Source organism: Allobosea sp. GW821-FHT10B12 (genome assembly GCF_059415545.1).
On sequence record NZ_JBWKNL010000002.1, the window covers coordinates 444007 to 556860 of the forward strand.

Consider the following 112854-nt stretch of genomic DNA (forward strand, 5'->3'; position numbering starts at 1 on the left):
CCGCAAAAGCGTGATGGATACTTTGCGAATCGAAGCAGGAAGTGCGCGCTCGACAGTCGAAACTTGTCTGGAAAGGAATGTGCCGTAGCGTTAGGCGTGCATATTGCGCAAGTCGAGCGTGACGCGCAACCTATTCGTGAAATTCGATGCGGAGCATCCCTGGCGTGTTGCCGACGCGGGCGCGCTTGATCGGGATTGCTATGGGATTCCGCAGCGCGATTCACGGATTCTTGTCGCCGCCGGTGCAGGCTCGCTGAATGACTCGACAGTCTTACGAAGCTTGGCTCAACGCCGCCAATATCATCGCCTTGCTGCTCGTCGGGCTGGTCGTCATCGAGGTCGCCGTCGTGTTGGCCGTCGGGCTCTGGCAGGTGGCTGCTCAAGCGCCGCTGAGTCTGGAGAACTGCTCCGGCTTAGCGGCGATATGGCCCGATCAGGATATGGTCGCCGACCTGCTGGCGAAGGCCGATGACCTGTCGCGAGCCGCCTTTTGCACGGTCGGACTCCTGCCGAGGATTTTCTGCGTACTGGCCTTGCCGCTCGGTCTGGTCTGGATGATTACGTATTGGGTTATACGGGTCTCTCAGAAGGTCATTCCTATCGTCGTGGGGGACGACTTCATCCGGCTGTTCTTCCTGGCGTTCTGCCTGGTCAAATTTGCCACCGCGCCCTACTCGGCTCTGGTTTCGGGATACGCGAGCCTGGCGATGCCGATCGCGATCTACCTGCTAACGTCACTTCTGCAGATCCTGATCATCTTCGCCTTCCAGAGACGGCTGAATGAACTGGTTTTCAGCTCTTTGAGGGATTGAAAGCGCGCCGCCGAGTTATCGAGCATCCTTGACGACATCGAGGAAGGCTCGCAGAGCCGGCGGCACGGCACGATGTCCGGGGTAGTAGATCGCGACCCGTTCGGGGACGGGCGTCCAGCGTGCCAGCACCCGTCGTAGACGCCCCTCGGCCAGTGCCGTATCCGCGGCTGGGCTCGCGACATAGGCGATCCCGAGCCCCTTGACGGCGGCATCCACCATCAGTTCCTCATCGTCGAGTATAACCGGTCCGTGGGTCTCTACCATCAGCGTCTGTCCGGCCCGCTCGAACTCCCAGCGATAGAGCTTGCCGCCCGGCACGCGGTGGCCGATGCAGCGATGGCGTTCCAGCTCGTCGGGCGTTCCAGGCTCGCCGAAGCGTTCTAGATAAGCGGGCGACGCGACGCAGACGAAGCTGACTGAGCCAGCGAAGGGCACGGCGATCATATCCTTTGGGATCGAATCGACTAGGCGCACGCCGGCGTCGAAGCCGGCAGCGACGATGTCGACGAGCTTGCCCTCGACGACGAGATCAACGACCACGTCGGGAAAGCGCTCCGCCATCACCGGCAGGATATCGCGGACGAGAATAGTGGCCCCCAGCCGCGGCGCATTGATCCTCACGGTCCCGGTCACACTGCCACGGAAGCTGGCGATGCTGTCGAGCGCCTCGTCCAGGGTGGCGAGCGCCGGCTGAAGGCGGCTGAGCAGTTCGAAGCCGGCTTCGGTGGGCGAGACGCTGCGCGTCGTGCGGTTGAGCAGGCGCACGCCCATGCGTTCCTCCAGGGTCCGCATCGCATGGCTCAAGGTCGAGGGTGCGGTGCCAAGCTCGTCCGCCGCGCGCCGGAAGCTGCGACGGGTCGCGACAGTGACGAAGGCGGTGAGGTCATTGAGCGATGGGCGAACCATTACTGGTCAATCAGCATCAACCCGTGCCGATTTCAACGGCTAATCCGAACAGTGTCTCGGCTTTATCTCCGGTCGGCAAGAACGAAACCGCGCGGCCCTCCGCCGGCGTTCGCAAACCAAGAAGGGAGCCGACATGGCCAAACGCGACGCGATTTTCCCCGCCGATCGACATGCCCTCTACGACCTCCATCAGTATTCGGCCGCCATTCGGCATGGCGATCTGCTGTTCATCTCCGGACAGGTCGGCAGCCGCGAGGATGGTTCGCCCGAACCGGTGTTCGAGGATCAGGTCCGGCGCGCCTTCGCCAATCTGCGCGCCGTGCTGGCGGCGGCAGGGGCGAGTTTCGACGACGTGATCGACGTCATCTCCTTCCACACCGATCCGCAGACGCAGTTCGACACGGTGATGGCCATCCGAGCCGAGGAAATCGGCGATCCGCCTTATCCGACCTGGACGGCTGTCGGCGTGACCTGGCTCGCCGGGTTCGACTTCGAGCTCAAGGTGGTCGCCCGCATTCCGTCCAAGGCAGCCGACAACGCTCCGGCGGCGCAGGGCTGAATATCAGCCCGCCCGCAGCAGGCGGATCGCGACGTCGCGCTCGAACAGATAGAGCAGCGTCCGGATCGCTTGCCCGCGCGGCGTCTCAAGCTGCGGATCGCGTTCGATCAGCAGGCGGGCATCATCGCGCGCTGCCGCCAGCAGGTCGCCGTCGATCTCCGGCCGGGCGATGCGCCAGTCGGGCGAGCCGGACTGGCGCGTGCCGAGCACCTCGCCTTCGCCGCGCAGGCGTAAGTCTTCCTCGGCGATGCGGAAGCCATCCTCGCTCTCGCGCATGATGGTGAGGCGCGCTTCTGCCACCTGCCCGAGCGGGCTCTTGTAGAGCAGCAGGCAGGTCGAGGCGGCGCTGCCGCGGCCGATCCGCCCGCGCAGCTGATGGAGTTGGGCGAGGCCGAAGCGCTCGGCATGCTCGATCACCATCACCGAGGCGTTGGGCACGTCGACGCCGACCTCGATCACCGTGGTCGAGACCAGCACGCGCGTCTGCCCGCCGGAGAAGGCAGCCATCGCCGCGTCCTTGTCGCGCCCCGGCATCTGGCCATGAAGCAGCCCGACCTTGTCGCCGAAGAGGCCTTGCAGCGCCTCGAAGCGCTCCTGCGCCGCCGCGACGTCGAGCGTGTCGGATTCCTGTACCAGCGGGCAGACCCAGTAGACCTGCGCGCCGCTCTCCACTGCCCGTCCGACCGCGCCGACGACCTCGTCATAGCGCTCCAGCGAGATCGCCCGCGTGGTGATCGGCTTCCGGCCAGCGGGCTTCTCGGAGAGGATCGAGACGTCCATGTCGCCGAACCAGGTCAGCGCCAGCGTGCGCGGGATCGGCGTCGCGGTCATCACCAGAATATCGACCGCCTCGCCCTTGGCGCCGAGGAGCAGGCGCTGGTGCACGCCGAAGCGGTGCTGCTCGTCGACGACGGCGAGCGCCAGGTCATGGAAGCCGACGCCTTCCTGGAACAGGGCATGGGTGCCGACGACGATGTCGATCTCGCCATTCGCCAGCCCTTCCAGCACCTGCCGGCGCCCGGCGCCCTTCTCGCGGCCGGTGAGCAGCGCCAGTTTGAGTCCCGCCCTGTCCGCCAAAGGAGCCAGGCGCTCGGCATGCTGGCGGGCGAGGATCTCTGTCGGCGCCATCAGCACCGATTGCCGCCGCGCTTCGGCGGCGGCTGCCATCGCCATCAGCGCGACCACGGTCTTGCCGGAGCCGACATCGCCCTGGAGCAGCCGCAGCATGCGCTCGGGCTTTTCCATGTCGTCGTGGATGTCGGCAATCGCCTTGCGCTGGCCGTCGGTCAGCGTGAAGGGCAGGGCGCTCTCGATGGCCTGGCGCAAGGCGCCGTCGCCGGCCGTGGCGCGGCCGGCCGCCTTCTTCTGCTGGCGGCGCACGAGGGCGAGCGCGATCTGGCTTGCCAGCAATTCGTCATAGGCGATGCGCCGGCGAACGACCGTCTCTCCGGTCGCGGCCTTCAGATCGACCGGATGATGCAAGGCGTCGATGGCGTCGCGGAAGGGCGCGAAGTCATTGCGGGCGACGAAAGCCTCGTCCTGCCATTCCGGCAATTCAGGACAGCGCTCGGCCGCACCGGCGGCGATGCGCGCCATGACCCGTCCGCCGATGCCTTCGGTCAACCCATAGACCGGCTCGACCGAGGGCATGGTCGCGGCGAGCTTGGGGTCGAGGATGCGGTCGGGATGCACCATCTGGCGCATGCCGTCCCAGAGCTCGAGCTTGCCGGAGATGATGCGATAAGCGCCGATCGGCAGGCTCTGCAGGAGATGGCGGACATCGGCATGGAAGAAAACCAGCGTGACGTCGCCGGTCTCGTCCTCGACGATGACGCGATAGGGCGCCTTGGCCTTGGTCGGCGGGGCCGGGCGATGTTCGGTCACCCTCGCCGAGAAGGTCGCGACCTCGCCGACCGGTGCCTCGGCAATGCTCTCGCTCGGCCGCCGGTCGATCGCGCCGGTCGGCAGATGGAAGAGCAGATCGATGACGCGGGCGGCATGGGTTTCGTCGCCCAACAGCCTGTCGAGCGCCTTGGCGAGCTTGGGGCCGACGCCGGACAACACCGTGGCGGGAGCGAAGAGCGGATCGAGGACGGATGGACGCAATGGCTTCACGGCATGTCAGGAGTGCGGGATCAGCAGCGTATCAGCCGCTGACTTCGCGTGGTCGGCTCGCTATATAGCCCGCGACGGCAGGCTTCGCGACGGGGCCGGCCTTATTCCTATTGTCCGCGAGGCCGATGATGAGTGGCTCGACCCGTAGCAGCGAAGGTCTCGACCCGCGCCGGCGCAAGATCCTGTTCCGCGCCTGGCATCGCGGCATGCGCGAGATGGACCTGATCATGGGGCGTTTTGCCGATGCGCAGATCGGCAATCTGAGCGAAGCCGAGCTCGATGAGTTCGAGCGGCTGATCGAGGTGCTCGACCGCGACCTGCTGAGCTGGGTGACGGGGGAGGCGCAGGTGCCGGAGAACTACGACAGCGAGGTGTTCCGGCAGCTGAAGGCGTTCCACCAGCACGACAAGCCGATCCACGTGTGAGCCGGGGATTGGGCATTCATTGATGGCGCGGGAAATCGGTCCAGCCACCGCAGAAACCATTCGCGTTCTGGAGTCGATTCCGGGCGGCCGCGAGCTGCTGGGTTGGTTTGGCGGCTACCCGTCGTTCCACGATGCGGAGTTGCTTCGTCTCGATCTCGACCGGCGCGGCGCGTCCTTGAGCGTGTCTCTCCCGGGTCGGCGCGATGGCTCACCGCGGCCCGACCTTGTCGTCACGTTCGCCTTCAAGGCCTTGGATACCATCGACGTCTCGCTTGAAGGCTTCAATCATCAGAACGTCATGAGCGCCATGGCGCTGAGCTTTGCCCGACCCACAGAGCCTCATCCAACGCAAGTGGGGACCGGTGTCGGCGCAGGCGACATCGAGTTCGAGATCGAGCCTTGCTTCGGCGCCTTCGGGAAACTCCGAGCTACCGTCGAGACAATCACAATCACACCCGTTGCAGACTATCAGAAGGCCGACGATCCCTCGTCGATGATCGAATGAGCATTCCGCCTCCCGCCCAGATCGCCAAGCCGCAGCTCGAGCGTATCCTCGATGCGCTGAATCGCGGCGACAAGCCGATGCTCGCCGGCGTGCCCGATGGCTTCGACGCCGTCGTGCTCGCCGATCTGACGCGCGCCCGTGCCAAGAAATCGGAAGGGCCGGCGCTGATCGTCTTCATCGCCCGCGACGGCCAGCGCTTGCAGGTGCTGGAGAACGCGCTGCAGTTCGTGGCGCCCGATCTCGAGGTGATGACCTTCCCGGCCTGGGACTGCCAGCCCTATGACCGCGTCTCGCCCGCGCCCTCGATCGTCGCGCACCGGATGACGACTTTGTCGCGCCTCGCCCGCACCAAATCGGGTGACCGGCCGCGCCTGCTGCTGACCACCGTCAACGCCGCGCTCCAGCGCGTCCCTGCCTTCGGCAAGGTCGCCTCCGAGAGTTTTTCGGCCGCGCCGGGCAATATGGTCGACACCGAGGAGCTGGCGCGCTGGCTCGACGTCAACGGCTATCTCAGGACCTCGACCGTGCGCGAGACCGGCGAGTTCGCCGTGCGCGGCGGCATCGTCGACCTGTTCCCGCCGGGCATGCCGGCGCCGATCCGGCTCGATTTCTTCGGCGATACGCTGGAATCGATCCGCACCTTCGATCCGGAGACGCAGCGCACCACCGGGCAATTGCGCGGGCTCGACCTCGTGCCGATGTCCGAAGCGCAGATGACGAGCGATTCGATCCGTCGCTTCCGCCAGTCCTATATTTCGACCTTCGGCACGCCCGGCCGCGACGACACGCTCTACGAGGCGGTCAGCGAGGGCCGGCGCCCGGCCGGCCTCGAGCACTGGCTGCCGCTGCTGGCCGAGAAGCTCGACACGCTCTTCACCTATCTGCCCGATGTCCCGATCGTGCTCGACCATCACGCCGATGACGCGGTGGCTGAGCGCATCAGCCTGATCAAGGACTATTACGACGCCCGCAAGAGCGCGCTCGACCAGCCGTCGCCTGGCTCCATTCCCTATAAGCCGCTTCTGCCGGAGGCGCTCTACCTGACGCCGGCCGACTGGCGCGGCATCGTCGGCGAGGCCGGCGTCGCCTCGCTGACGCCGTTCCAGCTGCCGGAGAGCGAGGGCAAGCTCGTTGTCGATCTCAGCGGCAAGCAGGGCCGCAGCTTCGCGGCCGAGCGCGCCGACAATTCCGGCAGCGTCTTCGACGCGGCCGTCGCGCATGTGAAGGCGCTGGAGGCGGAAGGGCGGCGCGTCATCCTCGCCGCCTGGTCGGAAGGCTCGCGTGAGCGCTTGGCGCATGTGCTGGCGGATCACGGTCTCAAGACCGTGCAGATGACCGGTAGCTTGCGAGCCGCCTTCGACCTCAGGCCCGGCACCACCGCGCTCGCCGTCTGGGGCTTCGAGACCGGCTTCGAGGCTGGGAAGCTCGCGGTCATCGGCGAGCAGGACATTCTCGGCGACCGGCTGGTGCGGCCCCGCAAGAAGGCGCGTCGGCCGCAAGACTTCATCAACGAGCTGTCGTCGCTGACACCGGGCGACATCGTCGTCCATGTCGACCACGGCATCGGCCGCTTCGTCGGCCTGCAGACGATCACGGCGGCGGGCGCGCCGCATGACTGCCTCGAAATCCACTATGCCGGCGACGCCAAGCTGTTCCTGCCGGCCGAGAATATCGAGCTGCTCTCGCGCTACGGCTCGGAGGATACCGAGGTCGTGCTCGACCGGCTCGGCGGTGGCGGCTGGCAGGCGCGCAAGGCCAAGCTGAAGCAGCGCATTCGCGAGATGGCGGGCAAGCTGATCCAGATCGCCGCCGCCCGCGCCCTCAAGGAGGCGCCGCGCCTGGTGCCGCAGGACGGGCTCTATGACGAGTTCTGCGCCCGCTTCCCGTATGAGGAGACCGAGGACCAGCAGAACACCATCGATGCTGTACTCGACGACCTCGCCGCCGGCCGCCCAATGGACCGGCTGGTCTGCGGCGATGTCGGCTTCGGCAAGACGGAAGTTGCGCTGCGCGCCGCCTTCACCGCTGCGCTCGCCGGCAAGCAGGTCGCGGTCGTGGTGCCGACGACGCTGCTCGCGCGCCAGCACTACCGCAATTTCGCCGAGCGCTTTGCCGGTCTACCAGTCAAGGTCGGCCAGGCCTCGCGCTTCGTCTCGGCGCCCGACCTCAAGGCGGTGAAGCAGGGCATCAATGACGGGACGATGGACATCACCGTCGGCACTCATGCGCTGCTCGGCAAGGGTATCGACTTCAAGGATCTCGGCCTCGTCATCGTCGACGAGGAGCAGCATTTCGGCGTCGCCCACAAGGAGCGGCTGAAGGAGATGCGCGCCGAAGTGCACATGCTGACGCTGACCGCGACGCCGATCCCGCGTACGCTCCAGCTCGCCATGACCGGGGTGCGCGAGCTCTCGATCATCGCGACGCCGCCGGTTGACCGGCTCGCGGTCCGCACCTTCGTCACGCCCTTCGATCCGCTGATCGTGCGCGAGGCGCTGCTGCGCGAGCGCTATCGGGGCGGGCGCTCGTTCTATGTCGTGCCGCGCATCGAGGACATCGCCGACGTCAAGGACTTCCTCGACAAGCAGGTGCCGGAGTGCAAGGTCGGCATCGCCCATGGCCAGATGGCGGCGGGCACGCTGGAAGACGTGATGACGGCCTTCTATGAGGGCCAGTACGACATCCTGCTTTCGACCACGATCGTCGAATCCGGGTTGGACATCCCGACCGCCAACACGCTGATCGTTCACCGCGCCGACATGTTCGGTCTCGCGCAACTCTATCAGCTGCGCGGCCGCGTCGGTCGTTCGAAGGTGCGCGCCTATGCGCTGTTCACGGTGCCGGCCAACCGCAAGCTGACCGAGCAGGCCGACCGGCGGCTGAAGGTGCTGCAATCGCTCGATACCCTCGGCGCCGGCTTCCAGCTTGCCAGCCACGACCTCGACATCAGAGGAGCCGGCAACCTGCTCGGCGACGAGCAGTCCGGCCATATCAAGGAAGTCGGCTACGAGCTCTACCAGCAGATGCTGGAGGAGGCGGTGGCGGCGCTCAAGGCCGGCGTCGAGATCGAGAGCGATGCGCACTGGTCGCCGACGATCCAGATCGGCGCGCCGGTGATGATCCCCGAGCACTATATCGGCGATCTGACGCTCAGGCTGACGCTCTACAAGCGCCTCTCGACCATGGATGAGGACGGCGAATTGCAATCCTTCGGCGCCGAGCTGGTCGACCGCTTCGGCCCGCTGCCGGAGGAGGTCAAGCAGCTCCTGGAGATCGTCGCGATCAAGGCGCTGTGCAAGCGCGCCAATGTCGAGAAGGTTGAGGCCGGGCCGAAGGGCATCATCGTCGCCTTCCGCGACAACGAGTTCGCCAATCCGGAGGGGCTCGTCGGCTACGTTGCCAAGCAGGGCACGCTGGCCAAGGTCCGCCCGGATATGCGCGTCGTCTTCATCGACGATTTCGACGATGCCGAGCAGCGCCTGAAGGGTACGCGCCGGCTGCTGACCGATCTCGCGCGCATCGCCGAGCGCAAGAAGGCGGCCTGACGGGCAATGGGCGGCGAAGCCGGGCGCTTCGAGGTCGAGGAGGTCCTCGTCGAGAACGGGGAGCTGATCGTCCTCTCGCTCGGCTTTGCCTCGGCCGGCGAGCCGCTCGACGTGCTGCACATCGTCAGCGGTACGGCTCTGAGCGGACAGCAGCCACGGCCGGTCGAGGACGAGCTCTATCTGGAGCGGACCGACCAGAGCCTGGCCTGCACTGGCGGGGTGGAGCAGATCACCTGCCGCGAAGGCGAGATCGTCATGACGCTGACTGTGCAGGCGGCGGAGCTGCTTCAGCTCGGCCGGGTCACCTGTTTTACCTTCGAGGCGCACCCGGGATTGTACGGGCAGGCTGCCGACCAGCTTGCAGCCATGGCCAAGATCGATGGTCGCAACGAGATCGCGATTGCTTCCGCTGAAGTCTGAAGTCAGCCCGGATTGCGCCGCCTGACCTCGACACGCTCCGGCTCGTGCGTGATCACGTCGACGATGGCGAGGTCCGACCGGTCGAGGCGGGGCAATCCGTCATCCTCGCCGGCGCGGCGGGTTACGACGAGGCTGGTCAAAGCCTTGTGACCGCCGAGCTTCGAGCGGGCGAGCGCCGGCTCCATCGCCGCGGGGATGACGAGATGGACCATGCGCCCGCCTTCCAGGCAGGCACGCAGATCATCGAGCACGAACAGGCCGAGCGGCAGCAATTCGACGCCGGTCAGCAGCGCGATGCCGGGGCCGGTGGCGAGCGCTGCGAGGTCACCGCCGACCAGGGTGGTGATCAGCCGTGCAGAGGCGAGCGGCTTCAGAACGCGGGAGATTTCCAGCGCCTTGGCCAGCACCTCCTTCTCGCTGACCGGAAACGGGCCGGTCATGCTGTGGCCGTCGACGACGCGAATCGGCGCCCGGACCGCGGCAGGCGGCAGTGCGGACGGCGCGGCGCCATGACCAAGCAACGGTTCGAGCGCAGCGACGCCATCGGGGACGCGCGTACCGAAGCCGCCGATGAAGCGCATGCCGAAAGAGCGGGCGGCGACATCGCGGAGCAGGTGTAGCGGCTGCAGGTCACCGATCCGTGGCACACCGAGCGCCATCACGGCGCCGGAGCGCTCGATCAGAGGAATCAGCTCCGCCTCCCTGGCATGGGCCGGCAGGATCATCGGCGACAGGCCGGCCCGCAGGCTCGCCAGGATCGAGACCAATGCCTCCGGGCCGAGCGGCGCCAGGATCGCGACGCAGGCGCCGGGCTGCGGCCTTGCCAGCAGGAGCAGATTTGCGAGCCGGTCGACGCGGCCGTCGAGCTCGGCGAAGCCGAAGGCGCTCGGCGGGAAATCGCTCCAGTCGCGCCGGCCGGGCGGGTCGCGGAAGGCCGGCTCATAACCGCGGCGGGCGGCGAGCGCCTTGAGCAGGCTGTCGAAATCGAGCCCCTCGACCAGCGCGCCGATGGAGATTTCGTCGGAGCCCATCCGCATCGGCCGGCCTAGTTCGCGGGCGCCGGCGGGGAAGGCAGCCGCGCCAGCGTCTCGTTGGAGAAGAAGAACTTCGCGCGTCGTTCGGGCAAGGCGATCTCGCGCGTGCGCGCCAGCCAGGTCTCGGGCAAATAGTAGAGCGGCACCACGTAGAAGCCGGACAGCAGCAGCCGGTCGAGCGTGCGCACGGTCGCGACGAAATCCTCGCGCGAGCGCGCGGCCAGCAGCGCCTGCAATGTCGTATCGATCGCCGGCGAGCGCGCACCGGCATAGTTCAGCGCGCCCTTGCGTTCGGCGTTGGCCGAGCCCCAGCGGCCGATCTGCTCGTTGCCGGGAGAGGCCGAGGCCGGCCAGGTCCACTGGATCATGTCGAAATCGAAGGTGGAGAGCCGGCGCCAGTACTGGACGTCGTCGATCAGCCGGACCGAGACGGCGATGCCGAGGCGGGCGAGCGAGGTCGCGTAGTTCAGCGCCAGCCGCTCCTGCGGCCGGTTGGTGACCGTGATCTCGAAGCCGAACACATCCCCCTTGCCGCCCTTGCGCAACTGCCCGTCGTTGAGCCGGTAGCCGGCAGCCTCGAGCAGATCGAGCGCGCGGCGGGCCTGGTCGCGGTCGCGGCCGGAACCATCAGTCGTGGCCGGTGCCCAGGTTCCGGCGAGGATGTCGTCGCGCACGGCGCCGGGGAAGGCGGCAAGCAATGCCTTCTCGCGCTGGTCGGCGGGGACACCGAGCGCCGAGAGCTCGCTGTCGGCGAAGAAGCTGCCGGCGCGGCGATAGACACCGTGGAACAGGTTGCGGTTGGCCCATTCGAAGTCGAACAGCATGGCCAGCGCCTCGCGGACGCGGATATCGGAAAACTGCGGGCGGCGGGTGTTGAAGACCAGCCCGGTCATGCCCTTCGGCGCCTGGAAGCGGAAGGTGTCACGGACGATCCGGCCGTCGCGCACAGCCGGGACGTCGTAGCCGGTCATCCAGCGCGTCGGGTCGCTTTCGAGGCGGACATCATAAAGTCCAGCCTTGAACGCTTCGAACAATGCGTTGGAATCGCGGTAGAAATCGTATCGGATCTCCTCGGCGTTGAAGAGCCCGCGGGTGAGGGGATGATCCTCGGCCCAGAAATCCTTGCGGCGCTTCAGGCGCAGCATCTCGCCAGGCTTGACCTCCTCGACGATGTAGGGGCCGGAGCCGAGTGCCGGCTTGAAGCTGGTGTCGCCGAATTTCTCGGCGTCGGTGGCGTGCTTGGCGAAGATCGGCATGGCGCCGATCACCAGCGGCAGCTCGCGGTTGGAGCCGTCGCCGAGCTCGAAGACGACGCGGTCCGGCGAGGGCGCCTCGACCTTGGTCACCCGCGCCAGGCTGGAGCGGTGAAAGGGCTTGCCCTTGGTCTTCAGCATCTCGAAGGTGAAGATCACATCCTCGGCCGTGACGGGCCTGCCATCCGCGAAGCGGGCGCGCGGATCGATCTGGAAGGCGAGGCGGGTCCGTTCCGGGTTGAGCTCGATCTTGCTCGCCAGCAGGCCATAGGCGGTGAACGGCTCGTCGGCGGAGCGGACGAGCAGGCTCTGCTGGACATAGCGCGGCACGGCGTCCGGAGCGACGCCGAGCACGACGAGCGGATTGAGGCTGTCGAACGTGCCCTGCTGGCCGAAGATGATTCGCCCGCCCTTGGGCGCCTTGGGGTCGGCATAGGGAAGGTGCTCAAAGCCCTTGGGAAGCTCGGGCTCGCCATGCATGGCGATCGCATTATCGTTCTCGGCGGCGAGCGTACGCAGCCCGTCCGCGAGCCCGAAAGCCGCGAGACTCGCGAGGACGAGCCCGAAAATCCAAACCGGGCGCGCCAGGGCGCGGATACGTCGATGCATGCTCAAACCTGATTCCCTGCCGCAGGATAACATGCGATCAAACTTGTCGCGTGGCGCTCTTCGGGCTGGAAACCTGCTGCAGAACTCGCTAAACGCAGGCCGGGCGTCATTCAAACGCCTCAATCGCGCTTGATGTGCTCACGCCGCTACCGGCTCCGGCACCGTGCCGGTTGAGCCTTGGGTGATGCACGCCGCCGGATATGGCGGCCGAACGAGTTTCCATGGTCAAGGAATCGCAGATGTCAGCTTCGACCCGCCTGTCCCAGAGCCAGGGCGCCACCGCGAAGAGCACGGTCCGCAGCCTCGCGCTCGTGCTGGGCGCCGCCGTCGCTCTTGCTCCCGCCGCTTCATTCGCGCAGCAGGCCCAGCCGCGTCCGGCTCCGAGCCGCCCGGCGCAGCCCGCTCCCGCTCCGGCGCAGCCGGCCCAGGGCCAGGCTGCCCAGACCGGCCCGACCGTCGTGCAGGTCAAGCCCGAGCCGTCGCAGACGACCTGGACCAAGGTCTGCGGCAAGGATCAGGCCGCGAACAAGGAAATCTGCTACACGACGCGCGATTTCGTCTCGGATCAGGGCCAGCCGGTCCTCGCCGTCGCCGTCTATGACGTGAAGGGCGATCCGAACAAGATCGTGCGCTTCCTGATGCCGCTCGGCCTGTTGCTGCAGCCCGGCATCCGCTTCGGCGTCGACACGGCGCAGCCGACGCCAGGTCGCTATGCGGTCTGTTTCCCGAATGGCTGCTTCGCCGAGGCGCAGGTCAAGGACGACTTCATCAACGCGATGAAGAAGGGCACCAACCTCAACATCAGCGTCCAGAACCAGGCGGCGCGTGAGGTTTCCTTCAGCATCCCGCTCGCGGATTTCGCCAAGGGCTTCGACGGCGCGCCGATCGACCCGAAGGTGCTGGAAGAGCAGCAAAAGCAGCTTCAGGACGAGCTCGCCAAGCGCCAGGAAGAGCTGCGCAAGCGCCTCGGCGGCGGCGCCGCCGATGCCACGCCTGGCGCGGCTCCGGCCCCGGGCACCCCGGCTGTTCCCGGCCTGGCCCCGGCTCCGGGTGCGACGCCGGCTCCGAAGCCCTGATCTGCCGACCAGGCGAACCCATACCGACGCCGGGCCTCGTGCCCGGCGTTTTCGTTAGACCTTCTGTTTCAGCATCGGATTTCTCCGAAAAGTGGACTCCACTTTTCAGTGCGATGCTCTGGTTCAGGAGACAGTGCGCTCGGCGCGCTTCACCTGTTGCCAGAGCGCCTCGAGCTCTTCGAGCGAGGCCTGGCGCGGCTCGCGCCCTTCCTGCTCCAGCGCCGCTTCGATACCGGCGAAGCGCCGTTCGAACTTGGCATTGGCCGCCGTCAGGCAGGCCTCGGGATCGGCGTCGACATGGCGGGCCAGGTTGGCGATGACGAAGAGCAGGTCGCCGATCTCCTCCTGGATCGCGGCCTTGTCGCCGCCGGCGAGCGCCTCTTCGATCTCGGCGGTCTCTTCACGGACCTTGTCGAGCACCAATCGGGCATCGTTCCAGTCGAAGCCGACCGTCGAGGCCTTGGCCTGGAGCTTCCAGGCCCGGGTCAGCGAGGGCAGGGTGGTCGGCACGCCGGCGAGCACGCCCTTGGCCTCCGCCGGCTCCAGCAGCCCGGCCTGCGCCCTCGCGCGCGCCTTATCGGCCTTCTCCTGCGCCTTGATCTGTCCCCACAGCGCCTTGACCTCAGCGGGCGACAGATCTCGGGCATCGCCGAAGACATGCGGATGCCGGCGGATCAGCTTGGTGGTGATCGCCTCGACGACATCGGGGAAGGCGAAGCTGCCCTGCTCTTGCGCCATCCTGGCGTGGAACACGACCTGCAACAGGAGGTCGCCGAGCTCATCCTTGAGATCGACGAGATCGCCACGGGCGATGGCGTCGGCGACCTCATGGGCCTCCTCGATTGTGTAGGGGGCGATCGAGGCGAAGTCCTGCTCGAGATCCCAGGGGCAACCGGTGCCCGGGGTGCGCAGCGCGGCCATGATCTCGATCAGGCGCTCGATGTCGCGAGCTGGCTTCATCGCTGCAATCCTCTTCAGGTTGGGGTAGCGTCCTCCCATGATTCAAGTCACCCCGTCCATCGCGATCGACGAAAGCGAGATCGAGGAGAGCTTCGTGCGCGCCTCCGGTCCGGGCGGGCAGAATGTCAACAAGGTCTCGACCGCCGTCGAGCTCCGGTTCGACGCCCGCCGCTCGGTTTCGTTGCCCAATGACGTCGCGCTCCGCCTGATGAAGCTCGCCGGCAGCCGGCTGACGCAAGATGGCGTGATCGTCATCACGGCGCAGGAGCATCGCAGCCAGAGCCGCAATCGCGAGGAGGCGCTGGCGCGGCTGATCGAGCTGATCCGGCAGGCTGAAATTCGACCCAAGGTCAGGCGAGCGACCAAGCCGACCAAGGCCTCGAAGGAGCGGCGCCTCGCTTCGAAGGAGCGGCGCTCCTCGGTCAAGTCAGGCCGAGGCAAGCCGAGGCTGGACTAGGTTCGCGGTCATGAAAAAGGTGAGGCCGATGGCTCGGCCTCACCCGGAGATCGACAGCTGTCGATGAACGGGCTGAGCCCGTCAGCGCTTGATGTCAGTGCCTGCCTTGCCGGAGGCTCCGGCACTGCCCCTGGCTGCGCCGGCAGGGGCTTCGACACCTCCTGCCGTACCCGCCTTGACCTTGACGCCGGCCTTCGCGCCGGGAGCGCCGACTTGTGCATCGACGCCGGTGTCGGCGCCGCCAACGGCACCGGGCGCGGAGGTCGTCCCACGAGCCTGGCCACGAGTCTGGGTATCGGTCGTGACACCCTGGGCCAGGACGGGGCCGGCCAGCAGGGCCGACGCGGCGAGCACGATCACGGACGTCTTGATAGCCTTCATCAGCTTCTCCTCGTTGCTGCGCGACGGGTCGCGGCCGATCTGTTGCGCCGCTCATAAGGCGATCGGCAGCCGCGCTTTTCGAAGCACGAGCGACGCACACGCGATGCAAGCGACGGGGTTTGACCATTCTGAGAGATTTCAAAGGTGATTTCGCGAGGTGCCGGCCTTAGTCAGGCCCAATATGAGGCGAATCCCGCAATGCCGTCCGGGCTGCGGGCAGGGGGCTGGCGTGAGCGAGACTGAACGGGACGAGACGGCGAAAGCGCGACCGGCGCCCAAGAAGATCACGACCGCATATCTGCGGCAGGCCGCTCTCCACTATCTCGGGCGCTATTCGGTACCGGCGGCGCAATTGCAGCGCGTCCTCCTGCGCAAGGTCGAGCGCAGTTGCCGACATCACGGGCTCGACCCGCAAGCGTTCCGGGCGCTGGTGGACGAGATCGTCGCGTCCTGCGTGGCCTCCGGCCTGGTCGATGATCGGCGGTTCGCGGAGGCGAAGGTGCAGAGCCTGCGCCGCAAGGGACGCTCGGCGCGCGCGGTAGCGGCAGGGCTCGCGGCGAAAGGGATTGGGCGGGAGCTGGTCGCGGACACGGTGACAGTGGATCCGCAGGTCGAGCTGGAGGCGGCGCGCACCGCAGCGCGCCGCAAACGCCTCGGTCCGTGGCGCCGTGGCGATCGCGCGGAGCAGCGTCAGAAGGACATTGCGGCGCTGGCGCGCGCCGGTTTCAGCCTGACGATCGCCCGCGCCGTGATCGACGGCGCGGGCGAGGGCGCGTGACTGCCCGTTCGCTCAATCCGGCTTGACGTTGGCCTCGGCGACGACCTTGCCCCAGCGTGCGACCTCGGTCTTGACGAAGTCGCCGAAGGCGGGACCGTAGAGGTTCGGGATTTCCGAGCCGTTTCTCTTCCAGGCCTCGGTCACCGTGGGCGCAGCCAGGGCCTTCTGCAGCTCGGCCGTCATCTTCGCGACGATCTCGGGCGGCGTGTTCTTCGGCGCCCACATCGCATACCAGGTCGAGACCTCGTAGCCCGGCACGCCCGCTTCGGCCGTGGTCGGCACGTCCGGGAAGGCGCTGGCGCGCTTGGGCGCGGCGACAGCGAGAGCCCGCAGCGTGCCGCTGGAAATCTGCGCCGCAGACGAGCCGAGGCCATCGAAGGCGAGGTCGACCTGGCCGGCGACGAGGTCCTGCATCAGCGGGCCGGCGCCGCGATAGGGGACGTGGGTCAGGTTCACCTTGGTGGTGAGCTTGAACAGCTCGCCGGCGAGATGGTGCGTCGTGCCATTGCCGGCAGAGCCGTAGTTCAGCTTGTCCGGGTTCTTCTTGGCAAAGTCGATCAGCTCGGCGAGCGTCTTGGCCTGGACCTTGCCGGGATGGACGACCACGACCTGTGGCGGCTGGGCGATCACGCCGATCGGGATGAAATCGGTCTGGATGTTGTAGTCGAGCTTGGGATAGAGCGCCGGAGCGATGGCGTGATGTGCGGCGCCGATGAAGAAGGTGTAGCCATCAGGTGCCGCCTTCGAGGCGGCCGAGGCGCCGACCGTGCCGCCGGCGCCGCCGCGGTTGTCGATCAGGATGCGCTGGCCCAACTGCTGTTCGAGCTGGGCGGCGAGGGGGCGGGCGAAGGCGTCGGTGCCGCCTCCGGCCGGGAACGGCACGATGAAGCTGACGGGCCGCTGCGGCCAGGATTGCGCCGTCGCCGGTGTCGCCGGGACGAGCTGGACAAAGGTGGCGAGCGCCAGTGCGCCGAGCCAGCCGGACTTCAACATCGATGTGACCTCCCTGGGATTTCGCGGACTCTTCAAGGTCTTTGCGACTGCGCTTGCGGCGAGCGCCGAGCGTTGCGTCAGATTAGCGCATCGCGACCTGCGAATGGCAACCCGACCAAGGTCGTGGTGGCCTGGCCCGACGCCGGAGCCGCACGACCTTGGTCAGCGTCGCAACTCCTTGGCGTCGAGGTCCCAGAGCAGCTTGTCGCTGGTCGAGACTGCGACCGCGCCGTGGCCGATCGCGGCGATGGCCAGTTCGCGGGTGCAGACGAAGCCGGAGGCGACGATGGGGGGCATCGCCTTGCGCAGCTGCGCGTTGACGAAAGGCAGGATCGGCGCCGGCATGAGCTGGGCCAGATGCGGCTTGCTTTCGGCCAGCGCATGGATGCTGCGCGGCAAGGTCGAGCGATCGGTCACGAAGATCTTCTGGATGGTGACGAGATCGGCCCGCTTCGCCCGCTGGATCGTCGCAACGCGGGTCGAGACGATGCTCTTGACGCCGATATCGACCAGATAGTCGACGCCGCCCTTGTCCTGAGACAGGCCGTCGCAGCTGTCGATGTTGAGGATGGCGTATTTCCCGGCCTTCTCCAGCGTCTGGATCACACGCTGGAGCTTGCGGAGCTCGATATTGGCGACGATCGCGATCGTCGCGCGGCTGGCGATGAAGGCCTCGATGGGTTCGGCCCCGTACACGGTCGCGATGACCGGGTGGCGTGCCAGCTGCACGGCGAAGGACTTATCCATCAGTTCCCGGGGGTCATGTCGCGAAGAACCTCGTCTCCCAAACCGAGCTTGCCGGGATTCAGGATGTTTTTCGAGTCGAGCGCCCGCTTGACGGTTTCCATCACGGAGAAAGCCGGGCCGAGCGAGGCCTGCATATAGGGCGCACGCAGCAGGCCGACACCGTGATGGTGGCTGAGCGCCGAGCCATGGCGCAACAGCACCGCATTGGCCGCGTCCCAGGCCTGCCGGTACCAGTTGGCGCGCTCCCCGACGGCGACTTCCCCGCGCAGCGAGAAATAGAGGCAGGCGCCGTCGATATAGGCATGCGACTGATGAGCCGAGCCGGCCAGCGTGCCGGGCACCGCGGCGATGGCGGCGACGACCTCGGAATAGACCGTGGCCAGGCTGCTCCAGGGGCCGGCCATTTCCAGCGTGTCCGAGACGAAGCCGGGCGAGGGGGTGAAGCCCTCGGCGCTCTTGCCGGTCAGATAGCGTGTATCGAGCCAACGCTCGAAGATGGCCTCGCCGTCCAGCTCCTGGCCGAGCTCCTCGCAGACCTTGCGGCTGATCGCCATCACGGCGTCGACCATCTCCTGCGGCCCTTCATCGGCGATCAGCAGGACATTGGTCTGCGGCAGCTGGAACTGCACGCCGCTCTCCCAGGCATCGTAGAGCCGCAGGGCGGCCGGGTTGGCGCCACGCTGGACGATCTCGCGACAGGCGTCGAGGCCGATCGCGAAGCTCTCGAAGCCATAGGCGATGGCGCGGCCGTAGTCGGGCAGCCGGTGCAGCTTCAGGCGGGCCCGTACGATGATGCCGAGCGTGCCTTCCGAGCCGATGAAGAGCTGGAGCAGATCGCCGCCCTGCGCGGCCCGCGGATAGCCGCCAACGGTGACGAGGCTGCCATCGGCGAGGACGACATCGAGGCTGAACACCATGTCCTCGATCTTGCCGTAGCGCGTCGAGAGCTGTCCGGCGCCGCGGCAGGCGACCCAGCCGCCGACCGTGCTGATCGCGAAGGAGGAGGGCCAGTGGCCCATGGTCATGCCGTAGCGGCTCTGGATCGTCTGCTCGAAGATGTCGCCGAACATGCCGGCCTCGACCTCGACGATCTGGCTCTCCCTGTCGAAGCCGACCAGCTTGTTGAGCTGGCAGACATCGAGAACGATGCCGCCTCGCACCGGCAGCGCCGCGCCGGTGACGTTGCTGCGGCCGGCCGACACGGTGACCGGGATCGACGCCGCATGGGCAATCCGCATCACCGCCTGGACCTGCTCGACGCTGGAGACCTTGACCACGACCGCCTGCGGGGTCGCGGGCTTGCCGGCGGTCTCGGTGATCATCGAGCCGGCCCACCAGTCACGCGTCCAGCCGACGACGTCGCTTGTCGCGGTCAGCACCTCGTCGGCGGCGGCCCGCAGGGAATCGAGGACCGCCGGACCGACTGCAATCGGATCGCGTTGCAGGCCGGGGACGTCGGAGCCTTCCTTGATGCGTGCGACCCAGCCGGGCGGGGTATGCGCCCCCACGACGTATCGGCCGCGATTATAACCCCGGCGAATCGCCTCTTTGCTCAACATCTCAGTGTGCTCCCATCAGAACGGATTTTTCATGAGCGACCGAGGCCTGGTAGTCGCGCACCTGGCGCGCCACGGTCTCCTCGGACAGTCCAAGCTCGGATCGCAGGATCTCGCCGACCCGCGCCGCCGCGCGGGCCGAGGCGTCGCGCGCCATCAGGCGGGCACGGATGCGGCGGGACAGGACATCCTCGACCGTTCCGGCCAGTTCGTGCCGGACGGCGTAGACGACCTCGGCCTCGCAATAGGGCAGGCCCTCGACGATCGGGGCGACGAGGCGCGGATCAGCCGCAAGCAGGTCGCTGACGAAGCACGACTCCGTGCCGTAGCGCTCGCCGAGCTGGGCCGCGAGACCGCCCGAGGCGGTGATCGCCTGCGGATCGTAGCCGGCAGCGCCGATCAGGTGGGCGCTCCTGGTCCGGCAGCGTTCCTTGCGGCCGAGGATTTGCTGAGCGGCGTCGATCGTCTGCTCGGCCATGTGCCGCGAGGTCGTCAGCTTGCCGCCGACGATGGTGACAAGCCCGTCCGGGGCGACATGGACCTTGTGATCGCGCTTGATGTCGAGCGTCTTGCCGCCCGGCGGAGCCACGAGCGGCCGGCAGCCGGCGATGCTGCCGACGACATCCTCGGCCGTCAGATCGGTCCTGAGCGCCGAGCGGGCGCCTTCGAGCAGAAAGTCGAGCTCGCGCCTTGTGCACAGCACCTCGTCGAGATCGCCGTCATAATCCTCGTCGGTGGTGCCGAGATAGGAGACGTTGCCCCAACGGGTGATCGTGGCGCGGCGGCTGCGGCCGGGCACGGGAATCGTCACCGTGCAGTCATTGCGGATCTTCAGCCAGGGCACCGCGACATGGACGCCCTTCGCCGGCCGGATCGACAAGGAGGGGTCATCGCCCTTGCGGACGCCACTCCAGTCGCGCAGCCAGACGCCGGTCGCCATCACCACGACCTTGGCCCTGACCCGGATCTCGCGCTCATCGGCCTGGATGATCGCGCCGTCGACCTTGCCGTGGTGGTCGCGCGTGACCTCGACCGCCCTGGCGTGATTAACAATGGCCGCACCGCGCGCGACCGCCGAACGAGCCAGACTCAGCGTCAGGCGCGCATCGTCGACCCGGGCGTCGAAATACAGGAAGCCGCCTCGGAGCCCGTCCTCCCTGAAGCTCGGGCAATGAGCCAGCACCTCGGCCTTGCTCAGGCTCTGATGCAGGATGCCCTCGCGCCAGCCGCCGGCGAGATCATAGCTCCAGAGCAGGCCCTTGAACGCCTTGGCGAGGCGCTTGTCGAAGACGCCGTTCTGCTCCAGCACCGGGAAGAGGAAAGGCAGCCGCTGCACCAGATGGGCGGCGTTGCGGCGCAGCCTCTGGCGCTCGAGCAGGGAATGGCGAACCAGGGACAGGTTGCCCTGCTCGATATAGCGCAGGCCGCCATGCACCATCTTCGAGGATTTCGACGAGGTGCCGGAAGCGAAATCATCCTTCTCGACCAGGGCGACGCGATAGCCGCGCAGGCTGGCGTCGAAGGCCGCATAGGCGCCGGTGACGCCGCCGCCGACCAGCAGGATGTCGAAGCCCTCGGTCTCGAGCCGGTCGAGCTGCTCGCCACGGTTCCAGCGCAAGGGCTCGGTGCGCGCCAGTTCCGCCCGTTCCCGGGCCGAGTTTCGCGACAGGAAGGAAATCATGGTCTGCGGTTATCCTGAGAAGCGGCGCCGGAGCGCCTTGCATGCTCCAGCTCTGAGGCCAGCCGCGCCTGCCATTGCTCGCAGCGCAGCGCGCGCTCGCCGGCCGTGATGCGGGCCTCGAAAACGTCGTCGGGCTGCTCGGTTTCGCCCTCGCGTGGCAAGGCGTCCCAGAACAGGCCGGAGGAGCCGGCGAGATAGGCCGCGCCGCGCAAGGTGGCGCGGGCGGTGTCGCGCTTGCGGCGGATCGGCACGCCGGCGAGATCGGCCTGCATCTGCAGGAGCGCGTCGCTGCTCGACAGGCCGCCGCCGACGATGAGCTCCTTCACCGCGACGCCTGCCACTTCCTCGTTCGCCTTCAGGCTGAGCGCCACCGACTGCGCGATACCCTCGAGGATCGCATAGGCGAGCTCGGCGCGGCTCGAGGCCATCGAGAGACCGCTGAGCGCCGCGCGCGCCGCGGGCTGGATCCGCGGAACGCGCCAGCCGGTGAGGGCTGGCAGGAAGGCGATGCCGTTCGCCGAGGTCACGCTCGCCGCCAGCTCGCTGATCTGGCTCGGCGCCTCGAACCAGCGCATCTCCTCGCATAGCCAATTGAGGGCCGAGCCGGTGGTCGCAGCGAAGGTCTCGACGGCCAGATGCGTCGCACCGTTCTGTCGGCGAGCCGTCATGATCAGCGTGCCGTCATAGGGCGAGGCTTGCGCCGGCGGCTCGGTGCCGACGATCAGGTCGACGAAGCTGCCGGTGCCGTGGATGCACATGGACTGCCCGCGCTCCAGGCAACCGAGGCCGATCGCGCCGGCATGCTGGTCGCCGATGCTTGCCAGGATCGGGACGTCGATGCCGAGCAGCGCCGGATCGGTCCTGCCGAAATCATCCGCGTCCTCGCGCAATTCCGGTAGCAGGGCCGCGGGAAATCCGAGTGCATCCAGCCAGTCGTGCTGGTAGCGGTGCTCAGCGAGCACATAGGCGCCCGCCGAGGTCGCATTGGTCGGCGTGGTGACGAGCGGATGGCGCGCCGACAGATGCCAGAGCAGCCAGGTGTCGATCGTCCCGAACGCCAGGCGCCCATCCCTGAAGGCCTGCGCGACCTGCGTCGTTCGCTCGATATGGCGGGCCGCCCAGAGATAGGGCGAGCGCACGCCGGTCGGCCTGCCGATCTCGGCGATCAGCCGCTGATCCCAGGCCGGGGCGAGCCGGCCGAGCTCGGTGGCGTACTGCGTGTCCTGCCAGACCATGGCGGGCACGAGCGCCCGCCCGCTCACCTTGTCCCAGAGTACGCAGGAGGCGCGCTGCGTCGCGACGGCGAGCGCCACGATACGCAGGCCCTCGCATTCGGCCTGCGCAATGGTCGAGCGGCAGACGTCGAGCGTGCCCGCAAGGAGCGCGTCGGCATCCTGCTCGACCACGCCCGGCCGCGGCGCATCGACCGAGAGCGGCTGATAGGTGAGGCAGGATACCACCCCGCTGGCATCGACGACGGCCGCCCGGGTTCCGGACGTGCCCTCGTCGATGGCGAGGATGACCTCGCGCGCGGCGCTCACGACCGCGCCGCGCTGCTCGCCGGGGCGAGCCCGGCGGTCGAGATGCGGTCAGCTGCGAACTGAGGCGCGCCTGGCTCGTTGTCGACATTGATCGTGGTGCGGGTCGGATCCCAGTTGATCGAGAAGCAGATGACGCTGGCGATAAGCGGCACCACCGACAGGATCAGGAAGGTGGTGTTGAGGCCGTAGCTCTCGCGGAATATCGGGAAGATGAGCAGCCCGAGCGCGGCGCCTACAGCCCCAAGTGCGCCGATGACACCGTTGGCGCCGGCCCTGAGCTCACCGCGAAAGGAGAGCGAGGACAGGCTCTTGCCATTGGCGCCGGGGCCGCCCGAATGGAAGAGGATGAACAGGGAAGGCACGATCGCTGCAGCCCAGAGCGGCAGCTTGTCGCTGAAGAGCCCAAGGATCAGCAGCATCACGAACACGGCCGCGAAGCCGATCGCCGAGGCGCGGCGCAGGCCGAGCGTCTTGCCGATCAGCGGCGAGAGGAAGCCGCCGAAGATGCCGAAGACATTGAACAGCAGCGCACCCAGCGTGGCCAAGACGAAGTCACGCCCGAACAGGGCCGCGCTGATCAGCGGCAGATACCAGCCGACTGCGAAATACTGGATCGACTGCGCGATCTGCACTGTCGCGGCCAGGATCGTCCGGGGCAGATAGACGCCGCGGAAGATCAGCAGCACATTGGCGAGGCCGCGCGTGGCCTGGTTCTCCACCGGGATGCGCTCGGCGGGCGCAGCGGCCTGAAACGGCCGGCCATAGATGCGCCCCATCGCCCGGGCCGCCTCGTCGAGCCGCTCCTTGCGGGCGAGCCAGATCGGGCTCTCCACCAGAAACAGCGCCTGGAGCACGAGGATAGTCAGGCCGAAGATGGCAGTGGCGGCGACGGAGTAGCGCCAGATCGTGTCGCCGACATTCCAGGAGAAGAACAGCAGCGCGAGCAGGAGGTTGGTGCAGACCGCTAGGTACCACATGCCCTGCCAGGTATTGAGGCGGCTCTTGAACCGCGCCGGCGTGAATTCGGCCAGTACAGCCATGGCGATGGCGAAGTCGATGCCATAGGCCGCCCCGACGAAGAAGCGCCCGACCAGGATGACCTCGAAGCTCGGCGCGAAGACGACGAGCAGCGCGCCGACCACCGCCAGAACCTTGGCCAGGATCAGTGGCCGCACGCGGCCCCAGCGATCGGCCATCCAGCCGCCGATCGGGTTGAAGGCGATCGCCACCCAGGAGGCGAAGGAGGTCATCAGCGCCACTTGCGACGCCGACAGACTGAGATTGCGCGTCATCGGCGCAAGGCCGGCGCTGAGTGCGGAATTGGAGAAAGCGTCTAGAAACAGGCCGCCGAGGGCCAACCACCAGATGACGCCGGCCCGGCCCTGAATTCCATCACGAGAATCGATGTAACTCGTGACGTCGTCGATTCCACGAATCTTGACGATGCTTGCTGACATTGAAGACCTCCCCAAATGTTATTTGAGGTCTTCGCAAGCAAAAAAAGAGCAGGAGAAGACCATCATACAGACAGTCTTACATCTTGCTTCTGCCCTATAACGCTAGCCGTGGGCCTGACCGGTGTCAACTCCAGCGCGGCAGCCCGGCTGGCGGCCGCATGGCGACGAGTGACCCGCCCCTCGAGCTGACGTCCTCAGAGTCTGGAAAGGGTCCGCCGGGCTGCGCAGGCGAGGGGATTATCCATCGCATCCTTCGCCTTCGAGGCGCGGAGAACCTGGCTCCAGGCTTCCGGCTCAGCCCGGGCGACGCATCAGGCTGATCGGCCGGCCGAGCCGCGCGATCCTGTCTTCGAGCATGGCCAGGTCCGGCGGCGTTAGTCGGCTTGTCTGGGCGCAAGCGTCGAGCGCCGCCGAGCGCGGGCCGGCGATCACGGCGCAAGCCAGGACAGAGCTTCCTGCCGGCAGCTCTGCGACCAGCTGCGGGAGCAGCGTCTTCGATGCGACGAGATTGGTGTTGGGCGGAGCGATCTGGGCCTTGCCGCTGCGCTGCATGCTCGGCGAGAGATCGAACAGCGCCGACAGGTCGGCAGGCGTCCGGATGATCGCCTCGCCAGGTGCCGCATGTAGCCCATCAGGTGGGCCCGGCGGACGCGGGACCGCAAAGCCACCTTCGACCGTGACGAGCCGGCGCGGCGTCGTGACGCGATGCGCCCGGACATGATGGTCGCCCTGCCAGTACATCCAGGTCTCGACCGCGACATCGTCGTAGGGGCGCCAGCGCGCGAACAGAAGGTCGCCAGCGAGCAGGGCCTCCTCGGTGTACTCGCGGAAGCGGTAATGCTGGCCGTCGATGCTGAAGCCGATCATGTTGTCGAGGACGGCTTCCGACAGGCGCAGCGGATCGCTCTCGATGCTGAAGCCGTAGCGCGCGGAATAGGCGAACTTCGCGTATTTCTGCGCCCCGAGGCGGGCCCAGCGATTGGTCGGCTCGGTCTGCTGGCCGCAGACCAGAGCGACGGCATCGCCGGGGGGATTGGCCACCACCATGCCGGCATGATGCAGCACTGCGGGCTCGGGTCGTGGCGGACAGGCTTCCTCTTGCGCAGCCCAGAACGGGTGCTCCTCCGGTAAGGCGAGCGGCAGGAAGGCCTTGAAGGCCCAGTAGGGCGATTGCGGCGAGTTGTAGCTTTCGCAGATGTGCAGGTCGGGATAGCCGTAGCCGATCGGCAGGATGCCGTCGCGCTCGGCCATCGGGCGCTGCGCCCACCAGCGCAGATTGCGCAGATAGAAGCCCTTGATCTGGCCCCAGGGCAGCGCCTCCTCACCGATCAAGGCGAGCGCGCCCCAGAAACCGGCGATGGCGAAGCGGTATGTCATCGAGCGCCCGAAGGCGAGAGCCGGACCATCATCGGCAAACCAGCGCGCGATGTCGGGCGCGATCAGCCGGGCCCGCTCGCGATAGGCGTCGGCCCGCTCGCCGCCCTGCAGCGCAGCGAGTAGCGGGCCGTAGAAGTGGAAGGCGAAGGGTATGTAGTGGTCGGCGCGCCGGACGTTGCCGTCGCTGTACCAGCCGTCGCCGAGATAGAACGCCTCGAGCTCCTGCGCATAGCGCTCGTCGAGCGAGCGGTCGTAGTCAGCGCCGACGCTGCCCAGCGCCATCCCGATCATCAGCCGAAAGAACTTCCAATTGTTGTCGGCGAAGTCGCAAGCATGGCCGCGGCGGAGATAGTCGGCGACCTGCGTCTGCGCACGAGCGTCGAGAGGCTCCCAAAGCTTGTCGGGAACCAGGCGCAGGGCAAAGCCGACCGCCGCGAGTTCGACCAGACGCTGGTCGACCTGGCCAGGCCAACCCCAGAATTCCGGATGATCGGGATCACAGCCATTGGCGAGGCCGCGTGCGATCGGCCCCCAGTCGATCCAGTCGGCACCGCCCGCCTGCGCCGGAGCCAGGCCCCAGAGTAGGCGGGCATAGCCTTCCATATCGGCCGGCGCCTGGTCGAAATGAGCGGCGGTGGCCGAGAGGCGCAGCCTTGCGCCACCGGCGGAGCGATAGCGCTCGACCGGCTCCGCCAGGGCGCGCAGCGCCTTCTCGACATCGGTGCGACTGCGCAGCGGATTGCCGGACCAGGGGCGGAAGAGCCCTTCCGGGAAGATGGTATCGCTCATGATCACCTGGCGCCGTCCAGCTCGTCCTCTCGAAGCGGAGCGCCGGCAGCGCTCCGCGATGGTCAGGCGTCGCGCTACGGCTTGATGATGCGCAAGGCGTCGGCGAGCAGCTGCTCGCCGGCCTTCGTCGGGCTGAGCTGTCCGAACGCGACCTTGTCGGCAATCGAACGGAAAGAACGCTCGTCGAACTCGGAGGTCCCGAGCGGATAGGGCGGCGGATAGGGGACGACCCGCCCCTCGATCGCCTTGAGGTAGTCGAGGACCTTGCGCTCCAGCGGGTCGATCGTCGGCGCGATTGCCGCCATGACATCGAGATTGACCGGCGCGCCGCGCTCGACCCCGAGCACCTTGCCCGCCTCGACGTCGTTGATGAAGAAGTCGATGAAGCGGGCGGCCAGCTCAGGCGACTTGGCCGTGCTCGCGATCGACCAGTGCAGACCCGGCCGGTAGAACAGGCCGGACGGCGTGGATTCGCTCTGGATCGGTAGCGACGTGATATCGAGCGGTGCTTTGGCAACCGCCTGATAGGCGGCCAGGAGATTGGAGTAGGACAGCGTCATGACGGCGTTGCCGCGCGCCATCTGGTTGCTGTCGACATTGGCCTTGTCGAGAGCCTGGACTTCGGCATTGGCGCAGCCGCCCGCCTTGGCGAGGGCGTCCCAATAGGCGAACCACTCGGCGCCGTCCTTGGCGTCGAAGCCCGGCCGGCCTTCCGGAGTGAAGATCAGCTTGCCGCGCTGGAGGAGCCAGGACTGGAAGGTCTGCATGTAGCGCGAGCAGTTCCCGACGGCCCAGACGTTCTTCTTGCCCATCGCCTTGGTCAGGTCGACGCAGAGCTTGGCGAACTGGTCCCAGGTCGTCGTGGCATTGGGCGGCGCAATCCCAGCCTCCTTGAACGGCTCGGAATGATAGAGCAGTGCGAAGGCGTTGAGCGACACGGGCATGCCCGAGACCTTGCCGTCGACCGTGCCGAGCGCCAGCACGCCGGGCGAGAGCCGGTCGGTCCGGATGATCTTGCCGAGATAGTCGTCGAGCGGCCTTGTGGCACCGCGGCGGCTGTAGTCGGGGAAGCGGCCGGGCTCGAGCTGGTAGATGTCGGGGGCATTGCCACCGGCGATCATGGTCGTCAGCTTCGACCAGTAGTCGGCGCCGCCGACCTCGCCATTGATCTTGACGCCGGCATTGGCAGCCTCGAACAGCCGGGCGGCGCCCAGCGTCCGCTCCGTACGGGTGGGCGTGCCCCACCAGTAGAGGCGCATGACCGTCTCGGCGGCCAGGGCGTTGAAGCCGGCGGCCGGGGCGAGGGCGGTGGCACCGAGCGCCAGGCCACCGCGCAGAGTGTCGCGTCTGCTGAGCATGTCTCTCTCTCCTCCCTGAATATTGTTGTTGTCGTCGTTGCTTCCGGGGTCAGCTGTTCAAGCGCAGTTCGTCCGTGCCGAAGAGATGGCAGCCTCCCGCCATGGCGCCGACCGGCAGGCTGTCGCCGGCGCTGATCCGGCGCTGCCCTTCGAGCACCACATTGAGCGCCTGGCCGTCGGCGAGCCGGCCATAGGCGATGGTCTGGCCGCCGAGCTGCTCGACATGGACGATTGCGAGCGTGCCGAGGTCGATCTCGGGCGCGCCGCCGGCCACCACATGTTCCGGCCGAACCCCAAGCGTCAGCGGCTCGCCGGCATCGAGGCCGCGCTGGGTGGACATGGCGAACCGGTTGGCGCCGAGCGCGATCATGGCGGCATCGCCGCTGCCGTTCGCAGCTGTGACGTCGAGAAAGTTCATCTTCGGCGAGCCGATGAAGCCTGCGACGAAGCGATTAGCCGGCTTGTTGTAGATGTCGAGCGGCGTGCCCTGCTGCTCGACGATGCCAGCCCGCAGCACCACGATCCGGTCGGCCAGCGTCATCGCTTCGACCTGGTCGTGCGTGACGTAGATCATGGTCGCGCCGATATCGGCATGAAGCTTGGCGATCTCGACCCGGGTCTGGACGCGCAGCTCTGCATCGAGATTGGAGAGCGGCTCGTCGAACAGGAAGATCTTCGGGTCGCGCACGATGGCACGGCCGATGGCGACGCGCTGGCGCTGGCCGCCCGAGAGTTGCCGCGGCTTGCGCTCCAGCAGCGGGCTGATCTGCAGGATCTCGGCGGCCTTGCGCACGCGCCTGTCGATCTCGGCCTTCGCCATCCGCGCCGTCTCGAGGCCGAACGACATGTTCTTGTAGACGCTCATATGCGGATAGAGCGCATAGGATTGGAAGACCATGGCGATGCCGCGCTGCGAGGCTGCGGTGTCGTTCATCCGGACGCCACCGATCGACAGTTCGCCGCCGGAGATCGGCTCGAGGCCGGCGATCATCCTGAGCAAAGTCGACTTGCCGCAGCCGGACGGGCCGACGAAGACCACGAACTCGCCGCTCGCGATCGAAAGGTCGACGCCACGGATGACCTCGACGGCGCCGAAGCGCTTCTGTACCTGCGTGAGCGATAGCATGGTCATCTCGGCTGTCGTCCGATGGGGCGAGGGGGGCGGGTCATCGCTTCATGCCAGTCGTGGCGATGCCCTCGATCAAGAGGCGCTGGAACATTAGGAACAGGATGAAGATCGGCAGGACGGTGAGCGTCGACATGGCGAAGAGCGCGCCCCAGTCCGATTGCCCGGCCGAGTCGACGAAGGTGCGCAGGCCGAGCTGGGCCGTGTATTTCTCGATGTCGTTCAGATAGATCAGCGGCGCGAAGAAATCGTCCCAGGTCCAGATGAAGGAGAACACCGCGGCGGTCGCCAGGACCGGCGTCGACAGCGGCAGGATCACCTTCAGGAAGATGCGCAGCGGCCCGCAGCCGTCCATGACCGCCGCCTCGTCGAGCTCGCGCGGGATGCCGCGGAAGAACTGCACCATCAGGAAGACGAAGAAGGCGTCGACGGCGAGGAATTTCGGGATCGTCAGCGGCAGGATGGTGTTCACCCAGCCGAGCTTCAGGAACATGATGTATTGCGGGATCAGCACGGCATGCTGCGGCAGCATCAGCGTGCCCAGCATCATCGCGAACCAGAAGCCCCGGCCCCGGAAGCGCAACCGCGTGAAGGCATAGGCCGCCATCGCGCAGGACATCACGTTGCCGATGACGACCAGAACCGAGATCAGCAGCGAATTGAGGAAGAGCTGGGCGAAGCCGACGCTCAGCCCGTTCCAGCCGCGGCGATAGGCGTCGAAGGTCGGGGCCTGCGGGATCAGCGAGGTCGAATGGAAGATCTCGGAGTCCGGTCTCAGCGAGCTCACCACCATCCAGAGCAGCGGATAGAGCAGCACGAAGGTCACGGCGAGGAGCAGCGCGTAGGCGAAGGCACGCCGCAAGGGTGAGGCGATCTCGGCCCCGCTCGCCGCGGCCGGAAGCGCGATGGCGGGAGCCCGGACCACCTCAGTCATCGTAATGTACCCAGTAGCGCGCCGACAGGAACGAGAGCGCGGTGAAGACCGCGATGATCAGCACCAGGATCCAGGCCAGCGCCGAGGCGTAGCCGAAGCGGAAATTCGTGAAGGCTTCCTGGTAGAGGTAGAGCGTGTAGAACAGCGTCGAGTCGATCGGGCCACCGGTGCCGTCGCTGATCACGAAGGCCGAGGTGAAAGCCTTGAAGGCGTCGATCGTCTGGATCACGGCGTTGAAGAAGATCACCGGCGTCAGCAGGGGCAGGGTGATCTTGAAGAACTGCCGGACGGGCTGGGCACCGTCGATGCTGGCCGCCTCGTAGATGTCCTGCGGAATCTGGCGTAAGCCCGCGAGGAAGATGATCATCGACGAGCCAAACTGCCATACCGCCAGCAGGACGAGCGTATAGAGCGAGGTGGACGGGTTCGCGATCCAGCTCGGGCCCTCATAGCCGAACAGCGCGTGCAGGGCCTGGTTGAGGAGCCCGTCTCCGGCGAAGACCTGGCGCCAGAGCACGGCGATTGCGACGCTGCCGCCGATCAGCGAGGGCAGGTAGAACACCGCCCGGAAGAAGGAGAGGCCGGTGAGGCCCTTGTTCAGGGCGACCGCCACGCCGAGAGCGAAGAGCAGCTTGAGCGGCACCGACAGCAGCACGAAGGTAAAGGTCACCGTCATCGCCGTGATGAAACGCGGATCGTCGGTGGCGATCCGGGTGTAATTCTCGATGCCGACCCAGTTCGGCGCCGACAGGCCGCTATAGTCGGTCAGCGACAGGTAGAAGGATGCGGCGACCGGGCCGAGCGTCAGCAGGAGGAAGCCTAGCAGCCACGGCAGCAGGAAGCCGTAGCCGGCGAGGTCGTCCCGCTGGACGGCGCGCGCATTCGCAGCTGCGGCGTTCGACATGGCTCCTCCCCAGGGCCTCGAATGTTGGTAAACGATAGGAAAGAAAAATATCTGCAGCAATAGAAATTTTCGTTATTGACGAAATTAATTTGTTGATGCGAAAAATGCACGTCCTAGGGAGGCGAGCGATGCGCATCGAGCCAAGCACCTATTTCTCGACGGTCGAGGCTGCCGCCGCCGCCAGGCGCGACACGCGGCCTTATCAGGAGGCGCTGGAGCGCTGTGTCGCCAAGCTGCGCCAGACGATGCCCGTGATCGGTTTGCGCAATCCCAAGATCGGCCTGCCCGACAACAGCTGGGTCTATTGCGGACCCTATGACTGGGTGGTCAGCTTCCAGGCGGGGCAGCTCTGGCTGGCGCTGCAGTTGACGGGGGATCCGGTCTTCCTCAACGCGGCGCGGGCGCGGCGGGCGGTGTTCCGCGGCATCCTCGCTCATCAGAATGCTCAGAACCACGATCTCGGCTTCCAGTTTTCGCTGAGCTGCGTCGCCGAATGGCTGATGACGGGAGACGGGGAGGCGCATGAGATGGCGCTTGCTGCGGCACGGCAGCTGGTCGCCCGCTACCGCCCGGACGGGCGCTACATCCAGGCCTGGAATGCCAGGCAGGTTCATTCCCAGCGCATGCAGGCCGAATTCGCCAATGGCCGGATCATCGCCGACACCATGCAGAATCTCGCATTGCTCTACTGGGCCCATCGCGAGACCGGCCGGGCGGATTTCCGCGAAGCGGCCGATGCCCATGCGCAGACCACGCTCGACCACATCGTCCGGCCGGACGACACCTCCTTCCATACCTTCGTCTTCGACATCGCCAGCGGCAAGCCGCTGCGCGGCGAGACTCATCAGGGCTATGCCGACGCTTCCTGCTGGTCACGCGGCCAGGCCTGGCTGATCCACGGCTTCGCGCAGTCGGCGCTGACAACGGGCAATCCGGCCTATGCCGAAGCGGCCCGGCGGCTCGCGGCCAAGGCCGAGGCGCTGATGGAGGAGGACGCCGTGCCGGCCTGGGATTTCGGCGCGCCGGACCAGCGCGGGACGCACCGCGACAGTTCGGCCGCCGCGGTCATGGCGGCGGGCGTCTATCTGCTGGCGGACCAATCCGAAGCGGGGGAGGCGGCCCGTTGGCGCGGTCTGGGCGACCGGCTGCTCGCCGGCCTGCTCGATCACTGCGACCTGACCCGTGATCCAAAGGCGCTCGGGCTCCTCGCCCACGGCGCCTCGCATGTCAGGGCCGGCTATGCCGATACGATGCTTCCCTATGGTGATTATTACTTTATGGAGGCGTTGATGCGCTCGCTCGGTCACGACCAGTTCTTCTGGTCGTGACGGGGCGCTCCATTCCCTGTCTCTCCCATTGCGGGAGCGGTCTGCAGAAGTGGCCCGGATGAGTGACGACGAGACCCTGGCGCCGACCCTGCGCGACATCGCCGATGCGGCGGGCGTCTCGGTCGCGTCCGTCTCCAAGGTGCTGAACAATCGCGGTGGCGTCAGCGACGAGAGCCGCCGCCGGATTCTCGGCCTGGCGGAGCAGCTGGGCTATCAGGGCAATCGCAGCGCTCGCTCGCTGCAGAAGGCCGGTGTCGACGGCGCGGTGCTCGTCATTCCGGCGGAGGCTTACTCGAACTCGCAGTTCTACGAGGGCGTCGTCCAGAGCGTCATCACCGAAGCTGCGGCGAACTCGCTGAAGCTCGATGTCCGGCTGACCTCGCATGCCGATGGCCGGGTCGTCGCCGAGCTGGACGAACTGCTCGCTGCCCGGCCGGGCGCCGTCATGGCTGTCGGCATGGACGACCCCGCGGTCATTGACCGACTCGTCACCTCGAAACTGCCGGCGGTGCTGGTCAACGGCATGGACCGGACGATGCGGCTCGATTGCGTGCTGCCCGACAACTGGAGCGCCGGCTGGCTGGCGACGCGCCGACTGCTGGAGGCCGGCCACCGGCACATCGTGCATGTGGCCTCGCGGCATCGCCTGTCGATGCAGCGCCGTCTCGAGGGCTTCAAGATGGCGCTGGAGGAGGCCGGGATCGAGTTCGACCCCGACAGGCACCTGATCGACCTGCTCCAGATGAAGGTCGAGCTGCCACAGGCGCAGCGCGCCATCAGGCAAGCCCTCCAGGACGGGAGGCTCGACGGCGTCACCGCCTTCTTCTGCGCGACCGATGTGGTCGCGCTCAGCGTCATGCAGGGGCTCCAGAGCGAAGGGGTCAGGGTTCCCGACGACATCTCCATCATCGGAATCGACGACATCTCGATCGCGACCAACAGCCGACCGCCTTTGACCACGATCCGGATCGATCGCGGCGAACTCGGGCGGCTCGGCGTGCAATCCCTGATGCGCCGCATCGCCGATCCGGAGGCCAGCGTCCTGCGCGTGAACATCGGCGTCAGGCTGATCGAGCGGGCGACCATCGGCCAGATCCCGCCCGCCGCTTAGCTCTGCCAGCCGGGATGTCGAAGCCGGCTGGTCGCATCCGTCGATATCGCCGGGCAGGGCAACTCGGCGAGTTTCCCTGTGTTCACAGTCGGCCTGCGATCGGCATGAGACTCCCAACCGCGCGGCTACGAATGCGATTCGCATAAGACATATTATGGAACTTTAACTGATACCCGGAAATCCCCGAGGAGCCGACCTGCCGTAGCTCGATCCGTATTCGGCCACCTCGATCGGCCCGAGGAAAACCACGGTCTCACAGTGGCTTGCCTGTCGTCTCTTGCTCCACCTGTGAGATTGGCGGCTTGAACATCGCATCGCCCGCCGCGCCATCGACGATCTGCGGCAGCAGCGCCGTCCAGGCTGTGATCAGCCCGCGATAATAGCCGGGCTCCGGACGCAGCACGGTCTGGACGCCCATGCCACGCACCAGGCAGAGCGTCAGGTTGAGGATGACCTGCGCCTGGTGCGGCGGACGCTTCGCCGGGTCGCAGAACACGCTCCAGATGCCGTCGAGCGCCTGATGGAAGCGCTTGACCACCGGGATCATCCGCTCGCGCAATTCCGGGTCGTTGCGAGCCTCGGTGATCATCTCCAGCGACAAATAGAAGAAGCGCCCGGAGAAAAGCTGCCAGAGGAATTCGACGAAGCCCTCGAGCGAACCTTGGCCGGCCTGGACCTCGTCGGCCACCGCCTTGATCTGGCGTGTGCCGTCCTCCAGCAATTCCTCCATCGCTGCCAGCACGAGATCGGCCCGTGCGGGGAAATGATGCAGCAGCGCACCGCGCGAGACATTGGCGCGCGCAGCGATGTCCTGAGTCGTGGCGGCGTGGTAGCCGACCTCGAAAATCTCGTCGAGCGTCGCCTCGATCAGGCGCTCGCGCGTCTCGACGCTGCGGATCTGCTGCCGGCGCTTCGTCTGTCGCATCGATGGGTCTCGTTCCAGCTCCAGCCCGGCGATGTGCAAGAGCTTATAAAAACAATCTTGCCTGCTTTTTTAATGCGATCAGGATGGGGGTCAACCGCATCTTGGAGCGTGGGAGGAAGCAGATGAGCGACGACTACAAGAACCGCAGCTATGGCGAGATTCCGGTCGGCTTCGGCAAGAAGCCGGGCATCGTCGTGGTCGATTTCCAGAAGGGCTTCACCGAGGCGCAATACCCGCTCGGCGGTGCGCCCTTGGTGATGCGGGCGCTCGAAAACACCGCCAGGCTGCTGGAGGTCGCGCGCCGCTACGGCGTGCCTGTCGCGACCTGCAACACCGCCTATATGAACGAGCGTGAGATGCCCTATTGGAAGATCACCGCCGTGCGCGAGACCTTCCGGCACGACCATCCCAGCGCCGAGCTCGACCCGCGCATCTATGACGCCGGTTACGACCTCAGGGTCTGCAAGAAGGGCCCGTCGATCTTCTTTGGCACTGGCGTCAGCGACTATTTCACCAAGGAACGCGTCGACACGGTGATCGTCACCGGCTGCAACACCAGCGGCTGCATCCGCGCGACCTCGATCGATGCCTTCAGCTACCGCTATCGCACCATCGTGCCGGAGGATTGCGTCGGCGACATCGAGGAGCAGCCGCACAAGGACAATTTGCGCGATCTCGGGCGCCGCTATGTCGACGTCTCCGACCTCAGGACGGTGCTCGCCCAGCTGGAGGACTGGCATCGCCAGAATGCCGACTAAGCGCCCTGCTCCGGCTAGCTCTCGATCGTCAGCTGCATGCCGTCGAACGCAGGTTCAATGTTCGCCGGCAAGCGCTTGGACAGGCTGGCATAATCGAGATCGACATGAAGGTTCGTCAGGATCGCGCGGCGCGGCTTCAGCTGGGCGATCGCTTCCAGTGACTGCTCCAGATTGAAATGGCTCGGATGCGGTGATTCACGCAGGCAGTCGAGCACCAGCATGTCGAGCCCGCTCATTGCCGGCAGCGATTCCGGCGGGATGGCGCTGACATCCGGCGCGTAAGCGAAACCGCCGAAGCGGAAGCCGAGCGCGTCATAGTTCGGGCCATGCTCGAGCCGGAACGGCAATGTCTCGATCGCGCCGCCGGGACCTTCGATCATGAGTGGCTCGCCGGCGGCGAGCGGCGCGAGATCGAGGATCGGCGGATAGAGGCTGCCCGGCGGCGTCTCGAACAGATAGGCGAAGCGCTGGCGCAGCGTCGCCCCGGTCACGGCATCGGCATGGACCGGGATGCGCTTGCGCATATGCAGGACGAGCGCGCGCAGATCGTCGATGCCATGGGTGTGGTCAGCATGATCGTGGCTGAACAGCGTGGCGTCGAGCCGGGTGACCTCGGCTGAGAGCAGCTGCTCGCGCAGGTCCGGCGTGGTGTCGATCAGCACGCTGGTCGTGCCGTCCGGGCTGCGACGTTCGACCAGGAGCGAACAGCGCCGCCGCCGGTTCTTCGGATTTGCCGGATCGCAGGCGCCCCAGCCGGAACCTGGCCGCGGCACGCCGCCGGATGAACCGCAGCCGAGGATGGTGACGGTCAGGCCCATGTGGCGCGGCTTATCTCAAGCGACCCGCGCCACGGGCGCTGCGTGGTCCATTTTCCAGTAGCAGCGCCGGGCGTTGTCCGTGGTGATCCTCGCGATCTCATCGAAAGACACGCCCTTGACCTCGGCCAGGACCTTCGCGGTTTCAACGACATAGGATGGTTCGTTGCGCTTGCCGCGATAGGGCGCGGGAGCAAGGTAGGGCGCGTCGGTCTCGACCAGCAGATGCTCCAGCGGGATGTCGCGGGCGATATCGCGCAGCGCCTGCGAGGTCTTGAAGGTCAGGATCCCGGAGAAGGAGACGTAGAGCCCAAGCTCGACGCCGGTGCGGGCCAGCATCTCGCCAGCGGTGAAGCAGTGCAGGATGGCGGGGAAGGTGCCCTTCCCCATCTCCTCGCGCAGGATCGCCGCCATGTCCTCGTCGGCCTCGCGCGAATGGATCACCAGCGGCAGCTGGGTTTCGCGCGCCGCGGCGATGTGCGTGCGCAGGCCCTGCTCCTGCGCCGCGCGCGGGCTCTTGTCGTAGTGGTAGTCGAGCCCGGCCTCGCCAATGGCGACGCAGCGCGGATGGCGCGACAGCGCGACCAGCTGTTCGGCAGTGACGTCAAGTTCCTCATGGGCGCCGTGCGGATGCGTGCCGACCGTGCACCAGACCGACGGGAAACGCTCGGCCAGCGCTGCATAGGTCGCAAAGCGCGCGACTCTCGTCGAGATCGTCACCATCCGGCCGACGCCGGCCGCTTCGGCGCGGCCGACATAAGCTCCGATATCCTCGGCGAAATCCGGGAAATCGAGATGGCAGTGCGTATCGATCAGCATCAGGCTGCCTCGCCGCCTTCTGGCTCGACATAGCGCGGGAAGATCGCGCTCGGCGCCGGCAGCGCCGTGCCCGAAGTCAGGCGGCCGGCCTCGCCGAGCGACGCGAAGCTCCGCGCCTCGGCTGGAACCGCCAGCAAATCGAGCAGCCTGGCCATGGCCTGCGGCATGACCGGCTGGGTCAGGATCGCGATCTGCCGGATCGCCTCGATCGTGACGTAGAGCACGGTATCACGCCGGGCCGGATTGCTCTTGGAAAGCTTCCACGGCTCGTTGTTGGCGAAATAGCGGTTGGCTTCGGCGACCACGGCCCAGATGTCCGCCAGGACGACATGCAGGGCGAAATCCTGCATGGCGGTGCGCGTCTTCGTCAGCAGCCCGTCTGCCTGCGCCAGCATGGCGCGATCGGCTTCGGTCAGCGTGCCGGCCGGCGGCACCCTGCCCTCGCAGTTCTTGGCGATCATCGACAGCGAGCGCTGCGCCAGATTGCCGAGGTCGTTGGCGAGATCGGCGTTGATGCGGCCGACGATCGCCTCGTGGCTGTAATTGCCGTCCTGGCCGAAGGAGACCTCGCGCAGGAAGAAGTAGCGCAACTGGTCGACGCCGTAGATATCGGCGAGCGCGAACGGGTCGACGACATTGCCGACCGATTTCGACATTTTGGCGCCCTTGTTCAGCAGGAAGCCATGACCGAAGACGCGCTTCGGCAGCGGCAGGCCCGCCGACATCAGGAAAGCCGGCCAGTAGACCGTGTGGAAGCGCACGATGTCCTTGCCGATGATGTGGACATCGGCCGGCCAGTAGTGCCAGCGAGGATCGCTCTCGTCCGGGAAGCCGCAGCCGGTGACGTAGTTGTTGAGCGCGTCGACCCAGACATACATCACATGCTTCGGATCGCCCGGGACCGGCAGCCCCCAGTCGAAGGTGGTGCGGCTGATCGAAAGGTCCTCGAGGCCACCCTGGACGAAGGAGACGATCTCGTTGCGGCGCGTCTCCGGCGAAACGAAGTCCGGCACGTCGCGATAGAGCGCGAGCAGCTTGTCCTGGTAGGACTTCAGGCGGAAGAAATAGCTCTCCTCCTCGACCCATTCGACCGGCGTGCCCTGCCCGCCCAGGCGCGTGCCGTCGGGCTGGAGGGTGGTCTCCTCCTCGCCGTAGAAGGCCTCGTCCCGGACCGAATACCAGCCGGAATACTTGGCGAGATAGATGTCGCCATTGGCCTCCATCCGGCGCCAGAGCTCCTGCGTCGAGGGCAGGTGGTCGGCGTCGGTGGTGCGGATGAAGCGGTCGAAGGAGCAGCCGAGCCGCTGTTCCATCTCCTGGAAGCGGGTAGCCAGGCCGTCGACGAAATCCTTCGGCGAGAGCCCGCTCTGCGCAGCGGTGCGCTGAACCTTCTGGCCGTGCTCGTCGGTGCCGGTCATGGCGAAGACGTCATAGCCGTCGAGGCGCTTGAAGCGGGCGATCGCGTCGGCAGCCACCATCTCATAGGCGTGGCCGATATGCGGCGGGCCGTTGGTGTAGTGGATCGCGGTCGTCAGGTAGAACTTCGGGGCCGAGGCCATGGTCTGTCCGGTCGTCAAAGAGTTAGAGCAGGATTTGTGCGAAAGCCGGTTTCCACTTTTCGCATCCTGCTCTTGGTTTCAGGCCGCGCGCGAACGGGAAACCGCCTCCGACAGATCGTGAAACAGCGACATGACGAGGGGGCGGCGATCGAGATTATAGGTTTCGACCTCGTTCGCGGCGCGTGCAAGTCTCTCCCACACCTCCGCGAGGGGCGCAAGCCGGGCAGGACCTGCGGCGGCATGCGCATGCAGATGGGCGCCGAGCCAGCCCTGCACGGTCTCGATCATCACGTGGAAGTCGGCCTCGCCTGCCCTGCCCGCGACGTCCTCGCCAAGTGCCAGCAGCGCGGTCAGATCGACCGAGGGCAGCGCGTCGAGCCGCGCCCTCACCGCCTCGACCAGCGCCAGCGTCTCCGGATCGACATAGGTCAGCGCCCGCTTGACCGAGCCCTCGGACAAGGCTGCGGCGCGCCCGAGCGCCGAGGCATCGTATGGCAGGCGCATGCGCTCCAGCGCGATCGCGCCGGCCTGCGCGACGTCATCCTCGCCGAGCGACTCGAAGGACAGCAGCCGGCAGCGCGAGCGGATTGTCGGCAGGACACGGCCGGGCACATGCGCGACGATCAGGAAGAGGCAGCGCGGCGGCGGCTCCTCCAGCAGCTTCAGCAGCGCATTGGCGCCCGGCCGGTCGAGATCCTCGGCGGAATCGACGATCGCGACGCGCCAGCCGCCCTCGCCCGCGCTGGAACCGAAACGGTCGATGATCCGGCGCACCAGATCGACCGGGATGTTGCTGGTGAAGCTCTTGCCGTCCGGCTTGGCGATGCGCCGCAACAGGTGCAGGTCCGGATGCGACTGTGCCGCGATCTTGCGGGTGGCGCCGTCCGCGTCCGGCATGGCGAGATCGCGGGCGGTCTCCGCCCGACGCAACGGGTCGCCCTCGGCGAGCATGAAGCGGGCAGCGCGATAGGCGAAGCTCGCCTTGCCGGCGCCTTCCGGGCCGCCGAGCAGCCAGGCATGGTGCATCCGGCCGGAACGCAGCGCCGTCAGGAAGGCCTCTTCCTGACGATGATGGCCGATGAGCGCCAGCGTCTCGCGCGGATGCGGCGCGTTCGGCAGGCGGTCGGGTTCGTTGCTCGATTCGATCATGCCGGCGCAATCTGCGGCAAGGGCAGCCGACTGGAAAGCGCCTCCCAGGCCTTCTCCGCCAGCACCTCCGGCGCCAGGCTGGCATCGAGCACGACGCAGCGCTGCGGCTCGGCGGCGGCGATGTCGAGAAAGCCCTGGCGCAGGCGGCGATGGAAACTGATCGTTTCGCTTTCGAAACGGTCAGTCACCTCGCCCGGCTGGCGGCGGCGGGCGGCGCGAGCGAGACCCGTCTCCGGTGCGAGATCGAGGATGAAGGTCAACTCGGGCATCAGGCCAGCGATGGCGACGGCTTCGAGCGCCGCGAGCTTGTCGCCTGCGATCTCACCGAGCGTGCCCTGGTAGACGCGGGTCGAATCGATGAAGCGGTCGCAGATCACCCAGGCGCCGCGCTTGAGCGCCGGCCTGATGCGGCTGTCGACATGGTCAATGCGGGCAGCCTGGAACATCAGCGCCTCGGCGAAGGCGCCATAGGGCTTGATCCTGCCGGCTAGCAGCGCCTCGCGAATGCGCTCGGCCTTGGCCGAGCCGCCGGGCTCGCGCGTCAGCTCGACCGCGAGGCCGTGCCCTTCCAGCCGCGCGGCGAGCGCCTTGGCCAAGGTCGACTTGCCGGCCCCCTCCCCGCCTTCGAGCGTGATGAAATGCCCCGCGGGGCGCGCAGTCGCCTTCGTCCTGGCCACGCTCAGCTCCGCTTCAGGGCCTTGCGGACCCACCCCGTTGCGGCTTCCATCAGCGCGTCGAGTGCCCGCCGCTGCAGGCTGCCGACAGCCACGCTCTCGGCCGCGTAGAGCGGGATCTCGAGCGTCTTGATCTCGCCGCGCGTGATCAGCAAGCGGCCGACCTCGGTCCCCTCCGCCACCGGTGCCTGCAAGGGGCCGCGATAGACGATGCGGGCGGCGAGCCGCTCGCTGCTGCCGCGCGGCACCAGGAGGCTGACCGACCCCTTCGCCCGCAGCGCGACGCGGCCCTTCTCGCCACCGAAGACGCTGGCCTCGCCGACGCTCTCGCCCTCGGCGAAAACCTGGCGCTGCTCGAAGGAGCGGAAGCCCCATTCAAGCAGCTTGCGGGCCTCGCTGGCGCGGTCACGGGCATTCTTCAGCCCGTTGACCACGACGATCAGACGCTGGCCCTTCTGCACGGCCGAGCCGACAAGACCGTAGCCGGTCTCGTCGATATTGCCGGTCTTGAGGCCGTCGGCGCCGATATCCATCGCGAGCAGCGGATTGCGGTTGCTCTGCTTGATCTTGTTCCAGGCGAAGTCGCGCTGGCCGAATATCTTGTAGAGCTCCGGATAGGTCTTGATGATGTGGTCGGCGAGCAGAGCGAGCTCGCGCGCCGTCACCTTCTGCTGTGGGTCGGCCATGCCGCTGGCATTGCGGAACTGCGATTTCGTCAGACCGAGCGCTTGGACGCGTTCGGTCATGATCCTGGCGAAGCTGGCCTCGTCGCCGGCCACGGCCTCGGCCAGGGCGATCGCCGCGTCGTTGCCGGAGTGCACGATCAACCCCTGCAGGATGTCGCCGAGCTTTACGCGGCTGTGCACGATGGCGAACATGGTCGAGCCGCCGGAGACGCCGCCGCCCTTGCGCCAGGCGTTCTCCGAGATCGAGATCTCGGTCTCCAGGGTCATCTTGCCCGCCGCGATCTCCTGGAAGGCGACGAGGGCGGTGGCGAGCTTGGCGAGGCTCGCCGGGACCATCAGCTCGTCGGCGGCCTTCTCGTAGAGCACGGCGCCGCTGCCGGAATCGAGCAGGAGGGCATAGGGTGCAGCCGATTGGAAGGCCTGCGCTCGGGCAAGCCCAGGGGCAAATGCCAGCAGCGTCGCGCAGACGGCGAGAACCCTGCTCCAAATCGGAAGATAGGCGCGCGCCATCCCGGATCGACCACACGTCATATCGAGATCAGATGATGCGCCGGACCGGGCGGTCAAGCCCGGAGCAGAGTCAATTCCGCGCCAGCGGCTGCAGAGTCTGCGCCTTCATGCTGGTGAAGCTGGCGCGCGGTACCGGCATCGGTGCAGTCACGGTCGCCGGACGCAGCACGGGGACCGGCTTGCCGGCATTGGCGATGGTGTCGAGATCGAACGGGCGGGACGGCGGCAGGCGGACGCCACGGACCGGCACGCCTTCCGGCGACGAGGTCGCAGCGCTGGCGACGATCGGGCTCTGTACTGCGATGGTGCGTGGCTGCTCGGGGGCATAGGCCTGCACCACGGGCTGGGCCGCGACCGGAGCGGGCTCTGCCCGGACGGGCGCCGGTGCCGGCCTTGCCGACTCATCGTCGAGATCCGGTCCGGCGGAACGGCCGAGGTCGACTTGCGACGCGGCGCTCGCGATCATCGTGCGGCTGCTCTGGCCCGGGACCGAGGCCGGCGAACCATCGGTGCGCAGCGAAGCGAGCAGCATCTGGTCGTCCGAGCCGGCGAGCGAGGCCTGACCGAGATACTCGATCTTGACGCGCGCGGTGCCGAGATGGCGGAACGCGAGCGCATCGGCGGTCTTCTGCGAGACGTCCATGACGCGGCCGCCATGGAACGGGCCCCGATCATTGACGCGCACGATGATCGAGCGGCTGTTGGTGACGTTGGTGACGCGCGCATAGGCCGGCAGCGGCATCGTCGGATGCGCGGCGCTGATGCTCATGCGATCATAGACTTCGCCATTGGCGGTGCGGCGGCCGTGGAAGGCCTCGCCATACCAGGAGGCGGTACCGACCGCGGTATAGCCGACCGGCTTCTCGTAAGGGGTGTAGCGCTTGCCCGCGACGGTGTAGCTGCGGCCGATCAGCTCGCGGCCGCCACCCTTCGGTACCGGCTGCCCCTCCTCGACGACCCGGGCACTGGCCGGGCCGTATTTCGAGGACGGGAAGGCGCCGATCTCCTTCGACTTGCCGCGGCGGGCGACCTGATCATTGGCGCAGTTCGCCAGGAAAAGGCCAGCCAGTACGACGCAGCCAAGGCGGGTTGCGGTCGCGAAGGAAGAGGAAGCGCGGGAGGCGTCGCCGGATTCAGCCATAGAGGGAGTGACCGCCGATGCTGAAGTGCCTGCGCCTCGCGTCATGCCGCATTCCCGTTCGTCGCGCCGAAAATGCCACGACCACCCAGCCACGAACGTGGCAAGGTCGCAGTTTTCGACCAATCCAATTAAGGGATCGTTAAGCGGCGGGAGCGCGTACGCGTCACCGTTAACGGAAGCCCAGCCCGGCCTTTGGGCGGGCATAAAGGTGTCGGAAATGCGGCAACTGTCAATCCACCACCCCATCGTCGCCATTTTTCAGGGGAGCGTGCCTCTTGCGCCACGCCGAGGCGGCTGACCGAAACAGCCGACCGCCGCGAATTAGAGAAGCAGGCAAGCTATTGAATATGTTTCGATTTCCGTGATTTCGTGCGATACGCGGCATCATCCTTGCGCTTGCGGCTTGCAAAAATCGGTGGGGAACGGCAATGACGGGGCGCCGGAAGGGTGGCCGAGTGGTTTAAGGCAGCGGTCTTGAAAACCGCCGTGGGTGCAAGCCCACCGTGGGTTCGAATCCCACCCCTTCCGCCATCAGTCGCCGATTGCCCCTGTGGCGCGATATAGCCGCCGATCGCCGGCATACGCGATGAAGCCGCCGATTCTACTCCGGAGCCCGATATATTGTGCTCGGGGTTATCTGAGCTGGCTCAGCGCAATAGCGGCAATTTTCGACCCTGTCTCAACCGTTCAGAGTGCGCCCTGGTGCACTGGAATGCAGACGTCACTCAAGTTTTCATGGCGCTGCTGCTGCGAGCGCTGCGGCTAGTACATCGGTCAGGCCCCGCCCAGCGCTGCCATCCTCATCAAGGCGCGGATTGTAGATGGTAATCTCGAGACCGGCTGCCTTGCCGCTCCCTAAGGCAATCCGGAGCGCCGCACCGAGCTCCTCCCACGACAACCCACCCGGCACGCGGAAATCGACAGCCGGCATGATGGCGTCGTCGAGGCAGTCGGCGTCGAGATGGATGAAGAAGCCTTCCAGTTCCTCTCGCATCAGGTGGTCGACCGCTTCGCGCGCGGCAGCCTCGATGCCCACCGCGCGCACGGCGGGGAGGTCAAGCGCCTTGAGCTCCTGAGGGAGCGGCTGGCTTGCGTACTCCTCCTGATCCTTGTAATCGCGATACGCGAACGCGACAGCGTCTTCAGGACGGACCAGAGGACCGCGTCCTTCAATGTCGGTCAGGAGTGACGGGCCGTAGCCGGTGACGAAGGCGAGGTCCATCGAGGCGCCCTCACCATTGGGTTCCGCCTCGGGCTGAAAGAAATCGGCGTTGCCGTCGATGAAGAACAGGCCATAGCGGCCGCGCCGTCGAAACGCGAGCATTGTGCCCAGCACGATCGTGCAATCGCCGCCCAGCACCACCGGAAACTCGCCCGCATCAAGCACTGCTTCCACGGCGTCGGCGAGCTTGGGCGACCATGCCGCAATTGTCTTGGCGTTCAAGATGCCGGTCTCGGGATCGGGCGTCGGGTCCTTCGCTGGCACCGCCAGCCGCCCGGCGCGGCGCGCGTGGATGTGCTCCGCAAGACCGAGGTTCAGGAGCTGGTCGGGCAGGCGCTCCACACCGTCGGTCGCCAGACCGAGCGTGGAAGGAGCTTCGATAATTGCATAGGGAAGGATCGTCACGGGCGCCTCCGGTAGCGACTATTTGGCGAAGTAGGTCACTGCCCCCGATGGTGTGACCGTCTGGATCGCAGATGAACGCCCCCTAGTCGTTGATCGCAATTCGGCCGCAGCCACGGCTCGCCACGGCAAAGGCGATATCAGTGCCGTTTTCCGCAGTCGCGGGTTCTCCACCAATTGGAACCTGGACGCTGAAGTGAAACGCGCCGCTTCTGCAATCTAGTCCACCTGGTCCCTTGCTCCGTAACGGCAGTTTCCGGTCATTGTTCCCTCGAGGCCGACCGCAGTCGCGCTCCCTCTCTTGCGTACTCACTCTCCGCCAGCGCTTTCTCATTTTCATAGCTCGTCGGCGTCGACTACGAGATGACGCCGACTGGCCAGGCCCGCTCGATTGACACACGCAGCACGCCCTTCATGCCCGCGGTGGCCGCGTGCCCCTGCCCCGCGCATGGAATGTCTTGCGCCGTGCCTCGCGTTCCGCCGCGAACGCCTCTCCAATCACGACGCGCGCATCGCGTGCGCCGAACGGCTCCTCGCAGGCCGGGCAAATCAGCTCGAGACCTGTCGCATGCCCGCAGCTCCGATGAATGACCTGAAGGGCCGGCGGCTCGTTCGGGGGGAAGCCGCCCCATGTCTCGCCCCAAGATTTGAGCCCCAGCAGGATGGGGTAGAGATCGAGCCCCTTCTGCGTCAGGCGGTATTCGTGCCTGATCGGACGGTCGCTGTATCGGCGGCGGCCGATCACATCGTCGGCTTCCAGACGTTTCAGCCGGCCGGAGAGGAGGTGGGAGGACATGCCGGTCTGCGCCTGGAACTCCTCGAAACGCCGTGTCGTCAGGAACAGCTCCCGCAGGATGAGCATCGTCCAGCGGTCACCGACGACTGCAAGGGCTCGCGCGACCGGACAGGCGGTGCTGCCCACTTCGGACCAGCTCATATTGACTCCCTTCAATAATTGAAGGCACTTTGATCCGATGGCCCCGTGAGTTCAAGGGGATGACGCATGACGACACGAGACGTCGAGCCGACCGGGGACGCGCCGCGCCATCTCGAGGATTTCAAGGCTGGCGACCATTTCAGCTCGGGCAGCTTCGAGGTGACGGCGGAGTCGATCAGGGCATTCGCCGAACTCTACGACCCGCAGCCGATGCACATCGACGAGGAGGCCGCCCGGCACACCATCTTCGGCGAGCTGGTCGGCAGCGGCTGGCAAACGCTCGCGATCACCATGCGGCTTCTCGTCGATGCCCGCTTGCTCGGGGGCGATCCCATCGTCGGCGCTGAATTCGCGAATGTGCGGTTTCATCGTCCGATGCGCCCTGGGGACAGGCTTCGGGCGACGGCGGATGTGCTGGAGACCCGACTGTCGCGCAGCCGCAGCGATCGCGGTTTCATGGATCTGCGGGTTACGACCATCAACCAGGAGAACGAGACCGTTCTCACCCAGAAATGGACTCTGATCGTCCCGACGCGCTCCCATTCCCGATAGCATCGTGGCCGTTCCCGGTCCGGAACCGGACCGACGACCGACGCCTGCGCCCAGGCTGCACTCTGGCTTGGCCCGCGCCCGCTGCCTAACACTTGTCGACGGCCGATTTCCGGCCGATCGCGTTTGCCGAGGAGGGCATCCGAATGCTGGACTGGACCACATATCGTTCCGAGCTGAAAAGCCGGGTCGGCGATTTCGGCAAGGCCGCTCCGGAAGCGCTCCGCGGCTATGCCGCGCTGGCGGGTGGCGCAGCCAAGACCACGCATCTCGACGCCCGCACGCGCGAGCTGATCTCGCTCGCCGTTGCCGTCACTACACGTTGCGACGGCTGCATCACCTCTCATGTCGATGCGGCGATCAAGGCCGGGGTCAGCCGCGAAGAGATCGCCGAGGCGCTCGGGGTCGCGATCGCCATGAATGCCGGGGCAGCGCTGGTCTATTCGGCACGCACTCTCGACTGCTTCGAGCAAATGACGGCCCCTCCGCCGGCTGCTGCGGAGTGAGATCGTTTCGCCCCTAAGGAGCCGTCGCCTGCCTCCGATGAGCTCATGCGAGCGCCACATTGCGGTGACAGATTGACCGGGAGGCGCGGAACGCTGGTGGCGTTCCGTCGTTTCCTCGTCGACCGCAACGGAACCAGGAGGACGAGATGAGTCATACTGGCAAGGCCGAGCGCGAGATCCGCAAGATCGCCTATGCGCTCTGGATGGAGGAAGGACAGCCGGAAGGCCGCGACCATGAGCATTGGGAAGCGGCCAAGGCGATCTGGACCTTCCGCAACCGCAGCGAGGAGATTGTCGACCACGGCGCCGAGGAAGAGCTCAAGGGCGAGCGCACCCGCCGCCGCGAGCAGGAATGGCTCTCCTGACGCCGCTTGCAGGGCTGCGATCCGCCGCAGCCCTGCCATTCGCTCTCTGCATGATTGCAACCGAAGACAAGCGGTCGCGCCACGCCCACATTGTGGCTGAAGCGGTGCCGGCGTTTGCGTGTCGGCTCCAGCGGAGAGCAGTCATGACCCAGCATGTCGAAACCGGCCGAATCGCCGTCGTCGAACGACCGGAAGCCGGACGCTTCGAGCTCGATTTTCCCGGCGGACAGGCTTTCGCCATCTACCGCAGCGACGGTGACCGGATCGTCGTGACCCATACCGAGGTGCCGCCGGCCTTCAACGGGCGTGGCATCGGCTCGCAACTGGCCGAAGGCATCTTCCGGATCGCGCGCGCCAGTGGGCGCCGGGTCGTGCCGCGCTGCTCCTTCGTCGCCGCCTGGGCCCGCCGTCATCCCGGCTATCACGACGTTCTAGCCTGAGCGCCCTCGCCTGTCTCGATCGCTGGACGAGCTTGCCTCGTGCTCGTCGATCGCGTTTGAAGGCTCCGTCACAGAACGGGGCCTGTCATGCCGGACGATCTCGCCATCACCGATTTCCCATTGCGGGCGCAGGACAAGCTCCGCTACGGCGACACCGATCGCCAGGGGCACGTCAACAACGCGGTGTTCTCGACCTTCCTGGAGACCGGGCGCGTCGAGCTGATCTATGATCGTACCCGTCAGCTGGCCGAGCCAGGAACGGCCTTCGTCCTAGCCCGGCTGGAGGTGGATTTCCGGGCTGAGCTGCGTTGGCCCGGCGCGGTCGAGATCGGCACGCGCGTCGCTTCGATCGGCCGCAGCTCCGTCCGGCTCGAGCAGGCGATCTTCCAGGGCGAGCGTTGCGTCGCCAGTGGGATTTCGGTGATCGTCCAGATGGACGAGACGACGCGCAAGGCGCGGCCGTTCTCGGATGTGGTGCGCGAGCAGCTGGCGCAACTGGCTGCGTCAGGAAACTGATCTAGGCGATCTCCTCCGGCCAGCCGACCAGCTCGGTCGGTGTCCAGCGCGCTTTTCGGCGCTCACGCCGCACCTCCAGTGCTTCGCCGCTGAAATCACGTGGTTCGGCTGGCATGGTGAAGCGGGTGCGCTCGTCGAGCGCGTCGATATTGATCGTCGTCCAGGCCTCGTCGCCTTCTTCCATCAGCATGGCGATGTAAACACCGCAACGATGGCACAGTACCACTTCGGAGGCCGCGAGGCCGAAACGATAGCGCTGGAGCTGAGCCGGCTCATGCGCCACGAGCCGGGCGCTGGCCTTCGGATCCGAGACCGTCCGGGCATTGTGCTTGCGGCAGAAGGAGCACTGGCAGGCGCCGATGATCTCTTCCTCGGGCGGGCGCGGCAACGACAGTTCGACACCGATCGCGCCGCAGTGGCAGCCGCCGTTCAAGCGATGTCTCATGCGATCCTCCCCGTCGGACCTTGTCACATCACTGAAGCGATGAGAGTGCGATCATCAGATCAAAACAAGTGATTGGATACCGCATCGAATCGGGGGAACGGAATCACCCCCGCCGCGTTCGGAGCCAAAATGCGGGAGGACAATATGAGCAGCCTTGTTGCGGTCTCGGCGCTGTTCCTGGCCGGCGGCCTTTCTACTGTGACCATGGGGGCTGTGCCCCTGCAAGGCGTTCTCAACGATTTCTTCTGGGCCGGCCTCGCCATTTCGGCCTTCATCACCACGGCCGGGCTCGAAGCGTCGAGCTGATTGCCGATCACCAAGGCTGGCTGTCCAACATACTTTTGCGCCTGACGCGTTGAACCGCCTGGCTCCGTTCAGGCGGTTTCGGCCAGAATGTGCGTGACGTTGTGCTCGCGCTATGGTTGCGGTGGACTCTGGTGAGGGCCGCCGACATGGCAACCGAAGCGCACGTGCTTTTCAATGCGACCTTGCCGGCCATCAAGGACATCAATGCCGAGCTGAGATTGCTCGGCTTTCCTGTCAGGCTTCAACACGGACATGGCTCTCTCGCCAACCATAGCGGCTTCCTCCCTGCGACGCTGCGGCGTCAGCAATCCGGCTGCGAGTTCGATGTCCGCGCCAGCCCTGATGCCGCAGCCGATCTCGAACCGCCGGACTCTGCCAAGCCTTTCTCATGCTGTGTCAGCCTGCGTTGGGCGAGCGATGAGGATGAAGCCAGTGTCGGCCTTTGCATCGCCGCCGCCCTGGCCAAGCTGACGAAAGGCATCGTGCTCGAAGAGGGGCCAGGCGAATGGCAGAGCGCCGGCAAGGCGGTCGACTATGCCAGGCAGCACCTCAAGGCTGCGGGCGTGAGGGGCGGTCCGGCTGAACCGGGAACGCGCCCGGCGGACATCAAGCACTATCTGAAGAGCCTCCTGGCCGAACGGGACGACCTCGTACTCGTCGGTCGGCGTCTTTTGATCCGTCCCGTGCGCCACGTTCTAAGAGGTGTGTTCTTCGAGTCCATGGGCGGCCGGACGCGCTTTCGGATCTGGCCCTATCTCCATCCTCTCTACGGACATCCCGAATCCACCGGCTGCTTGGAGCCGATCCACGGATCGCTTTGGGACGTCACCGCCGCGCATTTCATGCCGCTGTTGCATGATGCGCTGCTCCACGACGTGTTCACCGATATTGGGTCTGTCACCACGCTGCCAAAGCTGGCCAGTCGACTGGAAGCCGATCGGCAAAAGGTGACCGTCTGCGTGGTCGCCTTGGCCCTGTCCGGACGACATGAGACAGCCTGCGCATTCCTGGATGCCATCTCGGCGCGAGATCCGACATGGGACCCTTGGCTGATCAGGGATCGGCAATTCCTCGAACGAGACATCAAGGTCATCTGCGCCGAGTTCCACGAACGGGAGGAACGAACGGTCCAGGCGCTCAAGATCGCGTCGATATGGGAGCCGTCTCCCTTTCCAGCCGAGCTGCCGGACCATGAGCGCGAGAGCGTGGCCGAGCCGCAATTCCATGCGGGCCGCTGGCCCGCGACGCCAGACGGCCTGTTGGCGCCGCTGCCCGAGGAGCACGGCGAGCTCAGCTTCGGCAAGGACTATATCCTTCGCCGCAACTTTCCCGTTCTGCTGGAGCCAATAACGAGCGAGGCCGGGCTGCGGGCTTATCACGCCCATGAGCGACTGATCGCGGCGCAGCGCCTACCCGATGGGAAGATTCTGCTCAGCATAGTGGACCCTCATCGCGCGCATCAGAGTCTGGTCGATCAAGCACCACCCGGCGCCGATCCGATCGGGTATCACTCGCGTTTCCTCCTCTACGGCAGCGAGCGCCTGGTCGAGGTTTCGCTTCATCGTCGATCGCTGTCCGAGGAGCCGCTTTCTATCCATTCGCTCGATATTCGAACGATGGATCGCCGGCGCCACATCTGGCGCTGCAACTACGACCGTGAGCAGGCTTACGGGATCGTGTTCGATAGCTGCGGCGCGCCGAGAGATGGCGTCAGGTTCGATCTTCCGACAGAGCTGCATGCCGCACTGGTGCTCGATCATCCCGTGCCAGGCGCGCCGGACGATATCCTGCGCCGCACGCGACAGCTCCTCGCCGGCATGGGATATGGCGAACTCGATCTCGACCAGCCCTTCGAAAGGTCCTGATCTTTACGCCGCCCTTATGCCCCCGCCTGCCCTTCCGGCTCGACCGCTTAGCAGGCCCGGCACCACATCACCGGTCTGAACCCAGGCTGGAGATCCATCATGGCCGATATCGTCTTTCTCGCGCTCGGAGCCGGGGCCTTCGCGCTCTTCGGCTGGTACGCAGCGCTACTGCGCAAGGTCTGACGCCATGGGCCTGACCTTGCTCTATGCCGCCGCCGCCCTCGGGCTCGCGGTCTACATGGTCGCCGCGCTGCTGCGCCCCGACCGTTTCTGAACCAACGATAAAAAAGGAGACCTCGCATGGACTGGCGGGGCTGGGCTGAGATCGTCTTCACGATCGCGCTGACGGTAGCCGTGGGCTGGCCGCTCGGCATCTATATGGCGCGCGTCTGGGCAGGCGAGCGCACGCCGCTCGATCCGGTGCTGAAGCCGGTCGAGGCCGGCTTCTACGCCGCGCTCGGCATCGACCGGAACAAGGGGCAGAACTGGCTCGGTTATGCCGGGGCCGTGATCGCCTTCAGCGCGGCCGGTTTCTTGCTGCTCTATGCCCTCCTGCGACTGCAAGGGCAGCTGCCGCTGAATCCGCAGGGCTTCGACGGCCTGTCGCCGCATCTCGCCTTCAACACGGCCGTCAGCTTCGTCACCAACACGAACTGGCAGTCATACGGCGGCGAGACGACGATGAGCAGCCTCAGCCAGATGCTGGGCCTGACCGTTCAGAACTTCGTCTCGGCCGGTGCCGGCCTCGCCGTGGCGGCCGCCGTGGCACGCGCCTTCGCCGCCGACCGCGGCGAGACGCTCGGCAATTTCTGGGTCGATCTGACCCGCTCCGTCCTCTACGTGCTGCTGCCGGTCTCGATCGTCACCGCGCTCGCGCTCGTCGCCGCCGGCGTGCCGCAGAGCCTGCTCGCCAACGTCACCGCCAAGACGCTCGAAGGCGCCGACCAGATCATCGCGCTCTTCCCGGTCGCCAGCCAAGAGGCGATCAAGCAGTGGGGCACCAATGGCGGTGGCCTGTTCAACGTCAACTCGGCCCATCCGCTCGAGAACCCGACGCCGCTGACCAACCTGATCGAGGTCGTCTCGCTGAACGCGCTCGCCTTCGGTACCGTCATCGCCTTCGGGCGTGTCGCCGGCGCCCGCAAGGAAGCGCGCGCTTTGCTCGCGGCCATGGTGATCCTCGTCGGCCTCGGCGCCGCCGCGATCTACTCCTCGGAGACGCTGACGCCGCAGCCCGCGATGATCGCTGCCGGCATCACCGACGCGCCGGCCAACATGGAAGGCAAGGAGGTGCGCTTCGGCGCCGCCGCCTCGTCGATCTGGGCAGCGCAGACCACCGGAGCCTCGAACGGCTCGGTCAATGCAATGCATGGCTCGTTCATGCCGCTCGGCGGCGGCGTCGCGATGTTCCTGATGCAGCTCGGCGAGATCCTGCCGGGTGGTGTCGGCTCCGGCCTCTACGGCATGGTGGTGATGGCACTTCTCGCGGTCTTCGTCGCCGGGCTGATGGTCGGGCGCACGCCGGAATATCTCGGCAAGAAGGTCGAGAGCCGCGAGATCAAGTTCGCCATGCTGGCGGTTCTGATCCTGCCGCTCGCCATCCTCGGCTTCTCGGCGATCGCCGCGGTGCTGCCGGTCGCGCTCGAGGGCTTGCTGAACAAGGGACCGCGCGGCCTCACCGAGATCCTCTACGCCTATTCCTCGGCTGCGGGGAACAATGGCTCAGCCTTTGCGGGTCTCACTGCCAACGCACCCTGGTGGAACACGACGCTCGGCATCGCCATGCTGCTCGGCCGCTTCGCCTACATGGTCCCGGTGATCGCCCTGGCGGGTGCCATCGCTGCCAAGCCGAAGCTGAAGCCGACCGCCGGCACACTGCCGAGCGACTCGCCGCTCTTCGTCGGCCTCCTCATCGGCATCATCCTGATCCTGGGTGGCCTGCAATTCTTCCCCGCGCTCGCGCTCGGGCCGATCGTCGAGCACTTCCAAGTGCTTGCGGCCTCTCGCTGAGCCGACAAAGGAACTCCTTCGATGAGTGTCTCACTCGCCAAATCCAGCGCCTTCAGCCAGGCGATCGTCCTGGCGGCGTTGAAAAGCGCCTTCGGTAAACTCGACCCGCGCAAACTGACCGGCAACCCGGTGATCCTCGCGACCGAGGTGGTGGCTGCGCTCGCCACCGTCTCGGCCGTCGTCGCAATCGCCAATGGCCAGCCGGCCGCCTTCCCGATCCAGATTGCGATCTGGCTCTGGCTCACCGTCGTCTTCGCCAATTTTGCCGAGGCGATCGCCGAAGGGCGCGGCAAGGCGGCGGCGGATTCGCTGCGCGCCACCCGCGTCACCACCAAGGCCAAGCTGATCATCGACCCCGAGCGCAATGCGATGATCCCGACGCCGGCTCACGAACTCGCGCCGGGTGACGTCGTCCTGGTCGAGGCTGGCGATGTCATCCCTGCCGATGGCGAGATCATCGAGGGTGTCGCCTCGGTCAACGAGGCCGCCATCACCGGCGAGTCCGCCCCGGTGATCCGCGAAAGCGGCGGCGACCGCTCGGCCGTCACCGGCGGCACCACGGTCGTCTCCGACTGGATCAAGGTTCGCGTGACCTCGCGGCCGGGCTCGTCCTTCCTCGATCGCATGATCGCGATGGTCGAGGGTGCCGACCGGAGGAAGACGCCGAACGAGCTGGCGCTTGCGGTGCTGCTCGCCGGCCTGACCCTGGTCTTCCTGATCGCGGTGGTCACCCTGACCGGGTTAGGCGCCTTCTCCGGCGTCTCGCTCGACCCGATGGTGCTCGGCGCGCTCTTCGTCACGCTGATCCCGACCACGATCGGCGGCCTGCTCAGCGCCGTCGGCATCGCCGGCATGGATCGTCTGCTCAAGGTCAACGTGCTCGCGACCTCGGGCCGGGCGGTCGAGGCAGCCGGCGACGTCGATACGCTGCTGCTCGATAAGACCGGCACCATCACCTACGGCAACCGTATGGCGGTCGAGGTGATCCCGGTCCCGGGCGTGCGCCCGGATGCGGCGCTTCGCGCGGCGCTGATGGCCTCCCTCGCCGACGAGACGCCGGAAGGCCGCTCGATCGTCGAGCTCGCCCATAACCAGGGCGTCACCGCCGATGTTCCGGCGGGAGCGACGACGATCCCGTTCAGCGCCACCACGCGCCAGTCCGGCCTCGATCTCGACGGCAAGTCCTGGCGCAAGGGCGCGGTCGACGCCGTGATCAAGACGCTCGACCTCGCCGAGAGCCAGGTGCCGGCGGAACTGCGCCAGGCGGTCGACGGCATCGCCCGCTCGGGCGGCACGCCGCTCGCCGTCAGCGAGAACGGCGCGCTGGTCGGCGTCATCCACTTGAAGGACGTGGTGAAGCCCGGCGTGAAGGAGCGCTTCGCGGATCTCCGCCGCATGGGCGTGCGCACGGTGATGATCACGGGCGACAATCCGGTCACCGCGGCGGCGATCGCCTCCGAGGCCGGCGTCGACGACTTCCTCGCCGAGGCGACGCCGGAGGACAAGCTGCGGATCATCCGCACCGAGCAGGCCAAGGGCCGGCTCGTCGCGATGTGCGGCGACGGCGCCAACGACGCCCCTGCCCTGGCTCAGGCCGATGTCGGCGTCGCCATGCAGACCGGCGCGCAGGCCGCGCGCGAGGCCGGCAACATGGTCGATCTCGACAGCGACCCGACCAAGGTCCTGGAGATCGTCGAGGTCGGCAAGCAGCTGCTGATCACCCGCGGCGCGCTCACCACCTTCTCGATCGCCAACGACGTCGCGAAGTATTTCGCCATCATCCCGGCGCTCTTCGTCGTCTCGCTGCCGGCGCTCGGCGCGCTCAATATCATGGGGCTGGCGAGCCCGCAGAGCGCGATCCTCTCGGCGGTGATCTTCAACGCGCTGGTCATCGTCGCGCTGATCCCGCTCGCCCTGAAGGGCGTGCGCTATCGGGCGATCGGCGCGGCCAAGCTGCTCTCGCGCAACCTCACCCTCTACGGCATCGGCGGCATCATCGCGCCCTTCATCGGCATCAAGCTGATCGATCTCGCCATCGCCGCCCTCAAGCTCGTCTGACGGCCTGATAGGAGAGCCGTATCATGATCGCCAATCTTCGCCCCGCCATCGTCTCGATGGTCCTCTTCACCGCCCTGCTCGGCCTCGCCTACCCGCTGGGGGTCACCGGGCTGGCGCAGGCGCTGTTCCCGGCCCAGGCCGGAGGCTCGCTGATCCGCAACGTCTCCGGCGAGGTCGTCGGTTCGCGCTGGATCGGGCAGAACTTCAAGGACGAGGCCTATCTGCGGCCCCGCCCCTCCGCCGCGGGCAAGGACGGCTACGACGCCGCCGGCTCGTCCGGTTCCAATCTCGGGCCGCTGAACGAGGATCTCGCCGCCCGCATCAAGGCCGACGCCGAGGCGCTGCGCGCCGAGAGCAAGGCGCCGATCCCGGTCGACGCCGTCACGACTTCGGGCTCCGGCCTCGACCCGCATGTCTCGCCGGCCAATGCGGCGCGGCAGGTCGCGCGCATCGCCGCGGCCCGCAAGGCCCAGCCTGCCGACGTGCTGGCAGTGATCGCCGCCAACACCGAGGGCTCGACCTTCGGCCTGCTCGGCGAGCCTCGCGTCAATGTGCTCGGAGTCAATTTGGCACTCGACGCGCGCTGGCCGCGCGCTCAACGTTAGGTTCGATGGCAACAGACGAATCCCAATTCAGAGAGGCAGGGCGGCCGGACCCCGACGCCCTGCTGGCTTCAGCCGGCCGCGGCAAGCGCGGCCGGCTGAAGATATTTCTCGGCATGGCACCCGGGGTCGGCAAGACCTACGAGATGCTGACCCAGGCCAAGCGCGTCGTGGAGGAGCACGGCGAGGTGCTTGTCGGCGTGGTCGAGACGCATGGCAGGAGCGAGACGGAAGAGCTGCTCGACGGGCTCGAGGTGATGGCGCGCCGGCCGCTCGAGCATCGCGGCCGGCTGATGATGGAGTTCGACCTCGACGCGGCGCTGGCGCTGAAGCCGAGGCTGCTGCTGGTCGACGAATACGCCCATTCCAACGCGCCCGGCAGCCGCCATCCCAAGCGCTGGCAGGATGTCGAGGAGCTGCTCGATTCTGGCATCGACGTCTGGACCACGCTGAACGTTCAGCACCTCGAAAGCCTGGTCGACGTGGTCTGGAAGATCACCGGCGTGCGCCAGCGCGAGACGGTGCCGGACAGCGCGCTCAGCCGCGCCGACGAGATCGAGCTGATCGACATCACGCCGACGGAACTCCGCCAGCGTATGGAGGAAGGCAAGGTCTACGTGCCTGAGACGGCGCGGCTCGCCGCCGGCAATTTCTTCAAGCCGGAGAATCTGACTGCGCTGCGCGAGCTGGCACTGCGGCGCGCGGCCCAGACGGTCGACGACCAGCTCAGCCAGGCGATGAAGCGCGCCGGGGTGGAGGGGCCGTGGGCCGCAGGCGAGCGCATCCTGGTGCTGATCGGCCCCGATGCGATGGCCGGGTCGCTGGTGCGCGCCGGCCGGCGCCTCTCCGACATGATGATGGATGCGCCCTGGACGGTCGCCCATGTCGAACGGCCGAACCGCGGCGGGCCTGATCCAGGACAGGGCGCACATCTCGCCGAGGCGCTGAAGCTGGCCGAGCAGCTCGGTGGCGCCAGTGTCGTGCTCAATGGCGACGACCTTGTCGGCGCCGTGCTCGACTATGCCAGGCGCAACAACGTCACGCAGATCGTCGTCGGCAAATCGCATCGCAAGGGCTGGCGAGCCTGGTTCAGACCTTCCCTTGCTCCCGAATTGCTAAAGGCGCAGAACGGCGCGGCGCTGCACATCATCACGGAGGTGACGACCGGACCAGTGCGACAGGCGACGCCTGTCATCGTCTGGCCGCGACCGGGCTGGCTCAACCATCTCGGCGCAATCACCATGGTCGGGGTCGCGATCGGCCTGGCGGCGCTGATCGACAAGCGCGTCGAGAACGTCAACCTGGCCATGCTGTTCATGGTCAGCGTGCTCGGCGCCGGCCTGATCTTCGGGCTTTGGCCTGCGGTGACGGCGGCTGCGCTCGCCGCCTTCGCCTACAACTTCTTCTTTCTCGAGCCGCGCCTCTCCTTCTGGATCGGCCATCCGGCCGATGTCCTGACCTTCCTCGTCTTCTTCGCCGTGGCGCTGACGACCGGCGGTCTGACCGGGCGGATCCGCGACCAGGCCAAGGCGACGGCACGGCGCGCTTCGGCGATCACCGCCCTGCTCGCTGCCAGCCGCCGGCTTTCGGCTGCGGCGCGGCGCGAGGATGTCGCGGCAATTCTGGCGGAGCAGGTCTCGGCCGCGACCTCCGGCAAGGTCGTGGTGTTGCTGCCGGTCGACGGCGAGATCGCTGCCAGCGCGGGCGCCCCCGAGCTCGAAGCGCTCTCGACAGCAGACATGACCGCCGCACGCTGGACCTGGAATCGCGGCGAGCCCGCCGGTGCCGGCACCGGCACCTTGCCGAACGTGGCCTGGACCTTCCGGCCGCTGCAGGGTGTACGCGCCCGCTCCGGCGTGGTCGGCTTCGAGCCGAAGGCGCTCGCAACGGCCGAGAATGAGCGTTTCGCCATGGCGCTGCTCGACCAGGGCGCGATCGCGATCGAACGAGCCGAACTCGCCGCCGCCGCCGTCGATGCCGAGGCGCTGCGGCGCAGCGACCGCCTGCGCTCCGCCCTGCTCAATTCGGTCAGCCATGATCTCCGTACCCCGCTCGCCACCGTGCTCGGCTCGGCGACAACGCTGATCGACTATGGCGATGGCATGAAGCCCGCGGTGCGCGACGATCTCCTGCTCTCGATCCGCGAGGAGGCCGAGCGGCTCAACCGCTATGTCGGCGATTTGCTCGACATGACCAGGCTCGAGGGTGGCGCGCTGGTGGCGCGGCGCGACTGGATCGATGTCCGCGACGTGATCGCATCGGCGCTTTCACGCGTGTCACGTCGGCTCGGCCAGCGCCGGGTCCATCGTGACTTTCCGGCAGAGCTCTCTTTGGTTCGGGCCGATCCCGGGCTGCTGGAGCAGGTGCTGGTCAACATTCTCGAGAACGCCATCGCCTATAGCGAGGACGGCGCGCTGATCGAGGCCGCGGCCTATGAGGATCGCGGCAATGTCGTGATCTCGATCGAGGACGAGGGCCGTGGCATCCCGACCGCCGAGCTGGAGCGCGTCTTCGAAAAGTTCAGGCGGCTGGAGGAATCGATCGACCGCGGCGGCGAGCGCGGCAAGGGGGCCGGCCTCGGCCTCGCTATCGCCAAAGGCTTCGTCGAGGCCATGGGCGGGCGCATCGCCGCCGCCAGCCCGATCCATGACCGCCCCGACGGCAGCAAGGGCGGCACCCGCATCCTGATCAGCCTGCGCAAGGACGCCGCGGGCGGAGAGAGTAAGAGTTCGCAATCATGACCGCCTTTCGCCCGCGCATCCTCGTCATCGACGACGAGCCGCAGATTCACCGTTTCCTAGGGCCCGCGCTCGATGCCGCCGGCTACGAGCCGATCCGCGCCGACGACGCCACGACCGGTTTGCGCGAGATCGCCCGCAAGCCACCGGACGCCGTCGTGCTCGATCTCGGCCTGCCCGACATGGACGGCAAGGAGGCGCTCGCCAGGGCGCGCGCCTTCTATGACGGGCCGGTGATCATCCTCTCGGCCCGCGACCGCGAGACCGAGAAGATCGACGCGCTCGACGCCGGCGCCGACGACTACGTCGAAAAGCCTTTCGGCGTCGGCGAATTGCTGGCACGCCTGCGCGTCGCGCTGCGCCATCGCCTCGAACGTCAGGGCTCGGAGCCGGCGCTGCAGGTCGGCGATGTCGAGATCGACCTGGTCAATCGCCGGATCAACAAGGGTGGCGTGGCAGTGAAGCTCTCGCCCAAGGAATACGACCTGTTCGCCTGCCTGGCCCAGGGCAATGGCCGCGTGCTGACTCACAAGCAGATCCTCACTGCGGTCTGGGGCCCGGCGCATGAGCACGACGTGCAGTATCTGCGCGTCTTCGTCGGGCAGCTCCGGCAGAAGCTCGAGGATGATCCGGCCGAGCCGAAGCTGATCGAAACCGAGCCGGGCGTGGGTTATCGGCTCGGTGGCTTAGTCTGACGTTGGCCATCCCGCTGTCGTCTTGTCGCGGCAGGGTCATGTCCCTACCGTTCGGCCATGACTCCTGTGAGGCGACTGTGCGGGTTGTGATCCTAGGCATGCTGCTTGGTGTTGCTGCGATCGGCGGAGCCGCAGCCGAGTGGAAGCCGAGCATTTTCGACGGCGAGAGCAAGCGTGCCATCCAGGGCTGCTCTGCAACGATGACCGATGATTCCTGGTCCTGTGCCTTCATTCGTTGCGAGGCGGACAAGCGGCTCGGGCTCTATCTCGACATTCCTGGCGTGCTCTCGGAAGGACCGATCACTCTTGCGATCGATGGCCGCGACTTTCCGCTCAATCTCAAGGACACGTCGGGGCCGTTCGGCGGTGCCTACCGCGTGGTCGGCGCGGAGGGCGAGATGTTCGCGGTGTTGTCCAACGGCCGTTCGCTGCGTATCCGCCAGCAGGGCCTCAAGAAGGGCTATGACGTGATCCCGCTCAAGGGAGTCGGGCCGGCACTGCGCAGGTTGAGTCAGTCCTGCGGGGTGCGCTGACAGTTCTGCCGGAGAAAATGCTTCCCCGAATTTCGGCCGCCGAACCACCGTGAAGAGAGATTTCCTCTTTTTGAACGGGAATAAGAAAAATCACACTACCCGGCGTGAATTGATGCTCGAAGGCTCGTGCTTTATGTAAAACGTTCGGAATAGCGAACGTAGCGAGCATCATTCATGGCTGCCGCCAAGCGCCCTGCCCTGCCGGTGATCCTGCTGGCCAACGACCTGCTCGACGGCGATGTCGTCTTCGCGGCGGGCGATGCCAATGGCTTGCACTGGTCGCGCGATCCCGGTGCGGCGCTGGTCGGTAACGACGATGCGACCGCAGACCGCCTCGACGCCTTCGCCACCGCCGAACTCGGCAACCAGCAGGTCGTCGACGCCTATCTCGTCGATGTCGCGATCGAGGACGGCGTGCCGGTGCCGCGCCACTACCGCGAGCGGATGAAGACGACCGGCCCCAGCATCCGGCGCGATCTCGGCAAGCAGGCCGACCTGCCGCTCGCCCAAGCATTCCTGAGAGCCTGACGCATGTATCGTTACGACGAATTCGACGAACGCTTCGTGCGCGAGCGCGTCGCGCAGTTCCGCGACCAGGTCGGTCGTCGGCTGAACGGTTCGCTGACCGAGGACGAGTTCAAGCCGCTGCGCCTGAAGAACGGCGTCTATCTGCAGCTGCACGCCTATATGCTGCGGATCGCGGTGCCCTATGGCACGCTGTCGTCGAAGCAGATGCGCCAGCTCGCGCTGATCGGCGAGCGCTATGACCGCGGCTACGGCCATTTCACCACGCGCACCAATCTCCAGTTCAACTGGCCGAAGCTGCGCGACATCCCGGACATTCTCGACCTGCTCGCCGATGTCGAGATGCACGCGATCCAGACGTCCGGGAACTGCATCCGCAACGTCACCGCCGACCATTTCGCCGGCGTCGCCCAGGACGAGGTCGAGGATCCGCGCCCGACCGCCGAGCTGATCCGGCAATGGTCGAGCCTGCATCCCGAGTTCGACTATCTGCCGCGCAAGTTCAAGATCGCGGTAACCGGCGCCGAGCACGACCGCGCGGTGATCAAGGCGCACGATATCGGCCTGCGCATCCTGCGCCATCCGGACACTCACGCGATCGGCTACGAGGTCATCGTCGGCGGCGGCCTCGGCCGCACCCCGATGATCGGCAAGGTGGTGCGCGAGTTCCTGCCCAAGGCCGACCTGCTCGCCTATCTCGAGGCGATCATGCGAGTCTACAATCTCGAAGGCCGCCGCGACAACAAGTACAAGGCCCGGGTCAAGATTCTCGTCCACGAGATCGGCACCGAGGAATTCTCCCGCCGCGTCGAGGAGGAGTTCGCCCGGCTCGACGGTCCCTCCGTCAATGCCGATTCGGCCGAGGTCGCGCGCATTGCGGCGTACTTCGCGCCGCCGGCCTATGAGACGCTTCCGGCGACCAGCGGTGCCTTCGAGGCGGCCAGGGCCGGCAATCCCGATTTCGCCCGCTGGGTCGAGACCAATCTCACGCCGCACCGGCAGCCGGGCTATGCCGCGCTGACGATCTCGCTGAAGCCGATCGGCGCGCCTCCGGGCGATGCCACCAGCGAGCAGATGCGCGTCGTCGCCGATCTGGCTGATGAGTTCTCGCTCTCCGAGATCCGCGTCACCCACGCCCAGAACCTCGTCCTGCCGCATGTGAAGCTGTCCGACCTGTTCGCGGTCTGGCAGCGCCTCGGCGAGGCTGAGCTGGCGACGGCGAACGCCGGGCTGATCACCGATATCATCGCCTGCCCCGGCCTCGACTATTGCGCCCTGGCGACGGCCCGCTCGATCCCGATCGCGCAAGCGCTCGCCCAGCGCTTCGCCGACCCCATCAGGCAGAAGGAGATCGGTGTGCTCAACATCAAGATCTCCGGCTGCATCAATGCCTGCGGCCACCACCATGTCGGCCATATCGGCATTCTCGGCTTGGAGAAGCGCGGCATCGAATCCTACCAGATCACGCTCGGCGGCGACGCGACCGAGAACGCGGCGATCGGCGAGATCCTCGGCCCCGGCCTCGCCGCCGAGGACGTGCCGGACGCGATCGAGCGTATCGTCTCGGTCTATCTGGCGCAGCGCCAGGCCGGCGAGAGCTTCATCGACAATGTCCGCCGGATCGGGCTCGCGCCGTTCAAGGCGGCTTTCCAGGAGGTCAGCCATGCCGTTGCTTGATCGTCACGGCGCCAAGGCCGAGATCTGGACCCGCAGCGAAGGCGCTGCGATCGACAACCTCTCGCATGCGCTCGTCGACTGGGCAGTGTTGCCGGAGGCGTTGGCGCAGAAGACGCGCGACCAGCGCATCGGTGTCGTCATCCCCAACACCGTCCGCATTCCCGAGCTGAAGCTCCTGATGCGGCAGCTCTCGCTGATCGCGATCAGCTTCCCCTCCTTCGGCGACGGACGCGGCTTCAGCCTGGCGCGGCTGATCCGCAATCACGGCTTCACCGGCACTCTGCGCGCCAGCGGCCCGCTGATCGTCGACCAGTTCGCCTATGCCATCGCCTGCGGCTTCGACGAGGTCGAACTGCCTGAGGCGAGCGCCGCGCGCCAGCCGGTCGAGCAATGGGTCAATGCGCTCGGCCAGATCAGCCATGGCTATCAGCGCGGCTATGGCGACAGCGGCAACATCCTCGACCGGCGCCGCTCGGCCCGGCTGAAGCATGCAGCGGCGGGCTGAGACGATGCACGGTTCGGCCCAGACCAGCCTGCGGCGGCCGGCCGATCGCCATAGCGACGATGAATGGGAGGAGGCCGTGTTGAACGACGCCCTGAGTCACTCCGCTCCCGGCCCGCGCGAGCGCTGGTTCGATCTTTGCTTCCGGCTTATCATCCTGGTGCTTGCCGGTCTGTGGCTGTTCGTGCCACCTGCGGGCGATAGCCGGGTGCAACCCGATGTGAAGGCCGTAGCGACGCAAAGATGAGCGCAAGACGCCCGGAGACAATCGCCCCGCGCCGGATCGACCGGCTCGCGACCCTGCCGCTCTTCCACAAGCTGGAGGGGCGCAAGGTGGTGCTCGCAGGTGCGAGCGAAGGCGCGCTCTGGAAGGCGGAATTGCTGGCCGCTGCGGGTTCAAACCTGCTGATCCTCGCCGGCGACCAGCCGGAGGTTTTCGCGAGCCTCGCCTCCGATCCGCCGGCCGGCTCCGTCACCGTGCTGCCGCGCGCCTGGCAGGCTGATGATCTCGACGGCGCCGCGCTCGCCATCGCCGACATCGATTCCCTCGATGAGGCCAAGGCCTTCGCTGCCGCCGCCCGCCAGATCGGCGTGCCGGTGAATGTCGTCGACAAGCCTGAATTCTGCGATTTCGCCTTCGGCTCGCTGGTCAACCGCTCGCCGCTGGTGGTCGCGATCTCCACGGACGGCGCCGCGCCCGTCTTCGGCCAAGCGATCCGGGCCAAGATCGAGGCGATGCTGCCGGCGGGCCTCAAGTCCTGGGCCCAGGCCGCGCATGACTGGCGCCCAATGGTCAAGGCGCGCGAGCTCGCCTTCCCATTGCGCCGTGATTTCTGGGAGCGCTTCACCAGCCGCGCCCTCGCCGAGCCGCAGCGCCGGCCCGACGAGAGCGACCGGGACAGCCTCTCCGCCGTGCTCGACGAGATCGAGCGTGGTGGCACGCCGAACGGCCGGGTCACGCTGGTCGGCGCCGGCCCCGGCGATCCGGAGCTGCTGACACTGAAGGCGATCCGCGCGCTGCAGAGCGCCGACATCATCCTCTATGACGATCTCGTCTCTGCCGGCGTGCTGGAACTCGCCCGGCGCGAGGCCAAGCGCATGCTGGTCGGCAAGCAAGGCTATGGCCCGGCGGTGAAGCAGGACGACATCAACGCGATGCTGGTCTCGCTCGCCGGCCAGGGCAAGCATGTGGTCCGGCTGAAGGGCGGCGATCCCGGCATCTTCGGCCGTGCCGGCGAGGAGATCGAGGCCTGCCACCGCGCCGGCATCCCGGTCGCGATCGTGCCCGGCATCTCGGCGGCGCAGGGTGCGGCGGCCTCGCTCGGCCTCTCGCTGACCCATCGCGACCATGCCCGCCGGCTGCAATTCGTCACCGGCCATGCCCGCGACGGCAAGCTGCCGCAGGATCTCGACTGGAAGGCGCTCGCCGATCCAGCTGCGACGACGGCCCTCTATATGGCGCGTGCCACGCTGCCGCTGTTCCGCGAAAAGGCGCTCGCCGCCGGCCTCGATCCGGCGACGCCGGCGATCGCCGTGCTCGGCGCCACCACTCCGGCGGAAACGCGGATCGCCAGCTCGATTGCGCAGCTGCCAGAGCGGCTTGGCGAGCTGCCGAGCCGGGGTCCTGTCCTCGTCCTGATCGGCCATGCCATGGGTGCCGCCCTGCCGGCGGCGGCAAGTGGAAAATTGGCTCAAGCCTGACGTGAACCAAACTGCCGGAGATGCGTTTTCTCTCTGGCGCGAAAAGTTTGGAAGGGCTCTACTGCCGCCACCAGTTGAGCGATGACCGCCAATTCAGTACGTTCTGTTTGTTTTTCAGAACAGTTTCGAACCGTTTCGGCGGTCTTCTCGACTGTTCAGCACGGAGCACTGAGATGACGCGACAGAGACTTCACCGCCTGCTGCAGGCCGGCCTGACGCTCGGAGCCTTCGCCCTGTGCTTCGGCGTGATCAGCGGCGCCCGCGCCCAGACCGAGCTGCTCAACGTCTCCTATGATCCGACCCGCGAGCTCTATCGCGAGATCAACACGGCCTTCATCGCTGAATGGAACGGCAAGAACGCCAAGAAGATCAGCACGATCCGCCAATCGCATGGCGGCTCGGGCGCGCAGGCCCGCACCGTGATCGATGGCCTCAATGCCGATGTGCTGACGCTGGCGCTCGCCGGCGACATCGACGCGGTCGCCGAGCGTTCGAAGAAGCTGCCGCTCGACTGGCAGAAGCGCCTGCCGCAGAACTCCTCGCCCTACACCTCGACCATCGTTTTCCTGGTCCGCAAGGGCAATCCCAAGGCGATCAAGGACTGGGGCGACCTGGTGAAGCCGGGCGTCCAGATCATCACGCCGAATCCGAAGACCTCGGGCGGCGCACGCTGGAACTATCTCGCCGCCTGGGCTTATGCCGAGAAGGCCTTCAACAAGGATGAGGCCAAGGTCCGCGACTATATCGGCAAGCTGCTCGCCAATGTCCCGGTGCTCGACACCGGCGCGCGCGGCGCCACCACGACCTTTACCCAGCGCGGCATCGGCGACGTCTTCCTGTCCTGGGAGAACGAGGCGTTTCTGGCGCTGAAGGAGTTTGGCGAGGACAAGTTCGACATCATCGTGCCCTCGCTCTCGATCCTGGCCGAGCCGCCGGTCACTGTGGTCGACGGCAATGTCGACGCCAAGGGCACCCGGGCCGAGGCGCAGGCCTATCTCGAGTTCCTCTACACGCCGAAGGGCCAGGCGATCATCGCCAAGCATTACTATCGCCCGCGCAATCCCGAAGCCGCCGATCCGAAGGACATCGCCCGCTTCCCGAAGGTCGAGCTGGTCACCATCGACGAGAGCTTCGGCGGCTGGGCCAAGGCGCAGCCGGCCCATTTCGGTGACGGCGGCACCTTCGACCAGCTTTACAAGCCGGCCCGGTAAGCCATGACGGCGACGGTCTCCCGCTGGCGCGAGCCCAGCATCCTGCCCGGCTTCGGCCTGGCGCTGGGCATCACCGTCACGGCGCTGTCGCTGATCGTGCTCATTCCCCTCGCCGCCTTGTTCCTCAAGGCGGCGAGCGCCGGTCCGGCTGACATCTGGGCGGTAGCGACCTCACCGCGCACGCTGGCGGCATTGAAGCTTTCATTCGGGGGCGCGTTCTTCGCTGCGGCGGTCAACGCGGTCTTCGGGCTGATCCTCGCTTGGGTCCTCGTGCGCTACGATTTTCCCGGCAAGCGCCTGATCGATGCGGCGGTCGACCTGCCCTTCGCCTTGCCGACGGCGGTCGCCGGCATCTCGCTCGCGGCGATCTATGCACCGAATGGCTGGGTCGGGGGGCTGCTTGCGCCCTACAACATCAAGGTCGCCTATACGCCGCTCGGCGTGATGGTGGCGCTGATCTTCATCGGCCTGCCTTTCGTGGTGCGCACCATCCAGCCGGTGCTGGAAGAGCTGCCGGCCGATATCGAGGAGGCTGCGGCCCTTCTCGGCGCCAGCCGCTGGCGCACGGTCTTCAGCGTGCTGCTGCCGCCGGTGCTGCCGGCGCTGCTGACCGGCTTCGTGCTCGCCTTTGCGCGGGCGGTCGGCGAATACGGCTCGGTGATCTTCATCGCCGGCAATGTGCCGATGGTGTCGGAGATCGCGCCGCTGCTGATCGTGATCCGGCTCGAGCAGTTCGACTATGCCGGAGCGGCCGTGGTCGCGACGATCATGCTCCTGCTTTCGTTCTCGCTGATCCTGCTGGTCAACCTGATCCAGGCCAGTGCGCGGCGGAGATTCGGCGATGTCTGACGCCAGCCTGCCCTACCAGATCGAGGATCTCGCGCCTGCCCGGGCGGCCCGGCGCATCAAGGGCGAATCCCGGCTCGTCCAGTTCCTGCTGGTCGGCATTTCGCTCGCTTTCCTCTGCCTGTTCCTCTTCCTGCCGCTGATCTCGGTTTTCGTCGAAGCCGGAGCGCGCGGCTGGCAGGCCTATCGCGAAGCGATCCTCGAGCCCGACGCGCTGGCGGCGATCCGGCTGACCCTGCTCATCGCGGCGATCGCGGTGCCGTTCAACGTCATCTTCGGACTGGCGGCCGCCTGGGCGATCGCCAAGTTCGAGTTCCGCGGCAAGAGCCTGCTGATCAGCTTCATCGACCTGCCCTTCTCGGTCTCGCCGGTGATCTCGGGCCTGGTCTTCGTGCTGCTCTTCGGCGCTCAGGGCTATTTTGGCCCCTGGCTCGCGGCCAACGACCTCAAGATCATCTTCGCCGTGCCTGGCATCCTGCTGGCGACGATCTTCGTCACCTTTCCCTTTGTCGCCCGCGAACTGATCCCTCACATGCAATCGCTTGGCTCGGCCGATGAGGAGACGGCCCTGACGCTGGGTGCCTCGGGCTGGCGCACCTTCGTCAAGGTGACCCTGCCGAACGTGAAGTGGAGCCTGTTCTACGGCGTGCTGCTCTGCAATGCCCGCGCCATGGGCGAGTTCGGCGCCGTCGCCGTCGTCTCCGGCAAGATCCGCGGGGTGACCACGACCATGCCGCTGCATGTCGAGATTCTCTACAACGAGTACATGGGCGCCGCCGCCTTCGCCGTCGCCTCGCTGCTGGCGGGCCTGGCCCTCGTCACGCTCGTCCTGAAAACCGTGCTGGAATGGCGCTTCGCGGATTCAATCGCCGCCAGCCGCCGTCACTGAGTGGAAGAGCCCATGTCGGTCGCCGTCACCATCGAAAGCGTCGAAAAACGCTTCCAGAACTTCCCCGCGCTGCGCGGCGTCTCGCTCGACATCCAGCCGGGCGAGCTCGTCGCCCTGCTCGGTCCCTCCGGTTCGGGCAAGACGACGCTGCTGCGCGTCATCGCCGGCCTCGAACAGGCCGAGCGCGGCCGCGTGCTGTTCGGCGAGACCGATACGCGCGAGCTCTCGCTGCGCGAGCGCCGCATCGGCTTCGTCTTCCAGCACTATGCGCTGTTCAAGACGATGAGTGTTGCCGAGAACATCGCCTTCGGGCTGAAATCGCGACCGCGCGCTGAACGGCCGAGCCCCGCGGAAATCAAGAAGCGCGTCTCCGACCTCCTGGAGCTCATCCAGTTGCCGGGGCTGGAGAAGCGCTATCCGAGCCAGCTTTCCGGCGGTCAGCGCCAGCGCATCGCGCTTGCCCGGGCGCTCGCGATCGAGCCACGCGTGCTGCTGCTCGACGAGCCCTTCGGCGCGCTCGATGCCAAGGTCCGCAAGGACCTGCGCGCCTGGCTGCGCCAGTTGCATCAACGTACCGGCCACACCACCGTCTTCGTCACCCACGACCAGGAGGAGGCACTGGAACTCGCCGACCGGGTCGCGATCCTGCACGACGGCCGGCTTGAACAAGTCGGCTCGCCCGATGACGTCTACGACCATCCTGCGACGCCGTTCATCTGCCAGTTCCTCGGCGACGCCAATCATCTGCCGGTCAAGGTCGTCGGCAGCCAGGCCTTCTTCCAGGACCGGCCGGTGCTCGGGGGCCTGCGCCAGAATCAAGGCGGGCCGGCCTCGCTCTATGTCCGGCCGCAGCATTTGCGCATCGTCGACGATGCGCCGCTCGCCTTGCCGGGCGTGGTCGAGCACCTGCGCCGCAACGGCCCCTTGCGCCGGGCCGAGGTCGCAGTCGAAGGACTGCCCAAGCGGCTCGACGTCGATCTCGCCAGCCAAGTCGCCCCGGCGATCGGCGAGCGCATCCGGCTGCGCATCACGCATGGCAATCTGTTTGCTGCGGCCTGACGTCACCCTCGCCTTTCGCGTACCGGGCGGGTTATGCCTGTCGCCTGACACGTTCTGACGACGGGAGACGGCCATGAAGGCGCGGGCGAAATGGGTCGAGGGCATGGCCTTCTTGGGCGAGGCCGGCAGCGGCCATGCCGTGGTCATGGACGGCGCGCCTGAATATGGCGGCCGCAATATCGGCATCCGGCCGATGGAGATGCTGCTGATCGGGCTTGCCGGCTGCACCGGCTTCGACGTCGTGCAGATCCTCAAGAAGGGGCGTGAGGCGGTGACCGGCTGCGAGGTCGAGGTCGAGGCCGAGCGCGCGACCGAAGACCCCAAGGTCTTCACCAAGATCCATATCGCCTATCGTGTCAGCGGCCGCGACCTGTCGCAGGCCAAGGCCGAACGTGCCGTCACATTGTCGAAGGAAAAGTACTGCTCCGCTTCGATCATGCTGGGGGCAACCGCCGAGATGACCACGTCGCTCGTGGTCATTGACGAACTGCAACAGGAGGCCGCGGAATGACGGATATCCCGACCTCGGGGCTGGTGTCTCCCGAAGTCCTGGCTCGGGCGTTAGGCTCGCCCGGCCTCGTCATCATCGATATTCGCGCTGCCGCCGAGGGCGGACGCCAGGCCTTCGAGGCCGGCCATATCCCTGGCGCCGTGCACAGCGACTATGCCGCCGATGGCTGGCGCGCCAAGGTCGGCAATGCACCCGGCATGCTGCCGCCGCTCGACCATCTCGCCGAGCTGGCCGGCCGGCTCGGTATCATCCCGCCGAGCAAGGTCGTGATCGTGCCGGCCGGGCTCGCGGCCAGCGACCTTGCCGCTGCAACGCGTGTCTACTGGACGTTGAGGCTGATCGGCCATGGTCAGCAGGCGATCCTCGATGGCGGCTTCAAGGGCTGGCAGACGTCTCCGGGCCTGCCGATCGAGACCGGCCCATCCAAACCGGAGCCGGCATCGCCCTACCCCGTCGTGATGCAGCAGAAACTGCGCAGCACCGCCGACGCCACGCTGGTAGCGTCGCGCAGCAAGCTGGCGACGCTCGTCGACGCCCGCTCCGCCAGCTATTTCGAGGGCAAGGAGAAGGCGACCGAGGCCGTACGCGCCGGGCACATCCCCGGCGCCGTCTCGCGCGACTACGCCGCGGCCTTCGATCCGGCGACCGGGCGCTTCAGGCCGGCCGGAGATCTCAGCGCCCTGTTCGGCCCGGTGCCGAAGGGGCCGGCGATCTCCTACTGCAACACCGGCCATACGGCGTCGCTCAACTGGTTCGTGATGTCGGAGCTGCTCGGCCGCGAGGAGGTCTCGCTCTATGACGGCTCGATGACCGACTGGACGCAGGACCCGGAGCGGCCGGTCGCAGCTGGAGCCGCCTGAGCGGCGGCTCCAGAGGGCTGGCGGATCGCCCGCTTATCGGCTGGTCGAGACCGCGCGGTTGCCCTGGCGGTCGACATGGACGCCGACGCGGGTGCCATCGGCCTGGGTGGTCCAGGTCGAGGTGATGCCGGTCTGCGGATTATAGGTGGTGCGGCTGCGGGCGCCGGGCTGGCCGGCACGTTGCCCGGCCGGACGGAAGCCCGTGCGGACGACGCCGTCCGGAGTGATCGTCGTGACGAAGCGATCGCCGCTGGCGAGCCCGACGGAGCGGATGCGCGTACCATCGGGCAGGACCGTTTCGGCCGAAGCCACGCCGACCTGATGCTGCATGGCGCCAGCGCCAGCGCGAGCTCCACCAGCGCGATCGGCCCGGCCGCCATGACCGTAGCTGCTTGCCGATTGACCGAGCTGCGGCTTGTTGTGGAACACGGCCCAGCGGTCATCGCCGCCACCGCCTCCGCCGCCACCCCCGCCGCCTTCACCAGCAAAAGCCGGCGCCAGCGGCGCGGACAGGCAGAGTGCGATCAACAGCGAACCCGAAATGCGAAGAGACTGCGTAGCCATGACCGGCCCCCTGAAAAGGCGTTGCGCGGCGGCACCTGCCGTAGCGCTTAGGCACTAGGCTTCCAGCGGCACGGCCTGCTCGGCCCTATCGCCGTTGGGATATCCCAGCCTTGTTGCGGTTTCCGCGGTTTTCGCAGCGCTGGAAAAAACGCCGCTGTTCAGCTTCCAGGGGCCGGCCGAAGACTCGTCCCCTGTTCGGCCCGGTGCCGAGCGGCCCGGCGATCTCCCATTGCAACACCGGACCTACAGCCTCGCTGAACTGGTTCGTGATGTCGGAGCTGCTCGGCCGAAACGATATCTCGCTTTATGATAATGCGACGACCAATTGGATGCAGGATCCGGAGCGGCTTGTCGCGATGGCTGGCAACTGAATCTGCTCCGCAGCAAGCGGGATGATTCTTCCGCTCGGAGCTACTCCGTCCGTTTGGCTTGGCGCGAAAACCACCCTCCCGCCACCAAGTTGAACCGCAGGAGGGCCAGAGCATGCCCCAGATGCAGTGGCGTTCGAACATGATCAGCGGCCTGGTCCTGGTACTGGCCATGGGCCTGTCGGGGCCCGGCCGCGCCAACGAGGCTCAAGCGGCCTATGACAAGGGCGACGTCGCCAAGGCGATGCAGCTCTGGCGGGCACAAGCCGAAAGCGGAAACGCCGAAGCTCACTACCAGATCGGTATGCTCTACGATTGCGGTAACGGCGTGCCGGTGGACCACGTCCAGGCCGCCCATTGGTACCGCAAGGCCGCTGCACAGGGGCATGTCAAGGCCCAGCACAACCTCGCCATGATCTATGACGACGGCAAGCCTGGCGTGCCGGAAGACAATGCCGAAGCCACCAAATGGTACAGGAAAGCAGCTGAGCAGGGTCATGCCGCCGCTCAGAACAACCTCGCCACGATCCTCGATGACGGCGAGACTGGCGTCGCGTCGGACAAGGTCGAGGCACTCAAATGGTACAAGCTCGCCGCCGCGCAGGGCAATCTGAAGGCACAATTCAATCTCGGCCTGCTCTATGACAATGGCGGGAGTGGCGTGCCGGAGGACAATGTCGCAGCGATCCGATGGTATAAGCTCGCCGCCGCTCGCGGTGACAAGGATGCCGCCTTCAACATCGCGCTGATCTACGACGACGGCGAGACCGGCGTCGCCGAAGACAATGTCGAGGCCGTCAAATGGTACAAGCTCGCGGCCGAGCAAGGCCATGCCAGGGCCCAATATAATCTCGCGATCACCTATGATGAAGGTGAGAGCGGCGTGCCGGAGGACAATGTCGCGGCGGTCAAATGGTACCGAATGGCCGCCGAGCAAGGCCTTGTGAAAGCTCAGTACAACCTCGCCATTCTTTATGACGAGGGCGATGACGGCGTTCCCGAGGACAATATCGAGGCGGTGAAATGGTATCGGATGGCTGCCGAGCAAGGCTACGCCGACGCCCAGTACAATCTCGCTCTCATCTACGATGAAGGCGAGCGCGGGGTTCCCCGCAACCACGCCGAGGCGGCGAAATGGTACCGGCTCGCCGCCGAGCAGGGAACGGCCGAGGCGCAAAAACGTCTCGGTTACATGTATGCGACCGGCTTGGGCGTCGCGAAGGATCCTGCACAAGCGGCCTATTGGCTGCGCAAGAGTGCCGCAGGGCGCGGCAACTGAGGGAGCAGCGTCCTTCGCCTGCCTATCCGAAGAAGCGACGCGACAAGCCGGCAGCGGCGAAGCAGGGATGGGCTCGCGCTGATCAGCTTGCCGGAGCGCGCATTGTCGCTTGTCCCATTTGCAAATTCGTCCAAAAAGGATCAAAGGAAGCGCCAATGCGCCGGCCTTGCCGCGCCCTTCCTCTCTCCGTGTCAGAGTTCCGCCGCCGATGAACGCCGTCGCGCCGAAAATCTCGTTCGTTTCTCTCGGGTGCCCCAAGGCGCTCGTCGATTCCGAGCGCATCATCACCTCGCTGCGCTCGGAGGGCTATGAGCTCAGCAAGAGCCATGCGGGCGCCGATGTCGTCATCGTCAACACCTGCGGCTTCCTCGACAGCGCCAAGCAGGAATCGCTCGAGGCGATCGGCTCGGCCATGGCCGAGAACGGCAAGGTCATCGTCACCGGCTGCATGGGCGCCGAGCCCGAGCAGATCCGCGACGCCTTCCCGAACCTGCTCGCGATCACCGGTCCGCAGGCCTATGAGAGCGTCGTCTCGGCCGTGCACCAGGCCGTGCCGCCCAAGCATGATCCCTTCATCGACCTCGTGCCGGACCAAGGCATCAAGCTGACGCCGCGGCACTACGCTTACTTAAAGATCTCAGAAGGTTGCAATAATCGCTGCAGCTTCTGCATCATCCCGAAATTGCGCGGCGACCTGGTCTCGCGGCCGATCGGCGATGTGCTCCGCGAGGCCGAGAAGCTGGTCAAGGCCGGCGTCAAGGAGCTGCTGGTGATCTCGCAGGACACCAGCGCTTACGGGCTCGACATCAAATATGCGCCCTCGATGTGGAAGGATCGCGAGGTCCGCACCCGCTTCTTCGAGCTGGCGCGCGAGCTCGGCCAGATGGGTGTCTGGGTGCGGATGCACTATGTCTACCCCTATCCGCATGTCGACGAGGTCATCCCGCTGATGGCGGAGGGCAACGTGCTGCCCTATCTCGACATCCCGTTCCAGCACGCCTCCCCGTCCGTGCTGAAGGCGATGCGGCGGCCGGCCCATCACGAGAAGACGCTGGAGCGCATCCGGAAGTGGCGCGAGATCTGCCCGGATCTCGCCATCCGCTCGACCTTCATCGTCGGCTTCCCCGGCGAGACCGAGGACGATGTCGACTTCCTGCTCGACTGGCTGAAGGAAGCGAAGCTGGAGCGCGTCGGCTGCTTCAAATACGAGCCGGTCAAGGGCGCGACCGCCAACGATCTCGGCCTGCCGCTCGTCGCGGAGGACGAGAAGGAAGCGCGCTGGCACCGTTTCATGAAGACGCAAGCCGAGGTTTCAGCCCGCATCGTCAAGGGGCGCGTCGGCAAGCGCATTCAAGTGATCATCGATGAGGCCGGACCGACCGTCGCCAAGGGGCGCTCGAAATGGGACGCGCCGGAGATCGACGGCAATGTCTATGTGTCGAGCCGCCGGCCACTGCGGCCCGGCGATATCGTCACGGTGAAGGTCGAGCGCGCCGACGCCTATGATCTGCATGGCATGGCGGTCTGAGCCGGCTTCGGCTCAGGCGCGACCAGCATGCGACGGATCGGCTTCGACGAGCCGGGTCGAGCGCGGGCAGGCATTGCGCTTGGGCTCGACGGGGCGGGTGAGACGTGGACGCTCCAGCCGAACGATGGGAGCGGCGACCGCGGATCCAGACTGCGACATCTCCCACTCGGCCTTGGCCGCGAACTGCGCCGTACCGACACTGAGGACGGTCAGGCAGGAGAGGCAGAGACCGGCGCGGCGCAGATGACGTTTCATGACGCGGGATCCGGAAGGGGTGTTGCTCCCTCCTTGATCGTTCCAGAGCAGATTTCGCGTTTCGATTTCGGAATTTTCGCTTTTCTGCAGAAAGCGCAGCCCGTCAGGCGGTTGCGTGGCGGGTGCGGCCCAGTCGCCCCAGCCACCAGCCGAGGCGCTGCGCCGTCATGGCGATGGCCAATGCGTAGCCGAGCAGAGCCAGCATCCAGCCGGCCGCCTGCAGGCTCAGAGCGCCGAGCACGAGCGCCGAGCGCCCGAGCAGCTTGAGGACTGCGCGCGCCGTCGATGGCTTGGCCGCCGCGAGCTTCGCCGCCCGGCGGACGTCCCCGGCATCTTCGGCGACGGCAAGCACCTGGCGCAGGCCGCGCTGACCGGTTCGGGCATAGAGCGCGCCGGCATCCCGGCCGAGCGCGGTGAAGCGGGCCAGCGCCGCCGGCCGGACGATGCCACCTGCGGCGACCTTCGCTGCCACAAGGTCCAAGCGAGCCGCCGCGCCGAGGCTCGCCGCCAGGGCCGGTCGGTCGAGTGCGCCCGCCGCCATGCGGCCCATGTTCGCGGTTAGCGCTGGGGAGAGCAGGCTCGCCTTGCTTGCTGCCTTGACGGCGCTGATGCCGCCGCGGGCCGGAAGGCCGCCACCGAGGCTGATCCAGGTTGCTGCGCTGATCGCAAGACCGACGGCAGCGAGCGCCATCACCGTCTCGTCCGCCTGTTCTCCGCCGGCGAGCTTGCGCCCCTCGCGGGCAAGGTCGCGCAAATCGCCGAAGCCACTGATATCTCCCACCAGCGCGCCGGCGAAGGCGGCATCGCTTTCGCGTTCACCTGCCAGGAAGCCGTAACCGAAATCGGAAAGGGCTCGCGTCAGCGCAGTCTCGCGCAAGACGCCGATCCGCGCGCGTTGCTCGGGTGCGATGGCGGTCCCGCGCTCGGCTGCGAGCGCGACAAAGCTTTCGGCAAGATCGAGATCGCGGGCTGCAACTGCCCGATCGATCTCTTGAGCGAGGCGATCCGCCGTGGCGACGCCATCGAGGCGCAACCGCGACAGTTCGGCCGGATCATCTTTCGCCTGATGAAGTCGCCAGCCCTGCAGGGCCGGCGGAGCGATCATTGCCCCGCCCGTTGCGAGAGCGATGACGATGATCGATGTGACGGCGAGCCTGGCGATGCGCAAGCGGGATACCTGAAACGGAAACGGTCCGGCCGCCGGGCCGGACCGCAGTTCGTATAGCCTTCGATTCAGGCGGAAATTGCGCGGCCGAGCTACGGCACGATCACGGTCGAGCCGGTGGTGCCGCGGCCTTCCAGCGCCCGATGCGCGTCGGCTGCGTCCTTCAGTGCGAAGCGGGCATTGATCGCGACGCTGACCTTGCCGGAGCCGACCGCCTCGAACAGGTTCTTCGCCATCGCGACCAGGGTCTCGCGCTTGGCCGTGTGCGTGTTCATCGTCGGGCGGGTGACGTAGAGCGAGCCCTTCGCCGAGAGGATGCCGAGATTGAAAGCTTCGACCGCGCCCGAGGCGTTGCCGAAGCTCGCCAGCAGGCCGAAGGGCTTCAGCGAGTCGAGCGAGCCCATGAAGGTGTCCTTGCCGACGCCGTCATAGACGACATCGCAGAGCTTGCCGCCGGTGATCTCCTTGACACGCGCCGGAACGTCCTCGTCGCGATAAAGGATGACATGGTCGGCCTTGTTCGCCCTGGCAAGCTCGGCCTTCTCCTTGCTGCCGACGGTGCCGATCACGCTCGCGCCGAGCGCCTTGCCCCATTGGCAGAGGATCGAGCCGGTGCCGCCCGCTGCGGCATGGACCAGGATCGTGTCGCCCGGCTTCACCGGATAGGTGCGGTGGAGCAGGTATTCGGCCGTCAGACCCTTCAGCAGCATGCTGGCCGCGGCCTCGTAGGAGACGTTGTCCGGCAAGGCGACTACCGCCGATGCCGGAACGATGCGCTCCTCGGCATAGGCGCCGTGCGCGGCGACGACGGCGATGCGGTCGCCCGGCTTGAACTCGATCACGCCCGGGCCGACCGCAAGCACGTCGCCGGCCGATTCATTGCCGAGCGTGAACGGCAACGGCGCGGGGTAAAGGCCGGTGCGGAAATAGGTGTCGATGAAGTTCAGCCCGATGGCGCGGTTGCGGATCAGGATCTCGCCCGGCCCCGGCGCTGGCAGGGCGACCTCCTCCAGCTGCAGAACCTCGGGTCCACCGGTCTTGTGTACGCGGATAGCTTTCGCCATGGCGATCTCCTGATGTCGATGAGGCAACGATAGGGACTTGCCTTCCGCTTGCGCAACGGCTGCGCTGCATCCGGGGCCGGCATTCTGCGCCGAGCCGTGCTGGCGATTTTGCATAGGCGCCGCCGTCCTGCGGCAAGCACGCGCTCGCCAGCGGCGCCGGCATCGGTTACCGAAAGGCCATGACGGACAAGCAGCATTGCGACATCGCCATCGTCGGGGCCGGTGCGGTCGGGCTTGCGGCCGCGCTTTCGCTCGCCGCAACTGGGCGCGAGGTCGTGCTGTTCGGGCAGGCGAGCGCCCCGCGCGACGGCCGCACTGTCGCCCTGCTCGATGGTTCCTGGCGCTTGCTCGAAGCGCTCGGCCTGACGGAGACGCTGGACGCGGTCGCGGCGCCGCTCGCGGTGATGCGCCTCGTCGACGATACCGGCAGCCTGTTCCGGCAGCCGCCCGTCGAGTTCAAGGCGGCGGAACTCGGCCTGCCGGCCTTCGGCTGGAATGTCGAGAACGTCGTGCTGGTCGAGGCGATGGCAGCCAAGGCAGCAGCCGAGCCGGGTATCCGCATGATCTCGCAGGCGGTGACGGAGATCACAGCTGGTGCTGACAGTGTCAGTCTGGCCGGCGACGGCTTCACGCCGGTCGAGGCAAAGCTGGTCGTCGGCGCCGACGGCCGCAAGTCGCGGGTCCGGGAGGCAGCCGGCATCATCGCGCGCGACTGGAGCTATCCACAGGTGGCGCTGACCGCGATCCTGAGCCATCGCCGCGAGCACCGGGACGCCTCGACCGAATTTCACACCCGCTCCGGTCCCTGCACGCTGGTGCCGATGTCCGGCCGCCGCTCCTCGCTGGTCTGGCTGGTCGAACCGCATGATGCGGACCGCCTCGCTGGCATGGACGACCTCGCTTTCGCTCGCGAAGTCGAGCGCCGGACCCATTCGATTCTCGGCGCTATGACGGTTGCAGGTCCGCGCGGGCGCGTGCCGATGGGCGGGCTCTCGGTTGACCGCTTTGCAGCTGATCGCATGGCGCTGATCGGCGAGGCCGCGCATGTCTTCCCGCCGATCGGGGCGCAGGGGCTCAATCTCGGCCTGCGCGACGTTGCGGCGCTGCGCGATACCATTGCCGGCGCTGAGGATCCCGGCGAGGTCGAGGCGCTGTCTGCCTATGATCGCTCGCGCCAAGCGGATGTGCGCCTGCGCACCGGCGCCGTCGATGCGCTCAACCGGACCTTGCTGACCGATCTGTTGCCGGCGGACCTGATGCGCGGCGCTGGGTTGCTCGCGCTCTCTCGGATCGCTCCCTTACGCCGCCTGGTGATGCGGCAGGGGCTGGCCGGCGGCACCGCGGCAGGCTGAGTTTCAGATCTCGTAGTCGCCGATCGGCGGGCTCGCCCGCAGCGCCGGCGCGGCATCGCGGAAAACCGGCGCGAGCGGCAGCGGCGTCGAGACCATGCGCCGCCCACCTGGCTCCTCGACCTGCCGGTCGAGCAGGCCGCGGGCGGTGAGATGCGGATCGGCCAGCGCCTCGTCGAGCGTCCTAACCACCGTGCAGCAGCAATCGAGCGGTTCGATCGTTTCCCGCCAATGAGCGGCCGGCCGGGAAGCGATGATCGCGGTGATCGCCACCTGTGTCGCGGCCGGATCGCGTCGGTCGTTGCGCAGTTCGGCGTCGAGGCCGATGCCGTCGCAGAAGCTGGCCCAGAACTTTTCCTCGAGTGCGCCGACGGCGAGGAACCAGCCATCTTCGGTGGCGTAGAGGCCGTAGCGCGGGCTGGCGCCGGTGAGCAGCCCCTCCCCGCCATTGGGATAACGGCCAGCGGCCTGTCCTTGTGCGAATGCGTACCAGGAGAAGGCGAGCATCGCGTCGGTCATGGCGATGTCGAGATGGCAGCCCTGCCCGGAGCGATCGCGCTCGCGCAGCGCCAGCAGGATATTGATCACCGCCGGCATGGCGCCGCCGGCGATGTCGGCGACCAAGGTCGGCGGCAGCGGTGGTTGCCTGCCATGGGCGAGCGACTGGCCGAGCAGCCCGCCGATCGCCTGGTAGTTGATGTCGTGGCCGGCCTCGAAAGCGCGCGGGCCGTTCTGACCGTAGCCGCTGATCGAGCAGTAGACCAGCCGAGGGTTGAGCGCCTTCAGCGCCTCGTAGCCGAAGCCGAGGCGAGCCATTACGCCCGGCCGGAACTGCTCGATCACGATGTCGGCCTGCTCGATCAATGGCTTCAGGCGTTCTAGCGCATCGGGCGCCTTGAGATCGATGGCGAGGCTCTGCTTGCCGCGGTTCAGCGCGGCGAAGGGCGCAGAGGTCTCGCCGAAACGCGGCGGAAAGCGGCGCATGTCCTCGCCGTCCGGTCGCTCGATCCGGATCACGCGCGCGCCGGCTTCGGCGAGGAAGAGGCTCGCCAGCGGGCCGGGCAGCAGGGTCGAGAAATCGAGGACGAGGAGATCGGAGAGCGGCTGCATCGATGGGCCCGGGAAGGCAGGCCCTTGCAGGCCCTCAGTGAAACAGGTCAGCCGGCATCCTGCCTGTCTTCACCAGCCACAGGAAGCCCGTCAGCGTCACCGTAGAGACGACGGTGCCGACGAGGATGCAGGCCGAGGCGCGCTCGATGCCGACGCGGTACTGCGTCGAGATCACGAAGATGTTCAGCGCCGGCGGCAGCGCCGCCATGATCACGGCGGCATAGACCCAAGGCGCGGAGAAATTCCCGAATGTCGAAAGCAGCAGCCAGACCAGCAGCGGGTGCAGCAGCAGCTTGATCGCGACAAGCCAGGGCAGCTCACTGGGCATCTGCCGGATCGGCTGCAGCGCGACCGTGACGCCGAGCAGGAAGAGCGCGCAGGGAGCGGCCGCCTGCGAGAGCCAAAGCGTCATCTTGTCGATCGCGGTCGGCAATTCGAGCTTGAGGAAGGCCGCGAGCACGCCGGCGACGGTCGCGACATTGAAGGGATGGGTCACGACCCGCCGGACCACCTCTGCAGCGGTCGCGGCAACGCTCCTCTTCTCGACGCCGGCCAGCGCCATCAGGAACGGGATCAGCGAGAACAGTAGCAGGTTGTCGAAGACGAAGATCAGCACGACCGGCGCGCTGGCGGCTGGACCCAGGGCGGCCAGGATCAGCGGCGGACCCATATAGCCAATGTTCGAATAGGAGCCGGCGACGCCCTGCATCACCGCTTGCGGCATGTCGCCTTTGGTGTGGCGCCAGCCGAGCGCGAAGGAGAGCACGAAGGCGCAGAAGGTCGCGAGCGTCGTCACCGCGACGAAGCGCCAGTTTGTGAGCTCGCTCAGCGGCTTGTCGGCGATCAGCCGGTAGAACAGGCAAGGCAGCGCGACATAGATCAGGAAGAACTGCATCCAGGCCAGCCCCTCGCCCGGCAGGCGCTTGTAGCGGCCGATCAGGAAGCCGAGCAGGATCAGCCCGAAGAAGGGCGCGACGAGATTGAACAGGCTGGCGATGTCGGCCATGCGGCGGCGCATCCTGAGCGAGGCAAGAGCCGGCTGGCACGTTCTCGGCTCACCGACCGCGGCGACGGCACCGCCTTATAGGATGGGCGGGTCTTCATGAGAACCCTGCGAGGAGTGGAAGCCCCTGCACGCGCTGCAGAACCTGGCTGCGGAAAACGGCCGCCTGCCCTCGCTTTTGCACAACCAAGAATTGCAGAGTCCGGGCATGATGGAAGCGATCGGGTAACATATTTCTGCCATGTTCCGGGAAGGGCTGATGGAACAGGCGATGACGAGCAGCACTCAGGCGACAACGGGCAACCCGACATCCGGGTCATCCTGGCGCTATTTCACGACGTCTCCGACGTTCTGGATCGTGTCGTTCCTGGTGCTGGTGATCCTTGGGCTGGCATTCCCCGTGCGCCTGCCGCTAGGGCCGAATTACTGGGACACCGACATCTACCTCGATGCCGCCCAGCGCATCTGGCAGGGCCAGATTCCGAATATCGATTTCTTCACCTCGATCGGTCCGCTCGGCTTCTATCTCACAGCCGGAATCCAGGCTCTCTTTCCGCAGGCGCAGCCGGCCCTGCTCGCCAACTGGGCGATCGTGCCCCTCTCGCTGCCGATCGTGGCGCTGATCGTCGGGGATGTCGATCCGCGCTCGCGCCGATTGGCTCTGGCGATCCTGATCCCCTTCCTGTTCCTGACCTCGCTGCCGATCAACCTCCACAGCCTCTATCCGTCGCCCGGTTTCGACGGTTTCGGCTATTACAACCGCCATGTCGCACTGCTTCTTTATCTCCTGCTGGCGACGCTCCTCTTCGTCGAGAGCCGGGTCCTGCTGACGAGCCTCGTCGCGGTGCTGATGACGGCGCTTTTCCTGGTCAAGGTCACCGGCCCGGTGTCGGGGGCGGTTCTCGTCGGCTATGCCGTCCTGGCCGGCCGGATGCGCTTCCGCGACGCCGCGATCGCCGCCCTGACCGTCATCGGCGTCCTGATCGCGCTCGAACTCTCGACCGGCGTCATCTACGCCCATGTCGAAGACGTCTTCATCCTGGCGATGCTCAACTCCGCCTCGCTCCTGCGCCGCTTCCTGACCCTGGCCTCGATCAAGTTCAACGTGATCGCGCCCTGCTTTTTGCTGATCGGCGCGCTCGCCTTCGCTGCCTGGCGCGACAAGCCTTCGTTCGCAGACTTGCTGGCCTCGCCGCTCGGTTGGCTGACCGCGAGCCTGTTCGCCCTCATTCTAGGCGAGACGCAGAACAGCGGATCACTCGAGTTCATCGGGCTCTGGCCGGTCCTGATCCTGATCCTCAAGACCTACCACTCCCGCTCCGATGATCGCTTGCGCCCCTATGTTCTGGTCCTCGTCATGACCGTGTCGTTGCCGAGCGCCGTGATCTTCCTGGAGAGAGGCGCTCGCGCCGTCATCGCCGCCCCGCGCTATCAGGCGCTGCACGTGCCGGATGTCGGGCCGCTGGGCAGAGTGAGCCTGAAGCCGGAGTTGGCCGAGCGTGCCATCGCGCAGGTCGATCACTACCCGAAATACAATGACGCCTATGAGGACCTCGTCCGCCGCGGCTTGCTGCCATCAGCGACGCTGTTCTCCGAGATCGACCACCAGGCGACCTGGCTGCTCGAGGTGCAGCAGGGAATCGATGCGATCAGGCGCTGGGAGGCGTCGAACGGCCGCCAGCTGAACGGCTTCTTCGCGCTCGATTTCGTCAGCCCGTTCAACCATCTGCTCGGCCGCGCCGCGCCGCTTCATGTCGCGCTCGGCATCGACACCGAGCGGACCAACCCCAGGGTGACCGCCGAGATGCTGGAAGCCCTGCGCGACATCGACGCGATCATGCGGCCGAAATGCCCCGTGGAGGTGAAGCGGGCGGCGATCTGGAAGCAGTTTGCGCAGGCGCTGGAAGGCCGCCGGCTCGTTGCTCTCTCGCCTTGCTGGGACATGTACCTGAGAAAGTAGGGCGCTTCGCGGACGGCCCAACGATGCGAGCCTAGCCGCCGGCGCTATTGATGCGCATCGAGCAGCGTCCCGACCTCGTCACGACGCTCGGCCATATGCCGCAGCAGCGGATCGAGATGGGGAACCCGGTCGCCTGCCGCGGCGAAGGGAACGGCCTCGCGCGCCATTGCGAAGAGCTTGCCGGTCACTGCGCCGAGCGGCGTCGCCTTGCGGCTCTCGACCGCCTGGGCCGCGACCATCAGCTCGACGCCTGCGATCGACCTGCACAGGCCGGCGACCTCCGCCGTCTTGCGCGCCGCGAAGGTCGCCATGCCCGCCCGGTCGAGATTGCCGTTGGAGTGGCTGGAGCTGGCGAGTTCCTGAACCACCGGCGCCGTCGCCAGCCTCGCCTCCGAGGCGATCGCCTTGTGGAACTGGGCGAGGCCGTTGAAGCCGGGCAGGCCGACGCCGTCCTCCTCGATCAGCCCGACCGTCAGGCCCGACCAGAAGGAATCGACCTGCTTGGCGACGCGCTCGGCCGAAGCCGTCACCACTGGCGCAAAGGCGAGCCGGGCGATATCGAGCGCCATCGACAGCGAGACCGTGTCGAAATTGGCGACGGAGACGAGCGAGCGATCTTCGAGCGAGACGATCGGGTTGTTCTGGCTGGAGCGGAACTCGGTCTCGACCTGGCGCCAGGCGAAATCCAGGCTGTCCGCCGCCGTGCCATGCAACAGCGGCAGCGAACGGAAGCTCAGCGGGTCCTGTAGATGGCGCGGCCCGCCCTTGGCGAAGAGATAACTGCCGTCGAGATAGCGCCTGATCCGGCTTCCATGCCGCTCCAGCCCGGTGAAGGGGCGCGAGCGTAGCGCGGCCTCCGAGACGATCGAGGGATTGGCGGCGAAGCCTTCCATGCTCAGCGCGGCGATCAGGCTCCAGAGGTCGAGGCTGCGCTTGAGGTCAGCCATGGCAAGCGCCGCGATGCCGAGCGCAAGCGCGCTGGAATTCAGCAGCGCCAGCGCCTCGCCGGCCTGCAGGTCGAGATCGCCATAGAGCGCGAGCGCCAAATCTGTGATGGGGGCCATGTCGCTCTGGCCCATCGAGCCCCAGATATGGACGTCGATCGCTCGATCGGCGTTGAGCGCCTCTAACAACCGTTCGGCCAGCAGCGGGCGGACGCCGAGACGCCCGCTCGCCATGGAATTGAGCAGAACGAGCATCATCACCCTGACGGCTTCGGGCGGAGCGAGGGGGCCGTGCGCGACGTTGTGGGTCAGCAGCAGGCGGCGGTTGAACTCGCCGATGCGCTCCGGGGCGAGTGGCACGCCGGTCTTGGCGCCGACGCTGGTGGTGACGCCGTAGACCTTCTCGCCGCGCGCTACGGCCTCGTTGACGATGGCGCGGGCCGCCTGCATCCGGACGAGGGCATCCGGCGTGATCGATACCAGTGCCTTCTCCCTGGCGACGCGGACGATCGCGTCGATCGTCAGGTCGAAGCCGGTGATGTCGACATGGCTCATGATCGCTCGTCCTGTTCTTGACCGCCCGGATGCCGGCAGCCCGCATCCCTGGCTGATCCCGTCAATAAAGCGAAGCCGGAATGCCGGGCCGTGCGCGGTCTCGATTTCACTTAGCGAAACGCTGTGAGGGCACCCAGCCGACTTCTGTCATTCGACTAGTTTCACGCCGTCGAACGGACGGTGCGCATGGCAATCACTTATGATCTGGTCAAGGAGGTCACGGCCAATCTCTATGATTGGTCGCTGCGCCGTATCCCCGAATCCTCGAAGGCCGAGTTCCGCAAGGCGCTGGCGACGGAAACGGAACCTCAGGCCCGCCAGACGCTCGCTTTCATGCTCGACAGCGCCGAGCGGGCGGAGACCACCGGCAAATTCCTCTGCTCCGATGCCGGCGTGCCGAGCTACAGCATCAAGATCGGCTCCGGCGCGCGGATGGAAGGCGACATCCGCCAGGCCATCGTCGACGGCTTCGCCGAGCTCACCCGGACGATCCAGCCGCCGCTGCTGCGCTTCGTCACCAACCCGCTGACCAACGAGCGCAGCTTTCACGGCAAGGACATGCCGCTGGTCTCCTGGGACCTCGTCGGCGAGGGCGATTATCTCGACATCACCTGCGCCCCCAAGGCGCTCGGCGGCGGGCGCTGGGCCGCGGTCGAGATACTGGTCAGCCCGAACCTGGACGAGATCGAGCGCTGCATCCTGGAAATCGTGCTGCGGGCCGGCGGCCAGCATTGCCCGCCTGTGGTGATCGGCGTCGGCATCGGCGGCACCTTCGACCATGCGGCGAAACTCTCCAAGGACGCGACCCTGCGCCCCTTCGGCGAGCGCAATCCCGAGGCGATGGTTGCCGAGATGGAGGAGCGCCTGACCCGCGCGGTCAACCAGATGGGCTTCGGCCCGATGGGCGTCGGCGGCGCGACCACGACCTTCGGCGTCCATGTCGAATACGCCTCCGGCCACGGCTTCACCCCGGTCGCGGTCTCGTTCAACTGCTGGATCAACCGGCGGACGCGGGCGCGGATCTACAATTCCGGCATGGTGGAGCGGATCGAATGACCAGCCCCTCCCCGATCCGCCTGACACTGCCCCTCACTCCTGAGGCAGCGCGCGCGCTGAAAGTCGGTGACGTCGTGCTGCTCGACGGCGATGCGGTCGCGACCGTCGGCATGCCGACCCAGAAGCGCATGGCTTCGGAAGTCGAGGCCGGGCGCGAATTGCCGCTCTCCCTGCGTGACGGCGCATTCTTCCACATGGGCGTGAGCTATGAGGACGGCGATGGACGGCCCGGCGTGGTCCATTACGTCAACCCGACGACGTCCAGCCGCTTCAATCATCTGATGCCGACACTGATCCGGGGCCTGCGGCTGACTGCGACCGGCGGCAAGGGCGGGCTCTCGCAGGACAGCGTCGATGCCATGCGCGAGGTCGGCTGCGTCTATTTCTCCTTCGTCGGCGGCGCTTCGGCCCTGCTGAGCGAGGGCGTCGAAGCGGTGACTGATTGCGCCTGGCGCGACCTGATCATGCAGTTCCGCCTCAATCGCCTGCGGCTGAACGGCTTCGGGCCGGTCATCGTCGCGATCGATGCCCATGGCAACTCGATCTATGAGCGCCTGATGTCTTCGGCCCGCGAGCGCCTGCCCGAGATCATCCGCTCGCTCCACCCGGAACACGACAACGAGACCCACTGATGCAAGCGATCGAGATCACCACGCCGGGCGGCCCCGAGGTCCTCGCCTTCTGCGAGCGCCCCTCGCCCACCCTTGGCGCAGGCGACGTGCTGATCCGCGTCCGCGCAGCAGGCGTGAACCGGCCCGACATCCAGCAGCGGCGCGGCCTCTATCCGCCGCCGCCCGGTGCGACCGATTTGCCAGGCCTCGACGTCTCCGGTGTGGTCGATGCAGTCGGCGCCGAGGTCACCTGGCCGAAGGTCGGCGATGCCATCTGCGCGCTCGCCAATGGCGGTGGCTATGCCGAGTTCTGCGCGGTGCCGGCGCTGCAATGCATGCCGCTGCCGAAGGGCTTTTCCTTCGCTGAGGCGGCGGCGCTGCCGGAGGTGTTCTTCACCGCCTGGAACAATGTCGTCTGGCTTGGCAGGCTGGCTGATGGCGAGACCTTGCTGGTCCAGGGCGGCACCAGCGGCGTCGGCATGGCGGCGATCCAGATCGCCAGGCATTTGCGCGGCGCCCGCGTGATCGCGACCGCCGGCACGGCCGAGAAGCGCGCCGTTTGCCTGGAGATCGGCGCCGATCTCGCCGTCGACTATCGCGCCGATTGGGTGGCGGTGATCGAGACGGCGATCGGCAAGGAGAAGGTCGATGTCGTCCTCGACGCGCAGGCCGGCCCCTATACCGAAAAGCAGCTGCAATTACTGGCGCCCGATGGCCGCGTCGTGCTGATCGCCAGCCATCTCGGCCAGATGGCCGAGGTCAATGTCCGCAACATCGTCCGCCGGCGGTTGACTCTGACTGGCTCGACGCTGCGGCCGCGCGATGCCGCCTATAAGGGGCGGATCGCCGCCAAGCTGGTCGCGCAGATCTGGCCGCTCTTGGAGAGCGGGGCGATCCGCAGCCATATCTGCGCGAGCTTCGACTGGCGCGATGTCCGGGATGCGCATGCGCTGATGGATGCAGGCGACCAGGTCGGCAAGGTCGTCCTGACCATGCCGGAATAGTCCGGCAGGCTGCGCGAATAACTATCGAGTTTGGAGAATTCTCATCTAGAACAGCGGTTCGTGCTCGTTTAGCCGGATCCGCTGCGTGTTCTCCTTTGCGCCTGTCCAGTCCGTTCTCAAGGCGCTGCGGCTGCTGACCGAGGTCAATCGCTGCAGCGTCGCGACCGTCGGTGAACTGCATCGCCGCACCGGCATGCCGAAGCCGACGATCGTGCGCCTGCTCGAGACCCTGATCGAAGCCGGCTATGTCGTTCGCGACGAGCGCATGCGCGGCTATCTCGTGACGTCTCAGGTGGCGCATCTGAGCTCGGGCTTCCATGGCGCGCCGATGGTGATCGAGGCGGCGCGGCCCTGGGCGACGGCGCTGACGCGCCAGATCAAATGGCCCTGCGCCGTCTGCCTGCTCGATTATGACGCTGTGGTCGTGCGCTTCTCGACGATCCCCGATAGCCCGATCTCGCCGTTCCATGCGACGCTCGGCTACCGGCTGAATCTCGGCGGCCGGGCGCTCGGGCGCGCCTATCTCGCCTTCTGCCCGGACGAGGAACGAGAGGTGCTGCGTGCCGCGATGCGGGCCTCGTCCGAGCCGGAGAACAGCAGCCTCAGCGACGAGGATGTCGCGCGCATGATCGAGCAGGCGCGCCGGCGTGGCTATACCGAGCGCGATCCTGCCGCTGAGCCCAAGAATTCCGCGACGATCGCGGTACCGATCAAGCTCGGCGAGCGGGTGCTCGCGACCTTCGGCGTGACCTTCTTCCGCGCCGCAGTCCCCAACCCGGATGACAAGGCGAAAATCATCCATCCGCTGAAGAAGGCGGCGGCGAACATCGAGGCGCAGCTGGAGGCGCTGTCGCAATCCATGGGCGTTGCGTTTCAAGGCGAGAAATAGCGGCGCTTTCCCGCGAGCCTGTGACGGGCTCGTGCCTAGTGTCCGGACAACAGCTTCAGAACACCTTGTCCGGAGGAAACCTCAGATGATGCGGCCGATCTCACGCCGTCGTTTCATGGCGTCCATGGCAGGCGCCGGTGCGCTGGCTACCCAAGGGCGGGCCTTCGCCGATACCTGGCCGAGCCGGCCAGTCACCATCGTCGTGCCGTTCCCGGCGGGCGCCTCGACCGACGTCGTCGCCCGCCTGCTGGCGGAGCGTTTGCGCAGCGAGCTCGGCCAGGGCTTCGTCGTCGAAAACAAGACCGGCGCCGGCGGCAACATCGCGGCGACCGGTGTCGCCCGGGCAACGCCGGATGGCTACACGCTGCTGTTCTCCTCGTCCGGGCCGCTCGCGACCAACAAGCTGCTTTACAAGACCATGTCCTTCGATCCGCTGGCCGATTTCGCGCCGGTCGCGCTGCTCGGCGACGTCCAGGGCATCGTCAGCGTCCATCCCTCGCTGCCGGTCAAGTCCTTCGCCGAGCTCGTCGCCTACGGCAAGGCCAATCCGGGCAAGCTCACCTTCGGCAGCCCCGGCTTCGGCCTGATGGGCCATGTCACCGGCGAGCTGATTCAGCGCAAGGCCGGCTTCCAGATGACGCATGTGCCCTATCGCGGCTCGGCGCCCCTCTCGGCCGATCTGGTCGGCGGCATGGTCAATGTCGCGATCGACTTCATCCCGGCCTATATCCCCCATGTCAAAAGCGGCGCGATCCGCGCGCTCGCCGTGACCAGCGACCAGCGCGCCCCGCAATTGCCGGACGTGCCGACCTTGTCCGAGGCCGGCTTGCCAGGCGTCAGCGCCACGGGCTGGTTCGCGCTGGTCGGCCCGAAGGGATTGCCCGAGCCGATCGCGGCGCGCATCGCCGCGATCACCCGCGCCTATGTCGAGAGCGCGGAAGGGCGCGAGAAGCTCGCGACGATCGGCGTGCGCGCGCTCAGCGGCGACGCCGCGGCGGTGCGTAACGCGCAGACGCAGGAAGTGGCGAAGTGGGCGGATGTCGTAAAGGCTGCGGCGATCTCGCTGGATTGAGCTGAAAAATTATCAGATAGGAGGCTTGCCGAGGCCAAGCTTCTCATCTCCATTGTGGCGGTTCAATACAGGACCCGCGTCACGCGTCGATGCCGCACCAGTCGGCGGCGAACAGCGCGAGCGCCTTCGTAACCCGCTTGAGCGAAGACAGACTGACTCGCTCGTCAATGCCGTGGATATTCTCTGTGATCGGCCCATAGACGAGCGAGGGGATGTTTCCGTGCACTGCGAAGATGGCTGCATCGAGATAGGCTGTCATGACAGAGGCGGTGAGGTCGTTGCCGCCTTGGGCGCGTCGGTGAGCGGTCCGTAAGCACGCTTCGGCCGCCGAGCCTTCCGCGAGCTCGTAGCCCGCATGCATCACGCCAACCCAGTCGACATCGACCAGATCGCCACTGGCAAAAGCCGCGTCCTCCTCCTGAATCTTTGCCACGAAGCGTTCGAACTCGGCAGCCCGCGCTTGCGGGTCCTCGCCGGGATAGAAGCCGATGCGGCCTTCCGCCACGCAATCGCTTGGGATCGAAGCGATCCAGTCGCCGCCGGTGATCGTCCCGAATGTCAGGGCGACGGGATTGGCAATGCCCTCGAAACCGCGCTTGCCCTTCGCCTCGCCAATCCATTTGCGTTCCAGAGTGCGCAAGTGGCCGATCAGCTTGATCATCAGATCGATCGCGCTCTGGCCGGACTCGGGTTCTCGCGGGTGAGCCGGCCGTCCTCGCGTCGTCAGGCGGAACTTCAGCACGCCGGAGTTGGCGCGGACGAGTTGCTCGTCCGTAGGCTCAGCGCTGACAATCACATCGGCAATGAAACCGTTGACGAAGGCCGTGGCGGCGCCATTCCCCGTGATCTCCTCTTCCACCACCGACTGGATCTGAACGTCTCCGCGAAGGGTCAGTCCCGCGTGCTCGATCGCTTCGAGAGCGTAGACGGATGCTGTTAGTCCAGCCTTCATGTCGCCGGCGCCACGGCCATAGAGCCAATCGCCCTCCCTGCGTGCTGTGAACGGCGGCGATGACCACCGTGCCGCGCTGGCCGCAGGCACGACGTCCATGTGGGAGTTGAAGGCCAGTGAGCGCCCACCGCGCCTCTGGGCGGGTCTGAGGCCGACGATGTTCCAGCTCGACCGATAGTCGATGGTCGTCGGCGAAAAGGCCGGATGCTTGCCGATCTGCGTAGCGTCTGTCTGAAAGCGCCTGACTTGGTAGCCCCGCTTCACCAGGTTCGCCTCCAGGAAGCTCTGCGCGTCGTCCTCCTCTTCGCGAAGCGTGCGATAACCGACGAGGGCGGCGAGGAACTCCACCTGCTCTTCGAACAGATCGTCGACGGCTTGAAGGATCCGGTCTTCGGGAGCGGTCATGATCGATATCCTGCAAGGTGGCGAGACAAGCTGGTCGGCTGCATTATAGCTCCCTCATACGCGGCATGGCGGCGTTCACATCCATCACAGGTACTGATTGCTGCGATATAAGTTCTCTTCACGCAGGATTTATGCGCCATGACGCTGGACGAAATTGATCTGAAGCTTCTCCAGGCCGTGCAGGCGAATAATCGTCTGACCTCGGACGAGCTCGCGGAACTCGCGAACCTGTCGGCGACCGCATGTCAGCGCCGGATGAAGCGGTTGCGCGCCTGCGGCGTGATCGAGGGCGACGTCTCGATCGTGTCGCCAAAGGCGGTCGGGCGCCCTTTTTCAATGCTGGTGCTGGTCTCGCTGGAGCGAGAGCGAGCCGACATCATCGACCGCTTCAAAGCGGCCATCAAGGCAACGGCGGAAGTGATGATCGGATTCTACGTCACCGGCGACGCCGACTTCGTACTCGTGGTGACGGCACGCGACATGGAGGACTACGAGCAATTCACGCGCCGCTTCTTCTATGAAAATGCCGACATCAAGGGGTTCAAGACCCTGGTCGTCATGGACCGCGTCAAGGCAGGCTTCGCTCTGCCTATGGAACTCTGAAAACGCGGCCTTCTTGGCCAATGGCGAGCGGACCTGCCCGGTGTTTGCTATGGGTCGCGAGCGGGCCGTCTCGCCGGCCTCTGCCCTTCTATCAGGCGGTTGCCTCCAACCCCAGCAACTCCGCAGCATGCCCGCCGGTCAGGCGCTTGATCTCGACTTCCGTGAACTGCAGGTCGAGCAGGTGGCCGACGATCTCGCGATAGCCGTCGATCGGGCGCGGCGAGCCGGTGAGGCCGAGATCAGAGCAGAGCACGGTGTTCTCGACGCCGGCGACCTCGATCACCCGGCGCAGCTCCGGCGGCTCGAACTTCTTCGACTTGCCCTCGACGAACATGCAGATCGAATGCTCCATCACCGCGCCGAGCGAGACGAGGTCGCGGATTTCCGCATCGCTGCAATTGTTGACCATGTAGGTCGGGTGGTTGACGAGCAGCTTCCTGACGCCGCGCGCCTTCGCCTCCTCGAACACGGCGAAGAGCTCGGGCGTCGAGAGATGCCCGCCGGCGAGGATGATGTCGCCGGCTGCGATCAGGTCGAGGATCAGCTTGACGTCGTCGGTGAGCTTGCCGTCGCCGCCGAACGGCGTCAGCGGGATCGGATCGAGCATCTTCTGGGCGGTCTTCGGGAAGGTCTTCACCGCGCCGGAAGCGAGCACATCGATATGGTTCTTGGCCGAGAGCGTCGGCATCCAGACGATTCTGCCGCCGAGCTTGATGGCGTGGTCGACTGCATGCGGGTTGAAGCCGCCCGAGGCATTGTTGAGCGCGATGCCGGAGAACAGCCTGACGCCGGTGTCCGGCACCAGCTTCTCGAGCAGGATCGAATGGGCGGTGCCGAGGTAGAAATGGTCCTTGTAGACGACGGCGCGGAATTTTGCCGCTGCGGCGTCGAGCATCGCCTCGTGATGGTCGAGGATGCGCGGCATCGCGGCCGGGCCGCTATGGCAGTGCAGGTCGACGGCGCCGACCAGGAGATCGGCGATCTGGCGGCTGCGCGCGTCGGTGGTCTGGGTCGTGGCGGTCATGTCGGGAGCCCTCAGGCGGTTTCGCCGGGCATCGGATAATCCGCGGCGTTGATGACCCAGCCGGGCTTCTGCGAGAAGTCGAGGCGGGGCGGCGAGAAGATGTCGATCATCTGGTTCAGCCCGGGCAGGACCGAGCGCGAAGTGTGGATCGAGGGCGGCGGGATCACGGTCAGCGACGGCGCCGCCATCAGTTCGTGCTCGTCCTCGCGCCAGATCCGCATGTCGGGCGTCCACGGCCAACGGATGTCGTGGATATAGCCGCCGTCGATCACCAGGGAGCCCTGCTCGAAATCGTCATGGTGATGCGGCGAGAGCGCGGTGACGTCGCGCAGACCCAGGCGCGGATCGAGCATGTTCACCATCAGCGTGGTGCAGCGGAAGATGCGGCCGAAGCGGCCTTCGCCGGCGCCGGCATCGAGGCTGTAGGCGCGGATCTTGAAGCCGCCCCGCGGCTCCGGCCAGGGCTCCAGCAGCGCGACATTGGCATGGGGCTGCGCATAGGAAGCGGCGTTGGAGCAGGAAGCCGCCAGATCGGCCGCGACGCTGGAGAAGATGCGGATGGCGCGGCCGGTGCCGTTGAAGGTGATACGTGAGGCGCCTGGCGGCACGAAGACGATCGAGCCGCCCGCGACCTCGACCGTCTCGGCCCCGGCCGTGACCGTCGCGCCAAGCTCCTTCTCGGGCAGGATCAGGCAGTATTCGTCCGGCTGCGCCGCGCGCGCCAGCGCGGCGCCCGGCTTCACCTCGGAATAGGCGGTGATGAAGTTCTGCCCGCGCGCCAGCCAGGTGCGTTCGGTCTCGTTCGCCTGCTGCGGCTCCTCGGCATAAAAACGGGCATAGTCGGCGCCGGCATAGGCTTTGACCGGGGCGGCCTTCGCCGCCGCCGGAGCGGCGAGCTTCGAGCGCGGATCGCTGGAGGGATAGCTCACGGGTCGATGTCTCCTATCGCGCGCCGGGGTTCTCGACCCGGCTCCTGGCTGTCTGCATCTGCGCCAGGGTTTCACTCGCCGCCTTGCGCAAAAAACCCTGGTCGGAGGAGAGGATGAAGGCGCTGGCGCCGCGCTCGGCGAAGGCAGCGGATTCCTCGCCATTGTCGGTCATCACGCAGACCGGCTTGCCGGCTTTCTTCGCTGCCCGCAGGATCGTATCGACGGCGTCGCGGACCTCAGGCGCATCGCGGGTCGGCGCACCGAAGGCGACGGTGAGGTCGCCACGGCCGATGAAGGCGGCGTCGAGCCCCTCGACCGCGAGGATGGCGTCGATCTGATCAAGCGCCGACGGGTCCTCGATCATGGCGATCGTCGCGACCGAGGCATCGGCCGTATCGACGAGCTCCCACATCTTGCTGCCGCCATAGCGGCCGGCGCGCGTGACGCCGGAGAAGCCGCGCTTGCCGCCGCGATAGCGGCAGGCGGCGACAAGCGCCTGCGCATCCGCGACGCTCGCGACATGGGGAGCGAGGATGCCGACCGCGCCGCAGTCGAGCGAAGCCTGGATCGCGTCGCTCGTCAGCGTCGGCACGCGGACGACGCCGGCGATGCCTGCCGCCCGCGCCGCCAGCAGCACGAGATCGGTCGTGCCGCGGTCGAAAGGCGCATGCTCCTGGTCGACGACGATGAAGTCGAAGCCGCTATTGCCGAGGATCTCGGTCGCATGCGGGCTCGGCGTCTTGACAAAGCTGCCGGCGATAAAGGCGCCGCTGACGAGACGATGACGGAAGCTGGTTGAGACAGGAGTCTGCATGGATATGCCGTGCCGATGTCGATGATCGGATGATGGCACCGCCTCTCCAGGATATGGCCGGAAGTCGCCTCGTTTCACATCTCGAAATCGACCGAGGCGCGCGCCCGGTGCTTCAGAATGCCGTCAGGATCACCCGGGGTTTGACGAGGAAACATCGGATACGAACCCACTCAGAAAGGGCATCCGAATGAAGACACGCCTGTTGCTCATGGCCGGCCTGATGGCCGCCTGCGCCCTGCCCGCCACTGCCGGCACCCTGGAGACCGTGCGGAGCCGCGGCGAGATGGTCTGCGGCGTCAGCCCGGGCGTCGCCGGCTTCTCGGTGCCCGACGAGGCCGGGCGCTGGGGCGGCTTCGACGTCGACATCTGCCGGGCCGTGGCCGCCGCCGTCTTCGGCGATGCCGGCAAGGTCCGCTATACCCCGCTTAGCCCGAAGGACCGCTTCGTCAGCCTGCAGAGCGGCGAGATCGACGTCCTCTCGCGTCAGGCGACCTGGACGCTGTCGCGCGACACCCAGATGGGCCTGCGCTATGTCGGCGTCGGCTATTATGACGGCCAGGGCTTCATGGTCCGCAAATCGCTGAACATCAAAGCGGCCAAGGAGCTCAATGGCGCCTCCGTCTGCGTGCCGACCGGCACGACCACCGAGCTCAACATCGCCGATTATTTCCGCGCCAACGGCATGAAATATGAGGGTGTCGCCTTCGAGGCCGGCGATCAGGTCGCCAAGGCTTTCGAGTCCGGCCGCTGCGACGTCTTCAGCAACGATGTCTCGGCGCTCTCGGCCTATCGGCTGAAGCTGGTCAACCCGACCGAATACGTCATCCTGCCCGAGCTGATCTCGAAGGAGCCGCTCGGCCCGGTGGTGCGCCAGGGCGACGAGACCTGGACCAGCATCGTGCGCTGGTCGCTCTATGCCATGCTCGTCGCCGAAGAGCTCGGTGTCACCAGCGCCAATGCCGAGGAGCTGAAGCGCTCCGGCTCGCCAGAAGTCCAGCGCCTGCTCGGCAGCACCGGCAATCTCGGCGAGTCGATGGGCCTCAAGCCGGACTGGGCCCTGCAGATCATCACGCAGGTCGGCAATTACGGCGAGGTCTATGAGCGCAATGTCGGCGCGGGTTCCAAGCTCGGCATCGAGCGCGGCCTCAACAAGCTCTGGACCAAGGGCGGCCTGCAATACGCGCCGCCGGTGCGCTGATGCCGGCGCCGGGCCGCTATCCCGCGCAGGCGCTGAGCCGCTTCGCCACCGCCCTGCTGGAGGCGGCCGGGACGCCGCCCGACAATGCCGCTTTGGTGGCCGAGGCTCTCGTCGATGCCGATATCGAGGGCCTGGCCTCGCATGGCCTGCTCCAGCTGCCGATGTATCTGGAGCGGATCGAGCGAGGCTCCGTCGACCCGGCGGCGAAAGGCGAGATCGTCGTCGATGCCGGCGCGCGCCTGACGCTCGATGCCCAAAACGGGCTCGGCCAGGTCACGGCCGAGCACGCCTGCGATCTCGCGATCGCCCGCGCCGCCGAGTACGGCGTCGCCGTGGTGGCCGTCCGCAACGCCTTCCATTTCGGCGCAGCCGGGCGCTTCGCCCGCAGGATCGCGCTCACCGGCAAGATCGGCATCGTCATGGCCAATACGCGGCCGATGCTGCCGGCCCCCGGCGGCGCGGAGGCGGTCGTCGGCAATAATCCGCTGGCGATCGCGGTACCGACCGGGGGCGAACCGATCGTCCTCGACCTCGCGATGAGCGCCGGCGCGATGGGCAAGGTCCGGCTGGCGGCGAGCAAGGGCGAGCCCATTCCCGAAGGCTGGGCCCAGACGGCTGATGGCCTACCGACCCGCGATGCGGCGGAGGCGATCAAGGGCGTGCTCCTGCCGGCGGCAGGCGCGAAGGGATTCGGCCTCGCCGTCATGGTCGATCTGCTCGCCGGAGGCCTGTCGGCCGGCGGCATCGGCAGCGAGGTGTTGCCGCTCTATGGCGATCTCGCCCGACCCTATGGCAGCGCCAACCTGTTCATGGCGATCGAGATCGAAGGGATGCGGCCTGTTCCCGAGTTCGAGGCTGCATCGGCGGCGTTCGCGAACCAGGTCCGGCAATCGAAACCGATTCCCGGCGCGCCTCCCATCCGCTTGCCCGGCGACCGCGCGGCGGAGGCGCGCAAGCGTTTCGATGGCTATTGCGTGCTCGCGGCGGAGACGTTGGCGGCGCTTCGTTCATACGCCCAGCGTAGGGGCGTTGCGATCCCGGCAGCTCTCGATGGATAGGGATGCGGCTGGTTAGCCGAGCTCTCCAACAGCCGCTGCGCCATTCGATATTGAAGTGGCGCGGTCTACGGGAATCGAACCCGTCTTCCCAGCGTGAAAGGCTGGTGTCCTAACCGATAGACGAAGACCGCGGGCCTGAGCGCGAAGCGCTCTTGCGAGGCGGGGCGAGCTATAGTGTCCCGGCGAAGCTTGGGCAAGCCCGCTGTCAGGGTTTTTCGCAATGGTTCACACCGGGCGGGCGAGATCGACCACGCGCAGCTCGGCCCGCTCGCTGCCGCCCCAGCGATTCAGTGTCAGCGTGCCGGCGAGATGGACGCTCTCGCCGCGCGCCGCCAGCAGCGCCTGGCCGAGCGGCTCGCGCGCGGCGCGGAAGGCGATGCCGCCGATGGTGGCGCCGTCGCCGGAGCGCAGCTTGATGCGCAGATGCCCGCCCGCACCGACCTCGATCACCTCGGTCAGGCGATGGGCCGGCAGCACGAAGACCGGCTCGGGGCAGCCGGCGCCGAACGGGCCGGCCTGATCGATTTCGGCGAGCAGGCGCGGATTGGCGCCGCCGGCGCTGATCGCCGCGTCGATCAGCAGCGCCTCCGCCTCGCGCGAGCTTGCGACACCGCTGGCGAGCCGCTCACTGATGAAGCCTGCGAAGGCAGCCTCCTGCCCTGGTGCCAGCGTGATGCCGGCTGCCATGGCATGGCCGCCGCCCTTGACCGCCAGGCCCGCCTCGACGGCCCGGCGCACTGCCGAGCCGAGATCGACACCGGCGATCGAACGGCCCGAGCCGGTCGCGCCGCCATCGCCGTTGCGTGCAAGCGCGAAGGCCGGCCGGCGGAAACGCTCCTTCAAGCGCCCGGCGATCAACCCGACGATGCCCGGATGCCAATCGGCCGAGCCGACGACGAGCACCGGATGCGCCGCGGCATCCTCGAAGCGATGCTCGACCTCGGCCACTGCCTCCTCGACCGCGGCGCGCTCGATCTCCTGGCGCTCCTGATTGAGCCGGTTGAGCTCGGCGGCGATGGTCCGCGCCTCGACCTCGTCGCGGGTCAGAAGCAGCCGGGCGCCGAGGGCGGCATCGCCGATGCGCCCGCCGGCATTGATGCGCGGTCCGAGCAGGAAGCCGAGATGCCAGGGCTGCACCGGCCCGTCGAGCCCGGCGACGTCGAGCAGCGCCGAGAGCCCAGGGCGCTGGCGCGTCCGCATCATGGCGATGCCCTGCCGGACGAAAGCGCGGTTCAGGCCGATCAGCGGGACGACGTCGGCGATGGTCGCGAGCGCCGCGAGGTCGAGCGCGGCGAGCAGGTCGGGCTCCCCGCCCCTCGCCTGCCAGGCGCCGCGCCGGCGCAATTCGCGATTCGTCGCGACCAGCGTCAAGAAGACCACGCCGGCGGCGCAGAGATGACCGAGGCCGGCAAGATCATCCTGCCGGTTCGGATTGACCAGTGCCCGGACCTCGGGGAGCAGTTCCGGCGCCTGGTGATGGTCGAGCACGACCGTATCGAGGCCGAGCCGCGTCGCCTGCTGCAGCGGCTCATGGCTGGTCGTGCCGCAGTCGACGGTGACCAGCAGCGTCGCGCCCTCGCCTGCCAGCATGGCGATCGCCTCGGCATTCGGGCCGTAGCCCTCGATCAGACGGTCGGGGATATGGATGCGTGGCCGCGCACCTGCCTCGGCGAGGAAACCCGCAAGCAGAGCCGCCGAGCAGGCGCCGTCGACGTCGTAGTCGCCGAAGATCGCGACCTTCTCGCCCGACATCGCCGCCTGCGCCAACCGTTCTGCGGCGCGATCCATGTCACGCAGCACGGATGGGTCCGGCAGGAGATCGCGCAGTTTCGGCTCGAGATGGCGCAAGGCCTCGCTGGAGACGACACCGCGGCCGGCCAGGATGCGCGCCAGCGTGTCGGGCACGCCTTCGACCTGCGCCAGCGCCTCGGCCTGCGCCAGGCCGGCGGCGTCGAGCCGGTCGCGCCAGGGACGCCCGAGGGCTGAGTGCCCGATGCCGAGGAACAGGCGATTCTGTCCGGAGGTCATGCGTCACCGCTGGCGCAGTGGCGCGGCTTCGTCAATCGGCGGCGCATCACTCGAGCGGCTTCTGGTCCTCGATCGCCTGCGCCGTGACCTTGCGGGCACTCACCGGCGCGTGGCCGGAGACCTCGGCGCCGGCATCGGGCTTCAGCTGCATCATCCAGAGAACCGAGGAGGCGGAGATCAGGCCGACGAGGACGAAGGCGGGCCAAAAATCGCCGGCCCCCAACGCCTTGCCACCATTGTAGAGGTTGGCGGCCTCGAGCGCGAAGGCGCCGATGGTGACGCCGAGGCTGAGCGACAATTGCTGGGCGACGCTGGAAAGGCTGGTCGCGCTCGACATGTCGCGGTTCGAGACATCGGCATAGCTCAGCGCGTTGATGCCGGTGAATTGCAGCGAGCGGAAGCAACCGCCGACGAGCAGAACGCCGAGCATCAGCCAATGCGGCGTCGTCGGCGTGAACAGGCCCGAAGCCGCCAGGAAGGCCGAGCCGATCAGCGCATTGAAGGTCAGCACGCCGCGGAAGCCGAAGCGGGCGAGGATCGTCTTCGCCAGTGTCTTCATGATCAGCGCGCCGGCAGCCGAGGCGAAGGTGATCAGGCCCGATTGCAGTGCATCGAGCCCAAAGCCGAGCTGCAGCATCAGCGGCAGCAGGAACGGGATCGCGCCGATGCCGACGCGGAAGACCGAGCCGCCGATCACGCCGATCCGGTAAGTCGGAATCCGCAGCAGCGAGAGGTTGAGCACCGGATAGGCCAGCCGGCGCGCGTGGAACCAGTAGAGGACCAGCGCCGCGATGCCGAAGGCGACGCAAGCATAGGACACGGCGACCGGCACGAGATGGCGTCCGCCCGTAGCAAGGCCGAGCATCAGGGCGGCAAAACCGGTCGAGGAGAGCAGGAAGCCGCTGATGTCGAGCGGCGCGACATCCTCCTCGCGGATGTCCTCGAAGAACATCGTCGCGAGCGCGATGCCGAGCAGGCCGATCGGCAGGTTGATGAAGAAGATCCAGCGCCAGTCGAAATAGGTGGTGATGAAGCCGCCGACGACGGGCCCGACGACCGGTCCGACCAGGGCTGGAACCGTCAAATAGGCGAGCGCGCTGACGATCTGCGACTTCTCGACGCTGCGCAGGATGACGAGCCGGCCGACCGGCACCATCATCGCCCCGCCCATGCCCTGGATGAAGCGCGCCCCGACGAAGGCGCCGAGCGAATTCGAGAAGGCGCAGAGCACCGAGCCGAGCATGAAGATGCCAAGCGCCGTCCTGAAGATGGTGCGGGCGCCGAACTTGTCTGCCATCCAGCCGGAGATCGGGATGAAGACGGCGAGGCTGACGAGATAGGAGGTCAGCGCCAGCTTGAGCGCGATCGGGTCCTCGCCGAGCGACTGGGCGATCACCGGCAGCGAGGTCGCGATCACCGTCGAGTCGGTGTTCTCCATGAACAGCGCGCAGGCGACGATGAGGGGCAGGAGCTTGGCGCGCTGCAAGGAATCGGACTTTCGGATTTTGGGCCGCCAGCTGCCCTTTAATGCGGGTCTATCCGGCTGGCGAGAGCGGATCAAAGCATGGTGGCGAGGGTTGCGCCTGGTGCATGGCGGCGAACCGCGTCGATTCAAGGAGAGCCGGCTTCAGATCTGCTCTCAGGTCGTCACAAGGACGTGAAAGCTGCTCTGTTATGCGTTTCAAGCAGGGCAATCGCGGCGAGCCGTACCTATCTCCGGGTCGAAGGGGCGATGACTTCGCATACGCCGACGCGGCCGGTCCGCGGGCAAGAGGTGTTCTCATGATTACATTCACTCACCACAACGTCCGCGTCGCCATTCCGGCCTCAGTCCGGTATGGCGCCGCAGTTGCCCTGCTTGCCGGAGCTGCTCTGTTCGGCGCTGGTCAGGCGCCGGCCTCCGCTCAGTCGATGAGCTGGGAAGAAGGCTGCGCGATGCGTGTCGTCACGCCAGGCTCGGGCGACATTCTGCGGACCACAAATTGCGGCCGCCAGAAGGATTGCCAGCAGATGGCCAATGCTCAGGGCAGCATGATGATGGGCAATGGCTGCTTCTTCGTGATGCCTAACGCTCCGGCTCCTGCGGCGCAGGCCAGCCAGACGCGTCCTGTCCGGAAGCAGTAAGGTCTGCTTGCGCTGACCTAGGCGGCCGCGGCTCCGCGCCGCGACCGCCAAAGGCAGTTTTTGTTGCACTGCCCCTAGCGGGCGCGCCACACGCGTGATATCGGGCCTCGTCAACTCGGCTTAGGGCATATCCGCCCTGCCCCTTTCAGAGCCGGCTCGGCCGGCCCCGGAGTTGACGATGGCGACGATAACTGACGGTCTCATTCGCGACGGTTTGACCTTCGACGATGTGCTGCTCGAACCCGGCCCGTCCGAGGTGATGCCGGGCGATGTCGACATCTCGACCAAGCTGACCAAGACGATCTCGCTCAACCTGCCGATCATCGCCTCAGCGATGGATACCGTGACCGAAGCGAAGATGGCGATCGCCATGGCGCAGGCTGGCGGCCTCGGCGTCGTGCATCGCAATCTCGATCCCGACCAGCAGGCGGCGCAGGTCCGCCTCGTCAAGAAGTTCGAATCCGGGATGATCGCCAACCCGATCATCATCCACCCGGACGAGACGCTGGCCGATGCGCTGGCGCTGATGAAGAACAATGGGATTTCCGGCATTCCGGTGGTCGAACGCGGTCCGCAGGGGCACAATGGCAAGCTCGTCGGCATCCTGACCAATCGCGACGTGCGTTTCGCCGCCAATCCCGAGCAGCCAGTCTCGGAGCTGATGACCAAGGACCGGTTGATCACGGTGCGCGAGGGCGTCGGCCAGGACGAGGCGCGGCGCCTGCTGCACCAGTTCCGGATCGAGAAGCTCCTGGTGGTCGACGACCATTATCGCTGCATCGGCCTGATCACCGTCAAGGACATGGAAAAGCAGGTCACCCATCCGCACGCCGCCAAGGACGCGCAGGGACGGTTGCTGGTCGCGGCCGCGACCACGACCGGCGATCAGGGGTTCGAGCGCTCGGAGCTTCTGATCGATGCTGGTGTCGACATCATCGTCGTCGATACCGCCCACGGCCACTCCGCCAAGGTGCTGGAGGCAGTGACGCGGGTGAAGAAGCTTTCCAATACCGTCCAAATCATCGCCGGCAATGTCGCGACTGCAGGCGGTGCGCAGGCCCTTATCGATGCCGGCGCCGATGCGATCAAGGTCGGTATCGGGCCGGGCTCGATCTGCACGACACGGATCGTCGCCGGGGTCGGCGTGCCGCAGCTCACTGCGATCATGGACGCAGCCTCTGCGGCGCAGAAGGCGGGTATCCCGGTGATCGCCGATGGCGGCATCAAGTATTCGGGCGACCTCGCCAAGGCGCTCGCCGCCGGCGCCTCCTGCGCCATGGTCGGCTCGCTGCTCGCTGGCACCGACGAGACACCTGGCGAGGCCTTCCTTTATCAGGGGCGCTCCTACAAGGCCTATCGCGGCATGGGCTCGGTCGGCGCGATGGCGCGCGGCTCGGCTGACCGCTACTTCCAGCAGGACATCAAGGACGCGCTGAAGCTGGTGCCGGAGGGCATCGAGGGCCAGGTCGCCTATAAGGGGCCTGTCTCGAGCGTGCTGCACCAGCTCGCCGGCGGCCTGCGTGCCGCGATGGGCTATGTTGGTGGCCGCAATCTCGAGGACTACCGCAGCAAGGCGCGCTTCATCCGCATCACCAGCGCCGGCCTGCGCGAGAGCCACGTCCACGACGTGACGATCGTCCGCGAGAGCCCGAACTATCCGACGCGTTCCTGATCTCGGATCGCCTCACGGCGATCTGTCCTTTTTCGATCGGGCATCAGATACTTCCGGAGGGTGGACCCAGTTGTCGGTCCGCCGCTCCGCGAAGAGGACGACATGACGCTCAAGCTGATCTATCCGGCGCTGGCACAGATCCTCTGGAGCTTCGTCGTTCTCGTCATCATGTTCCTGCGCCGCCAGAAGGCCTTCGCCAATCGCGAAGTCGGGCTGGCGGACATCGCGATCTCGACCGAACGCTACCCGGATTCAGCGCGGCTTGCGGCAGCCAATTTCAGTAATCAGTTCGAGACACCGGTTCTGTTCTTCGCGCTGACCCTGATCGCGATCCATGTCGGCGCGACCGGTTATGTCATGGCGGTGCTGGCCTGGGCTTATGTCGCGACACGAGTCGTCCATACATTGGTTCATACTGGAACCAACAGCCTGAAACAGCGTGCGCTCATCTTCGCAGCCGGCATTGCCTGCCTGTTCTTGATGTGGGTTGGAATCGTGATTGCTGTTCTCTGAGCAGCCTTTGCTTAGCGCACGCAAGACGTGCACCGGCGAGTTCTCTCCGCCGAATTGTCGTCTCTGTCACATCCTCGCTACAGGGGGCGATAAACCGTATTCGACACTTGCGTCCAAACTGCACCCTCTTCATGCTAAATACTTGCGGTAAGGACGGTTTGGGGAGCGGCCGTTCGATAGGTTCGACGAGGCGCTCCCCGTGGCGCAAGGCTTTCTATGGCGGTGCTGACTTTCGGGCGTGTGGCTCTGTTCTCGGCCGCGGGCGTTCTCGCCGCGGGCGCGTTTCTTCACGTGACCGGGCGTCCCGTCCCTTGGCCACTCGATCAGATTCCCTATGGCAAGGTGATCCCGGCGCCGGCCGCGCCGGCGGCGACAGCCTCGGCGCCTGCGGCCGGCGGCAATCGCCCCGGACCGGGCAACCGGCCGCCGGTGACGATCGTCACCGCCAAGGTCGAGCGCCGCGCAATGCCGGTTCGCATCGATGCGATCGGCACCGTCCAGGCGATCTCGACCGTCAACATCCGCTCGCGCGTCGACAGCCAGATCATGGCGGTCGAGTTCCGCGACGGCGCCATGGTCAACAAGGGTGACGTGCTGTTCCGCCTGGATTCGCGCCAGCTCGAGGCGCAATTGCGCCAGGCCGAGGCCAATGTCGCGCGCGACAAGGCCTCGCTCATCGCGGCCGAGTCCGATCTGCGCCGCGCCGAAGAGCTCTCTCGGCGCGAAATCGCCACCGACGCGCGGCTCGATACCGCCCGCACGGCGGTGAGCACGCTGCGTGCCGCGATCCGGGGCGGCGAAGCGGCCGTCGACAGCCTGCGCGTCCAGCTCAGCTACTACACGATCACCGCACCGGTCTCGGGGCGTGTCGGCGTCGCCGCGCTGAAAGAGGGCAATATCGCCAAGAGCGGCGACAGTTCGGCAATGCTGGCGACGATCAACCAGATCGACCCGATCTATGTCAGCTTCGCCGTGGCGCAGCGCTATCTGCCCGAGATCCGCGAGGCTATGCAGGCGAAGACCGCGGTCGTGCAGGCGACCCAGCAGGGCGTCGGCAAGAGCGTCGAGGGCACGATCGCAGTCATCGACAACGCGGTCGACGCCACGACCGGCACGATCCAGATACGCGCCAGTTTCGACAATTCCGAGGAGACGCTCTGGCCCGGCGCGCTCGGCCAGGTGCGGCTGACGCTGCGGACCGAGCCTGAGGCCGTTACAGTGCCGCGCGAGGCGGTTCAGACCGGGCAGAACGGCTCCTTTGTTTTCGTCATCGATAACAATGTCGCCCGCGCCCGGCCGATCGTGCTCGCCCGCAATGTCGATGACCGCGCCGTCATCGCCTCCGGCCTGACCGGTGACGAGACGGTGGTGATCGACGGACAACTGCTGCTGACCGAGGGCGCGCGCACGATCGAGCGTGGCCGCGGCGGCCAGAGCCCGCCGGCACCCAACCTCACCTCCCAGCGGGGGAGCGCCGGCTGATGAACCTGCCCGAGCTCTGCATCCGTCGCCCGGTCATGACGACCCTTCTGATGGCGACGTTCCTGATCTTCGGGCTGTTCGCCTTCAAGCAGCTGCCGGTCGCGGCGCTGCCCCGGGTCGATTTCCCGACCATCAATGTCAGCGCCCGCCTGCCGGGCGCCAGCCCCGAGACGATGGCGTCCTCCGTGGCCGCGCCGCTCGAGCGCGAGTTCGCCTCGATCTCCGGCATCACCTCGATGTCGTCGGTCTCGCAGCAGGGTTCGACCTCGATCACGCTGCAGTTCGACCTCAACCGCAATATCGACGGCGCCGCGCTCGACGTGCAGGCGGCGCTCAGCGCGACCGTGCGGCGCCTGCCGCCGGAGCTCCCTGCCCCGCCGAGCTTCAGGAAGGTCAACCCGGCCGACCAGCCGGTGCTGTTCATGGTGCTGACCTCGGCGACCAAGCCGCTCTACGAGGTCCATGAGTTCGGCGAGAACATCCTGCAGCAGCAGATCTCGCAATTGCCGGGCGTCGCCCAGGTCAACATCTTCGGCGCACAGAAATACGCGGTGCGCGTGCGAGTGAACCCCGACGCCGTCTCGGCCCGAGGCCTCTCTCTCGCCGAGGTCCGCACGGCCATCGCCGCGGCGAACTCCAATTCCCCGGTCGGCACGCTGAACGGCGCCAACCAGCGCCTGACACTCGGCGCCACCGGCCAGATGGAACGCGCCGCCGAATACGGCAACCTGATCATCTCGCAGAAGAACGGCGTGCCGATCCGGCTCAACGACGTCGCGCAGATCTACGACTCCGTCGAGAACGACCAGACTGGCAGCTGGTTCAACGGCCAGCGCTCGATCATGCTGGCGGTCTATCGCCAGTCTGACGCCAACACCGTCCAGGTCGTCGATGCCATCAAGGGCCGGCTCGACGCCTATCGCGCACAGTTGCCCGCGGCGATCGATCTCGTCGTCCTCAATGACCGTTCGATTCCGATCCGCGAGGCGGTGGAGGATGTCGAGGTCTCGCTGATGATCGCGATCGCCCTCGTCATCATGGTGATCTTCCTGTTCCTGAAGAGTTTCGCCGCGACGGTGATCCCGACGTTGGCATTGCCGATCTCGCTGGTTGGCACCTTCGCGATCATGTATGCGCTGGGCTATTCGCTCGACAACATCTCGCTGCTGGCGCTGACGCTTGCCGTCGGCTTCGTCGTCGACGACGCCATCGTCATGCTGGAGAACATCATCCGGCATATCGAGATGGGCAAGAAGCCGTTCCAGGCAGCGCTCGACGGCTCGCGCGAGATCGGCTTCACCATCCTGTCGATCACCATCTCGCTGGTCGCCGTCTTCATCCCTGTCTTCTTCATGGGTGGCGTCGTCGGCAAGGTCTTCGCCGAATTCGCCGGCACCATCGCGGCGGCGATCATCGTCTCCGGCTTCGTCTCGCTGACGCTGACGCCGATGCTCTGCGCCCGCTTCCTCAAGGCGCACGACCATCACAAGAAGCCGAACATTGTCGAACGCGTGTTCGAAGCCGGTTTCCAGGGCATGCTCGGCGCCTATCGCTGGACGCTCGACCTCGTGCTGAGGGCGCGCTTCCTGATGCTGCTGGTGACGCTCGGCACGGTCTATGTCTCGGTCCAGCTCTACATGGACGTGCCTAAGGGCTTCTTCCCGACCGAGGATACCGGCCTGCTCCGCGGCTCGACCGAAGGCCCGCCGGACACGTCTTTCGAGGCGATGGCGGCGCGCCAGATGCGCCTCGCCGAGATCGTCCGGGCCGATCCGGCGATCGACTACCTGACCTCGAATATCGGCGGCTTCAACGCCACCAATAACGGCTTCATGTTCATCGCGCTGAAGCCCAAGGAGCAGCGCGACAAGGCCGAGGTCGTGATCGCGCGCCTGCGCCGCGCCGTCTCGGAGGTGCCGGGCATCACCGCCGTGTTCCAGCAGGTCCAGAACATCAACCTCAACGCCGGCCGCTCGTCGCGGGCGCAGTATCTCTATTCGCTGCAGGGGCCGGATCTCGGCGCCCTCTTCAATTATGCCCCGCTGATGCAGCAGCGCCTCTCGCAGCTGCCGCAATTGCGCGATGCCAATATCGACCTGCAACTGCGCAATCCGCAGTTGTCGATCGACATCGACCGCGAACGCGCCGCCAGCCTCGGTATATCGAGCGACCAGATCCGCCAGGCACTCGGCAATGCCTTCGGCTCGCGCCAGATCGCGACGATCTTCACGCCGGCGACCGACTACCAGGTGATTATGGAGGCCGAGCGCGCCTACCAGCAGGACCCGGCGGTGCTGTCGCGGCTGATGCTGAAGGCCGCCAACGGCCAGAACGTGCCGCTGGAGACGGTCGCGACGATCAAGCCGAGCGTCGGGCCGCTCGCAGTCAACCGCATCTCGCAGCAGCCGGCGGTGACGATCTCGTTCAACACGGCGCCCGGCATCTCGCTCGGCGACGCCGTCAACGCGATCCGCGCCGCCGAGCGCGACATCAACTTGCCCGCTTCGATCGTCACCAGCTTCGCCGGCTCGGCACAGCTCTTCCAGGATGCGCTGAAAGGCCAAGGCCTGCTGATCTTCGCGGCGATCCTGGTGATCTACATCATCCTCGGCATCCTCTACGAGAGCTTCATTCACCCGATCACGATCCTGTCCGGCCTGCCTTCGGCGGGCCTCGGCGCCCTGCTCGCTCTGCAGTATTTCCACATGGACCTGTCGGTGATCGCGATCATCGGCATCCTGATGCTGGTCGGCATCGTCAAGAAGAACGCCATCATGATGGTCGACTTCGCGATCGAGCGCCGCAAGATGGGCGACGATGCGCTGACTGCGATCCGCGACGCCGCGCTCGTCCGCTTCCGGCCGATCATGATGACGAGCTTCGCCGCGATCTTCGGCGTGCTCCCGATCGCATTGGGCGCCGGCGCCGGCGCGGAACTCCGCCAGCCGCTCGGCATCGCCGTGGTCGGCGGTCTCGTCGTCTCGCAATTGCTGACGCTCTACATCACGCCCGTCGTCTACTTCTATCTCGACAAGGTCGACAGCTGGCTGTCCGGCCGTGGTCGTGGCGAGCGCGAGGAAGCAGCGTCCGTTCCCGGCGCGGTGCCGGTCGCGATCCCGCAGGCAGTGCATCGCCAGCCGGATTGAACCGGCTTCAGGGCTGCCGCTCGCTTCAAGCCGGCAGCCCTTCCACGCCAATCAGCGCATTAACGATGACGCCGGCTTTGCGGTGATCGCTGCCGTGCGGCCGTTGAGTCTTAACGAAAAGTAAACTAAGCCAATCAAGCGGCGGACAATGAACCAGCGAGCGATGGAGTGATCGCGGTGCTTCGTGTCCGTAATGTCGATTGCCTGCGTTCCGATCCCGTCCCGCCGACCGGTTCCAGCTCCTCGACGAAGGTGAACCCCGTTTCGCGCGGCCGCAGCAGCGGCCTGCGCCTTGCTGCCATGGCCGGATTCGGGCTCGTGCTCGGCGCGGGCGGCACGATCCTGACGGTCTCCCTGGTCCAGGCCGAGGACGACGCCGGCATCCGCGCCTTCCATCGCGAGGAGGCTGCTCGCCGGGCGGAACGTGCGCCCGCGCGGGCCACTTACGCGTCCGTTCCCGTGTCGGCCTATGCCCCGGCCCGCCAGACCTGGGCCGCGCCGTTCTTCCAGGCGCGCCCGGAAGGACGCCTTGCACCGCCGCCGATCGCGCTCAACCCGTTCAAGCCGGTGCAGGCTGGGGCGAAGCAGGCACAGCAGAAGCCGAAGCTGCCGGCGATCCGTTACGATACGGTGTCGGGCGCAGCCGATGTCACGCGCACCATCTGCGTGCGCCTCTGCGATGGCTTCCATGCGCCGATCGGCCATCTGCGCGCCCAGTCTGACCTCAAGGCGCATGAAGCGCTGTGCCAGGCCGCCAATCCGGGCTTGCCGGTCAAGGTCTTCAAGGTGGCCGCTGGCGCCGCGACGATCGACGAGGCTGTGGCGAGCGACGGCAAGACCTATCGTGCATTGCCGATGGCCTATGCCTATGAGCGCGGCGCCGATACGGCCTGCCGGCCAGCCATCGCGACCGCGAACGACCGCCGCGTCTCGCTGCTGCGCGACTTCACCTTGCGGCCGGGCGACAGCATCGTGCTCGACGGGCGCGTGCGGACCTTCACCGGTTCCGGCAAGTGGCCCTACACCGCTGCTGACTTCCGCGACTTCCGCGGCTCGCCCGAGCTGACTGCCAGCGACCGCCGCAAGATCGACGAGAAGGTCGGTCTCTCGCACGCCGAAGCGCAGGCCCGTGCCTGGCGCCGCCAGATGCGGGTGCGGGAAGCCAGCCTGCATGACGACAACCAGGCCAGTGACGCGCTCGGCCTGCGCGGCGGATTTGATCCGGCCGCCCCCGCTCAACCTGCGCGTATTGTGTTGCAGACGCCGTTCTCGCGGAACTGAGCAATATATTGGGATGATTATCCTGGGTCTAAAATCCTAGGATAATTCGCCCAATCTCCCTCGAAAGACCGATGGACGGCGGTCTGCCCTTCCGGCACATTCGCTGCATTGCAGCATGGAGCCGAGCATGACGACCAAGACGCCGCGCCAGTTCTACCGTCCGCTGGCGATCGGCGCGCCCGAGCCCTATCGCGAATTGCCGCTGCGGCTGGAGCGGATGATCCATTTCGTGCCGCCGCATTTGGAGAAGGTGCGTGCCAAGGTGCCGGAGCTCGCCGGCCAGGTCGACATCGTGCTCGGCAATCTCGAGGACGCCATTCCGGTCGAGGCGAAGCAGGCGGCGCGCGACGGCTTCATCGAGCTGGCCAAAGCGACCGATTTTGGCGCGACCGGCCTGTGGACCCGTGTCAATGCGCTGAACTCGCCCTGGTTCCTTGACGACATCGCTGCGATCATGGCCGAGATCGGCGGCAAGCTCGATGTCGTCATGGTGCCCAAGGTCGAGGGCCCCTGGGACATCCACTATGTCGACCAGCTGCTGGCGCAGTACGAGGCGCGGCATGCCCTGCCGAAGCCGGTGCTGATCCACGCCATCCTGGAGACGGCCGAGGGCGTGAAGAATGTTGACGCGATCGCGACCGCCTCGCCGCGCATGCACGGCATGAGCCTGGGACCGGCCGACCTTGCCGCCTCGCGCGCGATGAAGACCACCCGCGTCGGCGGCGGCCATCCCGAATACAAGGTCATCGCCGACCCCTCGCCCGATGGCGGCCCGCGCGCCGTCGCACAGCAGGATCTCTGGCATTACACGCTGGCGAAGATGGTCGATGCCTGCGCCTCGGCCGGCCTGAAGCCGTTCTACGGCCCGTTCGGCGATTTCTCGGATGGCGCCGCCTGCGAAGCGCAGTTCCGCAACGCCTTCCTGCTCGGCTGCGCCGGTGCCTGGACGCTGCACCCCTCGCAGATCGAGATCGCCAAGCGCGTCTTCAGCCCCGATCCGGACGAGGTCGCGTTCGCCAGGCGCATCCTGGAGGCGATGCCGGACGGCTCGGGCGCAGTGATGATCGACGGCAAGATGCAGGACGACGCGACCTGGAAGCAGGCCAAGGTCATCGTCGACCTGGCGCGGCAGGTGGCAGCGCGTGATCCGGCTCTTGCGGCTCGCTACGGGCTTTGAAGAATTAGTGCCCGCGACATCCACGGACATTGACGCATTTGCGACGTAATCCTAGGTCAAGCGCTGGGCGCGGCGACGACATCGGCGGTGATGGCCGATCTGGGGCTGAACGAGGGACATGGAATCACGCACGGCGAAATTTCGGATCGGCGACGTGGTGCGCCATCGCGTCTACCCGTTCCGGGGCGTGATTTTCGACGTCGATCCGGTGTTCTCCAATTCGGAAGAATGGTGGCTGGCGATCCCGGAGCATCTGCGCCCGTCCAAGGACCAGCCCTTCTATCACCTCTTCGCCGAGAACGAGGAGACCGAGTACGTCGCCTACGTCTCGGAACAAAATCTCGTGATCGACGAGTCCGGCCAGCCGATCCGTCATCCCCAGGCGCGCGAGTATTTCCGGCGCGACCGCAAGGGCAAGTATCGGCTCGACAAGGCCGAGCTGAACTGAACTTCGGCCTTGTGCTGGCCATGCTGCGTGCTGACGAAGGGGCGGGTTCGTGAGCACTGGCCATGCCGACATCGTCATTCTCGGCGGCGGGCATAACGGGCTCGTCTGCGCCTTCTATCTCGCCAGGGCCGGGCTCAAGGTCACCGTGCTCGAGCGTCGCGCCGTGGTCGGCGGCGCAGCCGTCACCGAGGAGTTCCATCCCGGTTTTCGCAATTCCACTGCGAGCTACACGGTCAGCCTGCTCAACCCGCGCATCATCGCGCAGATGGAGCTGGCGCGGCACGGGCTCAGGATCGTCGAGCGGCGGATGGCGAACTTTATGCCGTTGCCGGACGGGCGCTATCTCGCGGCCGGAGAAGGCCGAACCGAAGCGGAGGTGGCGAAGTTCTCGGCCCGCGATGCTGGGCGGCTATCGGCCTATGGCGAGCGGCTGGAACGGATCGCCGCCATGCTGCGCGACCTCGTGCTGCAGGCTCCACCTAACGTCGGAGAAGGCGGCTGGCTTGCCGCCTTGCCGCAGATGCTGGAAGCGGCTGCGCTCGGGCGGCGCGCAGCCGGGCTCGACCAGGCCGGCCGACGCGACCTGCTCGATCTCTTTGCCAAGTCGGCGGGCGACTGGCTCGACGGCTGGTTCGAGAGCGAGCCGATCAAGGCCCTGTTCGGCTTCGACAGCGTCGTCGGCAACTATGCCAGCCCGTACACACCGGGCTCGGCCTATGTGCTGCTGCATCACGTCTTCGGCGAGGTCAACGGCAAGCGCGGCGCCTGGGGCCATGCGCTCGGCGGCATGGGCGCGATCACGCAGGCGATGTCGAAGGCCTGCGCCGAGCAAGGCGTCGAGATCCGGCTGGAGACGCCTGTCGCGCAGGTGCTGACCGAGAAGGGCCGCGCCGTCGGCGCCGTGACGGAGCGCGGCGATATGGTGCTAGCGCGTGCAGTGGTGTCGAACCTGCATCCGCGCCTGCTGTTCGAGCGGCTCGTCGACCCGGCGATCGTCCCGGGCGATTTCGGCGAGCGCATCCGCCGCTATGCCTCGGGTTCAGGTACCTTCCGGATGAATCTGGCGCTGTCGGAGCTGCCGCGTTTTGCCTGCCTGCCGGAGCCGGGCGACCACCTGACCGCCGGCATCATCATCGCACCATCGCTCGGCTATATGGACCGTGCCCACGCACAGGCGCGGCTGTCAGGCTGGTCGAGCGAGCCGATCGTCGAGATGCTGATCCCCTCGACGTTGGACGACAGCCTTGCTCCCTCGGGGCAGCATGTCGCGAGCCTGTTCTGCCAGCATGTGGCGCCCCGCCTGCCGAACGGCGAGAGCTGGGATGCGCATCGCGATACGGTGGCCGATCTGATGATCGACACCGTGGACCGTTACGCTCCGGGGTTCCGCGCTTCCGTCATCGGCCGGCTGGCTCTGGCGCCGAGCGATCTGGAGGCGCGTTTCGGGCTGATCGGCGGCGACATCTTTCATGGGCGGCTGACGCTCGACCAGCTTTTCAGCGCCCGCCCGGTGCTCGGCCATGCCGATTATCGCATGCCGGTGCCGGGCCTCTATCTCTGCGGCTCCGGCGCCCATCCGGGCGGCGGCGTCACCGGCGCGCCGGGCCACAATGCAGCCCGCTCCGTGCTCGCCGATCTGCAGCCCCGGCGCTTCGCGCTGCGGCTACTGCGGGCGTAACCGAACTAGCTGATCAGGGACTGTCGCGCTCGGCCTGCGGGAAGCGCGCTACGAAGGCCCCTTCCCGCTCGGGCGGCAGCCGCACCAGCAGGCTGAGCGCTCCGTCTTCAGCATCCTCGCGCTCGAGGATCTCGCCATTGCTGTGCAGCCAGGCCAGCGACTTGCCATCGCCCGGCTCCAGCGTAAGCCGATAGACCGGCCGGGTCCGCGCAATGCGCTGCTCGATCGCATCGGTCAGCCGGCCCATGCCTTCGCCGGTCAGGGCTGAGACCAGCACCGGCCGCGAGGCGTCTGGCTTGAGTTCGGTCAGGGCCGCCTGACGCTCGCGCTCGTCTCCTGAGAGCAGATCGGCCTTGTTCCAGACCTCGATGACGCGATCGCCGTCTTCCGGATCGATGCCGAGATCGCGCAGGATGCCCTGGACATCGGCAGCCTGGGCCTGCGTGTCCTCATGCGAGACGTCGCGGACATGCAGCAGCACATCGGCCTCGATCGCATCTTCGAGCGTAGCGCGGAAGGCGGCGACGAGCTGCGTCGGTAGGTCGGAGATGAAGCCGACCGTGTCCGAGAGCATGATTTTGGCACCATGCGGCAGCTTCAGCGCCCGCGCCGTCGGATCGAGCGTGGCGAAGAGCATGTCCTGCGCCAGCACTTCGGCCGAGGTGAGCCGGTTGAACAGTGTCGACTTGCCGGCGTTGGTGTAGCCGACCAGCGCAACCACCGGATAAGGCACGCGTTTGCGGCTGGCGCGATGCAGCGAGCGGGTGCGCTTCACACTATCGAGCTCGCGCTCGATCTTGCTCATCCGTTCCTGGATGATGCGCCGGTCAGCCTCGATCTGGGTCTCGCCAGGGCCGCCGAGGAAGCCGAAGCCGCCGCGCTGACGTTCCAGGTGGGTCCAGGACCTGACCAGACGGCTCTTCTGGTAGTTGAGATGGGCGAGCTCAACCTGCAGCGCGCCCTCGCGCGTGCGGGCCCGCCGGCCGAAGATCTCGAGGATCAGGCCGGTCCGATCGATGACCTTGCAGCCGAACGCCTTCTCCAGGTTGCGCTGCTGCACCGGGGACAGGGCGCAGTCCATCACGACGAGGCCGATCTCCTCGATCTTGACGCGCTCGGAGAGCTCCTCGACCTTGCCCTTGCCAAGATAGGTCGCGGGCCGCAGCGCTGTCAGCACAACGGGGATCGCCTCGACGATCTGCAGATCGATGGCGCTGGCCAGTCCGAAGGCCTCGTCCAGCCGAGCCGCATGGCTACGCTGATTCTCGTCGGCAGCTGCAGCCCGGCCGGCGGCATGGCGCGCCAGATAGGGACCGATCACGAAAGCGCGAGTATCGGCCGCAAGAGCGTGCTCGGCAGCGTCGATCGAGAGGCCGATCGCATGTCCGCTGCCCGTCGTAGACGAGCCCCCGGTCTTCCCGCCCACGGTCAGGCCTTGTCCGTGTCCTCGGGCTCGAACAGCTGCACCGGGTGGCCGGGCATGATCGTCGAGATGGCGTGCTTGTAGACGAGCTGGGAATGCCCGTCGCGCCGCAGCAGAACGCAGAAATTGTCGAACCAGGTGACGACGCCCTGCAGTTTGACGCCGTTCACGAGAAAGATGGTGAGGGGAATCTTCTGTTTGCGGACGTGGTTGAGAAACGTGTCCTGAAGATTTTGAGCCCGCTCGGCGGCCATGGGTAACCCCTGTTGTTGGGATCGCAACTCGGCTTGAACATGCGATCCAGATCGTTCCGTTCGGCTTCGGCGCCAATCGCCGGGCCGTCGGAACACCGACGTTCCATTAGATCGCGACCCAGCGAGCGCGCGCAAGGGTTGCGAGGCGCGAATTTCGATCGGTCGCCTTGCGTGCAATGCAACACGACCGCCGGCTTTCAGCCCACCCCGAGCGATTTGAGCTTACGGTGCAGGGCTGAACGCTCCATGCCGATGAACTCCGCCGTCCGGGAAATGTTGCCGGAGAAGCGGGCGATCTGCGCCATCAGATACTCGCGCTCGAAGATCTCGCGGGCATCGCGCAGTGGCAGGCTCATCAGCTTCTCGCCGCCCGAGCCGGACGGCGTCGTCGGCACCATGGCGCCGACCTCGGCCGGCAGCATGTCGACGGTGATCTCCGAGGTCGGATCGCCTTTCGTCAGGATCATCAGCCGCTCGACATTGTTGCGCAGCTCGCGGACGTTGCCCGGCCATTCGTGCGATTGCAGGATCGCCATGGCGTCGCCGCCGATCCGGCGCTGGGGCAGACCGGTCGCGACCGAGATCTGCTCCATGAAGAAGTCGATCAGCTCGGGTACGTCCTCCCGCCGCTCGGACAGGGCCGGCACGCGGATCGGCACCACGCCGAGCCGGTGATAGAGGTCTTCGCGCAGCAGCCCGTCGGCGATCAGCTGGGCAAGGTCGCGGCTGCTGGACGAGATGATCCTGACATCGACATGGACCCGGGTCGCACCGCCGACGCGCTGAAAGTTCTGATCGACCAGCACGCGCAGGATGCGGTTCTGGGTCTCGCGCGGCATGTCGCCGATCTCGTCGATATAAAGCGTGCCGCCATGAGCCTCCTCGAGTGCTCCGACGCGACGGGAGCGCCCGTCGCCGCCCTCGATGCCGAACAGCTCCTCTTCCATGGTCTCCGGCGTGATCGTCGCCGCATTGATCACGACGAACGGACCGGTCGAGCGGGTCGAGGCCTCGTGCAAGGTACGCGCGGTCAGTTCCTTGCCGCAGCCCGGCTCGCCCGTGATCAGCACGCGCGCATTGGTCGGCGCGACACGCTCCAGCGTCTGGCGCAGCTGGTTGACCGCGGTCGAGCGGCCCACGATCCGGCTGGCCTGCACAGAGCGGGTCTTGAGCTCGCGCACCTCGCGCCGCAGCCGCGAGGCTTCCAGCGCGCGTTCGGCGACGAGCACGAGCCGGTCGGCCTTGAACGGCTTTTCGATGAAGTCATAGGCGCCGCTCTTGATCGCCGAGACGGCGGTCTCGATGTTGCCGTGGCCGGAGATCATCACCACCGCGAGGTCGGGATGGCTCTCCTTGATCAGCTCCAGCACCTGCAACCCGTCGAGCCTGCTGCCCTGCAGCCAGATATCGAGGAAGACGAGATTGGGCCGCCGGGCCGCAATCGCGGCCAGGGCCTCATCGGCGGAACCCGCCTTTCGCGTCCGGTAGCCTTCGTCCTCCAGGAGGCCCGCCACCAGTTCGCGAATATCGACCTCGTCGTCGACGACGAGAATGTCAGCACTCATGCTTTCGTCCCGTTCACTTGTCGTGCGGCGGAATCCGCCGTGCTATTGCCCGTTTCTGATCTGTCTTCGCCGGCCGCCGGTGGCCCGGTCTCGATGAACCAGAGCCTGATCCGTGCGCCGCGGGCGCCGTCGGGGCGATCGAGCAGCTCGATGCCGCCGCCATGGTCCTCGAGGATCTTGCCGACGATGGCTAGGCCAAGCCCCGTGCCGCCGTCGCGGGTGGTCATGTAGGGCTCGAGCAGCTTCTGACGCTGGTCGGCTGGCAGCCCCTTGCCGTTGTCGAGAATGTCGATGACGATCCGGCCATCCTGAATCCGCTCGAAACCGATCTCGATACGGCCTTTGCCGCGGTCCTCGGCCGGTACGGCCTGGATCGCCTCCGTCGCATTCTTGACGACGTTGGTCAGGGCCTGCGAGAGCAAGCGCCGGTCAAAATGCGCCAGGACCGCCGCCTCGGGCAGGTTATCGGAAATATCGATCTCCGGGTTGCCGACGCGCATCAGGAAGATGACCTGCCTGATCGTCTCGACGATATCATCGCGTGCCGGCGAGGGCTTGGGCATGCGTGCGAAGGAGGAGAACTCGTCGACCATGCGGCGGATATCCTCGACCTGCCGCACGATCGTCGCCGTGCACTGGTCGAAGATCTCCTTGTCGTCGACGATGATCCGGCCGAATTTGCGGCGGATGCGCTCGGCCGAGAGTTGGATCGGCGTCAGCGGATTCTTGATCTCGTGGGCGATGCGGCGCGCCACGTCCGCCCAGGCGGCGGTGCGCTGTGCCGAGACGAGGTCGGTGATGTCGTCGAGCGTCACCACCAGCCCGGCGCCGGCGCCCTCGCCTTCGCGCGTCGCCCGGATGTTGACCATGCGCTCGCGGCCGCCGCGGGTGATCGCGACCTGGTTGGAACTCAGGCGCTGGCGGCTGGTGAGCGCTTCGGAAACGAACCCGGCGATCTCCGGGACGACGCGTGCGACCGGTTCGCCGAGCAGGCGTCCGCCAGCTCCGAGCAGGGCCTCGGCCGAGCGGTTGCTGATGGTGATGTGGCCATCCTCGTCGATGCCGAGCACGCCAGAAGAAACGCCGGAGAGCACCGTTTCGGTGAAGCGTCGGCGCCGGTCGATCACTTCGCTTGCGGTGACCAGCCCATCGCGCTGGCGGCGCAGTTCGGCGGTCATCTTGTTGAAGGTTTCGCCGAGATGGGCGAGATCTCCTTCCGCCCGCCTGATCGGCACCTGGACATAGAAATTGCCGCTGGAAACCTGGTCGGTGGCATGAATCATCCGCCGGATCGGCGCGACGAGGCCATTGGCGAAGTTGAGGCCGAGCCAGATCGCCGAGAGCAGCAGGATCACCGAGATCAGCGCGTACATCGAGGCGAAGGCGATCTGCACGCCCTTCCGGCGCGCATCGATGCCGAGATACTCGACCGCGGCGCCGCGGGCGACGGCCGGGAATTCAACGGCGAGCGGATCGACCTCGCGAGCGACATAAAGGAAGGCGCCGTCATAGCTCGGCAGCTTCATCAGCGCGCCGAAGACCCGTCCTGCCGAAGGCAGCA

Annotated in this window: 103 protein-coding genes and 2 tRNA genes (1 of these 105 only partly in view); 59 read left to right on the top strand and 46 right to left on the bottom strand. The window is 66.7% G+C overall.

Annotated elements, in window-relative coordinates:
* The first annotated feature begins 257 nt into the window (after nt 1-257).
* Nucleotides 258-812 (top strand): hypothetical protein, encoded by a 555-nt coding sequence (locus AC07O0_RS07420; protein WP_494621488.1) that lies wholly within the window; start codon nt 258-260, stop codon nt 810-812.
* 15 nt (nt 813-827) lie between these two features.
* On the opposite strand, the gene AC07O0_RS07425 is transcribed toward AC07O0_RS07420, so the two are convergent.
* Complete coding sequence (locus AC07O0_RS07425; protein ID WP_494621490.1) at nt 828-1718, bottom strand: LysR family transcriptional regulator; 891 nt, start codon at nt 1716-1718, stop codon at nt 828-830.
* 133 nt (nt 1719-1851) lie between these two features.
* Here AC07O0_RS07425 and AC07O0_RS07430 point away from each other — a divergent pair, with 133 nt between their 5' ends.
* Nucleotides 1852-2277, top strand: a complete 426-nt coding sequence (locus tag AC07O0_RS07430; RefSeq protein ID WP_494621492.1) for a RidA family protein — start codon at nt 1852-1854, stop codon at nt 2275-2277.
* Nucleotides 2278-2280: 3 nt separating this feature from the next.
* Here the strand turns inward: AC07O0_RS07430 and recG are convergent, their stop codons facing one another.
* Complete coding sequence (gene recG, locus AC07O0_RS07435) at nt 2281-4383, bottom strand: ATP-dependent DNA helicase RecG (protein ID WP_494621494.1); 2103 nt, start codon at nt 4381-4383, stop codon at nt 2281-2283.
* 137 nt (nt 4384-4520) lie between these two features.
* Between recG and AC07O0_RS07440 the strand changes: the two genes are divergently transcribed.
* The 4 genes from AC07O0_RS07440 to AC07O0_RS07455 are packed head-to-tail and all read left to right on the top strand — an operon-like array spanning nt 4521 to nt 9287.
* Nucleotides 4521-4817, top strand: coding sequence for an FAD assembly factor SdhE (locus AC07O0_RS07440; RefSeq protein ID WP_494621496.1), 297 nt, complete (start codon nt 4521-4523; stop codon nt 4815-4817).
* Between the two features lie 22 nt (nt 4818-4839).
* The gene (locus tag AC07O0_RS07445; protein WP_494621498.1) at nt 4840-5322 is read left to right on the top strand and encodes a hypothetical protein; all 483 of its coding nucleotides are present in this window, start codon (nt 4840-4842) and stop codon (nt 5320-5322) included.
* Nucleotides 5319-8867, top strand: a complete 3549-nt coding sequence (mfd, locus tag AC07O0_RS07450) for a transcription-repair coupling factor (protein ID WP_494621500.1) — start codon at nt 5319-5321, stop codon at nt 8865-8867. Before AC07O0_RS07445 ends, mfd begins: the two co-directional genes overlap by 4 nt.
* A gap of 6 nt (nt 8868-8873) precedes the next feature.
* Nucleotides 8874-9287 (top strand): hypothetical protein, encoded by a 414-nt coding sequence (locus AC07O0_RS07455; RefSeq protein ID WP_494621502.1) that lies wholly within the window; start codon nt 8874-8876, stop codon nt 9285-9287.
* 2 nt (nt 9288-9289) lie between these two features.
* Here the strand turns inward: AC07O0_RS07455 and AC07O0_RS07460 are convergent, their stop codons facing one another.
* Both AC07O0_RS07460 and AC07O0_RS07465 read right to left on the bottom strand, forming a co-directional pair.
* On the bottom strand, nt 9290-10318 hold the full coding sequence (locus AC07O0_RS07460) for an AMP-binding protein (RefSeq protein WP_494621504.1): 1029 nt from the start codon (nt 10316-10318) through the stop codon (nt 9290-9292).
* Nucleotides 10319-10332: 14 nt separating this feature from the next.
* Entirely contained in the window at nt 10333-12183 is a 1851-nt protein-coding gene (locus AC07O0_RS07465) for an extracellular solute-binding protein (RefSeq protein WP_494621506.1), read from the bottom strand.
* A gap of 239 nt (nt 12184-12422) precedes the next feature.
* On the opposite strand from AC07O0_RS07465, the gene AC07O0_RS07470 reads away from it, so the two are divergent.
* The gene (locus tag AC07O0_RS07470) at nt 12423-13259 is read left to right on the top strand and encodes an invasion associated locus B family protein (RefSeq protein ID WP_494621508.1); all 837 of its coding nucleotides are present in this window, start codon (nt 12423-12425) and stop codon (nt 13257-13259) included.
* 123 nt (nt 13260-13382) lie between these two features.
* Here the strand turns inward: AC07O0_RS07470 and mazG are convergent, their stop codons facing one another.
* Complete coding sequence (mazG, locus tag AC07O0_RS07475) at nt 13383-14219, bottom strand: nucleoside triphosphate pyrophosphohydrolase (protein WP_494621510.1); 837 nt, start codon at nt 14217-14219, stop codon at nt 13383-13385.
* 37 nt (nt 14220-14256) lie between these two features.
* On the opposite strand from mazG, the gene arfB reads away from it, so the two are divergent.
* Nucleotides 14257-14676, top strand: a complete 420-nt coding sequence (gene arfB, locus AC07O0_RS07480) for an alternative ribosome rescue aminoacyl-tRNA hydrolase ArfB (RefSeq protein ID WP_494621512.1) — start codon at nt 14257-14259, stop codon at nt 14674-14676.
* 81 nt (nt 14677-14757) lie between these two features.
* Here arfB and AC07O0_RS07485 read toward each other — a convergent pair whose 3' ends face one another.
* Nucleotides 14758-15057 carry a hypothetical protein gene (locus AC07O0_RS07485; RefSeq protein ID WP_494621514.1) on the bottom strand — a complete coding sequence of 100 codons (300 nt, stop codon included), beginning with the start codon at nt 15055-15057 and terminating at the stop codon, nt 14758-14760.
* Between the two features lie 229 nt (nt 15058-15286).
* Here AC07O0_RS07485 and AC07O0_RS07490 point away from each other — a divergent pair, with 229 nt between their 5' ends.
* Nucleotides 15287-15835 (top strand): regulatory protein RecX, encoded by a 549-nt coding sequence (locus AC07O0_RS07490; RefSeq protein WP_494621516.1) that lies wholly within the window; start codon nt 15287-15289, stop codon nt 15833-15835.
* Nucleotides 15836-15847: 12 nt separating this feature from the next.
* On the opposite strand, the gene AC07O0_RS07495 is transcribed toward AC07O0_RS07490, so the two are convergent.
* From AC07O0_RS07495 to AC07O0_RS07545, 11 genes are all read right to left on the bottom strand, one after another.
* On the bottom strand, nt 15848-16828 hold the full coding sequence (locus AC07O0_RS07495; protein WP_494621519.1) for a Bug family tripartite tricarboxylate transporter substrate binding protein: 981 nt from the start codon (nt 16826-16828) through the stop codon (nt 15848-15850).
* 162 nt (nt 16829-16990) lie between these two features.
* The gene (locus tag AC07O0_RS07500) at nt 16991-17575 is read right to left on the bottom strand and encodes a glycerol-3-phosphate responsive antiterminator (RefSeq protein WP_454027579.1); all 585 of its coding nucleotides are present in this window, start codon (nt 17573-17575) and stop codon (nt 16991-16993) included.
* The gene (locus tag AC07O0_RS07505; protein WP_494621521.1) at nt 17575-19083 is read right to left on the bottom strand and encodes an FAD-binding oxidoreductase; all 1509 of its coding nucleotides are present in this window, start codon (nt 19081-19083) and stop codon (nt 17575-17577) included. Before AC07O0_RS07505 ends, AC07O0_RS07500 begins: the two co-directional genes overlap by 1 nt.
* A gap of 52 nt (nt 19084-19135) precedes the next feature.
* Nucleotides 19136-20812 carry a glycerol-3-phosphate dehydrogenase/oxidase gene (locus AC07O0_RS07510; protein ID WP_494621523.1) on the bottom strand — a complete coding sequence of 559 codons (1677 nt, stop codon included), beginning with the start codon at nt 20810-20812 and terminating at the stop codon, nt 19136-19138.
* Nucleotides 20809-22353: an FGGY family carbohydrate kinase gene (locus AC07O0_RS07515; protein ID WP_494621525.1), complete on the bottom strand. Its 1545-nt coding sequence runs from the start codon at nt 22351-22353 to the stop codon at nt 20809-20811. Before AC07O0_RS07515 ends, AC07O0_RS07510 begins: the two co-directional genes overlap by 4 nt.
* Entirely contained in the window at nt 22350-23810 is a 1461-nt protein-coding gene (locus AC07O0_RS07520) for an MFS transporter (protein ID WP_494621527.1), read from the bottom strand. Before AC07O0_RS07520 ends, AC07O0_RS07515 begins: the two co-directional genes overlap by 4 nt.
* Before the next feature lie 294 nt (nt 23811-24104).
* A complete protein-coding gene (locus AC07O0_RS07525) occupies nt 24105-25976 on the bottom strand; it encodes a DUF2264 domain-containing protein (protein ID WP_494621529.1) in 1872 nt (623 codons plus the stop codon).
* Nucleotides 25977-26050: 74 nt separating this feature from the next.
* Nucleotides 26051-27334 carry an ABC transporter substrate-binding protein gene (locus AC07O0_RS07530; RefSeq protein WP_494621531.1) on the bottom strand — a complete coding sequence of 428 codons (1284 nt, stop codon included), beginning with the start codon at nt 27332-27334 and terminating at the stop codon, nt 26051-26053.
* Between the two features lie 49 nt (nt 27335-27383).
* On the bottom strand, nt 27384-28466 hold the full coding sequence (locus tag AC07O0_RS07535; RefSeq protein ID WP_494621533.1) for an ABC transporter ATP-binding protein: 1083 nt from the start codon (nt 28464-28466) through the stop codon (nt 27384-27386).
* Between the two features lie 34 nt (nt 28467-28500).
* Nucleotides 28501-29253, bottom strand: coding sequence for a carbohydrate ABC transporter permease (locus tag AC07O0_RS07540; protein ID WP_494622367.1), 753 nt, complete (start codon nt 29251-29253; stop codon nt 28501-28503).
* Between the two features lie 133 nt (nt 29254-29386).
* Nucleotides 29387-30298, bottom strand: a complete 912-nt coding sequence (locus AC07O0_RS07545; RefSeq protein ID WP_494621535.1) for a carbohydrate ABC transporter permease — start codon at nt 30296-30298, stop codon at nt 29387-29389.
* Between the two features lie 128 nt (nt 30299-30426).
* On the opposite strand from AC07O0_RS07545, the gene AC07O0_RS07550 reads away from it, so the two are divergent.
* Both AC07O0_RS07550 and AC07O0_RS07555 read left to right on the top strand, forming a co-directional pair.
* Nucleotides 30427-31626 carry a hypothetical protein gene (locus tag AC07O0_RS07550; RefSeq protein ID WP_494621537.1) on the top strand — a complete coding sequence of 400 codons (1200 nt, stop codon included), beginning with the start codon at nt 30427-30429 and terminating at the stop codon, nt 31624-31626.
* Between the two features lie 58 nt (nt 31627-31684).
* Complete coding sequence (locus AC07O0_RS07555; protein ID WP_494621539.1) at nt 31685-32737, top strand: LacI family DNA-binding transcriptional regulator; 1053 nt, start codon at nt 31685-31687, stop codon at nt 32735-32737.
* 253 nt (nt 32738-32990) lie between these two features.
* On the opposite strand, the gene AC07O0_RS07560 is transcribed toward AC07O0_RS07555, so the two are convergent.
* On the bottom strand, nt 32991-33662 hold the full coding sequence (locus AC07O0_RS07560) for a TetR/AcrR family transcriptional regulator (RefSeq protein ID WP_494621541.1): 672 nt from the start codon (nt 33660-33662) through the stop codon (nt 32991-32993).
* Between the two features lie 122 nt (nt 33663-33784).
* Between AC07O0_RS07560 and AC07O0_RS07565 the strand changes: the two genes are divergently transcribed.
* Nucleotides 33785-34420 carry an isochorismatase family protein gene (locus AC07O0_RS07565; protein WP_494621543.1) on the top strand — a complete coding sequence of 212 codons (636 nt, stop codon included), beginning with the start codon at nt 33785-33787 and terminating at the stop codon, nt 34418-34420.
* 14 nt (nt 34421-34434) lie between these two features.
* On the opposite strand, the gene AC07O0_RS07570 is transcribed toward AC07O0_RS07565, so the two are convergent.
* The 7 genes from AC07O0_RS07570 to AC07O0_RS07600 all read right to left on the bottom strand — a co-directional run bounded on the left by AC07O0_RS07570 (nt 34435) and on the right by AC07O0_RS07600 (nt 41773).
* Nucleotides 34435-35238 (bottom strand): MBL fold metallo-hydrolase, encoded by an 804-nt coding sequence (locus AC07O0_RS07570; RefSeq protein ID WP_494621546.1) that lies wholly within the window; start codon nt 35236-35238, stop codon nt 34435-34437.
* Nucleotides 35239-35253: 15 nt separating this feature from the next.
* Nucleotides 35254-36054: a TatD family hydrolase gene (locus AC07O0_RS07575; RefSeq protein ID WP_494621548.1), complete on the bottom strand. Its 801-nt coding sequence runs from the start codon at nt 36052-36054 to the stop codon at nt 35254-35256.
* Complete coding sequence (gene metG, locus AC07O0_RS07580) at nt 36054-37613, bottom strand: methionine--tRNA ligase (protein WP_494621550.1); 1560 nt, start codon at nt 37611-37613, stop codon at nt 36054-36056. The genes AC07O0_RS07575 and metG overlap by 1 nt, the downstream gene beginning before the upstream one ends.
* 78 nt (nt 37614-37691) lie before the next feature.
* A complete protein-coding gene (locus tag AC07O0_RS07585; protein ID WP_494621552.1) occupies nt 37692-38762 on the bottom strand; it encodes a DNA polymerase III subunit delta' in 1071 nt (356 codons plus the stop codon).
* The gene (gene tmk, locus AC07O0_RS07590) at nt 38759-39439 is read right to left on the bottom strand and encodes a dTMP kinase (protein ID WP_494621554.1); all 681 of its coding nucleotides are present in this window, start codon (nt 39437-39439) and stop codon (nt 38759-38761) included. Before tmk ends, AC07O0_RS07585 begins: the two co-directional genes overlap by 4 nt.
* 2 nt (nt 39440-39441) lie before the next feature.
* A complete protein-coding gene (locus tag AC07O0_RS07595) occupies nt 39442-40632 on the bottom strand; it encodes a D-alanyl-D-alanine carboxypeptidase family protein (protein ID WP_494621556.1) in 1191 nt (396 codons plus the stop codon).
* 70 nt (nt 40633-40702) lie between these two features.
* Nucleotides 40703-41773, bottom strand: coding sequence for a septal ring lytic transglycosylase RlpA family protein (locus AC07O0_RS07600; RefSeq protein WP_494621558.1), 1071 nt, complete (start codon nt 41771-41773; stop codon nt 40703-40705).
* A 441-nt stretch (nt 41774-42214) separates the two neighbouring features.
* Here AC07O0_RS07600 and AC07O0_RS07605 point away from each other — a divergent pair.
* Nucleotides 42215-42304 (top strand) — tRNA-Ser (locus AC07O0_RS07605).
* 202 nt (nt 42305-42506) lie between these two features.
* On the opposite strand, the gene AC07O0_RS07610 is transcribed toward AC07O0_RS07605, so the two are convergent.
* The gene (locus AC07O0_RS07610; protein WP_494621560.1) at nt 42507-43400 is read right to left on the bottom strand and encodes an arginase family protein; all 894 of its coding nucleotides are present in this window, start codon (nt 43398-43400) and stop codon (nt 42507-42509) included.
* Between the two features lie 409 nt (nt 43401-43809).
* The gene (locus AC07O0_RS07615; RefSeq protein ID WP_494621562.1) at nt 43810-44334 is read right to left on the bottom strand and encodes a winged helix-turn-helix transcriptional regulator; all 525 of its coding nucleotides are present in this window, start codon (nt 44332-44334) and stop codon (nt 43810-43812) included.
* A gap of 66 nt (nt 44335-44400) precedes the next feature.
* Here AC07O0_RS07615 and AC07O0_RS07620 point away from each other — a divergent pair, with 66 nt between their 5' ends.
* From AC07O0_RS07620 to AC07O0_RS07640, 5 genes are all read left to right on the top strand, one after another.
* Entirely contained in the window at nt 44401-44886 is a 486-nt protein-coding gene (locus tag AC07O0_RS07620) for a MaoC family dehydratase (protein ID WP_494621564.1), read from the top strand.
* A 143-nt stretch (nt 44887-45029) separates the two neighbouring features.
* Nucleotides 45030-45389 carry a carboxymuconolactone decarboxylase family protein gene (locus AC07O0_RS07625; protein WP_494621566.1) on the top strand — a complete coding sequence of 120 codons (360 nt, stop codon included), beginning with the start codon at nt 45030-45032 and terminating at the stop codon, nt 45387-45389.
* Nucleotides 45390-45535: 146 nt separating this feature from the next.
* On the top strand, nt 45536-45754 hold the full coding sequence (locus AC07O0_RS07630) for a DUF2934 domain-containing protein (protein ID WP_494621568.1): 219 nt from the start codon (nt 45536-45538) through the stop codon (nt 45752-45754).
* Nucleotides 45755-45897: 143 nt separating this feature from the next.
* Nucleotides 45898-46194: a GNAT family N-acetyltransferase gene (locus AC07O0_RS07635; RefSeq protein WP_494621570.1), complete on the top strand. Its 297-nt coding sequence runs from the start codon at nt 45898-45900 to the stop codon at nt 46192-46194.
* An 87-nt stretch (nt 46195-46281) separates the two neighbouring features.
* Nucleotides 46282-46710, top strand: a complete 429-nt coding sequence (locus tag AC07O0_RS07640) for an acyl-CoA thioesterase (protein WP_494621572.1) — start codon at nt 46282-46284, stop codon at nt 46708-46710.
* A 1-nt stretch (nt 46711) separates the two neighbouring features.
* Here AC07O0_RS07640 and AC07O0_RS07645 read toward each other — a convergent pair whose 3' ends face one another.
* Nucleotides 46712-47155 (bottom strand): GFA family protein, encoded by a 444-nt coding sequence (locus AC07O0_RS07645; protein WP_494621574.1) that lies wholly within the window; start codon nt 47153-47155, stop codon nt 46712-46714.
* Between the two features lie 144 nt (nt 47156-47299).
* On the opposite strand from AC07O0_RS07645, the gene AC07O0_RS07650 reads away from it, so the two are divergent.
* From AC07O0_RS07650 to AC07O0_RS07745, 20 genes are all read left to right on the top strand, one after another.
* Nucleotides 47300-47461: a hypothetical protein gene (locus AC07O0_RS07650; RefSeq protein ID WP_494621576.1), complete on the top strand. Its 162-nt coding sequence runs from the start codon at nt 47300-47302 to the stop codon at nt 47459-47461.
* 146 nt (nt 47462-47607) lie between these two features.
* On the top strand, nt 47608-49326 hold the full coding sequence (locus tag AC07O0_RS07655) for a hypothetical protein (RefSeq protein WP_494621578.1): 1719 nt from the start codon (nt 47608-47610) through the stop codon (nt 49324-49326).
* A gap of 187 nt (nt 49327-49513) precedes the next feature.
* Nucleotides 49514-49600: a K(+)-transporting ATPase subunit F gene (kdpF, locus tag AC07O0_RS07660; protein ID WP_091828939.1), complete on the top strand. Its 87-nt coding sequence runs from the start codon at nt 49514-49516 to the stop codon at nt 49598-49600.
* A 26-nt stretch (nt 49601-49626) separates the two neighbouring features.
* On the top strand, nt 49627-51336 hold the full coding sequence (kdpA, locus tag AC07O0_RS07665; RefSeq protein WP_494621580.1) for a potassium-transporting ATPase subunit KdpA: 1710 nt from the start codon (nt 49627-49629) through the stop codon (nt 51334-51336).
* A gap of 21 nt (nt 51337-51357) precedes the next feature.
* A complete protein-coding gene (kdpB, locus tag AC07O0_RS07670; RefSeq protein ID WP_494621582.1) occupies nt 51358-53394 on the top strand; it encodes a potassium-transporting ATPase subunit KdpB in 2037 nt (678 codons plus the stop codon).
* A gap of 23 nt (nt 53395-53417) precedes the next feature.
* Nucleotides 53418-53999 (top strand): potassium-transporting ATPase subunit KdpC, encoded by a 582-nt coding sequence (kdpC, locus tag AC07O0_RS07675; RefSeq protein ID WP_494621584.1) that lies wholly within the window; start codon nt 53418-53420, stop codon nt 53997-53999.
* Nucleotides 54000-54004: 5 nt separating this feature from the next.
* A complete protein-coding gene (locus tag AC07O0_RS07680; RefSeq protein WP_494621586.1) occupies nt 54005-56737 on the top strand; it encodes a DUF4118 domain-containing protein in 2733 nt (910 codons plus the stop codon).
* On the top strand, nt 56734-57429 hold the full coding sequence (locus AC07O0_RS07685) for a response regulator (RefSeq protein ID WP_494621588.1): 696 nt from the start codon (nt 56734-56736) through the stop codon (nt 57427-57429). The genes AC07O0_RS07680 and AC07O0_RS07685 overlap by 4 nt, the downstream gene beginning before the upstream one ends.
* Before the next feature lie 38 nt (nt 57430-57467).
* On the top strand, nt 57468-57962 hold the full coding sequence (locus AC07O0_RS07690) for a hypothetical protein (RefSeq protein ID WP_494621590.1): 495 nt from the start codon (nt 57468-57470) through the stop codon (nt 57960-57962).
* 174 nt (nt 57963-58136) lie between these two features.
* Nucleotides 58137-58490, top strand: coding sequence for a DUF2849 domain-containing protein (locus AC07O0_RS07695; RefSeq protein WP_494621592.1), 354 nt, complete (start codon nt 58137-58139; stop codon nt 58488-58490).
* 3 nt (nt 58491-58493) lie between these two features.
* Nucleotides 58494-60164: a nitrite/sulfite reductase gene (locus tag AC07O0_RS07700; RefSeq protein WP_494621594.1), complete on the top strand. Its 1671-nt coding sequence runs from the start codon at nt 58494-58496 to the stop codon at nt 60162-60164.
* Entirely contained in the window at nt 60151-60669 is a 519-nt protein-coding gene (locus tag AC07O0_RS07705; RefSeq protein ID WP_494621596.1) for a DUF934 domain-containing protein, read from the top strand. Before AC07O0_RS07700 ends, AC07O0_RS07705 begins: the two co-directional genes overlap by 14 nt.
* A gap of 4 nt (nt 60670-60673) precedes the next feature.
* On the top strand, nt 60674-60913 hold the full coding sequence (locus AC07O0_RS07710; RefSeq protein WP_494621598.1) for a hypothetical protein: 240 nt from the start codon (nt 60674-60676) through the stop codon (nt 60911-60913).
* Nucleotides 60910-62367, top strand: coding sequence for a siroheme synthase CysG (cysG, locus tag AC07O0_RS07715; protein ID WP_494621600.1), 1458 nt, complete (start codon nt 60910-60912; stop codon nt 62365-62367). The genes AC07O0_RS07710 and cysG overlap by 4 nt, the downstream gene beginning before the upstream one ends.
* A 173-nt stretch (nt 62368-62540) precedes the next feature.
* The gene (locus AC07O0_RS07720) at nt 62541-63578 is read left to right on the top strand and encodes a sulfate ABC transporter substrate-binding protein (protein WP_494621602.1); all 1038 of its coding nucleotides are present in this window, start codon (nt 62541-62543) and stop codon (nt 63576-63578) included.
* A 3-nt stretch (nt 63579-63581) separates the two neighbouring features.
* Nucleotides 63582-64427 (top strand): sulfate ABC transporter permease subunit CysT, encoded by an 846-nt coding sequence (gene cysT / locus AC07O0_RS07725; protein ID WP_494621604.1) that lies wholly within the window; start codon nt 63582-63584, stop codon nt 64425-64427.
* Complete coding sequence (gene cysW, locus AC07O0_RS07730; RefSeq protein ID WP_494621606.1) at nt 64420-65313, top strand: sulfate ABC transporter permease subunit CysW; 894 nt, start codon at nt 64420-64422, stop codon at nt 65311-65313. The genes cysT and cysW overlap by 8 nt, the downstream gene beginning before the upstream one ends.
* A gap of 12 nt (nt 65314-65325) precedes the next feature.
* Nucleotides 65326-66372: a sulfate/molybdate ABC transporter ATP-binding protein gene (locus tag AC07O0_RS07735; RefSeq protein WP_494621608.1), complete on the top strand. Its 1047-nt coding sequence runs from the start codon at nt 65326-65328 to the stop codon at nt 66370-66372.
* A gap of 73 nt (nt 66373-66445) precedes the next feature.
* The gene (locus AC07O0_RS07740; protein WP_494621610.1) at nt 66446-66883 is read left to right on the top strand and encodes an OsmC family protein; all 438 of its coding nucleotides are present in this window, start codon (nt 66446-66448) and stop codon (nt 66881-66883) included.
* On the top strand, nt 66880-67743 hold the full coding sequence (locus AC07O0_RS07745) for a sulfurtransferase (protein WP_494621612.1): 864 nt from the start codon (nt 66880-66882) through the stop codon (nt 67741-67743). The genes AC07O0_RS07740 and AC07O0_RS07745 overlap by 4 nt, the downstream gene beginning before the upstream one ends.
* A 33-nt stretch (nt 67744-67776) precedes the next feature.
* Here the strand turns inward: AC07O0_RS07745 and AC07O0_RS07750 are convergent, their stop codons facing one another.
* Nucleotides 67777-68307 (bottom strand): hypothetical protein, encoded by a 531-nt coding sequence (locus AC07O0_RS07750; RefSeq protein WP_494621614.1) that lies wholly within the window; start codon nt 68305-68307, stop codon nt 67777-67779.
* A gap of 483 nt (nt 68308-68790) precedes the next feature.
* On the opposite strand from AC07O0_RS07750, the gene AC07O0_RS07755 reads away from it, so the two are divergent.
* A complete protein-coding gene (locus AC07O0_RS07755) occupies nt 68791-69954 on the top strand; it encodes a tetratricopeptide repeat protein (protein ID WP_494621616.1) in 1164 nt (387 codons plus the stop codon).
* A gap of 208 nt (nt 69955-70162) precedes the next feature.
* Nucleotides 70163-71482 carry a 30S ribosomal protein S12 methylthiotransferase RimO gene (rimO, locus tag AC07O0_RS07760; protein WP_494621618.1) on the top strand — a complete coding sequence of 440 codons (1320 nt, stop codon included), beginning with the start codon at nt 70163-70165 and terminating at the stop codon, nt 71480-71482.
* Between the two features lie 12 nt (nt 71483-71494).
* Here rimO and AC07O0_RS07765 read toward each other — a convergent pair whose 3' ends face one another.
* From AC07O0_RS07765 to AC07O0_RS07775, 3 genes are all read right to left on the bottom strand, one after another.
* Nucleotides 71495-71737, bottom strand: a complete 243-nt coding sequence (locus AC07O0_RS07765; protein ID WP_494621620.1) for a hypothetical protein — start codon at nt 71735-71737, stop codon at nt 71495-71497.
* A 103-nt stretch (nt 71738-71840) separates the two neighbouring features.
* Nucleotides 71841-72905, bottom strand: a complete 1065-nt coding sequence (locus tag AC07O0_RS07770; RefSeq protein ID WP_494621622.1) for a hypothetical protein — start codon at nt 72903-72905, stop codon at nt 71841-71843.
* Between the two features lie 89 nt (nt 72906-72994).
* Entirely contained in the window at nt 72995-73966 is a 972-nt protein-coding gene (locus AC07O0_RS07775; protein ID WP_494621624.1) for a quinone oxidoreductase family protein, read from the bottom strand.
* 179 nt (nt 73967-74145) lie between these two features.
* Between AC07O0_RS07775 and AC07O0_RS07780 the strand changes: the two genes are divergently transcribed.
* The gene (locus AC07O0_RS07780) at nt 74146-75318 is read left to right on the top strand and encodes a UbiH/UbiF family hydroxylase (RefSeq protein ID WP_494621626.1); all 1173 of its coding nucleotides are present in this window, start codon (nt 74146-74148) and stop codon (nt 75316-75318) included.
* Between the two features lie 3 nt (nt 75319-75321).
* On the opposite strand, the gene AC07O0_RS07785 is transcribed toward AC07O0_RS07780, so the two are convergent.
* Together AC07O0_RS07785 and AC07O0_RS07790 are read right to left on the bottom strand one after the other, a co-directional pair.
* Entirely contained in the window at nt 75322-76425 is a 1104-nt protein-coding gene (locus AC07O0_RS07785; protein ID WP_494621628.1) for a CaiB/BaiF CoA transferase family protein, read from the bottom strand.
* A gap of 34 nt (nt 76426-76459) precedes the next feature.
* A complete protein-coding gene (locus AC07O0_RS07790) occupies nt 76460-77431 on the bottom strand; it encodes an AEC family transporter (RefSeq protein WP_494621630.1) in 972 nt (323 codons plus the stop codon).
* Between the two features lie 268 nt (nt 77432-77699).
* On the opposite strand from AC07O0_RS07790, the gene AC07O0_RS07795 reads away from it, so the two are divergent.
* Nucleotides 77700-79388 (top strand): hypothetical protein, encoded by a 1689-nt coding sequence (locus AC07O0_RS07795; protein ID WP_494621632.1) that lies wholly within the window; start codon nt 77700-77702, stop codon nt 79386-79388.
* A gap of 44 nt (nt 79389-79432) precedes the next feature.
* Here AC07O0_RS07795 and AC07O0_RS07800 read toward each other — a convergent pair whose 3' ends face one another.
* Complete coding sequence (locus tag AC07O0_RS07800) at nt 79433-80887, bottom strand: aromatic amino acid lyase (protein WP_494621634.1); 1455 nt, start codon at nt 80885-80887, stop codon at nt 79433-79435.
* A gap of 186 nt (nt 80888-81073) precedes the next feature.
* Between AC07O0_RS07800 and AC07O0_RS07805 the strand changes: the two genes are divergently transcribed.
* From AC07O0_RS07805 to AC07O0_RS07825, 5 genes are all read left to right on the top strand, one after another.
* On the top strand, nt 81074-81943 hold the full coding sequence (locus AC07O0_RS07805) for a fumarate hydratase (RefSeq protein ID WP_494621636.1): 870 nt from the start codon (nt 81074-81076) through the stop codon (nt 81941-81943).
* Nucleotides 81940-82575: a fumarate hydratase C-terminal domain-containing protein gene (locus tag AC07O0_RS07810; RefSeq protein ID WP_494621638.1), complete on the top strand. Its 636-nt coding sequence runs from the start codon at nt 81940-81942 to the stop codon at nt 82573-82575. The genes AC07O0_RS07805 and AC07O0_RS07810 overlap by 4 nt, the downstream gene beginning before the upstream one ends.
* Nucleotides 82575-83558 (top strand): NAD(P)H-quinone oxidoreductase, encoded by a 984-nt coding sequence (locus tag AC07O0_RS07815; protein ID WP_494621640.1) that lies wholly within the window; start codon nt 82575-82577, stop codon nt 83556-83558. The genes AC07O0_RS07810 and AC07O0_RS07815 overlap by 1 nt, the downstream gene beginning before the upstream one ends.
* Nucleotides 83559-83643: 85 nt before the next feature.
* Nucleotides 83644-84447, top strand: a complete 804-nt coding sequence (locus tag AC07O0_RS07820) for a DNA-binding transcriptional regulator (RefSeq protein WP_494621642.1) — start codon at nt 83644-83646, stop codon at nt 84445-84447.
* Nucleotides 84448-84532: 85 nt separating this feature from the next.
* A complete protein-coding gene (locus tag AC07O0_RS07825) occupies nt 84533-85519 on the top strand; it encodes a Bug family tripartite tricarboxylate transporter substrate binding protein (protein ID WP_494621644.1) in 987 nt (328 codons plus the stop codon).
* 79 nt (nt 85520-85598) lie between these two features.
* Here AC07O0_RS07825 and AC07O0_RS07830 read toward each other — a convergent pair whose 3' ends face one another.
* Nucleotides 85599-86876 carry an ArgE/DapE family deacylase gene (locus AC07O0_RS07830; RefSeq protein WP_494621646.1) on the bottom strand — a complete coding sequence of 426 codons (1278 nt, stop codon included), beginning with the start codon at nt 86874-86876 and terminating at the stop codon, nt 85599-85601.
* 138 nt (nt 86877-87014) lie between these two features.
* Here AC07O0_RS07830 and AC07O0_RS07835 point away from each other — a divergent pair, with 138 nt between their 5' ends.
* Nucleotides 87015-87479, top strand: coding sequence for an Lrp/AsnC family transcriptional regulator (locus AC07O0_RS07835; RefSeq protein ID WP_494621648.1), 465 nt, complete (start codon nt 87015-87017; stop codon nt 87477-87479).
* Between the two features lie 91 nt (nt 87480-87570).
* Here AC07O0_RS07835 and AC07O0_RS07840 read toward each other — a convergent pair whose 3' ends face one another.
* The 3 genes from AC07O0_RS07840 to AC07O0_RS07850 are packed head-to-tail and all read right to left on the bottom strand — an operon-like array spanning nt 87571 to nt 90246.
* Nucleotides 87571-88503, bottom strand: a complete 933-nt coding sequence (locus AC07O0_RS07840; protein WP_494621650.1) for a DUF6282 family protein — start codon at nt 88501-88503, stop codon at nt 87571-87573.
* 11 nt (nt 88504-88514) lie between these two features.
* Entirely contained in the window at nt 88515-89432 is a 918-nt protein-coding gene (locus AC07O0_RS07845; protein WP_494621652.1) for a cupin domain-containing protein, read from the bottom strand.
* 13 nt (nt 89433-89445) lie between these two features.
* Complete coding sequence (locus tag AC07O0_RS07850) at nt 89446-90246, bottom strand: HpcH/HpaI aldolase family protein (RefSeq protein ID WP_494621654.1); 801 nt, start codon at nt 90244-90246, stop codon at nt 89446-89448.
* 187 nt (nt 90247-90433) lie between these two features.
* Here AC07O0_RS07850 and AC07O0_RS07855 point away from each other — a divergent pair, with 187 nt between their 5' ends.
* Together AC07O0_RS07855 and AC07O0_RS07860 are read left to right on the top strand one after the other, a co-directional pair.
* Entirely contained in the window at nt 90434-91444 is a 1011-nt protein-coding gene (locus AC07O0_RS07855) for an amino acid ABC transporter substrate-binding protein (RefSeq protein ID WP_494621656.1), read from the top strand.
* Entirely contained in the window at nt 91444-92502 is a 1059-nt protein-coding gene (locus AC07O0_RS07860; RefSeq protein WP_494621658.1) for an Ldh family oxidoreductase, read from the top strand. Before AC07O0_RS07855 ends, AC07O0_RS07860 begins: the two co-directional genes overlap by 1 nt.
* Before the next feature lie 56 nt (nt 92503-92558).
* Here the strand turns inward: AC07O0_RS07860 and AC07O0_RS07865 are convergent.
* The 3 genes from AC07O0_RS07865 to AC07O0_RS07875 form a co-directional block, all read right to left on the bottom strand.
* A tRNA-Glu gene (locus AC07O0_RS07865) sits at nt 92559-92633 on the bottom strand.
* Between the two features lie 94 nt (nt 92634-92727).
* Nucleotides 92728-94530, bottom strand: a complete 1803-nt coding sequence (gene recJ, locus AC07O0_RS07870) for a single-stranded-DNA-specific exonuclease RecJ (protein WP_494621660.1) — start codon at nt 94528-94530, stop codon at nt 92728-92730.
* A 46-nt stretch (nt 94531-94576) separates the two neighbouring features.
* Nucleotides 94577-96016 carry an MFS transporter gene (locus AC07O0_RS07875; protein WP_494621662.1) on the bottom strand — a complete coding sequence of 480 codons (1440 nt, stop codon included), beginning with the start codon at nt 96014-96016 and terminating at the stop codon, nt 94577-94579.
* Between the two features lie 296 nt (nt 96017-96312).
* Between AC07O0_RS07875 and AC07O0_RS07880 the strand changes: the two genes are divergently transcribed.
* From AC07O0_RS07880 to AC07O0_RS07920, 9 genes are all read left to right on the top strand, one after another.
* The gene (locus AC07O0_RS07880; protein ID WP_494621664.1) at nt 96313-96654 is read left to right on the top strand and encodes a hypothetical protein; all 342 of its coding nucleotides are present in this window, start codon (nt 96313-96315) and stop codon (nt 96652-96654) included.
* Between the two features lie 178 nt (nt 96655-96832).
* Nucleotides 96833-98326 carry an IMP dehydrogenase gene (gene guaB, locus AC07O0_RS07885; RefSeq protein WP_494621666.1) on the top strand — a complete coding sequence of 498 codons (1494 nt, stop codon included), beginning with the start codon at nt 96833-96835 and terminating at the stop codon, nt 98324-98326.
* A 102-nt stretch (nt 98327-98428) separates the two neighbouring features.
* The gene (locus AC07O0_RS07890; protein ID WP_494621669.1) at nt 98429-98839 is read left to right on the top strand and encodes an MAPEG family protein; all 411 of its coding nucleotides are present in this window, start codon (nt 98429-98431) and stop codon (nt 98837-98839) included.
* Between the two features lie 291 nt (nt 98840-99130).
* A complete protein-coding gene (locus tag AC07O0_RS07895; protein WP_494621671.1) occupies nt 99131-100321 on the top strand; it encodes an efflux RND transporter periplasmic adaptor subunit in 1191 nt (396 codons plus the stop codon).
* Nucleotides 100321-103467, top strand: coding sequence for an efflux RND transporter permease subunit (locus AC07O0_RS07900; RefSeq protein WP_494621673.1), 3147 nt, complete (start codon nt 100321-100323; stop codon nt 103465-103467). Before AC07O0_RS07895 ends, AC07O0_RS07900 begins: the two co-directional genes overlap by 1 nt.
* 177 nt (nt 103468-103644) lie before the next feature.
* On the top strand, nt 103645-104748 hold the full coding sequence (locus AC07O0_RS07905) for a DUF2865 domain-containing protein (protein ID WP_494621675.1): 1104 nt from the start codon (nt 103645-103647) through the stop codon (nt 104746-104748).
* Between the two features lie 127 nt (nt 104749-104875).
* Complete coding sequence (locus tag AC07O0_RS07910) at nt 104876-105925, top strand: HpcH/HpaI aldolase/citrate lyase family protein (RefSeq protein ID WP_494621677.1); 1050 nt, start codon at nt 104876-104878, stop codon at nt 105923-105925.
* Between the two features lie 118 nt (nt 105926-106043).
* Entirely contained in the window at nt 106044-106373 is a 330-nt protein-coding gene (gene hspQ, locus AC07O0_RS07915; RefSeq protein ID WP_454027502.1) for a heat shock protein HspQ, read from the top strand.
* Nucleotides 106374-106422: 49 nt separating this feature from the next.
* Nucleotides 106423-108051 carry a phytoene desaturase family protein gene (locus AC07O0_RS07920; protein ID WP_494621680.1) on the top strand — a complete coding sequence of 543 codons (1629 nt, stop codon included), beginning with the start codon at nt 106423-106425 and terminating at the stop codon, nt 108049-108051.
* Nucleotides 108052-108064: 13 nt separating this feature from the next.
* Here the strand turns inward: AC07O0_RS07920 and hflX are convergent, their stop codons facing one another.
* From hflX to AC07O0_RS07940, 4 genes are all read right to left on the bottom strand, one after another.
* The gene (gene hflX, locus AC07O0_RS07925; protein WP_494622370.1) at nt 108065-109429 is read right to left on the bottom strand and encodes a GTPase HflX; all 1365 of its coding nucleotides are present in this window, start codon (nt 109427-109429) and stop codon (nt 108065-108067) included.
* A 50-nt stretch (nt 109430-109479) separates the two neighbouring features.
* Nucleotides 109480-109728 carry an RNA chaperone Hfq gene (gene hfq / locus AC07O0_RS07930; RefSeq protein WP_057192822.1) on the bottom strand — a complete coding sequence of 83 codons (249 nt, stop codon included), beginning with the start codon at nt 109726-109728 and terminating at the stop codon, nt 109480-109482.
* 197 nt (nt 109729-109925) lie between these two features.
* Nucleotides 109926-111293 (bottom strand): nitrogen assimilation response regulator NtrX, encoded by a 1368-nt coding sequence (ntrX, locus tag AC07O0_RS07935; RefSeq protein ID WP_494621683.1) that lies wholly within the window; start codon nt 111291-111293, stop codon nt 109926-109928.
* Nucleotides 111290-112854, bottom strand: partial view of a sensor histidine kinase NtrY-like gene (locus AC07O0_RS07940; protein ID WP_494621685.1) — the 3' portion only. It continues 685 nt past the right edge of the window; only the last 1565 of its 2250 coding nucleotides appear in the window; the start codon falls outside the window, past its right edge — the gene reads right to left on this strand; the stop codon is at nt 111290-111292. The genes ntrX and AC07O0_RS07940 overlap by 4 nt, the downstream gene beginning before the upstream one ends.

Excerpts from the sequence above, each read along its gene's own strand:
- AC07O0_RS07420 (WP_494621488.1), top strand. The coding sequence starts at position 258 with ATGACTCGACAGTCTTACGAAGCTTGGCTCAACGCCGCCAATATCATC.
- AC07O0_RS07425 (WP_494621490.1), bottom strand. The coding sequence starts at position 1,718 with ATGGTTCGCCCATCGCTCAATGACCTCACCGCCTTCGTCACTGTCGCG.
- AC07O0_RS07430 (WP_494621492.1), top strand. The coding sequence starts at position 1,852 with ATGGCCAAACGCGACGCGATTTTCCCCGCCGATCGACATGCCCTCTAC.
- AC07O0_RS07440 (WP_494621496.1), top strand. The coding sequence starts at position 4,521 with ATGAGTGGCTCGACCCGTAGCAGCGAAGGTCTCGACCCGCGCCGGCGC.
- AC07O0_RS07445 (WP_494621498.1), top strand. The coding sequence starts at position 4,840 with ATGGCGCGGGAAATCGGTCCAGCCACCGCAGAAACCATTCGCGTTCTG.
- mfd (WP_494621500.1), top strand. The coding sequence starts at position 5,319 with ATGAGCATTCCGCCTCCCGCCCAGATCGCCAAGCCGCAGCTCGAGCGT.
- AC07O0_RS07455 (WP_494621502.1), top strand. The coding sequence starts at position 8,874 with ATGGGCGGCGAAGCCGGGCGCTTCGAGGTCGAGGAGGTCCTCGTCGAG.
- AC07O0_RS07460 (WP_494621504.1), bottom strand. The coding sequence starts at position 10,318 with ATGGGCTCCGACGAAATCTCCATCGGCGCGCTGGTCGAGGGGCTCGAT.
- AC07O0_RS07465 (WP_494621506.1), bottom strand. The coding sequence starts at position 12,183 with ATGCATCGACGTATCCGCGCCCTGGCGCGCCCGGTTTGGATTTTCGGG.
- AC07O0_RS07470 (WP_494621508.1), top strand. The coding sequence starts at position 12,423 with ATGTCAGCTTCGACCCGCCTGTCCCAGAGCCAGGGCGCCACCGCGAAG.
- mazG (WP_494621510.1), bottom strand. The coding sequence starts at position 14,219 with ATGAAGCCAGCTCGCGACATCGAGCGCCTGATCGAGATCATGGCCGCG.
- arfB (WP_494621512.1), top strand. The coding sequence starts at position 14,257 with ATGATTCAAGTCACCCCGTCCATCGCGATCGACGAAAGCGAGATCGAG.
- AC07O0_RS07485 (WP_494621514.1), bottom strand. The coding sequence starts at position 15,057 with ATGAAGGCTATCAAGACGTCCGTGATCGTGCTCGCCGCGTCGGCCCTG.
- AC07O0_RS07495 (WP_494621519.1), bottom strand. The coding sequence starts at position 16,828 with ATGTTGAAGTCCGGCTGGCTCGGCGCACTGGCGCTCGCCACCTTTGTC.
- AC07O0_RS07500 (WP_454027579.1), bottom strand. The coding sequence starts at position 17,575 with ATGGATAAGTCCTTCGCCGTGCAGCTGGCACGCCACCCGGTCATCGCG.
- AC07O0_RS07510 (WP_494621523.1), bottom strand. The coding sequence starts at position 20,812 with ATGATTTCCTTCCTGTCGCGAAACTCGGCCCGGGAACGGGCGGAACTG.
- AC07O0_RS07520 (WP_494621527.1), bottom strand. The coding sequence starts at position 23,810 with ATGTCAGCAAGCATCGTCAAGATTCGTGGAATCGACGACGTCACGAGT.
- AC07O0_RS07525 (WP_494621529.1), bottom strand. The coding sequence starts at position 25,976 with ATGAGCGATACCATCTTCCCGGAAGGGCTCTTCCGCCCCTGGTCCGGC.
- AC07O0_RS07530 (WP_494621531.1), bottom strand. The coding sequence starts at position 27,334 with ATGCTCAGCAGACGCGACACTCTGCGCGGTGGCCTGGCGCTCGGTGCC.
- AC07O0_RS07535 (WP_494621533.1), bottom strand. The coding sequence starts at position 28,466 with ATGACCATGCTATCGCTCACGCAGGTACAGAAGCGCTTCGGCGCCGTC.
- AC07O0_RS07540 (WP_494622367.1), bottom strand. The coding sequence starts at position 29,253 with ATGGTGGTGAGCTCGCTGAGACCGGACTCCGAGATCTTCCATTCGACC.
- AC07O0_RS07545 (WP_494621535.1), bottom strand. The coding sequence starts at position 30,298 with ATGTCGAACGCCGCAGCTGCGAATGCGCGCGCCGTCCAGCGGGACGAC.
- AC07O0_RS07550 (WP_494621537.1), top strand. The coding sequence starts at position 30,427 with ATGCGCATCGAGCCAAGCACCTATTTCTCGACGGTCGAGGCTGCCGCC.
- AC07O0_RS07555 (WP_494621539.1), top strand. The coding sequence starts at position 31,685 with ATGAGTGACGACGAGACCCTGGCGCCGACCCTGCGCGACATCGCCGAT.
- AC07O0_RS07560 (WP_494621541.1), bottom strand. The coding sequence starts at position 33,662 with ATGCGACAGACGAAGCGCCGGCAGCAGATCCGCAGCGTCGAGACGCGC.
- AC07O0_RS07565 (WP_494621543.1), top strand. The coding sequence starts at position 33,785 with ATGAGCGACGACTACAAGAACCGCAGCTATGGCGAGATTCCGGTCGGC.
- AC07O0_RS07570 (WP_494621546.1), bottom strand. The coding sequence starts at position 35,238 with ATGGGCCTGACCGTCACCATCCTCGGCTGCGGTTCATCCGGCGGCGTG.
- AC07O0_RS07575 (WP_494621548.1), bottom strand. The coding sequence starts at position 36,054 with ATGCTGATCGATACGCACTGCCATCTCGATTTCCCGGATTTCGCCGAG.
- metG (WP_494621550.1), bottom strand. The coding sequence starts at position 37,613 with ATGGCCTCGGCCCCGAAGTTCTACCTGACGACCGCGATCCACTACACC.
- AC07O0_RS07585 (WP_494621552.1), bottom strand. The coding sequence starts at position 38,762 with ATGATCGAATCGAGCAACGAACCCGACCGCCTGCCGAACGCGCCGCAT.
- AC07O0_RS07595 (WP_494621556.1), bottom strand. The coding sequence starts at position 40,632 with ATGGCGCGCGCCTATCTTCCGATTTGGAGCAGGGTTCTCGCCGTCTGC.
- AC07O0_RS07600 (WP_494621558.1), bottom strand. The coding sequence starts at position 41,773 with ATGGCTGAATCCGGCGACGCCTCCCGCGCTTCCTCTTCCTTCGCGACC.
- AC07O0_RS07615 (WP_494621562.1), bottom strand. The coding sequence starts at position 44,334 with ATGAGCTGGTCCGAAGTGGGCAGCACCGCCTGTCCGGTCGCGCGAGCC.
- AC07O0_RS07620 (WP_494621564.1), top strand. The coding sequence starts at position 44,401 with ATGACGACACGAGACGTCGAGCCGACCGGGGACGCGCCGCGCCATCTC.
- AC07O0_RS07625 (WP_494621566.1), top strand. The coding sequence starts at position 45,030 with ATGCTGGACTGGACCACATATCGTTCCGAGCTGAAAAGCCGGGTCGGC.
- AC07O0_RS07630 (WP_494621568.1), top strand. The coding sequence starts at position 45,536 with ATGAGTCATACTGGCAAGGCCGAGCGCGAGATCCGCAAGATCGCCTAT.
- AC07O0_RS07635 (WP_494621570.1), top strand. The coding sequence starts at position 45,898 with ATGACCCAGCATGTCGAAACCGGCCGAATCGCCGTCGTCGAACGACCG.
- AC07O0_RS07640 (WP_494621572.1), top strand. The coding sequence starts at position 46,282 with ATGCCGGACGATCTCGCCATCACCGATTTCCCATTGCGGGCGCAGGAC.
- AC07O0_RS07645 (WP_494621574.1), bottom strand. The coding sequence starts at position 47,155 with ATGAGACATCGCTTGAACGGCGGCTGCCACTGCGGCGCGATCGGTGTC.
- AC07O0_RS07650 (WP_494621576.1), top strand. The coding sequence starts at position 47,300 with ATGAGCAGCCTTGTTGCGGTCTCGGCGCTGTTCCTGGCCGGCGGCCTT.
- AC07O0_RS07655 (WP_494621578.1), top strand. The coding sequence starts at position 47,608 with ATGGCAACCGAAGCGCACGTGCTTTTCAATGCGACCTTGCCGGCCATC.
- kdpF (WP_091828939.1), top strand. The coding sequence starts at position 49,514 with ATGGGCCTGACCTTGCTCTATGCCGCCGCCGCCCTCGGGCTCGCGGTC.
- kdpA (WP_494621580.1), top strand. The coding sequence starts at position 49,627 with ATGGACTGGCGGGGCTGGGCTGAGATCGTCTTCACGATCGCGCTGACG.
- kdpB (WP_494621582.1), top strand. The coding sequence starts at position 51,358 with ATGAGTGTCTCACTCGCCAAATCCAGCGCCTTCAGCCAGGCGATCGTC.
- kdpC (WP_494621584.1), top strand. The coding sequence starts at position 53,418 with ATGATCGCCAATCTTCGCCCCGCCATCGTCTCGATGGTCCTCTTCACC.
- AC07O0_RS07680 (WP_494621586.1), top strand. The coding sequence starts at position 54,005 with ATGGCAACAGACGAATCCCAATTCAGAGAGGCAGGGCGGCCGGACCCC.
- AC07O0_RS07685 (WP_494621588.1), top strand. The coding sequence starts at position 56,734 with ATGACCGCCTTTCGCCCGCGCATCCTCGTCATCGACGACGAGCCGCAG.
- AC07O0_RS07690 (WP_494621590.1), top strand. The coding sequence starts at position 57,468 with ATGTCCCTACCGTTCGGCCATGACTCCTGTGAGGCGACTGTGCGGGTT.
- AC07O0_RS07695 (WP_494621592.1), top strand. The coding sequence starts at position 58,137 with ATGGCTGCCGCCAAGCGCCCTGCCCTGCCGGTGATCCTGCTGGCCAAC.
- AC07O0_RS07700 (WP_494621594.1), top strand. The coding sequence starts at position 58,494 with ATGTATCGTTACGACGAATTCGACGAACGCTTCGTGCGCGAGCGCGTC.
- AC07O0_RS07705 (WP_494621596.1), top strand. The coding sequence starts at position 60,151 with ATGCCGTTGCTTGATCGTCACGGCGCCAAGGCCGAGATCTGGACCCGC.
- AC07O0_RS07710 (WP_494621598.1), top strand. The coding sequence starts at position 60,674 with ATGCACGGTTCGGCCCAGACCAGCCTGCGGCGGCCGGCCGATCGCCAT.
- cysG (WP_494621600.1), top strand. The coding sequence starts at position 60,910 with ATGAGCGCAAGACGCCCGGAGACAATCGCCCCGCGCCGGATCGACCGG.
- AC07O0_RS07720 (WP_494621602.1), top strand. The coding sequence starts at position 62,541 with ATGACGCGACAGAGACTTCACCGCCTGCTGCAGGCCGGCCTGACGCTC.
- cysT (WP_494621604.1), top strand. The coding sequence starts at position 63,582 with ATGACGGCGACGGTCTCCCGCTGGCGCGAGCCCAGCATCCTGCCCGGC.
- cysW (WP_494621606.1), top strand. The coding sequence starts at position 64,420 with ATGTCTGACGCCAGCCTGCCCTACCAGATCGAGGATCTCGCGCCTGCC.
- AC07O0_RS07735 (WP_494621608.1), top strand. The coding sequence starts at position 65,326 with ATGTCGGTCGCCGTCACCATCGAAAGCGTCGAAAAACGCTTCCAGAAC.
- AC07O0_RS07740 (WP_494621610.1), top strand. The coding sequence starts at position 66,446 with ATGAAGGCGCGGGCGAAATGGGTCGAGGGCATGGCCTTCTTGGGCGAG.
- AC07O0_RS07745 (WP_494621612.1), top strand. The coding sequence starts at position 66,880 with ATGACGGATATCCCGACCTCGGGGCTGGTGTCTCCCGAAGTCCTGGCT.
- AC07O0_RS07750 (WP_494621614.1), bottom strand. The coding sequence starts at position 68,307 with ATGGCTACGCAGTCTCTTCGCATTTCGGGTTCGCTGTTGATCGCACTC.
- AC07O0_RS07755 (WP_494621616.1), top strand. The coding sequence starts at position 68,791 with ATGCCCCAGATGCAGTGGCGTTCGAACATGATCAGCGGCCTGGTCCTG.
- rimO (WP_494621618.1), top strand. The coding sequence starts at position 70,163 with ATGAACGCCGTCGCGCCGAAAATCTCGTTCGTTTCTCTCGGGTGCCCC.
- AC07O0_RS07765 (WP_494621620.1), bottom strand. The coding sequence starts at position 71,737 with ATGAAACGTCATCTGCGCCGCGCCGGTCTCTGCCTCTCCTGCCTGACC.
- AC07O0_RS07775 (WP_494621624.1), bottom strand. The coding sequence starts at position 73,966 with ATGGCGAAAGCTATCCGCGTACACAAGACCGGTGGACCCGAGGTTCTG.
- AC07O0_RS07780 (WP_494621626.1), top strand. The coding sequence starts at position 74,146 with ATGACGGACAAGCAGCATTGCGACATCGCCATCGTCGGGGCCGGTGCG.
- AC07O0_RS07785 (WP_494621628.1), bottom strand. The coding sequence starts at position 76,425 with ATGCAGCCGCTCTCCGATCTCCTCGTCCTCGATTTCTCGACCCTGCTG.
- AC07O0_RS07790 (WP_494621630.1), bottom strand. The coding sequence starts at position 77,431 with ATGGCCGACATCGCCAGCCTGTTCAATCTCGTCGCGCCCTTCTTCGGG.
- AC07O0_RS07795 (WP_494621632.1), top strand. The coding sequence starts at position 77,700 with ATGACGAGCAGCACTCAGGCGACAACGGGCAACCCGACATCCGGGTCA.
- AC07O0_RS07800 (WP_494621634.1), bottom strand. The coding sequence starts at position 80,887 with ATGAGCCATGTCGACATCACCGGCTTCGACCTGACGATCGACGCGATC.
- AC07O0_RS07805 (WP_494621636.1), top strand. The coding sequence starts at position 81,074 with ATGGCAATCACTTATGATCTGGTCAAGGAGGTCACGGCCAATCTCTAT.
- AC07O0_RS07810 (WP_494621638.1), top strand. The coding sequence starts at position 81,940 with ATGACCAGCCCCTCCCCGATCCGCCTGACACTGCCCCTCACTCCTGAG.
- AC07O0_RS07815 (WP_494621640.1), top strand. The coding sequence starts at position 82,575 with ATGCAAGCGATCGAGATCACCACGCCGGGCGGCCCCGAGGTCCTCGCC.
- AC07O0_RS07825 (WP_494621644.1), top strand. The coding sequence starts at position 84,533 with ATGATGCGGCCGATCTCACGCCGTCGTTTCATGGCGTCCATGGCAGGC.
- AC07O0_RS07830 (WP_494621646.1), bottom strand. The coding sequence starts at position 86,876 with ATGACCGCTCCCGAAGACCGGATCCTTCAAGCCGTCGACGATCTGTTC.
- AC07O0_RS07835 (WP_494621648.1), top strand. The coding sequence starts at position 87,015 with ATGACGCTGGACGAAATTGATCTGAAGCTTCTCCAGGCCGTGCAGGCG.
- AC07O0_RS07840 (WP_494621650.1), bottom strand. The coding sequence starts at position 88,503 with ATGACCGCCACGACCCAGACCACCGACGCGCGCAGCCGCCAGATCGCC.
- AC07O0_RS07850 (WP_494621654.1), bottom strand. The coding sequence starts at position 90,246 with ATGCAGACTCCTGTCTCAACCAGCTTCCGTCATCGTCTCGTCAGCGGC.
- AC07O0_RS07855 (WP_494621656.1), top strand. The coding sequence starts at position 90,434 with ATGAAGACACGCCTGTTGCTCATGGCCGGCCTGATGGCCGCCTGCGCC.
- AC07O0_RS07860 (WP_494621658.1), top strand. The coding sequence starts at position 91,444 with ATGCCGGCGCCGGGCCGCTATCCCGCGCAGGCGCTGAGCCGCTTCGCC.
- recJ (WP_494621660.1), bottom strand. The coding sequence starts at position 94,530 with ATGACCTCCGGACAGAATCGCCTGTTCCTCGGCATCGGGCACTCAGCC.
- AC07O0_RS07880 (WP_494621664.1), top strand. The coding sequence starts at position 96,313 with ATGATTACATTCACTCACCACAACGTCCGCGTCGCCATTCCGGCCTCA.
- guaB (WP_494621666.1), top strand. The coding sequence starts at position 96,833 with ATGGCGACGATAACTGACGGTCTCATTCGCGACGGTTTGACCTTCGAC.
- AC07O0_RS07890 (WP_494621669.1), top strand. The coding sequence starts at position 98,429 with ATGACGCTCAAGCTGATCTATCCGGCGCTGGCACAGATCCTCTGGAGC.
- AC07O0_RS07900 (WP_494621673.1), top strand. The coding sequence starts at position 100,321 with ATGAACCTGCCCGAGCTCTGCATCCGTCGCCCGGTCATGACGACCCTT.
- AC07O0_RS07910 (WP_494621677.1), top strand. The coding sequence starts at position 104,876 with ATGACGACCAAGACGCCGCGCCAGTTCTACCGTCCGCTGGCGATCGGC.
- hspQ (WP_454027502.1), top strand. The coding sequence starts at position 106,044 with ATGGAATCACGCACGGCGAAATTTCGGATCGGCGACGTGGTGCGCCAT.
- hfq (WP_057192822.1), bottom strand. The coding sequence starts at position 109,728 with ATGGCCGCCGAGCGGGCTCAAAATCTTCAGGACACGTTTCTCAACCAC.
- ntrX (WP_494621683.1), bottom strand. The coding sequence starts at position 111,293 with ATGAGTGCTGACATTCTCGTCGTCGACGACGAGGTCGATATTCGCGAA.